Annotated in this window: 109 protein-coding genes (2 of these 109 running past the window's edge); 77 read left to right on the top strand and 32 right to left on the bottom strand. The window is 54.9% G+C overall.

Annotated elements, in window-relative coordinates; genetic code table 11:
* Positions 1 to 45, bottom strand: partial view of an MFS transporter gene (locus tag ABID47_RS21885; RefSeq protein WP_354499854.1) — the start only. It extends 1233 nt beyond the left edge of the window; 45 of the gene's 1278 nt are visible here — the first part of the coding sequence; the start codon lies at positions 43 to 45; its stop codon lies beyond the left edge, outside the window.
* A gap of 245 nt (positions 46 to 290) precedes the next feature.
* On the opposite strand from ABID47_RS21885, the gene ABID47_RS21890 reads away from it, so the two are divergent.
* Complete coding sequence (locus tag ABID47_RS21890) at positions 291 to 1430, top strand: 5-methyltetrahydropteroyltriglutamate--homocysteine S-methyltransferase (protein ID WP_354499856.1); 1140 nt, start codon at positions 291 to 293, stop codon at positions 1428 to 1430.
* A 158-nt stretch (positions 1431 to 1588) separates the two neighbouring features.
* Here the strand turns inward: ABID47_RS21890 and ABID47_RS21895 are convergent, their stop codons facing one another.
* The 3 genes from ABID47_RS21895 to ABID47_RS21905 all read right to left on the bottom strand — a co-directional run bounded on the left by ABID47_RS21895 (position 1589) and on the right by ABID47_RS21905 (position 3342).
* Positions 1589 to 1972, bottom strand: a complete 384-nt coding sequence (locus tag ABID47_RS21895; protein WP_076172354.1) for a Dabb family protein — start codon at positions 1970 to 1972, stop codon at positions 1589 to 1591.
* Positions 1973 to 2255: 283 nt separating this feature from the next.
* Positions 2256 to 2612 carry a hypothetical protein gene (locus ABID47_RS21900; RefSeq protein ID WP_105445405.1) on the bottom strand — a complete coding sequence of 119 codons (357 nt, stop codon included), beginning with the start codon at positions 2610 to 2612 and terminating at the stop codon, positions 2256 to 2258.
* Between the two features lie 139 nt (positions 2613 to 2751).
* Positions 2752 to 3342 carry an NAD(P)H oxidoreductase gene (locus tag ABID47_RS21905; protein WP_251678459.1) on the bottom strand — a complete coding sequence of 197 codons (591 nt, stop codon included), beginning with the start codon at positions 3340 to 3342 and terminating at the stop codon, positions 2752 to 2754.
* 166 nt (positions 3343 to 3508) lie between these two features.
* Between ABID47_RS21905 and ABID47_RS21910 the strand changes: the two genes are divergently transcribed.
* On the top strand, positions 3509 to 3865 hold the full coding sequence (locus ABID47_RS21910; protein ID WP_354499859.1) for a winged helix-turn-helix transcriptional regulator: 357 nt from the start codon (positions 3509 to 3511) through the stop codon (positions 3863 to 3865).
* A gap of 118 nt (positions 3866 to 3983) precedes the next feature.
* On the opposite strand, the gene ABID47_RS21915 is transcribed toward ABID47_RS21910, so the two are convergent.
* Together ABID47_RS21915 and ABID47_RS21920 are read right to left on the bottom strand one after the other, a co-directional pair.
* Positions 3984 to 5690: an RICIN domain-containing protein gene (locus ABID47_RS21915; protein ID WP_354499861.1), complete on the bottom strand. Its 1707-nt coding sequence runs from the start codon at positions 5688 to 5690 to the stop codon at positions 3984 to 3986.
* Between the two features lie 151 nt (positions 5691 to 5841).
* Positions 5842 to 6915: a hypothetical protein gene (locus tag ABID47_RS21920; protein WP_354499863.1), complete on the bottom strand. Its 1074-nt coding sequence runs from the start codon at positions 6913 to 6915 to the stop codon at positions 5842 to 5844.
* Positions 6916 to 7214: 299 nt separating this feature from the next.
* On the opposite strand from ABID47_RS21920, the gene ABID47_RS21925 reads away from it, so the two are divergent.
* From ABID47_RS21925 to ABID47_RS21945, 5 genes are all read left to right on the top strand, one after another.
* Positions 7215 to 8033, top strand: a complete 819-nt coding sequence (locus ABID47_RS21925; RefSeq protein ID WP_354499865.1) for a TIM barrel protein — start codon at positions 7215 to 7217, stop codon at positions 8031 to 8033.
* Positions 8034 to 8058: 25 nt separating this feature from the next.
* Entirely contained in the window at positions 8059 to 9429 is a 1371-nt protein-coding gene (locus tag ABID47_RS21930; protein WP_354499867.1) for an amino acid permease, read from the top strand.
* A gap of 79 nt (positions 9430 to 9508) precedes the next feature.
* Positions 9509 to 10522 (top strand): SIS domain-containing protein, encoded by a 1014-nt coding sequence (locus ABID47_RS21935; RefSeq protein ID WP_326104758.1) that lies wholly within the window; start codon positions 9509 to 9511, stop codon positions 10520 to 10522.
* A gap of 63 nt (positions 10523 to 10585) precedes the next feature.
* Positions 10586 to 11368: a fructoselysine 6-kinase gene (gene frlD, locus ABID47_RS21940; RefSeq protein ID WP_354499869.1), complete on the top strand. Its 783-nt coding sequence runs from the start codon at positions 10586 to 10588 to the stop codon at positions 11366 to 11368.
* 70 nt (positions 11369 to 11438) lie between these two features.
* Positions 11439 to 12176 (top strand): GntR family transcriptional regulator, encoded by a 738-nt coding sequence (locus ABID47_RS21945; RefSeq protein ID WP_076172305.1) that lies wholly within the window; start codon positions 11439 to 11441, stop codon positions 12174 to 12176.
* 102 nt (positions 12177 to 12278) lie between these two features.
* Here the strand turns inward: ABID47_RS21945 and ABID47_RS21950 are convergent, their stop codons facing one another.
* Positions 12279 to 12770, bottom strand: coding sequence for a pyridoxamine 5'-phosphate oxidase family protein (locus ABID47_RS21950; protein WP_354499871.1), 492 nt, complete (start codon positions 12768 to 12770; stop codon positions 12279 to 12281).
* Positions 12771 to 13165: 395 nt separating this feature from the next.
* On the opposite strand from ABID47_RS21950, the gene ABID47_RS21955 reads away from it, so the two are divergent.
* Entirely contained in the window at positions 13166 to 14674 is a 1509-nt protein-coding gene (locus ABID47_RS21955) for a malate:quinone oxidoreductase (protein WP_354499873.1), read from the top strand.
* Positions 14675 to 14872: 198 nt separating this feature from the next.
* Here the strand turns inward: ABID47_RS21955 and ABID47_RS21960 are convergent, their stop codons facing one another.
* Positions 14873 to 15253 (bottom strand): hypothetical protein, encoded by a 381-nt coding sequence (locus tag ABID47_RS21960; protein ID WP_354499875.1) that lies wholly within the window; start codon positions 15251 to 15253, stop codon positions 14873 to 14875.
* Positions 15254 to 15391: 138 nt separating this feature from the next.
* Between ABID47_RS21960 and ABID47_RS21965 the strand changes: the two genes are divergently transcribed.
* The 4 genes from ABID47_RS21965 to ABID47_RS21980 all read left to right on the top strand — a co-directional run bounded on the left by ABID47_RS21965 (position 15392) and on the right by ABID47_RS21980 (position 20900).
* Entirely contained in the window at positions 15392 to 16471 is a 1080-nt protein-coding gene (locus ABID47_RS21965) for an ankyrin repeat domain-containing protein (protein ID WP_354499877.1), read from the top strand.
* A gap of 310 nt (positions 16472 to 16781) precedes the next feature.
* The gene (locus tag ABID47_RS21970) at positions 16782 to 18890 is read left to right on the top strand and encodes a TerD family protein (RefSeq protein ID WP_354499879.1); all 2109 of its coding nucleotides are present in this window, start codon (positions 16782 to 16784) and stop codon (positions 18888 to 18890) included.
* A 210-nt stretch (positions 18891 to 19100) separates the two neighbouring features.
* Entirely contained in the window at positions 19101 to 19601 is a 501-nt protein-coding gene (locus tag ABID47_RS21975; RefSeq protein WP_354499881.1) for a DinB family protein, read from the top strand.
* 270 nt (positions 19602 to 19871) lie between these two features.
* Positions 19872 to 20900: an SMI1/KNR4 family protein gene (locus ABID47_RS21980; protein WP_354499883.1), complete on the top strand. Its 1029-nt coding sequence runs from the start codon at positions 19872 to 19874 to the stop codon at positions 20898 to 20900.
* 149 nt (positions 20901 to 21049) lie between these two features.
* Here ABID47_RS21980 and tatC read toward each other — a convergent pair whose 3' ends face one another.
* Both tatC and ABID47_RS21990 read right to left on the bottom strand, forming a co-directional pair.
* Positions 21050 to 21820 carry a twin-arginine translocase subunit TatC gene (tatC, locus tag ABID47_RS21985; protein ID WP_192716866.1) on the bottom strand — a complete coding sequence of 257 codons (771 nt, stop codon included), beginning with the start codon at positions 21818 to 21820 and terminating at the stop codon, positions 21050 to 21052.
* Positions 21821 to 21852: 32 nt separating this feature from the next.
* Positions 21853 to 22104 carry a MerR family transcriptional regulator gene (locus ABID47_RS21990; protein WP_105445415.1) on the bottom strand — a complete coding sequence of 84 codons (252 nt, stop codon included), beginning with the start codon at positions 22102 to 22104 and terminating at the stop codon, positions 21853 to 21855.
* A 279-nt stretch (positions 22105 to 22383) separates the two neighbouring features.
* Here ABID47_RS21990 and ABID47_RS21995 point away from each other — a divergent pair, with 279 nt between their 5' ends.
* From ABID47_RS21995 to ABID47_RS22010, 4 genes are all read left to right on the top strand, one after another.
* On the top strand, positions 22384 to 23988 hold the full coding sequence (locus tag ABID47_RS21995) for a flavin monoamine oxidase family protein (RefSeq protein WP_089549535.1): 1605 nt from the start codon (positions 22384 to 22386) through the stop codon (positions 23986 to 23988).
* 28 nt (positions 23989 to 24016) lie between these two features.
* On the top strand, positions 24017 to 24577 hold the full coding sequence (locus tag ABID47_RS22000) for a RidA family protein (protein WP_354499886.1): 561 nt from the start codon (positions 24017 to 24019) through the stop codon (positions 24575 to 24577).
* Between the two features lie 66 nt (positions 24578 to 24643).
* Entirely contained in the window at positions 24644 to 24853 is a 210-nt protein-coding gene (locus tag ABID47_RS22005) for a twin-arginine translocase TatA/TatE family subunit (protein WP_354499888.1), read from the top strand.
* Positions 24854 to 25146: 293 nt separating this feature from the next.
* Positions 25147 to 26625, top strand: a complete 1479-nt coding sequence (locus tag ABID47_RS22010; RefSeq protein ID WP_354499890.1) for a protein adenylyltransferase SelO — start codon at positions 25147 to 25149, stop codon at positions 26623 to 26625.
* A gap of 56 nt (positions 26626 to 26681) precedes the next feature.
* Here the strand turns inward: ABID47_RS22010 and ABID47_RS22015 are convergent, their stop codons facing one another.
* Positions 26682 to 27773, bottom strand: coding sequence for an NADH:flavin oxidoreductase (locus tag ABID47_RS22015; protein ID WP_354499892.1), 1092 nt, complete (start codon positions 27771 to 27773; stop codon positions 26682 to 26684).
* A gap of 155 nt (positions 27774 to 27928) precedes the next feature.
* Between ABID47_RS22015 and ABID47_RS22020 the strand changes: the two genes are divergently transcribed.
* Positions 27929 to 28828, top strand: coding sequence for a LysR family transcriptional regulator (locus tag ABID47_RS22020; RefSeq protein WP_354499894.1), 900 nt, complete (start codon positions 27929 to 27931; stop codon positions 28826 to 28828).
* A 137-nt stretch (positions 28829 to 28965) separates the two neighbouring features.
* On the top strand, positions 28966 to 29253 hold the full coding sequence (locus tag ABID47_RS22025; RefSeq protein WP_076172276.1) for an alpha/beta-type small acid-soluble spore protein: 288 nt from the start codon (positions 28966 to 28968) through the stop codon (positions 29251 to 29253).
* A gap of 183 nt (positions 29254 to 29436) precedes the next feature.
* Here ABID47_RS22025 and ABID47_RS22030 read toward each other — a convergent pair whose 3' ends face one another.
* Positions 29437 to 30828 carry a sensor histidine kinase gene (locus ABID47_RS22030; RefSeq protein ID WP_354499896.1) on the bottom strand — a complete coding sequence of 464 codons (1392 nt, stop codon included), beginning with the start codon at positions 30826 to 30828 and terminating at the stop codon, positions 29437 to 29439.
* Positions 30828 to 31505, bottom strand: a complete 678-nt coding sequence (locus ABID47_RS22035; RefSeq protein WP_076172272.1) for a response regulator transcription factor — start codon at positions 31503 to 31505, stop codon at positions 30828 to 30830. The genes ABID47_RS22030 and ABID47_RS22035 overlap by 1 nt, the downstream gene beginning before the upstream one ends.
* Before the next feature lie 300 nt (positions 31506 to 31805).
* Between ABID47_RS22035 and ABID47_RS22040 the strand changes: the two genes are divergently transcribed.
* From ABID47_RS22040 to ABID47_RS22075, 8 genes are all read left to right on the top strand, one after another.
* Positions 31806 to 32555: a polyphosphate polymerase domain-containing protein gene (locus ABID47_RS22040; RefSeq protein ID WP_116233271.1), complete on the top strand. Its 750-nt coding sequence runs from the start codon at positions 31806 to 31808 to the stop codon at positions 32553 to 32555.
* Complete coding sequence (locus tag ABID47_RS22045; RefSeq protein ID WP_354499899.1) at positions 32552 to 33232, top strand: DUF4956 domain-containing protein; 681 nt, start codon at positions 32552 to 32554, stop codon at positions 33230 to 33232. Before ABID47_RS22040 ends, ABID47_RS22045 begins: the two co-directional genes overlap by 4 nt.
* Positions 33233 to 33251: 19 nt before the next feature.
* Positions 33252 to 35813: a carbohydrate-binding domain-containing protein gene (locus tag ABID47_RS22050; protein WP_354499901.1), complete on the top strand. Its 2562-nt coding sequence runs from the start codon at positions 33252 to 33254 to the stop codon at positions 35811 to 35813.
* 202 nt (positions 35814 to 36015) lie between these two features.
* The gene (locus ABID47_RS22055; RefSeq protein WP_354499903.1) at positions 36016 to 36681 is read left to right on the top strand and encodes a YdeI/OmpD-associated family protein; all 666 of its coding nucleotides are present in this window, start codon (positions 36016 to 36018) and stop codon (positions 36679 to 36681) included.
* Positions 36682 to 36695: 14 nt separating this feature from the next.
* Positions 36696 to 37061: an MmcQ/YjbR family DNA-binding protein gene (locus tag ABID47_RS22060; protein WP_116233275.1), complete on the top strand. Its 366-nt coding sequence runs from the start codon at positions 36696 to 36698 to the stop codon at positions 37059 to 37061.
* Between the two features lie 134 nt (positions 37062 to 37195).
* A complete protein-coding gene (locus tag ABID47_RS22065; RefSeq protein WP_354499905.1) occupies positions 37196 to 38971 on the top strand; it encodes a DUF5050 domain-containing protein in 1776 nt (591 codons plus the stop codon).
* Positions 38972 to 39041: 70 nt separating this feature from the next.
* Positions 39042 to 39467 carry a DUF1801 domain-containing protein gene (locus tag ABID47_RS22070; protein WP_354499907.1) on the top strand — a complete coding sequence of 142 codons (426 nt, stop codon included), beginning with the start codon at positions 39042 to 39044 and terminating at the stop codon, positions 39465 to 39467.
* Between the two features lie 156 nt (positions 39468 to 39623).
* Positions 39624 to 41669: a bifunctional diguanylate cyclase/phosphodiesterase gene (locus tag ABID47_RS22075; RefSeq protein ID WP_435530656.1), complete on the top strand. Its 2046-nt coding sequence runs from the start codon at positions 39624 to 39626 to the stop codon at positions 41667 to 41669.
* A 91-nt stretch (positions 41670 to 41760) separates the two neighbouring features.
* Here ABID47_RS22075 and ABID47_RS22080 read toward each other — a convergent pair whose 3' ends face one another.
* Complete coding sequence (locus ABID47_RS22080; protein WP_354499912.1) at positions 41761 to 41991, bottom strand: hypothetical protein; 231 nt, start codon at positions 41989 to 41991, stop codon at positions 41761 to 41763.
* A 192-nt stretch (positions 41992 to 42183) separates the two neighbouring features.
* Positions 42184 to 42954 carry an ArsR/SmtB family transcription factor gene (locus tag ABID47_RS22085; protein WP_354499914.1) on the bottom strand — a complete coding sequence of 257 codons (771 nt, stop codon included), beginning with the start codon at positions 42952 to 42954 and terminating at the stop codon, positions 42184 to 42186.
* Between the two features lie 193 nt (positions 42955 to 43147).
* Between ABID47_RS22085 and ABID47_RS22090 the strand changes: the two genes are divergently transcribed.
* The 14 genes from ABID47_RS22090 (at position 43148) to ABID47_RS22155 (ending at position 57527) form a co-directional block, all read left to right on the top strand.
* Positions 43148 to 43699: an NADPH-dependent FMN reductase gene (locus ABID47_RS22090; RefSeq protein ID WP_354499916.1), complete on the top strand. Its 552-nt coding sequence runs from the start codon at positions 43148 to 43150 to the stop codon at positions 43697 to 43699.
* A gap of 115 nt (positions 43700 to 43814) precedes the next feature.
* Complete coding sequence (locus ABID47_RS22095; RefSeq protein WP_354499918.1) at positions 43815 to 44165, top strand: ester cyclase; 351 nt, start codon at positions 43815 to 43817, stop codon at positions 44163 to 44165.
* Between the two features lie 47 nt (positions 44166 to 44212).
* Entirely contained in the window at positions 44213 to 44617 is a 405-nt protein-coding gene (locus ABID47_RS22100; RefSeq protein WP_354499921.1) for an ester cyclase, read from the top strand.
* A 64-nt stretch (positions 44618 to 44681) separates the two neighbouring features.
* Entirely contained in the window at positions 44682 to 45422 is a 741-nt protein-coding gene (locus tag ABID47_RS22105) for an SDR family oxidoreductase (protein WP_354500421.1), read from the top strand.
* A gap of 63 nt (positions 45423 to 45485) precedes the next feature.
* Positions 45486 to 45860 (top strand): MerR family transcriptional regulator, encoded by a 375-nt coding sequence (locus ABID47_RS22110; protein ID WP_354499924.1) that lies wholly within the window; start codon positions 45486 to 45488, stop codon positions 45858 to 45860.
* Positions 45841 to 46332, top strand: a complete 492-nt coding sequence (locus ABID47_RS22115) for a GNAT family N-acetyltransferase (RefSeq protein WP_354499926.1) — start codon at positions 45841 to 45843, stop codon at positions 46330 to 46332. Before ABID47_RS22110 ends, ABID47_RS22115 begins: the two co-directional genes overlap by 20 nt.
* 237 nt (positions 46333 to 46569) lie before the next feature.
* The gene (locus ABID47_RS22120; RefSeq protein WP_354499928.1) at positions 46570 to 48264 is read left to right on the top strand and encodes a PrpR N-terminal domain-containing protein; all 1695 of its coding nucleotides are present in this window, start codon (positions 46570 to 46572) and stop codon (positions 48262 to 48264) included.
* A gap of 177 nt (positions 48265 to 48441) precedes the next feature.
* Positions 48442 to 49404, top strand: a complete 963-nt coding sequence (locus tag ABID47_RS22125; RefSeq protein WP_076172238.1) for a 2-keto-3-deoxygluconate permease — start codon at positions 48442 to 48444, stop codon at positions 49402 to 49404.
* 39 nt (positions 49405 to 49443) lie between these two features.
* Positions 49444 to 50742, top strand: coding sequence for a four-carbon acid sugar kinase family protein (locus ABID47_RS22130; protein WP_354499930.1), 1299 nt, complete (start codon positions 49444 to 49446; stop codon positions 50740 to 50742).
* Positions 50743 to 50744: 2 nt separating this feature from the next.
* Positions 50745 to 51752: a 4-hydroxythreonine-4-phosphate dehydrogenase PdxA gene (gene pdxA, locus ABID47_RS22135; protein ID WP_145948156.1), complete on the top strand. Its 1008-nt coding sequence runs from the start codon at positions 50745 to 50747 to the stop codon at positions 51750 to 51752.
* Between the two features lie 323 nt (positions 51753 to 52075).
* Complete coding sequence (locus tag ABID47_RS22140) at positions 52076 to 53065, top strand: sugar-binding protein (RefSeq protein ID WP_354499933.1); 990 nt, start codon at positions 52076 to 52078, stop codon at positions 53063 to 53065.
* Positions 53062 to 54543, top strand: a complete 1482-nt coding sequence (locus tag ABID47_RS22145) for a sensor histidine kinase (RefSeq protein WP_354499935.1) — start codon at positions 53062 to 53064, stop codon at positions 54541 to 54543. Before ABID47_RS22140 ends, ABID47_RS22145 begins: the two co-directional genes overlap by 4 nt.
* A complete protein-coding gene (locus tag ABID47_RS22150; protein WP_076172230.1) occupies positions 54518 to 55867 on the top strand; it encodes an AraC family transcriptional regulator in 1350 nt (449 codons plus the stop codon). The genes ABID47_RS22145 and ABID47_RS22150 overlap by 26 nt, the downstream gene beginning before the upstream one ends.
* Positions 55868 to 56132: 265 nt before the next feature.
* A complete protein-coding gene (locus tag ABID47_RS22155) occupies positions 56133 to 57527 on the top strand; it encodes a sugar porter family MFS transporter (protein ID WP_354499937.1) in 1395 nt (464 codons plus the stop codon).
* A 116-nt stretch (positions 57528 to 57643) separates the two neighbouring features.
* Here ABID47_RS22155 and ABID47_RS22160 read toward each other — a convergent pair whose 3' ends face one another.
* A complete protein-coding gene (locus tag ABID47_RS22160) occupies positions 57644 to 58681 on the bottom strand; it encodes a C40 family peptidase (protein WP_354499939.1) in 1038 nt (345 codons plus the stop codon).
* Positions 58682 to 59091: 410 nt separating this feature from the next.
* On the opposite strand from ABID47_RS22160, the gene ABID47_RS22165 reads away from it, so the two are divergent.
* The 4 genes from ABID47_RS22165 (at position 59092) to ABID47_RS22180 (ending at position 62500) form a co-directional block, all read left to right on the top strand.
* The gene (locus ABID47_RS22165) at positions 59092 to 60042 is read left to right on the top strand and encodes a bile acid:sodium symporter family protein (RefSeq protein WP_354499941.1); all 951 of its coding nucleotides are present in this window, start codon (positions 59092 to 59094) and stop codon (positions 60040 to 60042) included.
* A 169-nt stretch (positions 60043 to 60211) separates the two neighbouring features.
* On the top strand, positions 60212 to 60535 hold the full coding sequence (locus ABID47_RS22170) for a DUF6944 family repetitive protein (protein ID WP_354499943.1): 324 nt from the start codon (positions 60212 to 60214) through the stop codon (positions 60533 to 60535).
* A 117-nt stretch (positions 60536 to 60652) separates the two neighbouring features.
* Positions 60653 to 61396 (top strand): hypothetical protein, encoded by a 744-nt coding sequence (locus tag ABID47_RS22175; protein WP_354499945.1) that lies wholly within the window; start codon positions 60653 to 60655, stop codon positions 61394 to 61396.
* Positions 61397 to 61483: 87 nt separating this feature from the next.
* Positions 61484 to 62500 carry an SDR family oxidoreductase gene (locus tag ABID47_RS22180; RefSeq protein WP_354499947.1) on the top strand — a complete coding sequence of 339 codons (1017 nt, stop codon included), beginning with the start codon at positions 61484 to 61486 and terminating at the stop codon, positions 62498 to 62500.
* Between the two features lie 117 nt (positions 62501 to 62617).
* On the opposite strand, the gene ABID47_RS22185 is transcribed toward ABID47_RS22180, so the two are convergent.
* Positions 62618 to 63055 (bottom strand): MarR family winged helix-turn-helix transcriptional regulator, encoded by a 438-nt coding sequence (locus tag ABID47_RS22185; RefSeq protein ID WP_354499949.1) that lies wholly within the window; start codon positions 63053 to 63055, stop codon positions 62618 to 62620.
* A 124-nt stretch (positions 63056 to 63179) separates the two neighbouring features.
* Between ABID47_RS22185 and ABID47_RS22190 the strand changes: the two genes are divergently transcribed.
* Entirely contained in the window at positions 63180 to 63767 is a 588-nt protein-coding gene (locus ABID47_RS22190) for an NAD(P)H-dependent oxidoreductase (protein ID WP_354500423.1), read from the top strand.
* 155 nt (positions 63768 to 63922) lie between these two features.
* Complete coding sequence (locus ABID47_RS22195; protein ID WP_152399807.1) at positions 63923 to 64984, top strand: LLM class flavin-dependent oxidoreductase; 1062 nt, start codon at positions 63923 to 63925, stop codon at positions 64982 to 64984.
* A gap of 332 nt (positions 64985 to 65316) precedes the next feature.
* Here the strand turns inward: ABID47_RS22195 and ABID47_RS22200 are convergent, their stop codons facing one another.
* The 3 genes from ABID47_RS22200 to ABID47_RS22210 form a co-directional block, all read right to left on the bottom strand.
* Positions 65317 to 66393, bottom strand: coding sequence for a DUF4037 domain-containing protein (locus tag ABID47_RS22200; RefSeq protein ID WP_354499952.1), 1077 nt, complete (start codon positions 66391 to 66393; stop codon positions 65317 to 65319).
* Positions 66394 to 66581: 188 nt separating this feature from the next.
* A complete protein-coding gene (locus ABID47_RS22205) occupies positions 66582 to 70205 on the bottom strand; it encodes a CheR family methyltransferase (RefSeq protein ID WP_354499954.1) in 3624 nt (1207 codons plus the stop codon).
* Between the two features lie 38 nt (positions 70206 to 70243).
* Positions 70244 to 70480 (bottom strand): hypothetical protein, encoded by a 237-nt coding sequence (locus ABID47_RS22210; RefSeq protein WP_354499956.1) that lies wholly within the window; start codon positions 70478 to 70480, stop codon positions 70244 to 70246.
* Positions 70481 to 71119: 639 nt separating this feature from the next.
* Here ABID47_RS22210 and ABID47_RS22215 point away from each other — a divergent pair.
* The 4 genes from ABID47_RS22215 (at position 71120) to ABID47_RS22230 (ending at position 73695) form a co-directional block, all read left to right on the top strand.
* Positions 71120 to 71473, top strand: coding sequence for a hypothetical protein (locus ABID47_RS22215; protein ID WP_244867613.1), 354 nt, complete (start codon positions 71120 to 71122; stop codon positions 71471 to 71473).
* Between the two features lie 162 nt (positions 71474 to 71635).
* Positions 71636 to 72382, top strand: coding sequence for a class I SAM-dependent methyltransferase (locus ABID47_RS22220; RefSeq protein ID WP_152399812.1), 747 nt, complete (start codon positions 71636 to 71638; stop codon positions 72380 to 72382).
* Positions 72383 to 72399: 17 nt separating this feature from the next.
* Entirely contained in the window at positions 72400 to 72768 is a 369-nt protein-coding gene (locus ABID47_RS22225; protein ID WP_354499960.1) for an LSm family protein, read from the top strand.
* A 144-nt stretch (positions 72769 to 72912) separates the two neighbouring features.
* The gene (locus ABID47_RS22230; protein ID WP_354499962.1) at positions 72913 to 73695 is read left to right on the top strand and encodes a GNAT family N-acetyltransferase; all 783 of its coding nucleotides are present in this window, start codon (positions 72913 to 72915) and stop codon (positions 73693 to 73695) included.
* A gap of 42 nt (positions 73696 to 73737) precedes the next feature.
* Here the strand turns inward: ABID47_RS22230 and ABID47_RS22235 are convergent, their stop codons facing one another.
* Positions 73738 to 75615 carry an S-layer homology domain-containing protein gene (locus tag ABID47_RS22235; RefSeq protein ID WP_354499964.1) on the bottom strand — a complete coding sequence of 626 codons (1878 nt, stop codon included), beginning with the start codon at positions 75613 to 75615 and terminating at the stop codon, positions 73738 to 73740.
* Between the two features lie 265 nt (positions 75616 to 75880).
* Here ABID47_RS22235 and ABID47_RS22240 point away from each other — a divergent pair, with 265 nt between their 5' ends.
* The 11 genes from ABID47_RS22240 (at position 75881) to ABID47_RS22290 (ending at position 91223) form a co-directional block, all read left to right on the top strand.
* The gene (locus ABID47_RS22240) at positions 75881 to 76342 is read left to right on the top strand and encodes an acyl-CoA thioesterase (RefSeq protein WP_354499966.1); all 462 of its coding nucleotides are present in this window, start codon (positions 75881 to 75883) and stop codon (positions 76340 to 76342) included.
* Between the two features lie 56 nt (positions 76343 to 76398).
* Positions 76399 to 77637 carry a beta-ketoacyl-ACP synthase II gene (gene fabF, locus ABID47_RS22245; protein WP_354499968.1) on the top strand — a complete coding sequence of 413 codons (1239 nt, stop codon included), beginning with the start codon at positions 76399 to 76401 and terminating at the stop codon, positions 77635 to 77637.
* Positions 77638 to 77719: 82 nt separating this feature from the next.
* Positions 77720 to 79393, top strand: coding sequence for a class I adenylate-forming enzyme family protein (locus ABID47_RS22250; RefSeq protein ID WP_354499970.1), 1674 nt, complete (start codon positions 77720 to 77722; stop codon positions 79391 to 79393).
* A gap of 340 nt (positions 79394 to 79733) precedes the next feature.
* Complete coding sequence (locus tag ABID47_RS22255; RefSeq protein WP_354499972.1) at positions 79734 to 81329, top strand: PTS sugar transporter; 1596 nt, start codon at positions 79734 to 79736, stop codon at positions 81327 to 81329.
* A 489-nt stretch (positions 81330 to 81818) separates the two neighbouring features.
* Positions 81819 to 82709 carry a LysR family transcriptional regulator gene (locus tag ABID47_RS22260; protein ID WP_089549570.1) on the top strand — a complete coding sequence of 297 codons (891 nt, stop codon included), beginning with the start codon at positions 81819 to 81821 and terminating at the stop codon, positions 82707 to 82709.
* Between the two features lie 227 nt (positions 82710 to 82936).
* Positions 82937 to 84133, top strand: a complete 1197-nt coding sequence (locus ABID47_RS22265; RefSeq protein ID WP_354499974.1) for a M20 family metallopeptidase — start codon at positions 82937 to 82939, stop codon at positions 84131 to 84133.
* A 4-nt stretch (positions 84134 to 84137) separates the two neighbouring features.
* Positions 84138 to 85544, top strand: coding sequence for a YfcC family protein (locus ABID47_RS22270; RefSeq protein ID WP_354499976.1), 1407 nt, complete (start codon positions 84138 to 84140; stop codon positions 85542 to 85544).
* 218 nt (positions 85545 to 85762) lie between these two features.
* Positions 85763 to 86632: a DMT family transporter gene (locus ABID47_RS22275; RefSeq protein WP_354499978.1), complete on the top strand. Its 870-nt coding sequence runs from the start codon at positions 85763 to 85765 to the stop codon at positions 86630 to 86632.
* A 99-nt stretch (positions 86633 to 86731) separates the two neighbouring features.
* Positions 86732 to 87706 carry an aldo/keto reductase gene (locus ABID47_RS22280; protein WP_354499981.1) on the top strand — a complete coding sequence of 325 codons (975 nt, stop codon included), beginning with the start codon at positions 86732 to 86734 and terminating at the stop codon, positions 87704 to 87706.
* 76 nt (positions 87707 to 87782) lie between these two features.
* The gene (locus ABID47_RS22285; protein WP_354499983.1) at positions 87783 to 89201 is read left to right on the top strand and encodes a hypothetical protein; all 1419 of its coding nucleotides are present in this window, start codon (positions 87783 to 87785) and stop codon (positions 89199 to 89201) included.
* 195 nt (positions 89202 to 89396) lie between these two features.
* The gene (locus ABID47_RS22290) at positions 89397 to 91223 is read left to right on the top strand and encodes an APC family permease (protein WP_354499985.1); all 1827 of its coding nucleotides are present in this window, start codon (positions 89397 to 89399) and stop codon (positions 91221 to 91223) included.
* Positions 91224 to 91354: 131 nt separating this feature from the next.
* Here ABID47_RS22290 and ABID47_RS22295 read toward each other — a convergent pair whose 3' ends face one another.
* Positions 91355 to 92890 (bottom strand): ABC-F family ATP-binding cassette domain-containing protein, encoded by a 1536-nt coding sequence (locus ABID47_RS22295; protein ID WP_354499987.1) that lies wholly within the window; start codon positions 92888 to 92890, stop codon positions 91355 to 91357.
* A 698-nt stretch (positions 92891 to 93588) separates the two neighbouring features.
* On the opposite strand from ABID47_RS22295, the gene ABID47_RS22300 reads away from it, so the two are divergent.
* On the top strand, positions 93589 to 94236 hold the full coding sequence (locus ABID47_RS22300) for a FusB/FusC family EF-G-binding protein (RefSeq protein ID WP_354499989.1): 648 nt from the start codon (positions 93589 to 93591) through the stop codon (positions 94234 to 94236).
* Between the two features lie 117 nt (positions 94237 to 94353).
* Here ABID47_RS22300 and ABID47_RS22305 read toward each other — a convergent pair whose 3' ends face one another.
* Positions 94354 to 94893: an NAD(P)H-dependent oxidoreductase gene (locus ABID47_RS22305; protein WP_212970389.1), complete on the bottom strand. Its 540-nt coding sequence runs from the start codon at positions 94891 to 94893 to the stop codon at positions 94354 to 94356.
* Positions 94894 to 95155: 262 nt separating this feature from the next.
* Here ABID47_RS22305 and ABID47_RS22310 point away from each other — a divergent pair, with 262 nt between their 5' ends.
* Positions 95156 to 95533, top strand: coding sequence for a winged helix-turn-helix transcriptional regulator (locus tag ABID47_RS22310; RefSeq protein WP_354499991.1), 378 nt, complete (start codon positions 95156 to 95158; stop codon positions 95531 to 95533).
* Between the two features lie 39 nt (positions 95534 to 95572).
* On the opposite strand, the gene ABID47_RS22315 is transcribed toward ABID47_RS22310, so the two are convergent.
* From ABID47_RS22315 to ABID47_RS22330, 4 genes are all read right to left on the bottom strand, one after another.
* The gene (locus tag ABID47_RS22315; protein ID WP_435530662.1) at positions 95573 to 96466 is read right to left on the bottom strand and encodes a helix-turn-helix domain-containing protein; all 894 of its coding nucleotides are present in this window, start codon (positions 96464 to 96466) and stop codon (positions 95573 to 95575) included.
* A 251-nt stretch (positions 96467 to 96717) separates the two neighbouring features.
* Positions 96718 to 97881 (bottom strand): winged helix DNA-binding domain-containing protein, encoded by a 1164-nt coding sequence (locus ABID47_RS22320; RefSeq protein WP_354499993.1) that lies wholly within the window; start codon positions 97879 to 97881, stop codon positions 96718 to 96720.
* 98 nt (positions 97882 to 97979) lie between these two features.
* On the bottom strand, positions 97980 to 98411 hold the full coding sequence (locus tag ABID47_RS22325) for a hypothetical protein (protein ID WP_354499995.1): 432 nt from the start codon (positions 98409 to 98411) through the stop codon (positions 97980 to 97982).
* An 81-nt stretch (positions 98412 to 98492) separates the two neighbouring features.
* Positions 98493 to 99194 carry a hypothetical protein gene (locus tag ABID47_RS22330; protein WP_354499997.1) on the bottom strand — a complete coding sequence of 234 codons (702 nt, stop codon included), beginning with the start codon at positions 99192 to 99194 and terminating at the stop codon, positions 98493 to 98495.
* 318 nt (positions 99195 to 99512) lie between these two features.
* On the opposite strand from ABID47_RS22330, the gene ABID47_RS22335 reads away from it, so the two are divergent.
* A complete protein-coding gene (locus tag ABID47_RS22335) occupies positions 99513 to 99944 on the top strand; it encodes a MerR family transcriptional regulator (protein WP_354499999.1) in 432 nt (143 codons plus the stop codon).
* Positions 99945 to 100036: 92 nt separating this feature from the next.
* Here ABID47_RS22335 and ABID47_RS22340 read toward each other — a convergent pair whose 3' ends face one another.
* On the bottom strand, positions 100037 to 100948 hold the full coding sequence (locus tag ABID47_RS22340; protein ID WP_354500001.1) for an NAD(P)-dependent oxidoreductase: 912 nt from the start codon (positions 100946 to 100948) through the stop codon (positions 100037 to 100039).
* Between the two features lie 61 nt (positions 100949 to 101009).
* A complete protein-coding gene (locus ABID47_RS22345) occupies positions 101010 to 101939 on the bottom strand; it encodes an NAD(P)-dependent oxidoreductase (RefSeq protein WP_354500003.1) in 930 nt (309 codons plus the stop codon).
* A gap of 263 nt (positions 101940 to 102202) precedes the next feature.
* On the opposite strand from ABID47_RS22345, the gene ABID47_RS22350 reads away from it, so the two are divergent.
* From ABID47_RS22350 to ABID47_RS22360, 3 genes are all read left to right on the top strand, one after another.
* Positions 102203 to 102808 (top strand): TetR/AcrR family transcriptional regulator, encoded by a 606-nt coding sequence (locus tag ABID47_RS22350; protein ID WP_354500005.1) that lies wholly within the window; start codon positions 102203 to 102205, stop codon positions 102806 to 102808.
* A gap of 83 nt (positions 102809 to 102891) precedes the next feature.
* Positions 102892 to 103350, top strand: a complete 459-nt coding sequence (locus ABID47_RS22355; RefSeq protein ID WP_354500007.1) for an SRPBCC family protein — start codon at positions 102892 to 102894, stop codon at positions 103348 to 103350.
* A gap of 159 nt (positions 103351 to 103509) precedes the next feature.
* Positions 103510 to 104631: a DNA alkylation repair protein gene (locus ABID47_RS22360; protein ID WP_326105986.1), complete on the top strand. Its 1122-nt coding sequence runs from the start codon at positions 103510 to 103512 to the stop codon at positions 104629 to 104631.
* A gap of 119 nt (positions 104632 to 104750) precedes the next feature.
* Here the strand turns inward: ABID47_RS22360 and ABID47_RS22365 are convergent, their stop codons facing one another.
* A complete protein-coding gene (locus ABID47_RS22365) occupies positions 104751 to 105815 on the bottom strand; it encodes a bifunctional transcriptional activator/DNA repair enzyme AdaA (protein WP_354500009.1) in 1065 nt (354 codons plus the stop codon).
* A gap of 272 nt (positions 105816 to 106087) precedes the next feature.
* On the opposite strand from ABID47_RS22365, the gene rlmN reads away from it, so the two are divergent.
* A complete protein-coding gene (gene rlmN, locus ABID47_RS22370; RefSeq protein ID WP_354500011.1) occupies positions 106088 to 107185 on the top strand; it encodes a dual-specificity RNA methyltransferase RlmN in 1098 nt (365 codons plus the stop codon).
* 126 nt (positions 107186 to 107311) lie between these two features.
* Here the strand turns inward: rlmN and ABID47_RS22375 are convergent, their stop codons facing one another.
* A complete protein-coding gene (locus ABID47_RS22375) occupies positions 107312 to 107677 on the bottom strand; it encodes a DUF423 domain-containing protein (RefSeq protein ID WP_105445472.1) in 366 nt (121 codons plus the stop codon).
* Positions 107678 to 107748: 71 nt separating this feature from the next.
* Entirely contained in the window at positions 107749 to 108378 is a 630-nt protein-coding gene (locus ABID47_RS22380) for a hypothetical protein (protein ID WP_354500014.1), read from the bottom strand.
* A 418-nt stretch (positions 108379 to 108796) separates the two neighbouring features.
* Here ABID47_RS22380 and ABID47_RS22385 point away from each other — a divergent pair, with 418 nt between their 5' ends.
* From ABID47_RS22385 to ABID47_RS22425, 9 genes are all read left to right on the top strand, one after another.
* Positions 108797 to 109771 (top strand): AAA family ATPase, encoded by a 975-nt coding sequence (locus tag ABID47_RS22385; protein ID WP_116233331.1) that lies wholly within the window; start codon positions 108797 to 108799, stop codon positions 109769 to 109771.
* A 5-nt stretch (positions 109772 to 109776) separates the two neighbouring features.
* Positions 109777 to 110868, top strand: a complete 1092-nt coding sequence (locus ABID47_RS22390) for a DUF58 domain-containing protein (protein WP_354500016.1) — start codon at positions 109777 to 109779, stop codon at positions 110866 to 110868.
* A complete protein-coding gene (locus ABID47_RS22395) occupies positions 110865 to 112139 on the top strand; it encodes a DUF4129 domain-containing protein (protein WP_354500018.1) in 1275 nt (424 codons plus the stop codon). Before ABID47_RS22390 ends, ABID47_RS22395 begins: the two co-directional genes overlap by 4 nt.
* A 207-nt stretch (positions 112140 to 112346) precedes the next feature.
* Positions 112347 to 112979, top strand: coding sequence for a 3-hexulose-6-phosphate synthase (gene hxlA / locus ABID47_RS22400; protein ID WP_089549588.1), 633 nt, complete (start codon positions 112347 to 112349; stop codon positions 112977 to 112979).
* Position 112980: 1 nt separating this feature from the next.
* On the top strand, positions 112981 to 113547 hold the full coding sequence (hxlB, locus tag ABID47_RS22405) for a 6-phospho-3-hexuloisomerase (protein WP_354500020.1): 567 nt from the start codon (positions 112981 to 112983) through the stop codon (positions 113545 to 113547).
* Positions 113548 to 113675: 128 nt separating this feature from the next.
* Positions 113676 to 114038, top strand: coding sequence for a winged helix-turn-helix transcriptional regulator (locus tag ABID47_RS22410; protein ID WP_076172132.1), 363 nt, complete (start codon positions 113676 to 113678; stop codon positions 114036 to 114038).
* Between the two features lie 205 nt (positions 114039 to 114243).
* Positions 114244 to 115119: a diguanylate cyclase domain-containing protein gene (locus ABID47_RS22415; protein ID WP_116233337.1), complete on the top strand. Its 876-nt coding sequence runs from the start codon at positions 114244 to 114246 to the stop codon at positions 115117 to 115119.
* A gap of 21 nt (positions 115120 to 115140) precedes the next feature.
* Positions 115141 to 115284, top strand: a complete 144-nt coding sequence (locus tag ABID47_RS22420) for a hypothetical protein (protein ID WP_251678379.1) — start codon at positions 115141 to 115143, stop codon at positions 115282 to 115284.
* Positions 115277 to 115343 carry the 5' portion of a glycosyltransferase family 2 protein gene (locus tag ABID47_RS22425; RefSeq protein ID WP_354500023.1) on the top strand. 1229 nt of this gene lie beyond the right edge of the window, so the window shows 67 of its 1296 coding nt (coding positions 1-67); it begins with the start codon at positions 115277 to 115279; its stop codon lies off the right edge, out of view. The genes ABID47_RS22420 and ABID47_RS22425 overlap by 8 nt, the downstream gene beginning before the upstream one ends.

Consider the following 115343-nt stretch of genomic DNA (forward strand, 5'->3'; position numbering starts at 1 on the left):
GGTCCACAGGAAATAGAAAGGCCGGGTTAAGAAGGATGATTTCATGGCGGTCATAGTCTCCATTCCTACGTGCATGATGCAAAAAGCTTGTAACAAGATTAAGGATACGGGAACTTGAAGTTTTTTACAATGAAGGAAAGACACCTAATAGGGCAAGCACAGAGTCTTCCTGGAAAAAGAAAATTAGATATAGGTAATAGCTATAACAGGCTATAACCTTTTAGTAGAACGTTATACCCAAGGGGATATGCTATAGTGATTTTAATATTATTTTCCGAGGAGATTAGCCGATGAGCACACAAACCAAACCTACAAAACGAACCGTTACTCCGTTTCGATATGATATCGTCGGCAGCTTTTTGCGCCCCCAAGCGTTGAAAGAAGCCAGAGCCCAGTTCCAGAACGGTGAAATCACCGCTGAGCAGCTGAGAGAAGTAGAGAGCGCCGAGATCATCAAGCTTGTGCAGAAGCAAAAAGAAGTAGGGCTTCAAGCGGTCACCGACGGCGAATTCCGGCGTTCTTGGTGGCATCTGGACTTCTTCTGGGGTTTGGATGGCGTAGAGCGGACCATTGTTGATCAAGGCTACCAATTTAACGGTGCGCAGTCCAGACCCGAAACCGCCCGCCTGACCGGTAAAGTGGGTTACAGCAGCCATCCGTTTGTATCGCATTTTACGTTTTTAAAAGAGGTTGCAGGTGAAGACGTCGTTGCGCGTCAATCCATTCCTGCGGCCGCGCAGTTCCTGTTCGAGCTGGACCGGGCAGAAAATCGGGAGAGCACGCAAGCCATCTATCCGAATCGGGAAGAGCTTGTTACGGATATTGCCAAAGCCTACAAAGCAGCGATCCTTGCACTCTATGAAGCCGGCTGCCGCAGCCTTCAAATCGACGATTGCACGTGGGGAGCGCTTTGCGACGAACAGTTTATAGAGTTTATGAAGCAGGCTGGCGTGAATGTGGCGGATTATGCGAATGAATTTGCTAGATTGAATGAGGAAGTAGTATCCGGCCTCCCGGAGGACCTCATCGTAACAACGCATGTATGCCGTGGTAATTATGTATCGACTTATGCCGGGGTGGGAGGAGGCTATGAGCCGATTGCGCAAACGCTCCTTAGCATCGATAACTACTCTGGCTATTATTTGGAGTTCGATACCGAGCGGGCAGGCGATTTTAAGCCGCTTCGTTTCCTGAAGGACAATCAGCAGGTCGTGCTGGGCCTGTTCTCTTCGAAATTTGGTGAGCTGGAAAATAAGGCAGATATCCTGAAGCGGATTGAGGAAGCGACGCAATACGTCGATCTGAACCGGATTTGCCTGAGCCCGCAATGCGGCTTCGCTTCCACGGAGGAGGGCAACCACCTGACCGAGGAGCAGCAGTGGCGCAAGCTTGCTTTTATTAAAGAGATCGCGGAAGAGATCTGGAAGTAATCCATATATCGAAATAGAATGAGCACCAATATAGCCGTATGGATGATGATCCGTACGGCTAAGGATGCTCTCTAAGTACTTCACGAAATGAGGCGGTTGCCTCGAGTCCGCGTGTATAGAACTGATACTAAAGAAAGCCGGGAGGATGTAAGGAATGGTCATGTTAGGCCGATCCGGTCAAACAACGCCATCCATTCCGGGTCAACCGCAGCGTTCCGGCAAGCGGCGATTTTTGCCAAAATATCTGGGTCCGGATCATTCAACACCGTCATTTGGGACAGTTTGGATAATAAAGGGATGAACTGAAAATCCCCTTCGCGATGGGCAGGCTCACGAAAATACCGGTCGAGCGACGCCAAGTCAGGGATGCTGACACAATATGCATGCGTGAATCCCTCCTGAGGATCACCGAAATAGCGCCCAAGGGAATAAAACGCGACTGATTCCGCCTTGGCTGTACGCTCGATAATCGAAAGGACCCTCTGTATTTCCGCTTCATTGACGCCATCTTTGAATTGAAACCGCAAAATGCTTGTGATCATCTCCGTCCCTCCGAATATCGTCTAATTAGAACACCCCTGGATTTCCATTGATGCCTCAACGATATTGTATCAAGGTCACTTACCGAATGTAAGAAGTCAACTCACTTGGATATAGTCATCTATTATGGATCAGCTTACTTAATTAAAGTTAAAATAACTTGAAACGCGTATCTAAGAGGAAAACCTCTTGAAACAAGTAAAAGCCCCTTCCGGCTAATTGCCGAAAAGGGCTAAATTCTGTCTTTTGATACGGTACTTCGTCTCTCCACCAAAACCTGAAAAGTCACCGCTTGAGAGTCATACGCCAGCTGTCCGAGCGGCTGAGCTCCGTGGAGGTTCTCGAGGTATTCACGGCGCTGACCAAGAGGAAAATGGTTTGATCTTCGCCGGTGTTGTTGTTAAATAACACTTTGTTTGGCGTTAAATCCCCGGCACCGCCTCGGGCAACAAACTTTCCCGGAGACGGCTGGGCCTCGATTTTAATCGCAAAGGCTTCATTATTGAACAAAAAATTGAGGTTGTTTAGCACCAATTTTCTTCCCTTTTTCACCCGGATGACGATTTGCTGCAGCAGCAGCGTTTTCCGCGGCCCTACTTTGACCGGTGTTTTTCCGCCTACAATCCCGCTAAGTTGAATCATGCTCTCACCTCTCTAACGAAATTCCTACAACATATTCATAGAGGGTGAGCTTGGACACGGCACTGCAGGCCATACCACCATGGCAAAGGCAGTACATTTTCATTTCGAGCCGGACCCGGATTTTCGCAGCGCTTCCCGATTAATTCACAGCTTCTGAAACGTTGTCGTAATGCCGTCCCAAATGATAAGCTCGCGTCAGGAGGTTATCGAAAACTTCCGGCCTGGAATCCAGCGTATCGTATAGGATCTCAACCCGGCTGTTCGAGATTCCGCAGTAGTCGGCTATGCCGATGTTTAGAAGCTGGGAGAGCAATGTATCGTACTGCCTCTTCTCGAAGTGCTCTTTCGGGGCTCCCGCCAGACCAAGCCATAGCACTTGTTGATGATGCAGGTGACTTGCGCCATAAGCAAATCCGTTGTTCCATACCCGGTCGATATATCCTTTCAGCATTGCGGGCAGGCTGTACCACCATATCGGGAAAATAAAGGCGAGCGCGTCGTGCCGTTTCATTCGTGCGATCTCCGCTTCCACCTCAGGCGAATAAACTTTGTGATCCGAAGACCAATCCGGCTCGTCGGCTTCCCACAACACGGGATTAAAGCCGCTGCGATGCAGATCCAGCACCTCGGTTTCGTGCCCGGCGTCGGCAAGCCCCTGGATAAATCTCTCTGTCACAGAAAAGGTTAAGGAGTTCACCCGCGGATGCGATACAACCGTCAAAATTTTCATCGATGTCACCTTCCCTCTCTCAAATTTCAATAAGAAGTACGGTAAAATTATCTGGTATGCTGTGATAAATGGGAAGTACTTACTTTTTTGTGATATAGACACTTTAAAGTGATATACTCACCGGAAAGTAATCGTTCATCGGAATCGACAGGAGGGTGGTAATCCCATGGAAGTGCAGACCACACGGACGTTTAACATCCCCGCAGAGGCGACGCTTCAGGTGATCGGGGGAAAATGGAAGCTGCTGATTTTATGCCATTTGAACTGTGGGGACGGACCGCAAAGAACGAGCGAATTAAAAAAGGCGATTCCCGAGATTACGCAAAAAATGCTGATCCAGCAGCTCAAGGAACTGGAGGAAGACGGCATCGTAACGAGAACGTCTTACAATCAGGTTCCGCCGAAAGTCGTCTACGAACTGAGCGAGCTGGGGAAGTCGCTGAAATTGATATTGGATCAATTGGATGAGTGGGGCGAGAAGTATATGAATCTGCGTGATTGGAGATGTTCCTGTTCGGAATAAGGAGAAGATTACCCCAGATGACTCAGCGTCCCGGGCGGATCTAAAAAACGAGCGTCGGCCTATGAAGGCTCACGCTCGTTTTTTAGTGAAACATCATCAGGATATTCGGTATCAGGCACTAATTGATTTTCACCAGCTGCCATTGCTGGTTCAGATCACCCCGGTAGAGATTTTGCTGAAGCTTCGCTCCATCCGCTGAGGAGGCTCCGGCAACCTCGACGGCCTTGTTGCTGTTTACATTGAGGATGCTCCAGTAACCGTTGCTTAGTTTGATCAATCTGAACTGTTGTGCGATATTTCCCAGATCCTGCATGAGTTGGACCGCTTCGCCGTTGTTCTTCGTTCCGTTTCGGATATCCATGACTTTTTGGTCGGCCGAGCTGACGCTTCGCAGCCTGTACACATTGTTGTAAGTCCCCAGATCATCGGCAACCCATTGCTGGGCTGTTGCATTGTTGTCTGACAACTGCTGAAGCTGCAGCCCGTTGGTATTCTGACCGCCCGGCACGTCAATCGCTTTACCCGATGCGCGGTTTACGATCTTATACGTCGAGCCGGACAGGACTCCGTTCCATATACCGTTCCATGGGTTCAACTGCGCGCGTTCGTAATACCATTCGAAGAGGAACCGGGCCATGCCGTCCCGTGCAGTATTGCCGTCATATTTGAGGCCTGCGGTCGGATCGGCGAAAGAACTTCTTGTGCCGGGCTCCAGCAAAAATCCGTTCATATGCGCGGTCATGCTGACATTGCCAGCCGCTGTGAAAATAGCCTTCGTGTTTTTCCCGAAACCTTCATTGGACCCGTTGAACAGCTCCCAGTAGGAAGAATCCCCGGGCTGTGTCTTGAACCAGGTGGTCTCCGTAATGTTGATGGGATAATGATCGGCGCAGGGCTTAATATTCGTATCCCACTGCTGCTGCAGAGTCGCATAATCGTCATGGGCACCGTACCCTGGGTACCAGTGAACGGAATACCCGATATTGTTCAAGGGATCCGTCAGCGGACTGGATGCACAGAGCTGGTAGTATTGATCCCAGCCAAGCCCCGCGGCCCATATCACGTTGTCGGCACCTTTACTGCGTATCGTGGATATGATGGAGTTTTGAAATTTTTTAAGGGAGTTCCAGTAGTCAGCGAAATTGGGTTGAGAGGGATTTCCGCCCCATTGCCCGTTGACATCGGACAGGACCGGTTCATTGATCAGTTCGAACATCACGTTGTCCGCGCTCTTGATCGCCGGTTGGGAGGCAAGGTAACCCCAGATTTCGTTGAACTTGTTCAGATTGGATGGGGTGGTTGCCTGGTTGTTTGAAAGGGTAAAATCGAGACCCAGCGTGACATACAGGCCCTTGGTCTTGGCATAGGCAATATACGGAATGATGACGTCCTGCGTAACGCTCTGCAAACCGGCAAAATTATACGTCCCGGCGGCTACGTCGCCCATATCCTCCCGGTCGATAAACAGCCGGACCTGATTCATATACCAGCCGTGGCTGCTGCCGTACTTGGCAGAGGTACCGGTAAAGGTATCGGTGATATCCTTCAAATAGTCCAGAATTGCCGCATGCCGGTTCCCTCCGTTCCGGTCCAGATAGTAGCTGCTGGACTGGTAGGTCCAATAGGAGCCCGAGGGCTGATGCCAACCGCTTAGCAGGACGGGCTGCCCGCTGCTGTTCACCAGCTGGTTGCCGCTCACATGGAGCTTGGACATCGGCATTCCGTTCCAGGCATCTGCGCGGTGGCTGTGCATGAGCGTTGGGACTACGAGCAGTAGGGCCAGTAGTAACTTGATGGTCCATCTCATTTTCTTCACATGATACATCTCCTTTTTTTGGTTTACGTAAAATCAATGACGGTACGAAATCACGGGGCATGATTCTATGAATGCGCTTTCAAAAAAGAGTGTATTCCAGAGGAAGAAAGAAGACAACCTGCCAAAATATGGGGAATTTTTAATGGAAAAAGGAATTCCCTTACAAATACATCTCCCGGGTTTCTTCTCCAAAAAATCCGGTTACGTCCTGATACTCGGCGATATCGATCCGGTGCTGCCGCATGATCCTCTGAATAAAAATGGCGTCCGCAAAGAGCATGTTGACGATTTTTTCGCACGCTAACGGGGTGTCCTTGAGATGATCGACCAAATCATGAATGTCTTCAAACTGAAAATAAAGGATATAACAGACATAATTCTGAAGCAGCATGCGGAAGCCGTATTCTCGATACGGGTTGGTTCCGGCATCCAACAGAGCGTCTCTCAGCAAATCGAAAAATCTGGTTTGATGTTCCGAGTGAATCCGGAGCAGCTCATCCACATCATTGATCAGACGGAATACGATCTCAAACCCTTCTTCCGAAGGCATAAGCAGCCTGGATGATTTACCCTCAATCGATCTTAGCAGCTCGAGCGTGAGATGTTTACCGGCCTGAATTTCGTGAGGAGTGATTAGCAATCGATCCTTATACTCATCGTGCTTGTCGCAGTAGTAATCGTGGTATAAGGAAAAATAGCGCTCTACGCGGATACCCGTTTTCGTATGAACCAAATCCCGGCCGCGGAAAGAAAAGCCGTACAGGGTTTCCTCGTTAACCGGGTGGGCATAAAGGTAGAAAAAGAAGAAAAAGTCCCTCAGCTGCTCTTTCTGCACATCGTTTAACCGGACCGCATCCGTCAACTGTCCCAATTGAAAAAAACAGTAATGTTTCATGAAGTCATTCATTGCACGGTAAGGATGGGGACTGGCAACGGACGTCGTCGAATTGATCGTATACAGGAGAAAATAAAGGATCTGCTCATCGTACACATCGAGGTCCGGAAAGTAACCCGAGAGCAGCGGCTTCCAGTCGGGGTTAGCCGTGTACCGGGGATCTTTCGGCTGTAATGCGTCTGCCCATTCCACAAATGGTTTGTCATCATGACCGGCAAAAAATAATTCGGCGCTGCCATCCTCGAAAAGGCCGTATTCAAAGCCCCCCGTTTGCTTAAGCTCTAATCCCCTGTTGAATTTGATGTTCAAATATTCGTTATATAGCGATTGAAGTGTCATTTGCTTGTTCCTCGGTTCCTTAATCATTATCATTCTGCTTGTATTCGCTTGCGGCCGCTAACACGCTGCTTTAGAGGTTTTCGACATGAAGCGGGTATAACCTTCTGCGAAACATCCTCAGCATGAACGTATTCGTTCCAAAAGTTCGGAGCCCATAAATATCCCGCAGCACCCCCTTTCTAGGGCGTGTGCCACAGCGGGATTTTTTTTATTTTAAACGAATGGGTTGACATTATGTATTACTTAATTATAATACAAGACATAACAATTAAAAGCGCTATCATTTTGGAGGTGAAGCGATGGATCTTGCAGGCATGAATATTACGTACAGGCATTTTCCTTTTGAACACTTTCTCGATTCCATGACGGAGCTCGGGGTGGATCGCATCGAGCTGTGGGCAGGTGAGCCGCATTTTTATGTGTATCGGGGCGGCCTCAGCCAAGTAAGGCGCATCCGTCAGGAACTTCGCTCCAGGCAGATGAAGGTGGTCTGCTATACGCCGGAACAGTGCGTGTACCCTTACAATCTGGCGGCGTCCGACCCGGATCTGCGGCAGAAGAGCGTAGATTATTTTATCGAAAATATGTATGCCGCGTTGGAATTGGACTGCAGCATGATGCTGGTCACCTCAGGGATCGGAGACTTCCATCTGTCTGAGGATCAGTCATGGACGTACGCAGCCGATTCGATCGGCAGGCTGGCCCGGGTGGCGGAGCAGGAAGGCGTGACGCTTGCTTTGGAGCCCTTGACCCGCTTCGAATCGAACTTGATGACGGACGTCAAGGGAATTCGGAGACTGCTGGATGAGATCAGGTCCCCGGCGCTTCAGGGAATGATCGACTCGGTAGCCATGCATCTGGCCGGCGAAACGCCGGAGGATTATTTCTCCGTACTGCCGGACTTGTGTCATTTTCATCTGATCGACGGCGACGGAACTTCGGACTCGCATCTGGCTCTGGACGACGGGACATTGGATTGGAGAGGGTATGTCACCGACCTTCAAAGCCGGGGCTACCAAGGGACCTGCACGCTGGAGATTATGGGACACCGTTATTATCAACACCCGCACGAGACAGTTAAGCAATCCATTCAAAAAATTAGGGAACTGGGCATCTGATCATTCGGATTGGGAGGAACTCACGATGAGTAATGGCACACTTACAAGAAAGCTGGGCTTCTGGTCAGCCTTGGCCTTAGCGGTGGGAACAACGATCGGCTCCGGAATCTTCGTCTCGACTGGGGATGTGGCAAGGGCTGCGGGTCTGCCTTCCATGTCCATCCTGGCCTGGATTATCGGCGGCGTTATTGCCATCCCGCAGGTCATGGTGCTGGCCGAGCTGTCTACTGCCTACCCGGAAAATGGAAGCGGTTACGTGTATCTGAACAAAGCGGGTTGGCGTCCGCTTGCCTTCCTGTACGGATGGGCGACGTTCTGGGCGCTCGATCCTCCGTCCATCTCGATCATGGCACTCGCGATCGTCACTTACCTGGCAAGCTTCTTCCCGTTCTTTAGCGGGATTGCAGGCAAGCTCCTGGGCATTGCCATTATTTTGTTCATTACCTCCATTCACTACCGCAGCGTAAAGGAGGGCGGCCGTTTTCAAGTCATCATCACCTTGCTCAAGATCATTCCGTTCCTTATCGTCATCGCGCTGGGCTTGATGTATATGAATTATGATCACTTTTCGTATACTCCTGCGGCGGAAACGCACAGCGGGAGCCTGATCGGCGGTGTATCGGCCACAACCTGGGCGTATACGGGAATGGCGTCGATCTGCTTTATGGCAGGGGAAATCCGGAATCCGGGGAAGGTGCTGCCGAAGGCGCTCATCAGCTCGGTGCTGATTGTTCTTGGTCTTTACACGCTGCTGTCCGTTTGCATTACCGGTTTAATGCCGTTTGACAAGCTGATGGGCTCCAGCGCGGCCGTGTCCGATGCGGTCAGCTACATCCCGGGGTTCTCCGGCATCGCCTCATCCTTCGTGGCGGTCACAGCCATTATCGTCATCCTCGGCGCGTTAAGCTCGTGCATCATGTTTCAGCCGCGTCTCGAGTATGCCATGGCCAAGGACGGGCTGTTCTTTCAGCGCTTTGCGAAAGTCCATCCCAAGTACGAAACGCCGAGCTTCTCGATTCTGGCCCAAGTTACGTATGCCTGCATTCTCGTATTTTTCAGCGATTTAACCGCACTGCTGGGTTACTTTACGCTGATTCAGCTGGTGATTAACATCCTGGACTTTGCTGCGATTTATAAGTGCCGGAAAAGAGCGGACTACAAGCCGATCTACCGCATGCCTTTCTGGAGAATCACAACGGTGCTGGCAATCTTGGGCGCAGCTTGGCTGGCGTGGGGGACCTTCACCTGGGCTCCGCTCGAAGGGATGATTGCGGCGCTGATCGTCATCGTCACCGGCCTGCCTGTCTATTACTATTGGGAAAAGAAATACGGACGCCTTCGAAACCAGGACACCAGCCCTCCAATGATGGCCCAGCCCGCAAAAAAAGAATTGTAAGTTTGGTAATATCTAATTATAATACAAGACATAACAAATAGAGGGGCGGCAACCGCTCCAGCACAGGAGGGAACGCTACATGTTTAATTTTGACGAAGAGCTGTTTCTAAGATTGGTGGAAAAGGAAGGCCTCGCTTACCGAAGCCAGATTGAGGACATCGTCGACGGGATCTGCAGCAAAGGTTACAGCAACATCTTCATGATTGGCGCGGGCGGTACCATCGCGATGATGTATCCGTATGAATATATCCTGAAATCGAGCTCCAAGATCGACGTGCACGCCGAAATCGCCGCGGAATTTCTGGTGATGAACAACAAGCATTTCAGCAAGGATTCCGTGTGCATCTTCACCTCGGTATCCGGAACGACGAAGGAGACCATCGAAGCGATCGAGTACTGCAAAGAGCGGGGTGCAACGACCTTTGCCCTGGTGGCCGAGCCGGACACGCCGATCACGAAGCTGGTCGATCACTGCATTACGACCGGGTCGGAGAAGCACTCCTTCGATACGTTCTTCATGCTGCTGTACATGGTCGTATTCCGGTTCATGTATAACAATAACGAGTTCCCTCAGTATGAGCAATTCACCAAGGAAGTCGCCCTGCTGCCGCGAGCGATCCTGGATGCCGTCAAAGCGTTTGACAAGCGGGCCGAGGCCTTTGCCATTGAGCATAAAGATACGAACTACCATATGATGGTCGGCTCGGGGAACCTGTGGGGCAACACCTATTCCTACGCCATGTGCGTGCTGGAAGAGATGCAGTGGATTCCGGCCAAGTCCATCCATGCGGCTGAATTTTTCCACGGTACCCTGGAGCTCGTCGTAGAAGATACGAGCGTCATTCTGCTGAAGGGTGAGGATGAAACGAGACCGCTGGCGGACCGTGTGGAACGATTTGCCGAGAAGGTCACCAAACGGCTGACGGTGATCGACACGAAGGATTTTGCGATGGAAGGGATCAGCGATGAGTTCCGGAAGCATTTTGCCGTGAGCATCAACTGGGCGTTGCTGAGCCGGATCAGCGTCTATCTGGAACGCGAAAGAAACCATCCGCTGACTTTGAGACGATACTATCGCAAGATGGAATACTAATACGTACGGGGAGCGCTGCTTATCCCGGCAGAGCTCCTTCCTTAAACGGGAAGGTGAGACAAGATGCGAATCGTTACAGTCGGAGACAATTGTATGGATGTCTACCGATCCTCTGGGAAAGCCTGTCCCGGAGGAAATCCGGTAAACGTGGCCGTCTATTTGACCGAACTGGGTGCGGAGACAGCCTATATCGGCTGGGTGGGCAACGACCAGTATGGGAAGATTATGGTTCAGGCGATTCAGGGCAAGGGCGTAGATACGTCCAGGGTCTCGGTCCAAGAAGGCCGCACGGCGGTGACCTACGTCGATATGGTAGGCAGCGAAAGAAAGCTGGGCGATTATGAAGAAGGCGTGATGGCTGATTTTGCCTTGAAATCCGAGGATCTGCGCTTTACGGAGTCATTCCAGCTGGTGCATTCCGCGATTTGGGGCCATGCCGACTTGTATTTCGCTTATTTTAAGGAAAAGGGATTGCTGACTTCCTTCGACTTTGCCGACAAGCTGGATCATGAGCTGGTGACGACACTGACGCCTTACGTGGACTATGTCTTCTTGTCCTATACACAGGATGACGAACATATCCGCCGCCTTATGAGGGAGATCAAGGACCGGGGCTCCAAAATCGTCGTAGCCACGCTTGGAGAGAATGGATCCTTGGCCTACGATGGAGAACGGTTCTACAAGCACGGAATTACGGAGGTTGAGGTAGTTGACACGCTGGGAGCGGGTGATTCATTTATCGCCGGATTTATATTCGGCATTCTGAAAGGGCTTCCGGTCACAGCCTGCCTGGAGCAGGGCGCCGATAAAGCCGCAAAGACGATCAGCTACTTTGCTGCATGGTGACTGGACGTAGCCATCAATGTATAATAGAGAGATACAAATTTGATCATTGATGGATAAGGATGAATGTTCAATGAATTTGAATCCTTCAACCCCTCAGCCGCTGTACATGCAGATCAGGCAAATGTTGAAGAATGATATACAGCAGGGGCGCTACAAACCCGATGAGCAGATCCCGACAGAGGCCGAGCTTTGCGATATTTATAGCGTGAGCCGGATTACGATCCGCAAGGCGATCGAGGAGCTGGTCCGGGAAGGGGCGCTGACCCGGATTCCACGGCGGGGTACGTTTGTGGCCTCCAACAAATTTCACAACGAGTTGCTGTCTGTAAGCGGATTCTCCGAATTCAGCCATCAGCTTGGGATGATTCCGAATTCCCGGATTCTCAGGAGCGACGTGATCGAAGCGACCGAAGACGTGGCCAGGTATCTTCGCATCGATGCAGGAAGCCCGGTGCTCGAGCTGGAGCGGCTTATGTACGTCAATGACCGTCCGCTGTTTTACGACATCGCGCATTATTCGCTGACCCGCTTTCCCGACCTGGAGAAGAAGATTACTACGAACGAATCGACGTATAAAATTCTGTCCGAGGATTACGGAACGGAAATCGTGAGCAACGATAAAGAGATCGATGTGATCGGCGCGACGAAGGAGTATGCCAAGCTGCTCGAATGCGACATCGGGGCGAATCTGTTCCGAATTTTAAAAGTGGCCTTTGACGCTAAGGATGAGCCGGTGCATCTCTCTACCTTTATGTGTGAGACCAACCGGGTTACGCTGACGGTTCACCGGGCGAAGCAGGGGCAGTAGACTTAGGGCTAAACGCTCGTGCTGACAGGGACGGGCGGAAACTGCACTATGATTTGAAAATAAAAACGGACGCTGGTTCTCAACCGGCGTCCGTTTTTTTTCCTAATCCAATTCCACAGTTCGATTCATATTGGTGCCTTCGTTGTTTTTACCCATCAGCCTGCGGAACAGGAACCTGGCCATTTTGAACCTGTTGCCGGCATCCCAGTACTCGGCTGCTTCGGCCTGCACCTTGATGAGCACAAGGTTCGGATCGTCATAGTTCGTTTCCAGCAGCTGCTCGTAAACGGGGTTCCACAATTCCTTCAGCTTTTCGGTGCTGTTGACCAGCTCGGCTTCACCGCGGATGGAGACGAAGGACTTACCGGCATAGGCTACATTGACCTGTCGGTTTTGCAGCAGTTCATGGAACTTCTCAGTGTCTTTCTTGGTCAGGAACCAGAGGTCGCCGTCGAATTCGATGTCCTGGGTCTTCATGGGACGCGAAACCAGACCTTCTTCCGAAACGGTCGTCAGCATGGCCGTGTCGATGCCCTTAATCAAATCGCGTACTTTCTCGATCGCTTCTTGGTTATCCGGAGTTGGATTTGTCATTTTGTTCACCTTTTCCTAGTGTGTGTTTTTATTAGTATTACACTTATTTATACTCTGCCAAACCAAGAGAATTTGGCTGATTCCACTCCTGATTTCAATCCCTTTATGAGCAGGCCGGGGGGCTTACCGCAGAGGAGTGGGCAAATTCATTAGATTAGGAGAATATCCCTTGACCAAAGCTGCGATTCCGGTATGCTGCCGGGCGATGGCCTTTGGTTTTCCGTCTATTTCCGAGTTATACGCACGACAATCATTTAACAGTCCACAGAATAGTGCTATACTATGAATTAGGTAATCATTCATCAGAAAAGGTGGATAACCGGGTCGCACTCTGGCTTGCCTCTTGAGAGCGCCTACATCTTTTCTTCAAATACTAGCGTGTAAGGACGGTAATTATGAGCAACAGACAAACCGAAACAGACGTTATCTTAATTGGTGCCGGTATCATGAGTGCGACTTTGGGGACACTGTTGAAAGAATTAGTACCGAACTGGAAAATTACAGTGTTTGAGAAGCTGGCAAGCCCGGGCGAGGAAAGCTCGAACGAATGGAATAACGCAGGAACGGGGCATGCCGCCTTGTGCGAGCTGAACTACACATCCGAGAGATCGGATGGTTCCATAGATATCAGCAAAGCGATTAGCGTCAACGAGCAATTTCAGGTTTCCATGCAGTTCTGGTCTTATCTGGTCAAAAGTAATTTGATTCGCAATCCGCAGGATTTTATTATGCCGCTCCCCCATATGAGTATGGTTCAGGGGAAAGAAGACGTGGCATTTTTGAAGAGACGTTTTGAGACGATGTCCAAAAACCCGCTGTTTCAAGGGATGGAATTCTCCGACGATCCGAAGAAACTGATGGAATGGATTCCGCTCATTATGAAGGACCGGACCTCGGATGAACCGATCGCGGCCACCAAAATGGACTCGGGAACGGACGTCAACTTTGGCGCTTTAACGCGTATGCTGTTTGAGCACTTGAAGAGCAAAGACGTTGGTATTCATTACAAGCACAGCGTGGACGATATTAAACGCACCAGCGATGGCGCGTGGGAATTGAAAATACGCAATTTGAGCAGCGGCAGCGTCGAACGCCATACGGCGAAGTTCGTCTTTATCGGCGGTGGCGGCGGAAGCCTTCCGCTCCTTCAGAAATCCGGCATCCCGGAAGGGAAACATATCGGCGGATTCCCGATCAGCGGGCTCTTTATGGTGTGCAACAATCCGGAAGTGGTCGCGCAGCACCATGCCAAAGTGTACGGCAAGGCCAAAGTAGGCGCGCCGCCAATGTCGGTTCCGCATTTGGACACCCGGTTCATCGACAATCAGAAGTCGCTGCTCTTCGGGCCGTTTGCAGGCTTTTCGCCAAAGTTCCTGAAGACCGGTTCCATGTTCGATTTGCTGGGTTCGGTCAAGCCGAACAATGTGCTCACGATGCTGGCTGCAGGCGCCAAAAACCTGTCGCTGACCAAGTACCTGATCCAGCAGGTGATGCTGTCGAAGGAAAAACGTATGGAAGAGCTGCGTGAGTTCATTCCGAACGCCAAGAGCGAGGATTGGGATATGCTGGTGGCCGGCCAGCGCGTGCAGGTCATCAAAGATACGGAAGCTGGCGGCAAAGGCACACTCCAGTTCGGTACGGAAGTCGTGACCGCCTCGGACGGATCCATCGCTGCCTTGCTGGGAGCTTCTCCGGGGGCCTCCACCGCCGTTTCCGTCATGCTCGAGGTCATCGAAAAATGCTTCCCTCAGCATGCGAAGGCATGGGAGCCGAAGATTCGGGAAATGATTCCGTCTTATGGCGCGCCTTTGATGAAAAATCCGGGGCTGATCCGCGAAATTCATACGTCGACGGCACGCACGCTCGGTCTCAACCGTGGACTGCATTCGGCCAACGTGATGTAAATATAGCGATATATGATAAGAAAAACGTCTATCGACGTACCTTCAAAGAAGACAGACCGCGTTTAACTGAAGTTTTTCTTGCGATTATAGAATGGTTCAGCTTCGCTGAAATTTATAAATTCTATAATCTTAAATAAAACGGCCTTCACCCTGAGCTTCAAGGGATGAGGGCCGTTTTGCATTTGCAGAGGACACCGGTCAAGGAACGTAAGCACCGACGACTTCAAACTTTGGCTCGCCAGCGATCGTCAAATACTTCACTTCAACGACGCAGCCTTTCTGAAAGGAGGGTATATTCACGATCGGGATAAACGTTTTTACGATGGTATGATGAGATTCGCCATCCGGCATGGTGACGGTTAAATCAAGCAGAACCTCCGGTTGACTACCGAGCTGCGCATTCGTTTGCTGAATGGAATGGATGACGGCTTGCGCGGATGTGCCGTGTGTTAGGATGGCTTTGCGCTGCGATAGCCCTTTACGTTGACGGGTTACCGTTCTGATGGCAAAAGTGATCGTCAGTGAGGCGGTAAGTAACGAAAAGATAATGATGATCATAACAATCGTCGTCAATGGCATGCACCTCGCTTCCATTTTTAATATAATTCAGGTAAATGGCTCCAAGTGATATGTTTCAAGCTTAATGCAGCCAGGGGGATCCGTCTACGAATTTACAAATAAATCATGTTTGATCATTCGGGCAGGGGAGAGGAAACCATGATTCAGTTGAAAGATATCGGGAAATTCGAGGAGCTTCCAGAAATCGCAATGCATATCTATCAAGGGAATATTCCGACTTTGCGGAATGCTATCGCGGAGGGTTGGGATATGGAGGAGGGGATCGTACTTAGCCGGTATACTGCGTTAAGTCCGCTTGACCTTGCCATGATCGCGGAACAGCTGGATGTAGTTAAGCTGCTGGTAGATCACGGCGTCAATCTCAATGACGCACAGAGTCCGGCTTTTTTGCGGGCTGTCCGTTACGGAAAAGAGGAGATGGTACGCTACATCGCCGCACAGGGTGCCAGAATGGACATGCTTAATCGAGTGGGCTCCGGTGCGTATTCGCAGGCTTACTATGGCAACAAAAGAAACATCCCGCTCATTCAGGAGCTGGGCCTCGATATTAAGCTGCACGGCGGGGCTGTACTTCGCCAGGCGGTGTCCGATCATGACTATAAAACCCTCAATTATTTGCTCGATCAGGGGGTGGACATTAACTACAACCAGCCGGATCAAGTCTATCCTTACGAAGCAACGCCGTTAACTGTGGCCGCGCGCATTGGAAATTTCGATATGGTCAAGTTTTTGGTCGAGCGGGGCGCGGATGTGACGTTAGCGGAAAAGGACGGCGAACGGCCGTATACGATCGCGGTCAGCCAAAAGAACGCAGCCCTGGCCGATTATTTAAAATCGCTGGAACCGCCGGAATATCATGATGTGGCGAATAAGAAGCATGAACTGAGAGCGTATAAATTACCGAAGGAGCTGGTCGATCTGTTAACCGGTGACCGTCTGCGCCTTGAGTTAGCCCCCAATGAGTACGATATCCGGCATATCGACTTCTTCACATTGACCGACACGATCCCGATCAAGGTCGGGCGGCAGAAGCTGCTGCGCCTGTCGGCAGACATAGACAACTACTCGGATCTTCAGCTCATGTGGAATCCGAAGAAAAAAGGATGGATCGGCTGCTATGACGTCGAGCATGACAACTATTCGGACCTGTGCCGTTTGGGAGAGTTCCTCGAGCAGCCTGGTACGTATCTGGTTCGTTTTCTGGAGGGAGAGCTGTAGAAACCGGAATGGTGCCTGAGGATGATCCGGACGAATCTGGATGATTTTTCATGCATCGTAATACTTTCGCCCTGTTGGCGCGCTGCGGAGTATGGGAAGATGGGGACATCAAAGGCTCGGGTTCAGCAAAACCCGAAGCCCTTGACCTTCAGGCTATGGCGGTCCTTCCTTCTAACTTCATTTGGCGAACATAGGGCCGCCGCTTCCCTGAAGGATTTCGATTCAGAGAGGAGGCGTCCAGGCTATCATGCTCCTTCCTTCTATAACCCTTATTAAAAATTAGGGGCATGGGTTTCCTGGACTCTTTAATATGAATATCAATACCATCTACTTACGAAGAACCAATCATCTGATCGTGGAACAAGGGCAGGGGGGCGAGCGCGAGCCGCTCCCGAAGGCTTATTTGGCATCCGCCCTGAAAAATATCGAAGCGCTGGGATATACGTTTTCGCATGCGCTGCTGCGCGCGGTAAAGGACTTATCTAAAGTACAGTTTGAAGCATTATACCAACAGCTGGTTGCGGATTTACAGGTTATGGTCGGGGCTCATGTGGAGTTCAAACCGATGTACCCGGATTTTCCGATGCAGGTCATGGAGCATAGCGATGCCGAGCTGTATCTGAATGCGATTTATCATTACCTGACGTTGGATGTACCGGCGTATGGGCATGCGGACCGGCTGCCCCTGGAGGATGAAGGTAACCTGAAAGTGATTGGTTTGGGGAGCCGTGCGGAATTCATGAGCCTGATCTCCCGGTTGATTCAAGCCAAAGGCTCCATCTCCGATCGTGACAAACAGGATATTGATGACGTCATTGCGTTTGCCGGCGCGGATGATATGGAAGTGCTTCTTCCGGACGACATCCCGTTCAAGGAAAATGCGGCATTCGTCGCAGCGTCCTTAATGAAGCATGACAAAGCCAATCTGGAGCAGATCGGACGGTACTTCCGGACGGCGACCGATGTCCTTCGGCTGGCAGCCGCATGGTCGGACGGCGACGTCAGTCTGGCCGAGGCGACGCGCTTCCGCAAATTCAAACGGTGCGAGCGACGGCTGATGCTGGGACTGCTCGAGAAGTGCCAATCCATCACGGAAGATATGCTGCGGTACAAGGAGCGCTGGATTCGGCTGGGTGAAATTCTGCATCCTTCCGAATATAAGCATCGCTTTCGGCGATGCGAGGAAGCCTTTGACGTCCTGCGCAACGACAAGCCGTTTACGACCTTTAACGGAAGCGTGGAGCTGGCCTTCCAATTCCGGAACGTTTGGACGCTGATCGATCTCTTGATGCAGCGCCCGGGCGAACTGGCGAGAAGGCTGGATCATCTGCTCCGGTCCACCGAGCATACGGAGTATGTCGTGCTGGCTTTTGGCGAGGTGGTTAAGGAAGTATCGACGCCGGTGCTGCTGCAGGTGAAGAACCATTTTGCCCGCCGCCGGGAACGGCAGCAATTGCGCGTCTTTTTTCCAAAAGGGAATGTCGCCAAAGCGTTTGCCCTTCAGAACAACCTTCCCGAGATTGACGAGGAGGCATGCCGGGACATCGTGCAGCTATGCGAGCAGGCGCTGATCGGGCGCTTCTCTGCCCTGCCGCCGCTCGGGAAGGTGTATGTCGACAAGCGGCTCCAAAGCTACCTCGTGCCGTTCTCCGGGCGCTCTGCCAGTAAAGCGCTGCATACGATCGTGCGCGGCAGCCGGGTGCCAATGGCGGAAGGGGATACAATCCGGTTCTTCAGCTGGTGGAAAGAGGGGCTCGTGGATGGCAAGCCGACGGGCCGCGTGGACATCGACCTGTCCGCCGTAATGTATGACCGTGACTGGCAGTATGTGGAGCATATTTCGTATACGAATTTGCGGTCGTCCAAGTACCGGGCCGTGCACAGCGGAGATATCGTTTCGGCCCCTCAAGGCGCGTGCGAGTTTATCGACCTGCACATTCCTTCCATCGTCGATTACGGCGGACGGTATATTGTGGCGACGCTGCATTCGTTCACAAGCCAGCCGTATTGCGATTTGCCGGAGTGCTTTACGGGCTGGATGATGCGGAAGAAGCCCGGGTCCGGCGAAATTTTCGAGCCTGGTACGGTTGCGAACAAAATCGATGTCACCGCCGATACGCAGATTGCCATCCCCGTAATCTTGGATCTGGTGGAACGTACAGTGATCTGGACGGACCTGTCTTTGACCCGGCATCCGTACTACTACAACAACGTCGAGGGGAACCAAAAAGGGATGGTCCTGATGGGCAAAGCGATGACGACTTTGCGGAAACCGGACCTGTATGATCTGTTCACGCTCCATGCCAAGGCTCGCGGGGAGCTGACCGAAACTCCGGAGGAGGCCGATGCGGTGTTCTCTGTGGAGCAAGGGGTAACTCCTTATGATATCGAGGAAATTATGGCGGAATATATGGTGTAGATTCGGGTATACCGAAAAACGTAAAGAGATTAACCGATAACCGGCTCATGGCGATCATGCGTCGGTTTTTTGCGTTCGTGATTTTTTTAATAAAATTCGCAACTATGACAAACCCTGTCACCAATATGGGCTAAGATGGACGTATGAAAGGCCAAAAGGAAGCAGAGGCTGGTCGTAAGAAGTTTTAACCATCAAAAGGAGGAAGAAGTTATGTATGTGACGGTACAGGATTTTATTAAGGAATGGAACAAGGAAGCCGAATTGACGCAGGGGGTTCTGGATGCGCTGACGGATGAATCGCTGGGGCAGCAGGTCTATCCGGAAGGACGGACTTTGGGCAGGATCGCCTGGCATTTTGTCTCGAATATCCCCGACTATTTGAACGAATTCGGCATCAAGATGGATAAGGTCGCAAATCCGGATGAAGTCCCTTCCGCTAAGGAGATCGCGGATACCTTCCGGACGGTCAGCTCGGGAGCCGCCAAGGCACTGGAAGAGCAGTGGACCGACGAATCTCTTAGCAAGGAACAGAATGCTTTTGGGCGAATGGAATCCAATGCCTCCATCCTGATGGGGTTGATCAAGCATATTGCGCATCATCGGGGTCAAGCGACGGTTCTGATGCGTCAAGCGGGACTGGGCATACCGGCCGTCTACGGGCCATCGAAGGAAGGGTGGGTGAAGCTGGGGGTACAGCAGCCGCCGCTGTAAAATCATTGGGCGTCATTTTACCCTTATGAATGATTAAATTGTATTGACGGACCTACGGTAGGTATGTAGAGTGAGCTCCAACATACCTTCGGTAGGTTTTTTGTATGGGATGAGAGTCCTCAGCAGCAAAACCTGGCCGAATCGAAAGTTTAACATCATAGACGCTTTTTTCATAAATGCGATGCAACTCCTCGATGCTGCCGCGGCCTGGAGAACCGCCTTCGGAAAATGCTATAATCACAGCAAGAGTATATCGCAGGGGGAATGAGGATGAGCGAGGATCTGTTGGAACAGCTGGAGACATGGCATGAAGAGGATGAATACGAACGCATCGTAGAGGCCGTAACGGAAATTCCTGCGGAGGAGCGGAATTATGAGCTGGTCGGCCATTTAGGCCGGGCGCTGAACAATCTGGAGCGCTACGAGGAGGCGGTACAGCAGTTTCTGACCGTTGCCGAGGAAGGGGCGGAAGATCCGCTCTGGCATTACCGGATTGGACTGGCCTATTATTACCTGGAGCAGTACGATGACGCCGAGCGGGAGTTTACTCGTGCCGATGAGTTGGAGCCGGGGGATGAGGATACCCTGGAGTTTCTGGAATGGATCCGTGCCAAGAAGGCCGGGGAATTCGAGGAAGAGACGGATGAAGATTTAGATTCAGACGATTCGGCGGAAGACAACAGCGGCTCGGATGAATCCGGGGAAACCGATGAAACGGACAGTGCCGCGGCGGCTGTGGCTTCGGTGAATGCCATCCCATCGGACGAAGCCAATTTAGATGTGCAGTATGGCTCGCCAAATGAAGGTTTCGATATCAACAACTTCTGGAACGACGCCGATCCCGATGCGGAATCGTACGTTTCGGCTCCGCCGACGGATGATCTGATCGATTCCGTGCAGGAGGAATTGGTGTTCAAGCTGCCGGTGTTTTATGTGCAGATGATGAGAATACATAATGGGGGCATTCCCCGCAGCAGGTACTTCCCGCTGGGTGAAGCCGCAGATGGAGCGCCAAGCGGGGTCCGGATTCACGGCATGTTCGGCATCGGCCGGGACAAAGCCAAGTCGCTCTGCGGGGCCTCCGGCAGCCGGTCTATCATCGAGAACGGTGGTTATCCGGAGTTCGGCGTCGTCATTTGCGACTGCCCGCAGGAGTCCGGCGTGGTTATGCTGGATTACCGCGGCTCCGGCAACGATGGAGAGCCTGAGGTTGTGCATGTAGAACAGGCAACCGGACGTAAGATTACCCGGCTCGCGCCCGATTTTGAAACCTTTGTTCGCGGACTAGTTAACACCTAGGGCCCGTGACAACAAAGCCGCCATGAACGCGTGAACGGGGATGGAATCCCTGCCATATCGCGCCCAAAAAATCAAGAGGAAGCTGATACCCTCGCGGGGGAACCAGCTTCCTTTTTTATGTCATAGGGGGCAGTTCCATTTCCATACTTTTAGGTTGCCGAATAGGAGCCATCCGTGACGGCATGCTCCAATGCCTCCTTCGCGCGCTGCTTCTTGCGATGTACCCAACCGGTCAGCCAAGCGCTGATTTCGTATAAGGCGATGAGCGGAACAGCCACCATGAGATGGGAGACGAGGTCAGGCGGCGAGATGAGTGCAGCCACGGCAACCAGAACGACGTACGCGTAACGCCTCATTCCTTTTAGAATCGACGGGTTTAAGATCCCGATCCGCGCCAGAAACATAACGATCACGGGCAGTTCGAAGGCAATGGCGAGCGGGATCATGATATTAAACATAAACCCGAAGTACTGGGATACCCCATAGGTCTCCACAAGGCCGATCTGACGGTTGATGCCGGCTGTAAAGCGCAGGCTCATCGGAAAGACGACGAAATACGCAAAGGCCACGCCCACCAGAAAGCATGATGCAGCGAACGGTATGTAGCGGACCGCCGCCTTTTGCTCGCCAGGCTTGAGTCCCTGGCTGACAAACCGCCAAATCTGGTACATGCCAAAGGGTATGGTCGGCAGCAGCGACAGTACCACGGCAATGCTCATATAAATCCGCAGTCCGTCCCATGGAGAGAAGACGTTCCATGCGACGTGGAGCGGGGAATGCGTCCGCAGCAGCGTCAGGATATGAGGGGCTGCAAACAAGCCGGCTGCCATGCTGACAATGAATACGGCAGCGATTCGAAGGAGCCGTTTTCTAAGCTCGGCGATATGCCCGAGCAGGGTCATCGTATTTTTCGCTTCCATAGGCGAAGATCACTCCTCCCAAGTCATGTCCGTTACCGGAAGGCCGGCGTGCAGCGCGGCGTTTTCGATTTTTTCATTTCCTTCAGCTCCAGCGTATTAAATCCCTCCTGCATTTTTTGATAGATGTCCTGAATGGCCTTTACGTCTTCAAAAGAATATCGGCGGTTACCTCCTTTCGTTCGCTCCGGGAAGATCAGCTTCCGTTCCTCGTAATACCGGATTTGGCGTTCCGACAATCCGGTCAGCTCGCAGACGACACCAATGCTCATCACCTTGCTCTCCATGCTTTTTACCTCCTGTGCAAGTATAGTTAACCCCGGACCATTGCAGAAACAGCCAGGATTCAAACCTAGAAGAAGATAAAACAAAGAGAAGAGACACACCAACAGATGTTTGTGGAAGGAATTATGACATGATTTTAAGGAAAACCCATTAAAAATGCAATCCGTTTTTAAAAATAAAAAATTCTTGTAAGAAATCCTTACACAAATTCACCGAAAACTAAATTTCTTTGCTAAGATCGCCTCAAGAGGTTCCATTCCACTAGCGAAGGAGTGATCGAGGTGACAATCAAGGAGCAACCGAAAGAGATGACCCGCAGACAATTTCTGTCGACCGTCGGCAAAGTAGGGGGATCCGTTGCCGTCTTCAGCCTGATGGGAACGATGGGACTGCTGTCGCCGGAGACGATGAAGGCCGCCGAATATGAGCCGCCGGGCCCGAATGATCTGCACTTAAGCGGACGGGGCGGCAAAAAAATCATCATTCTCGGCGCCGGGATCGCCGGCATGACGGCAGCGTACGAACTGGGATTGGCCGGGTACGACTGCACGATTCTCGAGGCAAAAAGCCGGGCTGGCGGCCGATGCTGGACCATACGCGGCGGCACGTCAGAGGCGGAAATCGGTTCGGGTACCCAAACGTCCCGCTTCGATAAGGGTTTGTATTTCAATGCCGGCCCAATGCGCATCCCGCAGTTTCATGTCACCCTGGAGTACTGCCGGAAATTCGGCGTTGCGATCGAACCGTTCAACAACGTGAACGAAAGCGGTTATTACTACAACGAAAACGTCGGCGCTTTATCCGGTCAGAAGGTTCCGAAGCGGGCCGCCAAAGCGGATGTACGCGGTTATGTCGCGGAAATGCTTGCCAAGGCGGTCGACCAGAATGCGCTCGATCTTCCGCTCACGGCGGAAGAGAAGATGAAGCTCGTTGATTACTTAAAGGTGGAGGGGGACCTGAACCCCGATTTGTTCTACAAAGGCTCGCAGCGCGGCGGATATAAGGATGAGCCGGGGAGCCGGCTTGATGCCGGGGTTCTCCGCGATCCGTTCGATCTAAAGTCGATCATCAACTCCGGCTTCGGCAAGTATTTCAGCAATGAGTACGAATACGACCAGCAGATGATGATGTTCCACCCGATCGGCGGGATGGACGCTATTGCGAAGGCGTTCGAGAAGCGGGTTGGCAATCGGATCAAATTCCGGGCCGAAGTCAAGGAGATCCGCCAGTCCTCGTCGGGCGTGAGAATCGTGTACACCGACATGGCATCCGGCCGGGAGCAGGAGGTCAAAGGGGATTACTGCATCTGCACCATTCCGTTATCCGTGCTGAAGAAGATCCCCGCTGATTTTTCCCCCGAAATGTCCAAGGCGATTCAGAGCATCAACTACGCCTCTGCCGGAAAGATCGGCTTGCAATTCAAGCGGCGCTTCTGGGAAGAGGATGAGCACCTGTACGGAGGCAGCAGCTTGACCAATATGGACATTACGCAGATTTATTACCCGCCGACCGATTATTTCGGGAAAAAGGGAGTCCTCCTCGGCTACTATGCCTACGGCGGGGTTGCCGACAAGCTCGGAGCGATGTCGTACGCGGAGCGGGAGAAACTGGCGCTGGCACAAGGGGCCAAGATCCATCCGCAGTATCCAAAAGAGTTCGAATCCTCCTATTCGATCAACTGGAAAACGATCAAGTATCAAGAGGGCGGCTGGGTTTCGTACTCAGCAAACGACCGCAAAACGTATTATCCGACACTGTGCAAGCCTGACAACCGGATTTACCTGGCCGGTGAGCATATCAGCTACATTACCGCTTGGCAGGCCGGAGCGATCGAGTCCGCCCGCGAGGTGGTCACCGATATCCATCAGCGTGTCATGAAATCATAGATTCATATCTAGAAGGGGCTGGTCTTTTATGATGAAAAAAATGAAAACGGCGCTGCTGATGACGGTTCTGCTTGGCACCGTCAGCGTCACGGCATATGCCGACAGCGCCGCCCATACCCCGGCGAAACCGGCTAAGCCGATCAAGACGGCACCGGCGCCGGCATTTTACGGAAGCCCGTCGTCGTCCATATCCAGCGGCGTGGTCGTTCCCGAAGGCGCATCGTACTTGTTCACGAGCGGCACCGTCCCGCCGGTACTGAACAAGGACGGCAAGACGGTCTATGAACGCTACGGGGATACGAAAACGCAGGGCATCGGCATTTTGAAGGAAATCGAAAAGCAGCTGAAGGAGCAAGGCCTTGGCCTGAAAGATGTCGTTTACCTGCGGGTATACATCGCCCCTGACGCCCAGAAGGGCGGCACGTTTGACTATACGGGTTGGTTCGATGCCTATGCGCAGTTCTTTAATACCGAAGCCAATCCGGTTAAGCCGGCCCGCTCAACGGTAGGCGTGGCGAGCCTGGTGAATTCCGACTGGCTGATCGAGATCGAAGCGGTGGCCGTGAAGCCGGATTCGAAGAAGAAGTGAGGCAGGAGCACGGATTTCGCTAAGGCGGAATGTTCTCCATGACAAATGAGAAGGAGCTGATTGGCTATGTTTCAAAACGTAGGATTTGCCGGGTTGATGATGATTCTGGTCGTCGTGCTGATTTTGTTCGGGCCCTCCAAGCTGCCGGAGCTGGGCCGTGCGGTGGGACGCACGCTCTCCGAATTCAAGTCGTCCGCCAGAGAACTCGTTGGTGAGGATAAAGAAGAAGACAAAGAGCGTGAGCGAGAGTCCGGTATCATTAAAATCAAAGGTTAAAGGGTAGGACCAACGTATCTGCCGATCAACGGCCACCCTGTATAGCCAGCCCCGTCATTCAACGCGAATGACGGGGCTGTTTGCGCCCAGCCGGCCGAAGCGCATCATGGCCTCCACCGCTGTGTTCTTTTATAATGGAAGAACCAGGCATCGTTTGGCCGCTGAAGTTCTGGGCCGCATAATAAATTTGATACGGCACAGGATATGAAGCAGTGGAACCGGCCTTGGCCGTAAGACAATCAGGTTGTCATCATGCGAAGAATGATTTGACTAGGATTGAAAAGGAGACCTTTATGACGGATACACAAGGAAAGCTGGAGGCGGGATGGCATTTAGAAAACAGCTACGCGGGGCTGCCGGATCTGTTTTATACCCGGCAGGATCCGGTGGCGGTGCGTTCGCCGCGGATCGTGGCATTCAATGAGCAGCTGGCGGCGTCGCTCGGTCTAAACGCTCAGGCGCTCATGAGCGATGAAGGAGCTGCGGAACTGGCGGGAAACCGCATTCCGGAAGGGGCGCAGCCACTCGCTCAGGCATACGCAGGGCATCAATTCGGCCATCTTACGATGCTGGGCGACGGGCGGGCGGTCCTGCTGGGCGAGCAGGTCACACCAGAGGGCAAGCGAGTGGATATTCAGCTCAAAGGAGCGGGCCGCACGCCATATTCCCGTGGTGGCGACGGACGGGCGGCCTTGGGGCCGATGCTGCGTGAATACATCATCAGCGAGGCCATGCATGGCCTTGGCATTCCGACGACCCGCAGCCTGGCCGTGACGTCTACCGGCCAGGCAATTACCCGCGAGGAAGAACTGCCGGGCGCGATTTTGACCCGCGTGGCGGCCAGCCATATCCGCGTCGGCACGTTTCAGTTCGCGCGGGGAGCAGGCACGACGGATGACCTGCGGGCTTTGGCCGATTACACTCTGCAGAGGCATTATCCCGATGCAGTCCTTGCTTCCGGCGAAAATCGCTACCTTATATTGCTGCAGGAAGTGATCAAGCGCCAAGCCGCCCTGATCGCAAAGTGGCAGTTGGTTGGATTCGTCCACGGCGTCATGAATACGGACAACATGACCCTCAGCGGGGAAACGATCGACTACGGTCCGTGCGCCTTTATGGATACCTACGATCCGGCCACCGTGTTCAGCTCCATCGACTCACAGGGCCGGTATGCCTACGGCAACCAGCCGTACATCGGCTCCTGGAATCTCGCCCGATTGGCGGAAGCCTTGCTGCCGCTGCTGCATGAGGACGAGGAGCAGGCCGTTAAACTGGCGGAGACCGCGGTCGGGGCTTTTGCCGGGCTGTTTAATGAATACTGGCTTGCAGGGATGCGGACGAAGCTTGGGATCTTCCATGAAGAACCGGAGGACGAGGCTCTCATCGAAGAACTTTTGGGGCTCATGAAGACGCATCGCGCCGACTACACCAATACGTTTCTTGCCTTAACGTTTGACCGGCTGGAGGGAACTCCGCTGCATGGCATCGAAGAATTCGAGGCCTGGCATACGCGCTGGCAGGCAAGGCTTGACCGGCAGCCCGAAACCAAAGAGGCTGCGCATCAATTGATGCGGGACAGCAATCCGGCGGTCATTCCACGGAACCACCGGGTGGAGGAAGCGCTGGAGGCGGCGGAGCAGGACGGCGATTACGAAGTGATGCACGAGCTGCTGCAGGTTCTGGCCGATCCTTACGCGCATACGCCGGAACAGGCCGAGTATGCCATCGTACCGGAGACGACGTACGGATATCGGACATATTGCGGAACCTGATACAAGATCATGAGAAAGGACCAGCGGAGCTGGCCCTTTTTTTGTAGGAACACGTCTTAGCCCAATACTTCCTCTTCCTTTAATGTGGCCATCGGCTGGAGAAAACGGTGATCAAACGCTCGCAGCGTGCCCCCCTCCCGTATCTTGTTCACCCAATCCGGATTGGCCAGTGCGCTGGTTCCGACGGCGATCAGATCGGCTGCTCCTGCAATAAGCATTTGTTCAGCCCTTTCAGGATCACCCAGTTTTCCATTGGCGATCACGGGAAGGCCGCTGTATCGTTTGGCGAGCTCTGCAAGGGTCGGCCCCCCATCCGAGAAGGCGGGCATCCATGCCTTATACTCGGTCGTATGAAGGTAACTGGCGGAAGCTGCGGCCAATTCCCCGAAGATGATTTTTGCATCTTCTTCTCCATGAGCCCATTTGTGGTCAAAATCGTTCACCTTCCCTTGCGAAATGCGAACGCCGACCAAATAATCCGGGCCAACAGCGGAGCGGATGGCTCTAAGGACTTCTACAGCGAAGCGGATACGCCGGCTTGTCGCGCCGCCATAATCATCCGTGCGCCGGTTTGTATAATCCGTAATAAACTGATCGAGCAGATAGCCGTTGGCGGCATGAATCTCCACACCGTCAAATCCGGCATACTTAGCGCGGAGAGCGGCCTGCTTGAAGCCTTCGATCGTTCTTTGAATCTCTGCCAGCGTCATAGCCTTTGGAACAGCGAACTCGCCGCTGCCCCCGTGATCCTCCAGCATCGTTCCAACAGGCTGCACCGCAGACGGTGCGATCGGAGTGAAAGCATGATGCTGGACTAACGCGCCTGCATGCATCAGCTGGGCAATGATTTTCCCACCTTCCCGGTGCACGGCCTCAATGATCGGTATCCATGAATCGGCTTGTGCTATGCTGGCGATACCGGGCTGATGATGATAACTCCGGCTGAATTCCTCATCCGGGTACAAGCCCTCCGTGATGATCAAGCCGAATCCCCCTTTTGCAAAACGGGAATAATAACGTGCCATACGATCGTTAGCCACTCCGTTCGGCTCCGCACTGGTGCGTGTCATCGGCGCCAGAACCGCCCGATTCGGAAGCGGTAGGGTACCTAGCCTATAACCGTTAAAAAGTTTCGGATATTGCTTCATATTTAAAAACCTCCCTTTATTTTTTATAACGGACCTTCTTTTACACCTGGTTGTTGACCTGAGATGATTGTATCCTGCCTGTTCAATACCGTAAAATGATTGCTATAGATGAGCTCATTAAAAAAATTGATGGATTGAACCGGAGGTTTTGGGGGATGGAGCTAACCGACTTGAAAGTGTTTATGGCCATCGTTAGGGAAGGCAGCATTACCCGCGCGGCTGAGAAGCTGGGCTATGTACAGTCCAACCTCACTACAAGGGTGCGAAAGCTGGAATCGGAGTTGGGGGCGCAGCTGTTTCTTAGGACACCGAAGGGGGTAGTCCTCGCCGAGAAAGGACTTGTTTTGTATCAATATGCCTCGGACATTCTCATGCTGGCCGAAGAGGCAGCCAAGGCTGTCAAGGAGCCTGACTATCCTTGCGGTCCACTGTCGATCGGCGTGGTGGAGACGATAGCTTCAACGGCACCATTTATTCAGGCGCTGTCCGAATTTCAGACCGAATACCCTGAGGTGAGCTTGTCATTGGTGACTGCAACTTCGAAGGAAAATTACGAGAAAGTTTTGGATCGGCGCTTGGACGGCGCCTTCTTGACCGGAGAGTTTGAACTGTCCTCGTTGCAGGTCGCCTTTGAAATACAGGAAGAAGTGGTGCTCCTAACGCCTGCAGGTCAAGGAACAGAAGCAATTGCTAAGACGGGGAATCCTGCATGGGTCGTGTTTCCGAAGGGCTGCCCACTGCGTGCTGCGAACGAAGATTGGCTCCATAGCCAAGAGGAACAATGGATGAATATGATCGAGGTCAGCACTTTGGAGACAATGCTAAATTGCGTTCGTGCGGGAATCGGCAGTGCGTTTCTGACCCGGATGGCTGTGACTGCGACTGCGGATGAAGATGGTGTACGCATGCATCCGGTTCCCGAACGATACCAATTTGTGACCACGCGATTGGTGTCCCGGAAGGAGCAGTTCCAAAGCCAAGCGTTCCTTGCTTTCGCCGCATGTGTACAAAGGGCAGGACAGCGGTTTAACTTGGCAGGCTATGCAAACGTTTAAGAGTAAAAGATACCTTCTGATTTGATCCCATACTAAAGCCTTCATACAGAAAGGCAGGATCAGGCAGCGCATAGGGAGGATGGACCTGGCTGTCTCCGGGCATGTTAAGGGAAAACAAGTGGGGAGATGAAGCTAGGATGTCCAGAAGAAACCGAAAATACGCGGTGCCAGGGGTTGCCAGGGACATGCAGACGTTTAAAGCAGAAGTCATGCGGCGCGAAGGGTATGACGTGGACCCGAACCGGCCGGATGACGTGAAGTACGAAGTGGCCAAAGACCTCGGCGTGCCGCTCAGTCCGGACGGCAACGGCGAGCTCACGACAGAATCGGTCGGCCATGTCGGGGGCAAAATCGGCGGCTCGATGGTCCGCGAGATGATCCGGCTGGCCCAGCAGCAGCTGGCGGAGAAGGACGGGCAGAAGTAGCTGCATTAGGCTGTGGCATGGCATGGCGGCTTCTCTTAGTGAGCAAGGATTGCGCTGGAGTCTCCGAGGCTTATACTTTTTTATATGTAAAAAAGGCACCCCAACGGGTGCCTTTATTTTTATTCTATCTCGCTATCGTTACAGTCGGTCGCTTACCGGTCCCTTGTTCAATGGCTGTACTGCTCAGCCCAGCTGCACATCAAACGTCGTTTTCTCGTTCGGCACGCTCTTCACGGATATTTTCCCTTTATGCTGCTCGACGATCGATTTAGCGATCGCCAGGCCAAGGCCATATCCGCCGTGCTTGCGGGAGCGGGAGGCGTCGACGCGGTAGAAGCGGTCGAAGATGTTGTCTAAATGCTCTGGGGCGATGCCCTCGCCCGTATTCGTTACCCGCAGCAGCAGATGGTTATGCTGTTTCTTCAGGCTCAGATGGATCGAGCCCCGTGGATTGGTATATTTGACGGCGTTGTCCAGCAGGATCATGACCACCTGCTTGATCTGCTCACTGCTGCCGGTCAAGGTCAGACGCGGCTCGATATCGTAAGTGAAAGACAGCTCCTTTTCGAAAATGACCGCTTCCATCGTAAGAATGACGCTTTCGACGGCTTCGCTGAGATCAAACGGCACGAAGATCATAAGGCCCCGCGCATCGTCCATCTGCGTCAGGTACAGGAGATCGTTCGTGAGCGTCTTCATGCGCTCGGTCTCTGATTTAATATGCTGAAGCCATTTCGACTGCGACCGAATCGTCTCCTCGCTGTTGGCCAGCAGCACATCAGCGTTCGTGTTGATGACCGCAAGCGGCGTCTTCAGCTCATGCGAGGCGTCCGCGATAAACTGCTTCTGCTTGTCGAAGGCTTCGCGGACTGGCTCGATGGACCGGTTGGCGAAATATCGGCTCGTCAGATAGATGACCGCCAGCATGACCAGCGCCACGATGGAAAAGGTGTAGATCAGGTTGGTGATGATTTTCAGCTGTGCCGTCACGTCCAGGAATACGATGGAATAGCCGCTGGGAGTCTGCTGAACGCTGTAAGCCCAGCGCGTTCCTTCGAGCGTAAACTGGGCGTTGCGGACGGGCTTGGATGCAGCCTCTTCCTTGGCCGTCTCATAGAACGTATCCTCCATATCAAACCTCGTGTTCTTGGACAGGAGGTTCCAATCCCGGTCGGTCTTCAGCTCGAAGGATACCGACAGCTCCGGAGGGGGGATCTGCCCTTCCCGGGGGCGGCGTAGATCGGTATCTCCCGTGGCAGGCAGCTCTCCGCCGATGCCTCCGGAACCTTGGGCCTGTGCGGCGCTGCCGCCCGTGCCGGACAGGCTGACCGTTTTACCGCCGCTTCCGGTCTGCGCCAGCGAAGCCCCGCCCTGCCCGGAGCCTTTCCCCGGGCTTTGCTTTCCGGGCCCGCCGTCCTTGTGGTAAAACTCCGAGACGCGATCCAGTTCCATGCCGATATCGCGGCGCACGTTTTGATAAGTAATGACGTAAATCGTGGCAAAGGCGACCAGCATGATGATGGTGATGATGACCATGTTCATCAGCAGGAACCGGTTGCGCAGCTTCTTGAACATTAAGAAGTCGCCTCCAATACATAGCCGACGCCCCGGATCGTGCTGATCCGAACCGAGGCGTTCAGGAACGCCAGTTTTTTCCGCAGAAACGAAATATACACTTCCACATTATTGTGCTCCGCATCGGAGTCAAAACCCCACAGCTTCTCGATCATCTGCTCCTTGGACGTCACCGCCGACTTTCGCAGCATCAGCAGTTCGAGCAGCTCGCACTCCTTCAAAATCAGCTTCAGCTCCTTGCCGTTGCAGCTCAGCTTGAGCGTGGACGTGTTCAGCTCGATATCGCCGAATTTCAGGCCGTCCTCGGGGACGACTTCGCCCTTGCGGCGCAGCGCCGCCCGGATCCGGGCAAGCAGCTCGCCCGTCGAGAACGGCTTGGCGACATAATCGTCGGCCCCGCAGTCCAGCCCCGTAATCGTGTCCGAAATTTCGCCTTTGGCAGTGAGCATGATGACCGGCGTTGCGATGCCTTCGGCCCGGATCGTCTTCAGCAGCGTAATTCCGTCCATCCCCGGCAGCATGATGTCGAGCAGCAGCAGATCATAGATTCCGCTGAGGGCGTTATCCAGTCCCGTCTGGCCGTCATGGACGGCATCGACGGAGTAATGGTTTTTCTTCAAAATCTGGGTCAGTGCCTCGGCCAGGTTAACCTCGTCTTCCACTATTAATATCCGCATGATCGTAATCTCCTTCATACCTCTAGTGCAGCGTTATTGTCCCTTAATTATAAGAAGCGAACCTTTAATCAACCTTTAACGCCTTGAACGGCAGCCTTTCGGGCTGCGGCCGGGCGGACCTGAACCTCAGCTCCTTCGCTTGTCCCCTTATTGTACAATGGTGCACTTGTTTTGTAATCGGCATGTAAACGGTATGTTATCGCAATGTTTAAGATTCGTTAAAGGTTAAGCCATTAAGCTACAAACATGAAGGGCGATGACCCCGGGTGAATCTGCATAAACGAAAGGAGCGACATGACGATGGCTATTGAAGTGTTTAACCGGTATGAGAACAAGTATCTGATGGACACCAAGGCTTTTTACAACATTTACAACGACCTGATGGCATATATGGAACCGGATGAAAACAACAAGGACAACAAGTTCTACACCATCAGCAACTTGTACTACGATACGGAGCATCATACGCTCATTCGAACGAGTTTGGCCAAGCCCAAGTACCGGGAAAAACTGCGGATTCGGTCGTACGGCGTGCCGGAGAGCGATGCCAAGGTATACCTGGAGCTGAAGAAGAAGGTGTTCGGCCTGGTGAACAAAAGAAGAACCTCGCTCAAGCTACATGAGGCATATGAGTTCGTCCGGACGGGGGTGCCGCCGGAATTCCGGAAGGGCATGAACCGCCAGGTGGTCAGCGAGATCGAGTATTTTCTGAGCCGGTACGAGCTGAAACCGATGGTGTATCTGGCGTACGACCGCATCGCCTTGTTCTGCAAGGGGAACCGCGATCTGCGGATCACCTTCGACACCAACATCCGCTCGCGGCGTTACGATCTTGCGCTAGAGGCCGGGGATTACGGGGATCAGCTGATGGAGCGGGGACAGTGGCTGATGGAGGTCAAGGCTGAGAAGACCGTTCCGGTCTGGCTGTCCAAAATGCTCTCCGAGCATCAGATGTACCGTACAAGCTTCTCCAAATACGGGAACGAGTATAAAAAATCGATACGCCATGCTAATGCACCAGTTGTGGAAAGGGAGAGAGTTGTTTTATGATCGATTCTATTTTGAATTCGTCCGCTGCGGACACGACCTTATCGTTATCTCATGCGCTTCTGACGCTGGCCATCGCCATCGTACTGGGTGCCATTATCAGCTTCACTTACATGAAAACACAGCCTGCCTATTCGCCGAGCTTCACCTTAACGATGATGGTGCTGCCGGCAATCGTGGCCATCATCATTATGCTGATCGGCAGCAACATCGCCCGGGCGTTCAGCCTGGCCGGCGCCTTCTCGATCATCCGGTTCCGGAGCGCGCCGGGAGATTCGAAAGACATCTCCTATGTCCTGTTCTCGATGGCAGCAGGGTTGTCCGCAGGCGTTGGCGCTTTTGGCTATGCGGTGCTGTTTACCGTGATCCTCTGCGCGCTGATGTACGTGCTGAAGCTGATTAAATTCGGCACCCGCAAAGACGCGATCAAAACGCTGAAGGTGACCATTCCTGAAAACCTCGGTTATGAGGAGGCATTTGAGGAGATTTTCCGCAAGCACAACGTTGAGTATGAGCTGAAAAAGGTCAAGACCACCGAGCTCGGCAGCCTCTATGAGGTGGTCTACTCGGTGAAAATGGGGCCGCAGACGAACCAGAAGGAATTTCTGGACGCGATCCGGACCCGCAACGGCAATCTGGACATTACGCTGACGATGAGCCCTGCGGTGCAGGAATATTAAACGAAACGAGGTTGATCCGATGAAACATTCCTATAAAACAAAATTTGCCGCGATTCTGATCCTGTCGGCCATGCTGGCCTCCGGGTGCACGACCAATGCGGCGAGCAATACGACGACAGCGGCGGACGGCACGGCGACCGAGGCGACGGCAACGACGACGGTGAATGCGAGCGAAGCGAACGCGAAGCTGGCCAGCCTGAAAATCAAGGATCTGGTGGAGTATGACGCCGACGATACCACGGTAGATTGGTCAGCCGGCGACTCCAGCGTCATCAATCTGAACGGGACGGACGCGACCGTGACGGGCGCAGGCGCAAAGTCCAGCGGAGGCGATGTAACAATATCCTCGGCCGGAACGTATGTGATCAGCGGCAAGCTGCAAGGCGGCAGTATTGTGGTCGATGCAGGTAAAGACGACGTCGTGCGTCTGGTGCTGAACGGCGCGCAAATCGCGAGCTCGGACGGCCCGGCGATCCAGGTTAAGCAAGCCGGCAAAACGGTGCTGACGCTGCCGAAAGGGACGCAGAACACACTGTCGGACGGCACGAAGTATGCGGATACGTCCGATGAGGCGCCGACGGCGGCCCTGTTCAGCCAGGACGATCTGACGATTAACGGCACCGGCCAGCTGACCGTGCAGGGGAATTACAAGGACGGCATCACCAGCAAAGACGATCTGAAAATCGTCAGCGGCACGCTGAGCGTCAACGCAGCCGACGACGGCATCATCGGCCGCGATCTGGCCGCCGTCAAAGCGGGCACGATCAACGTCAACGCCGGCGGGGACGGCTTCAAGACGACTTATGACGGGGACAAGACCGATAAAGGGTACCTGCTTATCGAGGATGGCACGTTCCATGTTGAATCTGGAAGCGACGGCTTTCAGGCGGCGGCTTCTCTGCTGATCGCCGGCGGTACCTATGATGTGGTAACCGGCGGCGGCAGCGCGAACGCCGAACCGCATCAGGAAGAAATGCCGATGCAGCGCCCTGATTTCGGCGGCCAGTCAGGAGCGGACGGACAGGGAAGTGAGTCCGGTGCCCAAGGCACAGACAGCGGTGCGGCTGAGGATTCGACTAGCGGCGACGCGGCATCGGCTTCGGGATCGGCTAAGAATTCCACATCCCAGGTGAAGGATGACACCGCTGCGAGTACGAACAGCAGCAGTGGAACAGACGCGGATGCGGCGCAGACGGAGGACGAGGAAAGCGAGTCCACGAGTTCGAAAGGACTCAAGGCAGAGGCAGGCATCGCCGTTTCGGGCGGCACGTTCACAATCGACTCGGCGGACGATACGGTGCACAGCAACGGCAGCATCCTCGTTTCCGGCGGTCAGCTGGATCTCGCGACCGGCGATGACGGCATTCACGGCGACGTATCGATCGTCATTTCCGGCGGCAAAGTGAACATCAAGAACAGCTACGAAGGCATTGAGGCCACGGATATCAGCATCGCCGGCGGCGAAGTGAACGTCGTCGCGAGCGATGACGGCGTGAATGCTTCCGACGGCAGCGGCAGCTCGGAAGGGCCGGGCGGCATGTTCGGCGGACAGCCGCCGGCAGGCATGCCGGGACAGGCGCCGGATCAAGCGGCCGGCAGCCAAGGACAGACGGGCGATCAGGCGCAGTCCGGAACGTCTGCGCAAACGGGCAGCAGCTCGTCGTCCGGTACGGGCCAGGCGCAGTCCGATGCACAGGCGAATGCGGGCAACGAGGCGACGGCGCAAAGCGGATCGGCTGACCAGAACGGCGCCCAGCAGCGTCCGGATGGCCAAGGGATGCCTGGCGGCCCTGGCGGAAGCGCCGGCACCGCACAGCTGACGATCAGCGGCGGCTACCTGACGGTGAATGCGCAAGGCGACGGTCTGGACGCCAACGGCTCCATCACGATGACCGGAGGCACCGCGATCGTGAATGGTCCGACATCGGGCGGCAACGGCGCCCTTGATTATGACGGTACGTTCGAGCAGTCCGGCGGTCTGCTGGTTGCCGCGGGCAGCGCCGGTATGGCCCAAGCGCCATCCGAATCGTCGTCGCAGCAGTCGGTGCTCATGACGTTCCCGAGCACGTTGAAGGCGGGCACGCTGGTGACGCTGTTCGACAGCGCAGGCACACCGGTCCTGAGCTTTGCACCGGCTAAAGACATCCAGACCATCGTCATTTCCACGCCGGATCTGAAGTCCGGAGAGACCTACGCCTTCTACACGGGCGGCACCTCGACAGGCACGTTGAAGGATGGCTTGTACACGGGCGGCAAGCTGACCGGCGGCACGAAGGTCGTCAGCTTCAAGCTCGGTGACACGGTCACGTATGTGAACGAATCCGGCGTGACCACTGGCGGCGGTGGATTTGGCGGCGGCTTCGGCGGCGGCGGCCGGGGTCCGGGAGGCAGAGGAGGAGCGAACGGTAGCGGATCGGGCGCGAGCGGTCAAAGCGGCGCATCCGGTACCAGCGGCAGCGGCAGCACATCCGGTAACTCCAGCGGCAGCGCGTCCGGCAGCGGAACAAGCAGTACTGGACAGTCCGGAACGTCGGGCTCCGGCAGCTCGGATAATGCGGACACAGGCACATCCTCGATCTAATGACCGGCACGAAGTAACGAGAAAATGCGGTGATATGCACCGGTAACGAAGAGCCCCCATTTTTAATGGGGGTTCTTTTTGCGGTGGTGTGGCTGGGTGCTGACGAAGGGAGGTTGCTTTTTCCCCGAATGTTCGCTTTACTATATACGAAAAAAGTACAGAATATTATATATAATAGATTGATTTACGGAGGTCCTTGGGAATGGCGAAAACGATCGTGGAGAAGTTGAACCTGCAAAAATATAATAAGACGGCGGTACTGCATCAACCGGAAGGGGAGGATCTGCTGGCCGGTCTGGAGTCGTATGATACCGAGCTGAAGGACGGCGGTTACGATCTGATTTTCGCCTTTGTGCTCGATATGGAGTCTCTGCAAGGGCTTGTGCGGAAGGTGATTGACGGCGATCATCTGAACGTAGGGGGATATTTGTACGCAGCGTATCCGAAAAAGGGAAACAAGGTGTACTCCACCTATATTCACAGGGACGAGCTTCTGGAAGGGTTAGGCGCGGATGAAAATGGATTTATAGGGACAAGCAGCATCAAATTTGCGCGTATGGTCGGATTGAATGACGTGTTTACGGTCGTCGGCCTCAAAGCGGAGAAGCCAAGCAAAAAGCAGCCGTCCTCCAAACCGAGCCAATCCGTTGGCGATTATGAAGCCTTGATTCCGGAGGTGGAGAAGGATCTTCAGGATGCCCCGGAGGTGCTCGCCTTCTACCAGTCCCTTACACCGGGATACCGTCGGGATTGGGCCCGGTACATTTACAGCGCGGTACAAGAGGAGACCCGGGAGAAGCGGCGCGAGGATATGAAAACGGCTCTGGCGGCGGGCTATAAAACGATGGACTTGTATCGGAGAAGATAGGGAGGCGGCTTGGGATGAAGTCGAAGCAGGGCTTGGACATGCTGGAGCGGGTAAGGGGCATCTGCCGTCCGCTGCCGGAGGTGGAGGAGATTGTTGACGGCTTTGGCCACAACGTCATGAAAGTCAGAGGCAAAACATTTGTCATGATGGGGGAAAACGAGGGCGTTCCGAGCCTTTCGTTCAAATCGACCAAGGAAGAGCAGTTCCTGCTGCTGCAGCAGGAAAGCTACGTTAAAACGCCTTATATCGGACAACACGGCTGGGTTTCCGTGGATAAATCATCCGTCCCGGACTGGGACGAGCTGGCCGTGCTGATCAAGGAGGCGTATCTGCTGGCGGCGCCCAAACGGTTGGTGAAGCAGGTCATCGAAGGCGCATAATTTTGGAGTTTAGCACAGAACTAGAAACATATTCCTTTCTCCGGACGTCTATAATCTAGGCGGTCCCTGGCAGATCGATTGAGCTAGGTTCGTCTGAGATGAGATAAAATTTCTGAGGGTAAGGAGAAGTTTCGATGTCGACAAAAATCAAGTTAACGAGTTTACTGCTGTCTGCGGCTTTGGTATGCGGGGCGGTACCGGCTTTTGCCGCGGAGAAGGCGGCTCCCAAGCCTTTGAGCCAGACCTTCGACCAGATGGTCATCATTCCTTATGATTATCACGGAAAAGCTTTTATTAACGGGGAGAAGACCGACCTTTACGGTGATTATGACATCGTCCAGCGCAGCGGAAGGGTCCTGGTGCCGATCCGCCTGATGGGAACGCTGGCTTCGCAGTTCCGTTCTCAGGGGGAGTGGCAAACGATTTGGGAAGCGAAAAAACCGGATGACGTTACTTTTGTGAACTATGGGCTGAAGAAAACGATCAAGTTCAAAGTGAACAGCACGACGATGCTGGTGAATAACGAGTCCAAAAAGATGGACGTGGCTCCGCAGAAAATCGGCGGCCGGGTCGTTCTGCCCCTAAGAAGCGCAGCGGAGGCGCTGGGCAAAAATATCCAGTGGCTGGACGGTCTGATCGTGATTGGAGACGAAGTCGTTGACGAGAAGAGTGCCGAAACGCTGGCTGTTAAAAACCGTATCCTGACCCAGCTGAAGGATACCCGGAAGCCAGTAGTGGACGAGAAAAGGCTGACGCCGATCACCAAATTTGGAGACACGATCTACTACACGAAACCGATCTATCAAAGCAGCGGCATATTGGAGCGTCTATACCGTAAGACTGATGGCAAAAAGGAAATCCTCGTTGACATTCCTGGGGAACCGGTGTTGAGCAGTGCTAAGGTCATCGGGCACGATCTGTATTTCGTATCGACGGTGAGCAACCAAGGGGTTCTGTATGCTTTGGACCTGACCAACAATAAAGTCCGGAAGGTGAGCTCGCTCGCGGATTGGAAGCCGTCGGACGGCTGGCTGCAGAATGTCTCGATGATTGACAATGAGCTGTACGTGAACCTTCATAGCGGCGATCTTACGATGGGATCGGAGACATTGTACCGAGTCCTCAATGGTGCCCTGAAAGAGGTAACAGGTGCCAAAAGTTTGATCGGCCCTGTCAAATCGGGCGATTTCCTGTATCTTGCTGATTTTAACATTATGGGCAAAACCGTCGATAACTTAAGCCGGGTTAATCTCAAGACTGGGGAGAATAAGGCGATCGGCAAGGATGATTTCGTCTATGCCATCAACCGGAAGCAGCATGACGGGGGCGGGACCAGCTATAGCGCTAATGACGCCATTTACGTCAAAGGGGGCTTTGTGTACGTGCTCGGTTACAATGACAGCGATCCAAAGGATGAGGGCTCGGTGTACAAAGTCAACCCGTCTGACCAGACGCAGGTGAAGCTTACTTCTGCCGCCGGTCCGTTCTGGATGGTGGATAACCAGATTTATTATGTAGACGGTGCGACCGGTTATTTGGCAAAGACTGATGTGAACGGAGCAGAGCCAAAAACCGTGATCTCCAGAAAGGTACTGAATGCCCAGCTGTTGAACGGCAGCTTGTACTACACCTCGAACGATGCCGGCAGTTCCTACGATCCAGGCGTTCTGTACCAATATGACTTCGCGACTGGCAAGGAAATCAAACGCAGCGACAAGCCGGTAAGCTCTTACTACATTGGAAAGAATGCGATTTACTATCTGTCGGAAGGCTATGATCCTGGTATCTACAAGATTGATGCGAAGGGGAGCACACGTCTGGTATCCGACCGGATTCAAACGGCAAAGCTTACGGATGAAGGGTTGGTGTACACCTTGACCTACAAGGAAGGGGTTTATTCGGTAAAATAAACCGATTCCGTTGGTCTGCCCGGGTAAACGGGCAGGCCATTTTATTTTCCTGCCAAAAGGAGTGGTGACCATGTATGAGCTGAAAACGAAAGAAACCGATGACAGTGTGCTCGACTTCATTGAACAGGTGGAGCATCCCGGCAAGAAGCAGGATGCGTATTGGCTGCTGGACTTTTTTACAGAGACGACGGGGTATCCTGCGAAAATGTGGGGGGCGAGCATCATCGGCTTCGGTTCGTACCACTACAAGTATGCTTCAGGTCACGAAGGGGATGCGCCGCTCGTCGGCTTTTCACCCCGCAAAGCCAAGATCAGCCTCTACTTCGCCCCTGGTGAAGAACAGCGTGAAGCCCTCCTGAAGGATTTGGGCAAGCATACCTCCGGCAAAGGCTGCGTCTACATCAACAAGGTTGCGGATATTGATGCAGACGTGCTGAAGGTTCTGATCCAGCAGTCGGTAAAGCACTTGCAAGAAACCTATCCAGCTGGGGAGTGACAGCAGGCTGCCGGGGTCACAGAGTCGTGTCGATAGGCGGTAAAGCTCGTGCAGAAGGTGGCGAAAATTAGCGGATTTTGCTAAAATACTTCTTTCGCTTTGGCGGGACGCTCCTTTATACTTGCTCTATGAGTTTTACTGCGCTGACAACAAGGAGTGAGCCCCATCGTCCTGCTACATGAATCATATAATTTATGGATCGTTATGCTCTCGTTCATCATCGCCGTATTTGCGTCCTATTCGGCTCTCAACTTGGCGGCCAAAATATCAAGGTCGCGGGGCAGGACGCAGAAATGGTGGCTGGTAGCCGGCTCCTGCGTCATGGGCAGCGGGGTATGGTCCATGCATTTCGTCGGCATGCTTGCCTTTCATTTGAACGTGCCTGTGAGTTACGATATTCCGATTACGCTGCTATCGATGCTTTGCAGCATTGTGGCGTCATTTATTGCATTCCAAATGCTGCTGTCCAAAGGCGTGAACTGGGCCAAGTTTGCCCTGAGCGGGTTCTGCATGGGCAGCGGCATCGTGGCGATGCACTATACCGGGATGGCCGCGATGCGTCTTCCGGCCGAGATTGCCTATGACCGGTCTTATTGGCTGCTCTCGGCAGCCATTGCTCTGGTGGCTTCTTACGTGGCGCTGCTGCTGTTCCTCCGCTTTCGCGATCATACCGAGGTCAGCTGGTGGAAGTGGGCTTCGGCTCTGGTCATGGGACTGGCGATTTGCGGAATGCATTTTACCGGCATGAAGGCGGCCGATTTCTGGTGCGGGAACCCGAATGCGATTGTTTCTACCGATGCCGGGGAGATGAACCTTTTGCTGCTGGCTGGTGTGACGATCACGACGTTTTTTATCCTGATGGTTTCGTGGGGAGCGATGTTTTTCGACCGTCACGTGTTGGAGAAAATGGCCTACAGCGACCCGTTAACCGGGCTGCCTAACCGGCATGACCTGAACCGGCTGCTTGGCGAGGGAATCGATACCTCGAAGGAAACCGCCGTTTTGTTTATCGACCTGGATCGCTTTAAAACGATCAACGATACGCTGGGCCATGACATCGGCGACATGCTGGTTCAAGAGGTGGGAAGACGTCTAAGCGGGTATCTGCAGGATGGCCAGAAGGTGTTTCGCCTAGGCGGTGATGAATTTCTCGCAGTTGCGGAAAACTGCGGCCAGGCCTTGGCGGAGGAGCTTGCATCCGGCATTTTGGAGGTTGTCACCCGACCGTTTGTCCTGCAGGGCAATGAGCTGTACATTACGGCCAGCATTGGCATTAGTCTGGCGCCCAAGCATGGAACGGACCGGGCGTCGCTGTTGAAAACGTCGGATACGGCCATGTACAATGCCAAGAATGCCGGCAAGAACCGGTACTGCGTATTTGATGACGACATGGATAAAAGGCTGCTGCGCCGGCTGGAGCTGGAAAAGGATATGCGCGGAGCGTCGGAACGCCAGGAGTTCTATGTCGTGTATCAGCCGAAGTGGGATGCCCAGACGGATACTCCCGTCGGACTTGAGGCGCTGATGCGCTGGCCGCACCCCAAATTCGGCGTCGTCTCACCAGATGAATTCATCCCGATCGCCGAAGAAACCGGACTGATCATCCCGATGACTCGGTGGATCCTGGAAGAGGCCTGCCGCCAAAACAAGGTGTGGCTCGACAAAGGCATGCCTTCGATGATCGTGTCGGTCAATGTGTCTGTACGTTTGTTCGAAAGCCAACACCTTCTGTACATGGTAGAACATGCGCTTCGGACGACCGGGCTTCCGGCCCGGTACCTGGAGCTGGAGATCACCGAATCGACGATGCTGTACGATGTGCCCGATATGATCCGGCAGCTGAATGGGCTGCGTGAGATCGGGGTGCGAATATCGATGGACGATTTCGGATCGGGGTATTCCTCGCTCGGATCCCTGGATCAAATTCCGATCGACACGATCAAGATCGATCAGCTGTTTGTCCGGGAAAGCGATTCACCCTCCAAACGGGCGATCGTGGGCGCCATCATCGATATGGCGCTCAAGCTTCATCTGGAGCTAGTGGCTGAGGGCGTGGAAACGAGGGAGCAGATCGATTTTCTCCGCGCATCCGGGTGCAACGTGATGCAGGGATATTTCTACGGCAAACCGATGAATATCGAACAGATGGACGAGTGGCTGCTGCAGAATGCGGGCAGGCCGAGCGGAGAAACGTTGGTTTGAATAAAACAAAAAGGATGCCGGTTGTAGCTGGCATCCTTTTTTACGGGCTATTATATTTTTGGTGACCCGGAAGATTTAATGTTCCGTTAACTTAATCATCTTCGGGATGGTTATAGGTGAAATTCTCAACAGGGTTGATAGAATCGTTCCGCTGGTTCTGAACCAAGGATTTCAGCTCTCGAACCTCCCGGCGCAAATGCCGCAGCTCGGTACGCATATTGGATTTATCCACGGCCAGCCGGACCAGTAAAAAGAAAATTGCCGCAATAACTCCCCACATTACCAGAGCTACGGTCAATCCGATCATGCTAGCACCACTCATCGTAGCATTTCATCTCCCTTCTCCAATCGCTATCGGTTATCTGCTATATAAGCAGGGTGGAGTTCACACAGCTTATAAAGGACGCTTGTTGACATCTATTTATAACAACGCCTTGGAAGCACAAAAGTTAGAGAAGTACGGAGAAGTTTGCCGGCTATGGGCTTGGATTAACATGCTTGTCGATGACACTCCTTAAATATCCGACAGCGTAGACCCCGTTTCGAGGAACGTTTTCATTCCCGAAAGGACCAGCGGCAGGCCGTTCTCCAGTACGCCCGCTGTAGGGAGCGCCTGTTCGAAATCGTCATGGACGGCCGTAACGAGCGTAACGCCCGGTAATTCTTCATGCTGTGCGATCTCCCACGTGACGCGGGAAGGCGCATCGTTCTCCGTGCCGGGCAGATTCACAAACTGCCAGCTTACGGCCAGCTTATGCGGGCGATCCAGTTCAAGGATGACCCCCTTGACCTTCTTTTCCCCCTCCGGGCCCAGAAGTTCAAAGGAAGAGCCGATTTCCCAGGAGGATTGAATGGCACAATTGAACCAAAACTTTGACGTTTTGGCCGGGTCGGTAATCGCCTGCCACACCTGCTCGGGACTCGATTTGATAGCGATCCGGTTGACATGCTTCGGTTTGGTTTCCATTTGCGTTTCACGCTCCAATTCGAATTGAAGTGATGTTAATCCTGCCGCCCAAGGTTCGGCGTATTTGCTGACCCATCGTTCGTATATCTGGCGGATGGGTACAGCGTTAAGGTAGTGCAGCTTCTCCCGGCCGACCTTCCTGGTCGTAATGAGTCCGGCTTCCTCCAGCAGGTTCAAATGCTTCATCACGCCGAACCGGGACATGTCGAGCGGGGCGCACAAGTCGTTCAGCGTCCGTCCGTCATGCGCCTGGAGCAGATCCAGAAGGGTGCGGCGCGTGGGGTCGGCGAGGGCTTTAAATATTAGATTGTCCTCCAATCGTAACACCTCCTTTACCTCATGCATTGAAAAAGTGGAGCAATTCCCTTGACATGTTACCATATGGTAACGTATTATAATCTCATCAAGAGTGACAATATAGTCACATATTATCATACCCCAAATCGTTTGTCAGCCGGCAGGTGTTTAAGTGCTGATGCAGCGCCGGGGAATCCAAAGGAGGATGTAGGAAATGAAAATGACTTTGATTGCCGGAAGCAACGATGCGGGATCCGTAAGCACCAGGCTCCTTCGTTATTTGGAAAGCCAACTGGTCAGCAGCGGAATTACGGTTTCGTTCGTGGACATGAGGGAGCTTCAGCTGCCTCTGTATTCGCCGGAAGCAGGGCAAAATCCGGGGGCTGTGCGTCTGCAAAATGAGATCATTCATGCAGATGCGCTGATTTTGGCCACACCGGAATACCACGGATCTATCTCAGGTGCGCTGAAGAATGCCCTGGATTATTTGACGCCGGGACATGTGGAAGGCAAGCCGGTTCTTTCCGTGAGCTCGGCAGGCGGGCCGCTTGGCATCAGCTCGCTGACGCATCTGCAGACGATCGTCCGCAACCTGCATGGTGTCAATTGCCCGGAATGGATTTCCGTAGGGTACGGTTCGAACGAATTTGGCCCAGATGGCGCGCCTTTGGATGCAGGAGTGAGAGATCGGGTCACCACAGTTCTTGGACCATTTATAAAGATGACCCGGCTGCTTTCCGCTGAGACGGCAGGGGTGACCGGATAGGCAGCATATTTTTTTGCATAATATGTGACCAAATGGTAACGTTATGATTTGCAACCATTAGACGAGTGCGCCAGAGTATTTTGAATATGACCAACAAAAAAGGAGGCGGATCGTTATGAACACAACGCGGCAGCAGCAGGTGGAAGCGGCAGTAAAATGGATCGAAGAGGCATGGAAGGCAGGGAAACTGAGCCAAACGGGGCAAGCATTTATCGGTCAACTGGAAGAGGCATTTACGGACCGGCAATACGAAGTGGATGACGTGATGGTCCAGGGAGAGAAGGTCATCGCAAGGGTGGTCATCACCGGCAAGCACACCGGGATATTCGCAGGAATTCCCGCTACGGGAAAAACGGTACGGATCACGCAGTTCCACGAATTTACGGTGAACGATGGGCGGATCGTTCATCGCTTCGGATGGTATGACACCGGTACGCTGCTCCCCCAGCTGCAAGCTGGTGCCTGACATGACCTGTATGATACGGCAAATATAAATTAGAGGAGATGGATCCTATGACAACGATGGAGCAAAAAAATACCGGGGTGGTTGAAGCTTTTATTCAGGCGTTCTGGAACAGCAACGATCTGAGTGCAGCGGATACATTTATGACTGATGATTACCGGGAGCTCAGCTATCAATCGAAAGAAGGGCTGAAGCAGTTTGCCGCCAAAATCCTGGAGGCCTTTCCGGATAAGCAGTATACGGTAGAGGAAATCATCGCCGAGGACGAGAAGGTTCTCGTTCGAATGACGGTCCGGGGCACCCATCAGGGCGTGTTCTTCGGCGCCGCACCGACCGGACGCACGATGAATGTGACGCTGTACCGCCAGTACCGCCTTAGGGACGGCAAAATCGCGGAACATCGCGGCTGGATCGATATGGTGACGATGTGGAGCCAAATTCAAGCCTTGACCTAGAGCGCGCTCCAGGTCCTATACTGGGAACCATCTTACCCGTAAAGAAAGGATGGTACCCATGATCATGAACGCGGTGCAAGGTAAAGTAGTTATTTTAACAGGAGCCTCCAGCGGTATCGGAGAAGCAACGGCCAGGGTCCTCGCCCGAAGCGGAGCCCAAATGGTACTCGCAGCAAGGCGCGGAGAACGGCTCAAGCAGCTGCAGTCGGCGATTGAGCAGGAAGGAGGTACGGCGGTCTACCAAGTGACGGATGTGAGTGTGCAGGCGCAGGTAGAGGAGCTGGCCCGGCTCGCCCTTGACACATACGGACAAATCGACGTGCTGGTGAATAATGCAGGGATCATGCCGCTGTCTTATCTGCACGAGAAGAAGATCGAAGAGTGGGACCGGATGATCGATGTAAACGTGAAGGGTGTGCTCTATGGGATCGGGGCCGTGCTTCCGCATATGCGGGAGCGCCGGCAGGGGCACGTCATCAACGTCTCGTCGGTGACCGGGCACATCGTCCGCAAAACGTGGGCGGTTTACTCAGGCACCAAATTCGCCGTTCGGGCAATAACCGAAGCACTGCGCCAAGAAGAAGCGCACAATAACATCCGCACGACGATTATTTGTCCGGGAGGCGTCGACACCGAGCTGGTGCACACGATTACGAACGAAGAAGTGAAGCGGGACATCGAAGCTTCCATGGACATCGCCTTAACCCCGGAGGCCATCGCTAACGCTATTGCCTACGCCATATCCCAGCCGCCGCAAACGGCCGTCAATGAAATTATTGTAAGGCCTACCAGGCAGGAATTATAATACGAATAACCATGGCTCACCTGTCGTCAGGTGGGCTTTTTCGCTTAGGAGGGATTTGGAGGCATGAGTTACTCGATCGGGGAAGTGTCGGCCCAAACGGGTTTGTCGATCCATACGCTGCGGTATTATGAAAAAGAAGGCATTATGCCGGGCGTTCAGCGCAACGAAAGCGGCATCCGCCTGTACGAAGCGAAGGATATCGAAGCGCTGGAGTTCATCTGCTGCCTGCGGGAAACGGGGATGGGCATCGCTGACATTAAACAATTCGTCAACCACGCGACCACCATTCAGGAGCGGCTGGAGCGGCTACGGGAACAACGGCAGAACGTCCAGGAGCAAATGGCCCGGTTTAGAAAATATGAGGCTATGCTGAATCGCAAAATCGGCCTTTATGAAGACATGGCCCAAGGAGACTCCGATGAAAAACACCATGCATAACGTCCGGCTCGCCTTATATCACCGGGATCACGAGGCTGGACTTGAAGCTTTTACGCTGCCGGAGGAGCAGCATGAATTCACCGCACTGCCGTTTGAAGTCATACAGAACGCACTGGAGCGGGAGGAGCGGCATCCGATCGTCATTTTGGGGGATGAAGAGCCGGTCGGCTTTTTCATTCTGGATGCAGGGGAAGACCGGGGGCAGTACTCGGACAACCCCCATGCCCTGCTGCTGCGGGCTTTCTCCATCGATCACAGGCATCAGGGACAAGGGTACGCGACGCAGTCTCTGCTCGGCCTGAAGGCGTTTGTCAAACAGCATTTCCCGGCGGCCGATGAGGTGGTCCTTGCCGTTAATATGAGAAACGCTGCCGCGCGTCATGTCTATCTCAAAGCAGGTTTCCGTGATGAGGGACGAACCAGGATCGGGCCGGCGGGTCCGCAGCACATTCTGGTACTCGGGATCTCATAACGAGAGTATAGAGAAAAAAGGAAGAAAGTACTTTGCGGCGCAGGCTGAACCATCGGCCTGCGCCGTATTTTTCAGGTGCGGCTGCAGCTGCCGGCTCTGAATTCCCTCCTCCATAAAATGACCTTTTCCTGGCGTCGCCTTCACCAAACTACCCGCAGACAAGACTAAAATTGCATACCACCCGATTATATGCTATGACTGAACTACAATCTTAAAGGAATATAGGTGTGGGATCAGATGAGAATAAAAGCCCTGTTTATAGCTCCATATGCAGCCATGGAAAACTTGATCGAGACGTGCCGTGCGGAAGAGAAGGATCTGGACCTTCAGATCCGGGTCGGAAATCTTCAAGAAGGGGTTGCCATCGCCAAGCAGGCGGAGGCCGAAGGGGTCGACGTCATCATCAGCCGCGGCGGAACGGCCAAGCTGATCGGGGAGGCCGTCGATATCCCCGTCGTCGACGTGCATGTATCCGGCTATGACATGCTGCGGGTATTGACGCTGGCGAACGATTTTCCGCGGAAAAAGGCGATTGTCGGCTTTCCCGCCATCACCCTCGGCGCCAAGGCCATCATCGATTTGCTGGAAATTCCGATCGATATCTTCACGATTCATGACGAGGACGAGACGGAGAGCCTGCTTAGAAAGCTCAAGGAGGAAGGCTACCAGCTGATTATGGGGGATGTGGTGACCTTCGAAACGGCGTCCCGGCTGGGGCTTGTGGGTATTCTGATCCAGTCCGGGCGCGAAGCGATCTTCGATGCCTTTCAGGAGGCGAAAACCGTCTCCCGCTGGATGATGAAGAACCGGCTGGAAATCGAAAGGCTCAAAGCTGTGCTGCAGGTCACGGCAGGGGATGTGATGGTTCTGTCAGAGAACGGGCAGGTCGTGTACGAGCAGTGGAAGCATTTCGATTCCCGTCCCGTTCCGCATGTCGGCTGGGATCACCACGCTTTCCGGGAGACGGCGGCGGTCCGGGAGACCAGCCATGCAAGCGATGCGGAAGGCAGGCCGCTGAAGATCGTCAAAACCCGGGTCACGGTGGAAAATGGGGCTTATTTGGTGTGCGAATTTTCGCGCGTCCATATGAATTCGCCGGCCGAGGCGGTTTTGCAGGTGAAGACGGGCACGCCGCCGCTGATCATTCATCAGAGCGAAGCGATGGACGCTTGTTTGTCGATGATCGACCGGTGCCTTTCTGCACCCCGGTTCGTCCTGATCGGGCCGAGGGGGGCCGGCAAGGAGTTGATCGCGCGTTATATTCATGACCGCAAGTTCAGCGGGGAGGGCCTGCTCGCCTCCGTCCAGGCTGCGGATATGCTGGCCCTGGAGCCCGACGAAGTCGACGCAGAGATCAAGACGCTGCATATCCACGCGCTCGATATGATGGATAGCAACCTGAGGGCCGAGCTGTGGCGGAGAATGGACGCTTTTCAGGGAAAGGGAATCACCCTCATCTTCTCGATGGTTGAAGAGCAGCATTTATGGGGAGCCTATGAGGACGGAATTGTCCGGATCCATGTTCCTGCGCTGGCGGAGCGAAAAGAGGATATCCGGGAGCTGGTCACCTCGTTTTTGCTGTATTTTAACCAAACGCAGGGCACCTCGGCCATTAAAATGACGGACAAAGGGCTGGCCCTGTTGATGGACTACAGCTGGCCGGGCAACGTATCGGAACTGCGGGCGCTGCTTCAGGAGGCGGTGCTTTTGGAGAAAGGGTACGTCATCGAGCACGCCTTGATCGAACAGCTGCTGCAGCGAAAAGGCGAGGCTGCCGGAGTGATTGGCGGAGAACTGCTGAACGGCACGCTGGAACAGATCGAGAAGGCGATCATTGAGAAGGTGCTGGAGCAGGAGGGCTTTAACCAGACCAAAGCGGCGAAGCGTCTGAACATTAACCGGTCGACATTGTGGAGAAAGCTTAAGGAATGATATCGGATTCTTCATTGTTGTTTAAATATGCAACACTTTTGGTTAAATGAATTTTATTTAGCTAAAAAGTGTTGCATTATTTTTTGTAAACGTTTATCATAATCGATGTAATCGTTTTATGTAATCGCTTTTACAAAACGAACTGTTTAAATTTACAACACAGGAGATGACACAGCCATGAAAATAAAGGCAGCCATTGACAAAGTCCCCGGCGGGATGATGTTGATCCCATTGCTGATCGGCGCCCTGATTCGGACGTTCTTTCCGCAAGTATTCGATATGCCGGAATTCAAGAGCTCGTTTACAGGCGGTCTATTGACCGGTACATCCGCGCTGCTTGCCGCCTTTTATATTTGCTTAGGATCGACGATTCGGTTTCAGGCAACCGGTTACATTTTGAAGAAGGGCGTCAGCCTTTGGGTAGGTAAAATCGGTACGACCTTCCTGATCGCCCTGCTGATCAAAGCGATTTTCCCGGATCAGAACAATCTGTTCCTGGGGCTGTCGGCTCTGGCCATCGTCGCGGCATTCTCCGACACCAACGGCGGCTTGTACATGGCGCTGATGGGTCAGCTCGGCAAGAAAAAGGAAGACGTCGCCGCATATTCGATCATGTCACTGGAATCCGGCCCGTTCTTTACGATGCTCATTCTCGGCGTTGCCGGCCTGGCCAGCTTCCCGATTATGGCGTTTGTCTTTGCGATTCTGCCGCTTCTGCTCGGCATGATCCTCGGAAACCTCGATGAGAAGATGCGCGAGTTCCTGAGCAAGGGACAGGATGTCATCATTCCGCTCTTTTCGCTGGCGATCGGCGCTGGCATTAACCTGACCAACGTGGTCAAAGCCGGATTCTCCGGTGTCATTCTGGGGATTGGTGTTGTCGTGATCACAGGCATCGTCCTGTTCCTGATCGACCGTCTGACTGGCGGCGACGGCGTGGCCGGGATCGCGGCATCGTCTACAGCGGGCAACGCTTCGGCAGTTCCGATGGCGGTTGCCGCAGTGTACTCCGGCTACAGCAGCATTGCTGCGGATGCAACGCTCCAGGTAACGGCATGCGTCATTGTGACGGCGATTCTGACCCCGCTTCTGACGACCTGGTTCGCAAGAAGGGCGCAGCGGCGGAGTTCACAGGCGTAAGTGGCATGGACAAGGAATCAAGTAAGGGAGTCGTTCAACATGCAGCATATGTACATTATCGCAGATGATTTGACGGGAGCTAACGATGCCGGCGTGCAGCTGTCCAAGATCGGGATCACGTCAACCGTGTATCTCGATTCCCAAGCTGCTCCGGCCAAGCCGAACGGGGATGTTGCCATTATCGATACGGACACCCGGGCTGCCGGTGAGCAGGAAGCATACGACAACGTTTCTCAAGCAAGCACTTTGTTCTATCAGCAAGGGTATCATCAAGTATATAAAAAAATGGACTCGACCTTACGGGGGAACGTGGCTGCCGAACTGGCAGCCGTCGTTTCCGTTCATCAGCCGGAAGTGGTCGTGATTGCCCCGGCGTATCCGAAGATGAACCGTCAAACCCTTGACGGTTATCAGCATGTCCACGGGCAGCGCGTCTCGGAGACCGAATTTGGTCGCGATCCCAAAACGCCGGTCAAGGACAGCTTCATTGCGAATCTGTTCCGGCCGTATGCGGGTCAGCAGAGCATCGTCCTGATTGATCTTGCGCAGCTGCACGGGCGGGCGGAACGGCTGATGCAGACGATCGAGGAACATACCGCATCGGGACGGACCTGGTTTATATGCGACGCGGCGACGGATGAAGATTTGAAAGGAATCGCCGACGTTTTCGCCCGGGCGGGTAAAAAGACGGTATGGGCCGGTTCGGCCGGATTGATCGAGCACCTGCCGGAGGCGCTTCAGCTGGAGCGAACCGCTGACCGTCCGGAGGACCGGCTCCGGGTCGCCAAGACGCTGACCGTGTCCGCCAGCTTGTCGCAGGTGACCAAGCAGCAGCTGGAGAATGTCCGGTCGATGCCGGACACCTGCTTCGTGGAGCTGGACCCGGTGGAGCTGATCAAGCGCACGTACGCTCTGCCGGACGTCATGGCTTCCTTGGCCAAGGAAGCGGACAAGAAGCATTTTGTATTGTTTGTCGATTCGTCGGTCAACAATAGAGAAGCGACGAAGCGGCTGGAAGCCGAGCTCTCCATCGGAAAAACCGAAATCGGCGAGACGATTTCCAGAGAGCTCGGGGCGATCGCCCGGGAGGTTTTAGGCACATACGAGGACATTAACGGCCTGGTTCTGACCGGCGGCGATACTGCCAAGGCGGTGTGCAATCAGCTGAACATGAACCAGATGCAGCTCTGCACCGAGGTGGAGGCCGGGCTTCCGCTCGGGAAGCTGCGCGGCGGAGCGGATACAAGAGAGTACTGGGCCGTAACGAAGGCCGGAGGATTCGGTAACGAGCATTCTTTGATGAATGCGTTGATCTATATGAGTGGAGAGGATGAATGAAAATGAGCGAAACCAAAGCTGTCATTGGCATTACGATGGGGGACGGAGCCGGAGTTGGCCCCGAAATTATTCTGAAGAGCCTGCAGAACCAGGAGATTTACGACCTGTGCCATCCGCTGGTGATCGGGGATGCGAAAATTCTGAACCGGGCCAAGGCTTATGTCAACAGCAGCCTGAACGTTGAAGCGGTGACTGAGGACCAGCTCGGCAGTCTGAACTATGAGCACGGCACGGTCTACTGCCTTGACCTGAATCTGCTTAGCGAAGACCTTCCGCTTGGACAGGTATCGGCTGAAGCCGGCCACGCGGCGTTCGAGTATTTAGCCAAAGCGATCGATTTGGCGAAGAAGCAGCAGATCGACGCGATCTGCACCGCTCCGCTGAACAAGGAAGCCCTGCATAAAGGCGGCCACAAATACCCGGGGCATACGGAAATTTTGGCCGATCTGACGGGAACGAGCGAGTTTTCCATGATGCTCTCCGCGCCGAACCTCAAGGTGATCCACGTCACCACTCACGTCGGCCTGATCGATGCGGTGAAAATGATCAATCCGGAGCGTGTTTACCGCGTTATCCAATTGGCGCATGAGACACTGACGAAGTCCGGCATCGCGCAGCCGCGCATTGCCGTCTGCGGCATCAATCCGCATGCGGGCGAGAACGGCCTGTTCGGCTACGGCGAGGAAGAGGAGAAGGTCGTGCCAGCCGTGCAGCGCGCCCAGGACGAGGGCATCAACGTCGTCGGACCTCTGCCTGCGGACACGCTGTTCTTCCGCACCGTCCGCGGCGACTTCGACATTGTCGTTGCCATGTATCATGACCAAGGCCACGGACCGGTCAAGGTGCTCGGCCTCGACGCAGGCGTAAACATCACCGTCGGCCTGCCGATTATCCGCACAAGCGTAGACCACGGCACCGCCTTTGACATTGCGGGCAAAGGGATCGTGGAAGAGAAGAGCATGATGGAAGCGATCCGCCAGGCGGTTGAGCTGGCACCGAAGAAACAATAAATCGAGATTGAGAAGTAGATGGCTCCTTAGACGGGGGCCATCTTTTTTATTTCCCAGTTGCCTCCTTTATCGTTCAGAAAATATTCGGAAACAATCCAGCGGCTTTTCATTCAAATGCTATACTGTTGTAATGGGAACACCCCGGATTTATGTCTTGACCTTGATAGGGGCGGCTGGTTTTCCGCATACTAAATCGAAATGTTAGAGGGCCATATTAGGCCGAAATAACAGGGAGTTCAATGCAAAACTTTATCATAGGCAGCATTTACGGTAAAATGCCGATCCCTACAGATATATCTCTTTTGGGCTAAGGAGGGATGCTCATGCTCAAACGAATCTGGCCCTTCGGGCTGATTGTTCTTGTTCTTATTTTTGCGTATATTCTGGTCCGGTTTTTCCTCGCGTCCATGACCATCGGTGACTTGGTCGGACAGATCCGGCTTCAGCGGGCCGACGATCCGTCCGTTAAGCATGTCGTGCTGATCGCCCAGGAGCTCGACAACCCGTTCTGGCGGGAAATGGAGCAGGGGGCGGAGGAAGCGGCGGACAAGCTGGGGATGCGGATTGATTATACCGGCCCGATCCGCATCAATCCCGCCGAGCAGATGAGGCTGCTGGAAAGGGCGATCGCATCCGGCCCCGACGGCATCCTCGTGCAGGGAATCGTGGATCCGGATTACGATGCGCTGATTCAAAGAGCCACAGGGCAAGGGATTCCGGTGATCACGGTAGATGCAGACGAACCGGGCAGCTCCCGCCTGGCCTATGTGGGAACCGACAACCTGGGAGCGGGAAAACGAATGGGCGAATTGGTGCTGAAGGAAGCGGCCGGCAAAGGGAAGATCGGCGTCATGATCGGAAGCGAACGGGCCGAAAATATGCAGCTGCGCCTGGCCGGATTTCGCTCGGTGATTTCAGCGGCCCCCGGCTTCGCCATTGTGGACGTCCGCGCGTCCAACATTTCGCGGATCGGGGCGGCCAAGCAGGCCGAGGCGATGCTGAAGCAGCACCCGGATATCCAGACGATCGTCGGCTTCAGTTCCCTGGACGCCGCCGGAATCGTCGAGGGCATCCAAGCTGCGGGCAGGACGGGAATCCGCGTATATGGCTTTGACGACCTGGCCATGACCCGGCAGGGGATCGAGCAGGGCGAAATCGCGGCGTCCATTGTGCAGTCGCCGAAAGAAATGGGGGCCCGGTCAATCGGCCTCTTAAACGAGAAATTTCACGGCAAGTCCTTTGCGGCCGAGCATTTTATCCCGACGAGCGTCTTGGACAAGGCGGCGCTGAATCTGGAGGTGGCCGGCCCATGAACATGCGCCGGATGCTGCTCATTGTGATCCCCGCCTTGTTTGTCCTGACGAACGCGGTATCGTTTTTTATTTTTCAAAGCGGGCGAACCGTTCAGCAGAGCTATAATATGATGCTGGACCGGGTATTACTATACAAACAAATCGATGCGGAGACCCGCAGCAATTTAAGCGCCGTCAATGTGTATCTGACGGACCGGAGCGAGCGGAGCCGGCAAATCTACCAGGAGCATCAGAGTCAGCTCCGAAAACTGCAGGCGGAACTGAACGCCCAGGATGCCATTCCGACCACGGAGCTGAGCGTACGGAGTTACCGCAACCTGCTGGAGACGTTTCTTGCGCAGGAATCCGGCATCCTGCAGGCGTTAAGCGGCAAGACCCCGCTGGCATACGCCAACTCCTATGCGGCGGCGGAGAAGACGGCCGGTTTCATCCAGGAAGAGGCGTATCGGCTGATCGACCAGGAGCTGAGCTATTATCAGCCCCTATATCGGAGCATTCTGGCGCAGACCGACCGGATGAACCAATGGGGCGTCGCCTTGTTTATATTCAGCACGCTGATCAGCGTCCTGCTGGCTTACTGGATCTCCCTCCGCATCACCAGACCGATCCGGCAGCTGGCCAGGACAGCCCGGCAAATTTCGGACGGCAACCTGCAGGTGAAGCCGCCGGTGATGAAGAGCCGCGACGAGTTTCGGATTCTGTCCGAGGCTTTCGTGCAGATGCAGGACAATTTGAAATCACTCATCCGCAAGGAAAAAGAAGGGCTGGAAAAGGACCGGCTCGTCAAGGAGCTGGAGCTGGAGGTGCTGCAAAACCAGATCAATCCTCACTTCCTGTTCAATTCCCTGAACGTGCTGTCCAAGCTGGCGCTGATCGAAGGGGCCGAGAAGACGAGCGATCTCACGGTCACGATGTCCAATCTGCTGCGTTACAATTTGCGCAAGCTGGACCGGCCGGTGCCGCTCCGCGATGAGGTGGAGCATGCGAAGGAGTATTTTACGATTCAGCAGGCCCGCTTTCGCGACCGCATCCGGTTCGTCACGGATATCGAGGAGAAGGCTCTGGATGTACTCGTGCCGGTGCTCACGCTGCAGCCGCTGCTGGAGAACGTATTCGTGCACGGCATCGAAGGCATGGAAGAGGGGGCCGAGGTTCGGCTTGCGGTCTCTGCCATGCCGGGCGGGACACGGATTGCCATTTCCGATAATGGGATCGGGATGAGCGAGGAGGTCCGGCGGTCGCTGCTGGATACTGACGCACCGCGGCTGCGAGATCAGGGAGGCGGAGAAGCCCGGCACTCCGCAGGGCACTCGACGGGCCTCGGAACCCGCAACGTGTTTAAGCGCCTGGAGCTGTTTTATGACAGGAAGGATTTGATTGACATTGTCAGCGAGCCCGGGAAGGGGACGACGGTCCTTTTGAACATCCCTGCCGCACGAAAGGAGGACGGCCATGTATCGTCTGCTGATCGCCGATGATGAAGCGCTGGAGCGGGAAGGTATCGAATGGATTGTGAACCGGATGATGCCGGATACGTTTGAAACGATTCATGCGGAGAACGGCCGGATGGCCATACAGAAGGCGGAAGAGCACCGCCCGCACATCGTCATGATGGACGTGAGAATGCCGGGCATTCAGGGGCTGGAGGCATTAAAAGAGATTAAAGCCCAAAATCCGCAGGCCAAAATGGTACTCATCACCGCTTATGAAAATTTTGAATACGCCAAGCAGGCGATCACCCTCGGCGTGCACGAGTATCTGGTCAAGCCGGCCAAAAGGGAGCAGATCGTTGCCGTGCTAAGCCGGCTGGTGCAGGAGCTGGAGGAGGAGCAGCACAAGCGCGATGAGGAGCTCGCGGTGCGCGAGCAGTTCTTTCAGCTGCTGCCGCTGGCCGAGACGGAAATCGCGCTGCATCTGATGTCGGGCCATGTCAATGAGACGGAGACGGGCCATCTGGCGGATATTTTGCAGCTCCCGGTCGACAAAGGCTGTTCTTTGGTGCTGGGACTGTCCGAAGTGGGGGACGCCAAGAAAAAAGTGTACGACGCCGTAAAAACGGCGGCGCACGCAGCCCCGAAAGACGGCTACGGCACGGTCGTCAGCTCGCTCATTCACAGCCATATGGCCCTGTTCCTGCTGGGAACGAGGCAGACTGGCGACTCGGCGTTGGCTGAAGGCGCCCGCGAGCTCGGCACACGGTTGGCTGATGTGCTGAGGGAACAGTGCGGGATGGCCGTCCCGGTCGGCATCGGAACCGTCCAGAATCGGGCGGAAGGAATCAAGCGGTCTTATTATGAGGCTGTTTTCGCCTCCAGGTATGATCAGGAAGGGGGCGGCATCTGCCGCTTTGAAGACCTGGTGCAGGCTTCGGGCGCCGGCGGAACGCATGCAGAGAAGCTGATCAACGGATCCGGCGATGCCGGAGAGAGCGCCTATGTTGAATTGGCGATCCGCCAAATCCGTGAAGAACGGGAGCAGCGGACCACCAATATGCTGGACCGGGCGGTGCTGTATATCCGGGGCCGATTTCAGGAGGAGCTGTCGCTCGAAGATGTGGCGGAGCATGTCCACTTGAATCCTTACTATTTCAGCAAAGTATTCAAACAGCAGACCGGGGAAACCTTTATCGACTATGTGACCCGGCTGCGGATCGACAAAGCCAAGGAGCTGATGAAAGACGGCCGGTACAGCATGAAGGAGGTCTGTTACCAGGTGGGGTATAAGGATCCGAATTATTTCAGCCGGGTATTCAAAAAAGTGACGGGCCTCACGCCGTCCGACTACAGAGTGCAGCACCAATGAGAGACAAAAGTCCATGCCGAATGCGGGCATGGACTTATTTGTGATGCGAGCCGAATTTGTGCTAGTCCGGGCTTATCAGGCGAATGACGGAGCGATTTTATGCTGATCTACCGCAAATAAGTGAAGGGAATCGAAAGCGGATGCAAAGGTCCCCCATGTTACAATGGATGTAGGCTTTTAGTGATGATTTCTAAGATTTCATCGATCCAAATAGATTGAACTTTAGTTCATTCTATCCAAATTAATGACATGGAAGGGATAATATATGAGCTCTATTACATTGGAACATAGCAGCGAGCAGGATAACCAGAAGATCAGCATGAAGTTCGTGACGCTGGTGTCCATCGTAGCTGCTTTAGGCGGTTTGCTGTTTGGTTTTGATACAGCCGTTGTATCGGGCGCCATCGGTTTCATGGAAAAGCGCTTTAACCTGAACGATTTCCAGACAGGCTGGGCGGTTTCCAGCTTGATCATCGGCTGTATCCCCGGAGCCCTGTTCTCCGGCATGCTGAGCGACAAGTTCGGCCGGAAAAAAGTCATCATTGCGGCAGCGCTTCTTTTCATTATCGGATCCATTGGCTCGGCCATACCGAATACGTTCAGCGGGTTTATCATCGCCCGGATGATCGGCGGCGTTGGCATCGGCATTACATCCACCTTGTGTCCGCTGTATAATGCGGAGATCGCCCCGGCCAAATTCCGCGGCCGCCTCGTCGCATTAAACCAGCTGGCAACGGTTACAGGCATTTCGCTCGTGTACTTCATCAATCTGTGGATCGCCGGCATGGGTGACGATGCTTGGGATGTGTCGAGTGCCTGGCGCTGGATGTTTGGCTTCGGCGTCATTCCCGGCGCACTGTTCCTTGTGCTGCTGTTCTTCGTGCCGGAAAGCCCAAGATGGCTGATCAAGCAAGGCCGGGCGGCCGCAGCGCTGCCGGTCCTGCTCAAAATTCACGGCGAAGAGCTGGCGAAGCAGGAAGTGCGGGATATCAAGGAGTCGTTTAGCCAGGAAAAAGGATCGTTCCGCCAGCTGTTCAGCCCGGGGCTGCGCATGGCGCTGATCGTCGGTGTCGGACTGGCGATTCTGCAGCAGGTGACCGGCATCAACGCCGTGATGTATTATGCGCCGGAGATTTTTAAAGAGACCGGTGCCGGTACGAACGCCGCGCTCGTTCAGACGATTTTTGTCGGCGTGATCAACCTCTTGTTTACCATTTTGGCCATTTGGCTGATCGATAAAGTGGGACGGAAGGCGCTGATGCTGGTCGGATCGGCCGCGATGCTGATCTCCCTCGCCGTCATCGGAACGGCGTTCCAGACCGGACATACCTCCGGACCGCTGGTCCTGATCTTTATTCTGATTTACGTCGCGGCTTTTGCGATCTCGCTCGGACCGGTGGTATGGGTCCTCATTTCGGAGATCTTCCCGAACCGGGTCCGCGGTATCGCGACGGCCATTGCCTCGATGGCTTTGTGGATCGCCGACTACGTCGTATCCCAAGCCTTCCCGCCGATGCTGTCTTCGGCAGGTCCGGCGGCAACCTTCTGGATTTTCGGCGTCATGTCGCTGATTTGCCTCGTGTTTACTTGGCGCGCGGTACCGGAAACCAAAGGAAAGTCCCTGGAGGAAATGGAAGCCATGTGGGCACAAGGAAAATAATACGCATATAAAAAGGGGAGTTCCCTGGGTCGATGAACCTGGGAACTCCCCTTTTTTGTGTGTTGGAACAACCGGTATGGACTACCGACATCCACCGGTTTCAACCGAAGATCCGGTTACAGAATCCGGCGTGCGGTGACGAACCGTTTTTTCCACTGGCCGTCAAAGGCTTCGACGTGAACGCCGAGCTCTTTGGAGTACGTGTGAAGAATTTGATTATTGCCCATATAGATGCCAACGTGGCCGATATCCAGCCCGCGGGCGCTGAAGAACAGCAGGTCCCCTTTGCGCAGATCGCTTAAGGACACTTCCTTGCCGGCCTTCGCCTGGTCGTAGGACACGCGGGGTAGCTCGACCGACAGCACATCCTCGTAAACCCGCTTGACGAAGGAAGAGCAGTCGAATGTCTTCGTCTGGTCCGGAGAAGCTCCGAATTCGTAAGGGGTGCCGAGGAACTTTTTACCGTAAGAGATCAGCTCGTCCGCCTGCATGTCGGCAAGCGAAACGCTGGCATAGTCGGTATATTTCGGCTTGGCCGATATGTATCCTGTTTGATGGTTTTCCGTCTCCACCTCCAGCCAGAGGGCGTTCACTTCGCGGATGACATGCACCTTCTGTCCGGCGGCAAGCATGCCGAGTGACGTTGCATCGCTCGCTGAATCCGGCTTGCTCCGCAGGTTCACACCCCAGCGGATAGAAGTCTCAAGCGAAACCTTGGAAGTAATCCGCACCGTGTGCGCATCCGGCTGCCAAGCGACCTCGCTGCCCAGCGCTTCGCTCACAAAGCGCAGCGGCACGAGGGAATATCCGCCGGAGATTTGGCCGGGCACTGTCACCTCGAGGGCTTGTCCGTTCAGGTTCGCGGTATGCTCGCCGATCCGGTAGGTCAGCGTGGTGCCTCCCTTGGTGGCCTTCAGCATCTTCGTGGCGTTATCCCAGGCCAGCTTGGCCCCTTGGCGCTCAAACAGGCCGCGCATCGGCACAAGTACTGTACCGCCGACATTCAGCGGCTGCACTTCGGTCTGCAGCTGCCGGCCGTCCAGATAGACGGCGATCGGCTTGGAGGATGCCGGAGCGGCATCCGCATAGACCGACGTGCCAGCGATCATGGCAGCGGCCAGGCCGGCAAGAACCGCCCCTTTTTTTCTCATCATGTTATCATCACCTTGTTTCAACTGGATTGACGGTTCGTGGATGATGAACCGCATAGGAACAGGGAATTCCGGCGGGTATCTTTACCAAGAAGTCCCTGTATAGTTGGACGAGAGGGAGGGCGATTGGTTTTGTTCTTCAGCATTGGTAAATTAATGAAACGGACAAATTCTACACGGAGGCCACACTGCTGAAAAAGGCCGACGAGGCACTCTATGCGTCCAAGACGCATGGGAGGAATCAGACGACTCACTATAACGTACTGGATGGGAGGCTTCCTTGATGAAGGAGGTCTTTTTTTCACCAGTACATTCCTGCAACAGTAACCCCTCCAATTCTCCGGAATTCGTAGACGATTCACGGCTTTTGTCGTAGAATGATTTTTATTACACAAGAAGTGAGGTTCGGAGAGATGAATGCTGTTGCAAAAGTGAGCAAGGTTGTCGGTGGCACGTTTTCGGTTTGGGTCATTCTGTTTGCTTGTCTGGGCTTTTTTTTACCTAATGTCTTTATCCCGTTAAAGGGCTACATTTCGATCTTTTTGGGAATCGTCATGTTCGGCATGGGGCTGACCTTATCCTCCGCCGACTTTCGCGAAGTTTTCCGCCGGCCGCTCGAAGTGCTGATAGGCGTGGTCGGCCATTTCATCATTATGCCGCTGCTGGCTTATGTTTTGGCGCTGGTGCTAAACCTGCCGCCGGATATCGCCGTAGGCGTCATCCTCGTCGGATGCTGCCCGAGCGGCACCTCGTCCAATGTGATGACGCTGCTGGCGAAAGGGGATGTTGCGCTGGGGGTATCCATCGCTTCCGTGTCTACCATTATCGCACCGCTGGCTACACCCGCGCTGATCAGCCTGCTGGCCGGCCGCTGGATGCCGGTCGATGCCGGTGCGCTCATCAAGGACATTCTGATGGTGGTCATTTTGCCGATCGTGCTCGGGGTTATCGTTAAGTCCTTGTTTAAAAAGCAGGCCGAAGCCAGCGCTCAGGCACTCCCGCTCGTCTCCACCCTGGCCATTGTGCTGATTGTGGCGATCGTCGTGGCCGGCAGCCGCACCAAAATCATCGAAAGCGGTTTGCTGATTTTTGCGGTCGTCATTCTTCACAACCTGCTCGGGTATGCCCTTGGCTATTTGTTTGCCAAGCTCTTCCGCATGAACCTGAGCAAACGCAAAGCGGTCTTGTTTGAGACCGGTATGCAGAATTCGGGCCTGGGGGCGACGCTCGCCGCGGCTCATTTCAACCCCGTCGCCGCCGTGCCGAGCGCGATATTCAGTGTGTGGCACAACATTTCCGGCTCGCTCCTGGCCACCTGGTTCGCCCGGCGCTATGAGCAGGCGGAGATGGGTAAGAATCGGTAAGACTATAGAACTTGCAGGAGGCTTGTCCATGTGACAAGCCTCTTTTTCCTTAGCAATCGGACAGGCGCCGCACCGGGAAGGACATACGCCATCGGCGGGCCGTGCTAGAAAAGCGTATGTTATAGCAGTAGAGACCTCTCGTAGATTCTAGATTGAAAGAAGGGATACGATGCGATCAAAGATGCGGTCACACCAAAGGAAGATTCAGGAGCAGCTTGCGGCGTTTGCTTGGCTTCAGGCATGGGGGACCAACGTTGCGGCCATTGGCCAGACGAAAGGGCTCTCATCCCGCAAAAAGCAGCAGCAGGAAGGAGAGAGGCTGCAGCTTATCGGTAATGCGATGCAGGCGATTGCCAATGCCGCACAGGCAGAACTAACCGCCAGATTGAGAAGCTCTGCATCGAGCAAGGAAGTGAACGACATGATGGTCGCCGGCAACCTGCTGCAGTCCCTGGGGAACTCACTGGAGGTGATCGCAGGGGATGGGTCCTAACCGGCAGGGCAAGGATAAGGATAACAAGCGGGGGAGCCGCTTCCGAGAACGTTCGGGATCAGGTATGCACAGCAGGCGAACATATTCCCGCGTTCCGGCATAACTGGAGGGATGATATTGCTGTTATCAAGTGCCTTGAGCACATTCCGACGCGCCATTCGGTCACTGCCGGCAGACGGGCGGCTCACCCGGGAGGATCTTCTGATTCCGGAACTGCGTCTATCGGCAGACGGCCTTGTAGAGACATTTTACGCTCCGCATAATGATTATGTTCATTCATCCGCGAGCCTATTTATCGTGGGCTTGACCCCGGGCTTTACACAGATGAGAATCGCTTATGAAGCGGCGCGGCATGCCATGGATCAAGGATTGGGCGATGAGGCGGTGTGCCTGAGGGCGAAGGAGGCGGCCAGCTTTGCCGGCAGTCTGCGCGCGAACCTGATCTCCATGCTGGACGAGATGGGGATGCCGGAGTATTTGGGGATCCGCACGAGTGAGGCTTTATTTGGCACAGAGCGGGAGATGCTGCATACCAGTTCGGTGCTCCGCTATCCCGTCTTCGTCAACCGGGCCAATTACAACGGCAGCCACCCGAGCCTGATGGGGACTCCAAGCTTAAGGGACACGGCGCTAGCCAGCATCACTCAAGAGCTGAGCGTTTTTCCAGATCGCCCCTTCATCATTCCGCTTGGAATAGCCGTGGAAAGCGTCCTCCGGCTTCTGGCCGAGCAGGGAGTGCTGGACGCCGGGCAGTGCCTATGGGGCTTTCCCCACCCTTCGGGGGCCAACGGCCATCGGCACAAACAGTTTGCCGCACGGAAAGCGGAGATGAAAAAGAGCCTGCGTCGTTACTTCTCTTGATTGTCTGGCGGGCCTTCCCGTGTTATCGTTAGGATGGGCTTAAGGAATCCAAAAGTTTCTAGACCATCTTGATGGAGGTGTCTTTTTATGAAAGCGCTATTTATTGGAGGAACGGGAACGATCAGTACTGCCATTACGAAGCAGCTGCTGGCGCAGGGCTGCGAGCTGTACCTGCTGAACCGCGGACACCGGAATGATGCCCTGCCGGAAGGGGCTCATGTCATCCAGGCCGATATTCACGACGAGGAGCAGGTAGCCGGTCTGATCGCCGATCTCCAGTTTGACGTCGTGGCCGACTTTATCGCCTTTGTACCGGAGCATTTGGAGCGGGATTACCGCCTGTTCAAGGACCGTACGAAGCAGTTCATGTTCATCAGTTCGGCTTCGGCTTACCAGTCGCCTTTATCCGATTACCTCATCACCGAAGGAACTCCGCTATCCAATCCATACTGGGAGTATTCCCGAAACAAGATCGCCTGCGAGGATTACCTGATGAAGCAGTATCGCGAGCAGGGCTTTCCGGTGACCATCGTAAGGCCAAGCCATACGTACGACGAGCGCTCGATACCGCTTGGCGTACACGGAAGCAAGGGCAGCTGGCAGGTGGCGAAACGGATGCTGGAGAACAAGCCCGTCATTATTCACGGAGACGGTACGTCGCTGTGGACGATGACACATAACCGGGATTTTGCCAAAGGCTTTATCGGCCTGATGGGCAACATCCATGCGATCGGCGAGTCCGTGCACATTACATCGGATGAATCGGTCACCTGGAACCAGATTTACGAGATCATCGCCGACGCTCTGGGCGTGAAGCTGAATGCGGTTCATGTCGCATCCGAGTTCCTCGATGCCTGCAGCAAGGAGGATTTCAGGGGCAGCCTGCTGGGAGACAAGGCCAATACGGTTGTCTTTAACAATGCCAAATTGAAGCGGCTCGTTCCCGATTTTGTGGCGACCACACGGGTGGATCAGGGCATTAAGGAGACGGTGCAGTATATTCTGTCCCATCCGGAGCACCAGACCGAGGATCCTGAGTTCGACAGCTGGTGCGACAAGGTAGTTCAAGCTCTGCAGGAAGCGGCTGAGCGGATTAAAGGGTAAGGCAGGAGGCAGCGGAGCTGCCAAGAATATATAATTGTTTATGAAAAGGTGCCTGGAGACAGGCGCCTTTTTCGCTTGCATTGAAAGGACCGAGATCATACAGGCCGTTTCACATCATTATTTATCCGTATAAAATACCCGGGAGTGCAGCACGTCCATCGCATGAACGATCTCCTGCAGATCCTTCTCGGAAGCGTCCTGCAGCCGGGTGAGGAACCGCGTGCCGATATGGCCGAAGGCCTCTTTCATCACACGCTCCCCTTCGCCGGACAGGCGGACATACTGTTTGCGCCGGTCACTGGGGTCATCGTATTTTTCACATAACTGCTTGTCGCACAGCTTCTTGATTTCCCGGCTCGTATTCGGCATGGACATCTGCTGGCAGTCACTGATTTGGCTCAAGGTTACCGGCTGGCTTACGGCGATGTATTCGAGCATGCTGTACTGGACCGGCGTAATACCTTCGGGTTTGATACCTTGAGTCATTTCGTGTTTGACCTGATGTACGGCTGCCGTAAAGGCAATCAACTTGTCAAAAAGCTTATTTTCATCCATGATGTCACCACCTCTTCCTCACGAACATATCAAAATTATTATCAATAAACAATTATCATTTGACAACTAAACGGACTGCGTGGTAGGATTTGGTTATCAAATGATAAGTAAATGGGGTGGCACGATGAAGGTACTGGTCATTTACACGCATCCGAATCATCAAAGCTTAAGTTACTCGTTTTTGCAGAAAGTATTGGAAGGCAGCCGTGAGAATCCGGCGGTTTCGCAAATCCGGACGCTCGACCTCTATGAAGAGGGTTTTAATCCGGTTCTGATCTTCAATGAGACCAAACGGAGACGGGATATGCACAAGGACCCAGCGCTGGAGAAGTATCGGGAGATGCTGCTGTGGGCGGATAAAATCGTCCTGGTCTACCCGATTTGGTGGGGCCGGCCGCCGGCCATGCTGCTGGGATTCATCGACCAGATGTTTGCTTCGGGCTTCGCTTACAGGGACAAGGGCGGGCTGCTGCCGGAAGGGCTGCTGAAGGGCAGATCGGTCGTATGCATCTCCACCATGAAAGGGCCGGCGCTATATCCTCTGTTGTGGCTGAATAACGCACACAAAGTGCTGATGCGGAAGGCGCTGTTCCGGTTCGTGGGCATCAAGCGGGTGAAATTTTTTGAGTTCGGAAATATGGAAAGTCCCAAGGGTAGGCATGAGGCGAAGCTGGACCGGGTGTATCGGTATTTTAGAACCGTCGCACGTTGACCGGGGATGGAGCAGGAAGGCGAATGGGGATTTTTGCGGGAAGGCTTGAAATGGACCCTAAAATAGTTCAATATGAAGATATACGCAATTAAGAAAAAGTGGGCCGCTGCGGCGGTCGGTTAGAGTATACCAATCTATTGAACTAGGGGGATCCCATGGAAATAGGCATCAGTACCTTTGTGGAAACGACACCGGACGTAGAGACGGGTGAGGTCATCAGCCACGCGCAGCGTTTGCGCGAAGTAGTTGAGGAAATTGTACTTGCCGATCAGGTGGGGCTGGACGTATTCGGAGTAGGCGAGCATCACCGAAAGGACTATGCCGCGTCTTCGCCGGCGCTCGTACTGGCGGCGGCTGCGCCGCAGACCCGGCGAATCCGGCTCAGCAGCGCGGTCACGGTGCTGTCATCGGCCGACCCGGTGCGGGTCTTTCAGGATTTTGCCACGGTCGACGGGATTTCAAACGGACGCGCCGAAATTATGGCGGGCCGGGGGTCCTTTATCGAATCGTTCCCGCTGTTCGGATACGATCTGAACGATTACGACGAGCTGTTTGACGAGAAGCTGGAGCTGCTGCTCAAAATCCGGTCTTCCGAAAAGGTGACCTGGGAGGGCCGCCACCGGCCGGCGATTCACAACCTGGGCGTGTATCCGCGTCCGGTTCAGGATCCGCTGCCCGTCTGGATCGGCAGCGGAGGCAACCAGGAGTCGGTCATCCGTGCCGGCCTGCTGGGCCTGCCGCTGGTGCTGGCCATTATCGGAGGCAGACCGACGCAGTTTGCGCCGCTGGTGGAGCTGTACAAGCGGGCGGCTGCCCACGCGGGCCACGACGTGTCGAAGCTGGCGGTGGGCTCCCATTCGCACGGCTTTATAGCCGAGGAGACGGAGAAGGCCGCCGACCTGTTCTTCCCTTCCACCCAGTACAGCATGAATGTGCTGGGACGGGAGCGGGGCTGGGGCCATTATGACCGCAACAGCTTCGACAACGCCCGCAGCTTCGAAGGCGCCCTGTACGTCGGCGATCCGGAGACGGTCGCCCGGAAGATCATCCATCTCCGCAAGAATGTGGGCGTCACGCGCTTTATGCTGCACGTGCCGGTCGGCTCTATGCCGCATCATCTCGTGATGCGAGCTATTGAGCTGCTCGGAACCGAGGTGGCGCCGCTCGTGCGTGAGGAGATTGCGAAATGGGAAGCCGCGGGCGAGCCGAAGGAGTAAGGCCTGCAGCCGGGGGCTCGCGGGTATGCGAGAGCGGAAGGAATCACGTGGCTGGTGAACCGTGCAGCGGGCAAGTGTGCTCAGGCGTGATAGCAAGCCGCGGGCACACGGGTGCCCTGAGCAAACGGTTTAACGCAGCGCTTTAGTGCCACCAGCTGCTGCATGTACACACATTTCAATAATCACAAAAAAGAGGGGGTTTTGTCCCCCTCTTTTTTATGTGCTTAAGCAGAAGCTTGCCAGCGTGCTGGTGAAATAGATGCACTTTTCACTTAATGTGAAGCAAACGACTGATTTCGAACTGAATATGTGCAATTATTTCAGGCAGTATTTTACTCGGAGCCCGCAGAACCCTTCAATTCCTGCGCATATCCATCATTCAAGCGCACTGGCCAGGAGGTGAAGTTGATCAGTGCGTCATCCGCGTGCGTCAGCTGATCGATCGCCCCGGTCGGGACCAGGCGGGCGATGGCGGAATCGGCGATCGCCTTCCGGCAGGCCTCGACATAGCTTCCCGTATTCAGTACAGGATAAGGCCGGACGGCGCCGTTGATCCCGACCTGAAAATCCGCGATCTGCGGCGGGATCTCCGGGGTGATCCCAAGCGCATTATGCCGCTCTGCCAGCTGAATCAGCGCCTGATTGACGGCTTGCTCCCGGCTTCCCGTGTCTGCAGCGGCCAGGATACGGTCAAGAACCGGTCCCACTGCGGGGGCGGCAGCCAGGTGGGAGAAGGCTGTTCCGAACCATTTAGGGTAAGGCCAGTATGTCCGCTCCTGCAGGAAGCACATCTCCATGATCCGGCGGACCAGGGTACAGGCGATCAGAACGGAGCCACGAAGGTCGCCGGCTTCGGCTGTCCTGCCTATAAGCGGCTGCAAATTGCCGATTAAATGCCACTGGGACGCCAGCATCCAGAGCCAAATATCCTGCGGATACCATGCGAGCTGCCCGCGCATTCGGGTCAGCTCACCGGCATCGTCATGGAACACAGCGCCTGCCGTAAACTGCAGCAGATGCTGCTGCGGGAGAGACAGCCACTGCTGTGGAGTGAGCGGGTCCGGTCCCTGGATGCGGAGCTGGGATGCCAGCCAGTCCTCAAGGGTCGTCACATGGACATGGTGCTGAACCGTCCCGTTCTGCCATGAAAAAAACCGCACGGGATATCCCATAAAATCGTCCGGCAGCCCACTGTCGACGCGCATACTCACCTTTCCGACCTCGGTAGTTGAAACGAAAATCTGCAGCCTCGGTCCCCAGCTGTGATCGGTCGAGCGCGGCTGGTCATACCCCAGCACCTCGGAGCCTTCGCCGATCAAAGCCGCTGCATGCGGACATTGAATCAGTTTGCTGACGACTTCTTCATAAAACAACTGAGACAGCTGTAATCCAGGAATAAATAAACTCAAGGTTTCCCATCCTCCTGATCATCGGGGAAACACGCAGGTTGTCGGGCTAGTGATGCGTTATCCCCTTTCGTTGTTCTGCCCGGTTAACTAAGGGAGTTACCATAGACAACGCCTCCTTTAATAATTTTCCTTCGGTTTGAAGATCCGCCTTGCCGTTACTGATATCATGATGAACTCTGCGGTAATCCTTACGCTACCCCCGGAATCGTGATCGTGACCGTCGTTCCTTCGCCTTCAACGCTTTCGAAACGGATCGATCCCTGGTGATTCTCGATGATTTTGTAGCTGACCATCAGGCCGAGGCCCGTTCCCTTATCCTTCGTCGAATAGAACGGCTCGCCCAGTTTCGCCAGCTTGCTTTCCGGAATGCCGGAGCCGTTGTCGGCAAACCGCACGATGATGTTGTGGTTGTCGCTCAGGCTGGCCTGGATGTTGACCTCGCCGCCGCGCGGCATCGCTTCAATCGCATTTTTCAGCACGTTGATGAATACTTGCTTGAGCTGGTTCTCGACGCAGACCACCCTCATGCCCGGCTTCAGGTCGATGTTCATCTCTACGTTGTTCATGTTGGCCTGCGATTCCAGCAGCATGATGACGTCATGCAGGATGCGCTCCAGGTCCATTTGGACAAAATCGACCGCCTGTGGCTTCGCCAGCACCAACAGCTCGCTGACGATCTGCTCGATGCGGTTCAGCTCGTTCAGCATGATCCCTATATAAGAGTCGTTGCCCGTCTCCTTTTTGGACATCAGCTTGGTGAAGCCCTTCAGCGCGGTCAGCGGGTTGCGGATTTCGTGGGCGATGCCTGCAGCCAGCTGGCCGACGGCCGACAGCATTTCGGTTTTGCGGAGCATCTCTTCCGCCTGCTTGCGCTCGCTGATATCCTCGGACAGTTTGACGTAGTGGATGATCTCGCCCTTCTTGTTTTTAATCGGAATGAGCTTCACCGATTCCCAGTACAATTCCCCGTTCTTCTTGGTGCTGTTCAGCTCGCCTTTCCAGATACCGCAGTTTTTGGCCGTCTCCATGATCAGATCGACCGTGGGACTTCCCGCGGACGTCTTGCAAAAGGCCTTCAGGCTGTTTCCCCGCGACTCGGAAAGGCTAAATCCGGTAATTTCGGTGAACTTCGGATTCACGTACTCAATCGACCCGCCGACGTCGGTAATGACAGTTATGCTCGGGCTTTGCTCGACGGCGTAGCTGAGCTTGGTCAGCTCTTCATTAACCGCCTTGAGATCTGTGATGTTCACGAACGTCAGCACGACCCCGCTGATAAAGTTTTGCTCCGTACGGTACGGCAGGATGCGCATGCTGTACCAGGTGCCGTCCTGGCTCTGGATCTCTTTCTCAAAAGGAACGAGCGTTCGCAGCACCTGCTTCGCATCGGCCACCAGCGTATCGTATTTAAAATGGTGGGAGATGTGCTCGATCGGCCTGCCGTAATCGACCTCCAGCAGGTTGATCTCCTTCGTGATCGCCGGGGTAAAGCGGCGGATGCACATCCGTTTGTCCAGAAAAATGGTGCCGATGCGCGTGCTGACCAGAAAATTGTTCATGTCGTTGTTCACGTCGGTGAGCTCCTGGATTTTAAACTGGTATTCGGTGTTGACAGTCACCAGCTCCTCGTTCACCGACTGCAGCTCTTCGTTGGCGCTCTGCAGCTCCTCGTTCGCGGCCACCAGCTCTTCGTTCGTCGCCTGCAGCTCCTCGTTGGACGTCTCGAGCTCCTCAACGGTGGCTTGAAGGGATTCCTCCGCCATTAGGAGCGCCTGCTCCAGCTCAATGATCCGGGAGCTGACGTTGCGGTCGATTTCGAACGGCTCCAAGACCAATTGCGCCGCGGCATCCGGCTCCTCGGGGTCCATGAACAGGATGAGCACGTATTTATCGAACGATTTATTCTTTAGCGAAAACGGCCGAATGTGTAGGTCCACCACCGTTTCGCCGGCGTTGGTGGCGATGCCGAGGGAGTGGTAGACGACGCCGCGCCGCTCCTGCCGGACTTTCTGGACGGCGGCCGAAACCGCGACGGATACGTTCGGGTCGATCATTTTGTATAAATTCCAGCTGGGCTTGCCTTGGGCAAGCATGAGATAATCGTTGATCGCACCATTCAGGTGAATGACATCGTTGTTCTGGTCTACGATCATGCCGGGCGGAATATGCTCCTCGACCAGCGCTCCCTGCAGATCGTCCAGACGCTTAAGTGATGCCGGATCGCGTAAAAAAGCCGGTGGAGGGGCAGTTTTACGGTAGGACTGAGTCTGCGAAATCCGCCCTTCGAGTGAAAACAGCCGCGATTCCGTTTCGGCTTTTCCGTTCTTGTGCGAGAAAATGTTCCAGCGCCGGTCCACAAAATCGAACTGCCCTGCAAAGCGCCCGATCGTTTCGCTGGGCCCAAGGAACAGGAACCCTTCCGGATTCAGCGCAAAATGAAACAGGGACAGCACCTTCTGCTGCATCTCCGGCTGCAGGTAAATCAGCATATTCCGGCAGGTGATCAGGTCGAGATTCCGGAACGGGGGGTCCTTGATGATGTTCTGCGGAGCGAACACAACCATCTTGCGGATGTCTTTGCTCACCTGGAACATATCGTCGTCCTTAATAAAGAAGCGCTCCTGATCTTCTTCCGAAAGATGACTGATGTTGCTCTGCGTATAGATGCCTTGGCTGGCGTATTCAATCGATTCCTTGTCCAGATCGGTGGCGAAAATTTTAATCAGATAAGGTTCATCCAGCGTATCCGCAAATTTGCGCAGCAGCATCGCGATCGAGTAGGCTTCCTCCCCCGTCGAGCACCCCGCCACCCATACGCGGATTTCCTTGGAGAGGCTTTTGCGCTCGAAAATCTCCGGGAGTACCTTGTCATAAATGGTCTGGAACGCTTCTGGATCCCTGAAAAAATTGGTGACGCCGATCAGAAGATCCTTCCGCAGCGCCTGCAGCTCCTCGCGGTGTTCCTCCAGATAGGTCATGTAAGCGGCCATAGATGGGGCGTTATGAATGGCCATCCGCCGCTCGATTCGCCGCAGCACGCTGTTTCGTTTGTAATAGGTAAAGTCCACGCCGCATTCCTGGCGGATTTTCTCAAAAATGAGCTGAATGTATTGCTCGGTCGTGATGGTTTCCCGGGCCGTTGTCATGCTCTCGTACGCTGCGCCATGCACGTGCTCCATCAGCATTTCGGTCATTTCTTTCGGGGCCAGCACGACGTCGGCGTTATCGGACAGCCTTGCGCTGCTGGGCATTCCGTCAAATTTAGCCGATTGACTGTCCTGTACAATGACGAGTCCCCCGGCTTCCTTAATGTCATGTATTCCCCGTGAACCGTCGGTGCCGGTCCCGGACATAATCACGGCTACGGCTTTGGTGCCGTAGGCCATGGCAAGTGAGCGGAAAAACATATCGATCGGCAGGTGCAGGGCTGCAGGCGGAATGGAATCGGTCAGCTGCAGACGTCCTTCCACAACGGTGAGGATTTTACGAGGAGGGGTCAAATAAATATGATTCGCGTTGATTTTCATGCCGTGCTTGGCTTCGCGAATGGGCATGGAAGTGTATTTGCGCAATATCTCGTCCATCAGGCTTTTGTAATCCGGAGAAAGGTGCTGAACGACAATGAAGGCCATCCCCGTGTCTGTCGGCATTTGGTCAAAGAAAGTCTCCAATGCTTCCAGTCCGCCGGCTGATGCACCCAGACCCACCACAAAGCTGGGGTCCAAATCCTGTGTATCCTTACTCACGAGCGTCAGTTCTTGTGTCGATACCGGTGCTGCAGCTTGCAGTTCATTACGTCCATTCCCGTTCATCCGCGTCTACCCCTTCCGTTATCATTCTTGAAAAGCAATCAATCTTGATCTGCCTCAAGCCGATTTATCGCATCGGTCAGGTACTGGCCGAAGGCCCGCTTAGTGGGCTCGTCCAATTCATCCACTGTGGAAAGAGATTGCTGAAGGTATCGGAAGTTATCCGTCAGCGTACGCGTTTCCATGCCGTAAGTGTTCAGAATACCATTCAGCCAAACGGCATAATCGCTAAATACCCGTGAATCGTCAAGTTCGAGTGCCGTTTCCAGATGACGCATGTGGTGCGCATTATCATCCTTATATTTCTGCACTCCTTTTACGCGTTACCGGTCCATGAGTGACGGGGCGGCTTCGTAAATCAGCTACGTCACCCGATCGATCAATCGTTCGTATGTGCCGGCTTGTTTCATCGGGCGAAATATGGATAACTTCGTCGGCCTTATCGGCGGGTACAACGACAGTTGAGTAAACGATATACAAGCATGTTCCTCCTTGCCCCTCGGATAAGGGCTAATTTTATTATAATAAAGATCATGGGTATAATCTCCCAAAGTTTTCAAGTCTATCATTTTTTATTTGTGTTCATCGTAGAGGAACATGCCCGAGGTCGTCAAATTCGACAAAACCTGTGTTGAATCTACATCCCCTACTGATCGTATGGATGATAGTATATAAGACCTTTATATAGTTTGTGATTTATCCATATGTTTCTGTGCGGGGGGAAAAAGCGCATTATTCGGTCTGAAAATGGTATCGGGCCTCTTCGAAGAGCGAGTTTAGCCAATCTGGCGGGGGAGCCGTCTATGCGGACAGTTGAAGTTTGAAGCGCAGGGCTCCCTATAAATGGTCATATTCCCCTTTCGACTCCGGATGCAGGTGAATAGGATAAAGGAATGAAGTGGGAAGGAGGAATAGGCATGATGCTGATCCAATCACCATCGGCTGAGACGTGCAGATCGTATGTCGGCAAGCACGTTTGTGCGGTTCTTAAGGATGGTACGCAAGTGTATGGCACGATTAAGGGAGTTTCGGATCATGGACTGGAGCTCGGCGACGCTGCTCCCCGTGCGACCATTCTGTCCACGAACCCCGGAAAAGCCAGCAAGCAGCTAAGCGAGCTGCAGCAAAAAGCCAAGACATCCAGCTACCCGGGATACGGTCCTTACGGCGGCTATGGCGGCCGCTACGGTTACGGTTACCCGCCGGGATACGGGGCTTTGGCCTGGACTTCCATTGCTTTATTATTCCTGATACCGTTCCTCTTCATCTAAATAGAATAGACGATATATATACTGGCGCTTTGCCGGATGTGAACTGATCTCTGCAGACGATAGGGAATGCAGGGGTCTTTTTTTAAAAGGAAAACGGGAGACCTGTCCGTCCGCCATGGCGGGCCGAAGACCGGACGGAGTGCCTGATGGAGGCGAAAAACGTTGAAGTACTTTGATATGTTGGCTGCGTTGGGTGAAGGGGCTGCTCATCCAGGCGGCTTTGACAGCACCTTGGCACTCCTTGAGCGCGATGCCATACCGGCCGGGGCGAATATTCTGGAGGTAGGCTGCGGAACCGGGAGAACGGCCTGTCACTTGGCGAAAATGGGCTACCGGGTAACCGCTGTAGATGTACATCACGGCATGATCGGAAAAGCCCGCCGGCGTTCCGAGGCCATGGAGGTGGAGGTCGACTTCCGGATTGCGGATGCCGCCTCACTTCCGTTTGAAGCCGGCGGGTTCGATGTCGTTTTTGTCGAATCGGTTACCTTATTTGTGGACATTCCGGCTGCCTTGAAGGAATATCACCGCGTGCTCAAGGACGGCGGATTGTTATACGACCGGGAAATGGTCCGGAAGCAGGACCATCCGGGGCTGAAGGAAGCGTCGCAGGAGCTGTACGGTGCCCGGGACATTCCTTCCTTGGAAGAATGGGAGCAGCTATTGAAGCAGGCGGGTTTCCGCAGTCTGGACGCGCGGCTTCCTTCGGACCGTCTGGCTTCGCTGCAGGAGCAGGGAGTGAGTATATCCTTTGATCCATACCAAATGTTCGATATGGAGTGGCTGGACGATCCGGCAGCGCTTCAGCTGCTGCAGAGGAATCATCAGTTCTACGAAGAGTTCGGCGATGTATTGTCTTATGCGGTATGGATCGGAGGCAAGGGATTGGCGGGCGGATCAGATAGCTGAGAAGTGAGGTGAGATTCATGAAGCAGGAGTATGTTGTCGATCCTAAACAAGCCGCCCAGTTGTTGGGGCAGCCGGTTTGGGTGGTACTCAAGGATGGTACGCAGTATGTAGGCTACGTAACGGGTATTGAGAACGGGCAGGTTGTACTGTCCGCGGCCAGAGGACGGTCGAAAATGACAGGCCCGCCGACACGGGAAAAAGAAGTGCAGGTATCCGGCATCTTGAGCGCCTTGTTTGGCGGCGGCCGTCAGCCCAGTGCGCAGGGTCAGACTGCCGGCCAATCTGGAGGGCTCATGGGCATGTTCGGCCAGATTATCCCGAATATTCGGGTGGGCATGAATATGCTGCAGATGATTATGCCGCTGATGGGGGCTTTTAAAATCTAACGGGGCGAGCCGCAAGCGATCCTCCTGGGAGCTCTGTGGAACACAAGGCCATTCCGTGTGGGAATGGTCTTTTTTTGTAGTTTCGGCCAGCGGGAAGCCGAGGTAAAATGAAGGAAAAGGATGGTTGGAAGGGGTGCTTCGAGCATGGAAACCAGAGCGTGTAGGATCAAAGAAATACGAGAGTTGCAGCAGGAGTACATAAATGGGTTGTCTTCGCCGTTTGATACCTTTCTGGAGCAGTATATTCTGGCCTCGCAATTTTATATCATCCTGTCTGAAAACACGTCGATAGGATATTACGCCATTCATGATCACAGTCTGCTGACGCAGTTTTACTTGCGCCGGTCTCACCAGAGGCATGCGCAGGTTCTACTGCGGCGGGTGCTGGAAGAGCATCAGGTGAGTGAGGTGTTCGTGTCGACGGGAGATGAGCTGCTGCTCAGCTTGGCATTGGACCATGACATGGCTATCGCCAAGCAGGCCTATTTCTTTCAGGACAGCGGGTTAGACCTGACGAGTGATCCACGTTCGGACCCGGGCATGTTACGTCCCGCAGAGCTTGCCGATCTGGAGGACATTGAGCGGGTATGCGGAGACTTTCTGGGTTCTGTCGCATTACGCATCCAAAAGGGAGAGCTCTTTACCCGGTATCGGGGCAGTGAGCTGCTGGGAGTCGGCATTGTGGAGCGCTCGGCCTTGATCGACGGCACTGCCAGTATCGGCATGTTTACGAACGAGTCGTACCGCCATCAGGGTATAGGGCGAAAGATTATTTTGTGGCTGAAAGGTTGGTGCCATGCACAGGGGATTCGGCCGCTCAGCGGCTGCTGGTATTACAACGAGGCGTCCAAGAGGACACTGGAAAGCGCAGGGATGGTGACCCGGACCCGGCTGCTGAGGATGAAGGTTGTGGGGCAGGAGGGGTAAATGGAAAAACGGCCAAGGATGCTGGCCGTTTTTTTGTGTGCGTTATTCACCTTCGGAAGTGGGGTTTGGCTCTACATTTGATATGTTCACGTCGTAGGTTTCTTCTTCGGAAAGGTTGCCAGTCTCGTCTCTAAGTCCCGAGATAACCAGGCGGAATTTTCCGTTTTCGTTCAAGAGTAGCTCGTTCAGCACAGAGTCGGTGAGAGTTATAGTAAATTGCTTGGGGTCTTCGCTTAACGCAACTTTGAACTCTTCATCTTGAAGTAAATATCCGTTGTCATTACCAAACTCGCCGCTTGAAGAATAGGAGATGCTTGTAACGAGAGGGAGAACATCCATTTGGTGAAGAACTTGATCTACCGTTAAAGTGATAACGCCGTCTTGGTAAGTCGCCTCGGTAACGGAAGGTGCAAGGTCAAAATGAACCGGCAAATCAACATGACCTAACTCTTGTTGAGTTTCTTCCTCTCTACTGTAACTCTTTAGGGTAAACTGCAAATCAGCTTTTGTTGTTTCATTGGCCTCTTCGGTAGGCCTGATATGCAACCCATCTTCAGTAGGCTCAATAGAAATTACGGAAGATTCAGAGCTTACTTCCAATGTGCCTACCCGATTGTCATCTTCAAAAACTTTGAAATTGTGTTGCGTTGAATTATAGATCATATCCAAAGACTTACCGTGCCACTTTACCTGAATCCAATCGTTAATATTTCTGTCTGCACTAGAAGGATTATCGGTGAGATCTTTAAGAACAGCACCTTCCTTACCTAAAAGGAAGGAGGATTCTTCTTCATTCGTTAATGTGATCCTGGGATTATCCTGAAGCACGATTTTAGCAGACGGCGCCGACATGCGCTCTTCTTGATCTACGAAATATACTTTGTATTCTCCCGCTGTCAACGAGGATGTTTGCATTTCCGTCACCTGATTCGCGTAAAGAACTGAACTCTTAAACCGATCATCCAGTGAATCTAGATCCGCTATGCTCGTTGGAGTTGCTGCGTACGGCACCAGATACACTTTGCCTACTTTGCTGCTGATCAATTGGATCGAATCTCCAATATTTAGTGGAGACGAAGAGACCAATTTAACCGCCGGTGCTGACGTTTCCGGCTGGCTAGGCGTGCTGCCGCCATGATTCCCATTAGAGCTGCCCCCGCTATTGCCGCTGCCGCCCGATGAGGTTGGCACAGAGGTTGCCGGAGGTGTCGGAGTGGCTGGCTTTGCCGGTTCCGGCGGCGTGGTTGGAGCTGGATCCGGCTGCGAAGGCGGCGTTTGGCTGTCTATAATCTCCTTGGCGTCAAAAAAACGGCTGGCCACCAGCGCTACTTCTTCTCTTGCCGCACCGCCTTTTGGATCAAATTTGCCGTCGGTGCCTCCATTGAACAATCCGAACCCAACCGCTACGGCGACGGCATCCTTGGCATAGTCAGAAATGGAGCTCGCGTCGGAAAATTTTAAAATGGAGCCTTTCCCCTGTGAATCGATGCCCAGAGCGCGAACGAACAGGACCGCCATATCCTGGCGCGACAAATTGGAGCCGGTGCCAAAGGTTCCGTTTCCCTGCCCCTTGATCAGCCCCGCCTTGACGGCGGCCTCGACAGAAGCATAGGCATAGCTGTCTGAAGGTACGTCCGAGAAAGTCGGCGACGTTGGTGTACTGGAAACGTCCAGACCCAATGCTTTGGCAAGGATGATAGCAAAATCCTGTCTTTCAATTTTTCCGGTAGGATCAAACTTGCCGTCGCCCTTTCCATTAACGATGCCCTTTTCGACTAACTCGTTAATGGCATCCTTTGCGTAGGATCCGGCGATATCCGAGAACGGGGTGGTGACGGTTTCCGCACTAACGGCGGGTACGGCGATGGCGCTGAGCAGCGCCGCGGACGAGAGGACTTTCATCAACGTATTTCTCAACATATTTCCCCCAATTGGACATGAAATAATAACCAATAAGCCTAATCTGAATTGTAGTGATTATCAGGCGTATTTCAATCAAAATTTTCGCGGTTTGAAAACATGCCGGCAGGGCAATCCTTGAATGGACAATGGATTCAATTGTGGATTGGAATCACAGGTAAAGAGTGGGCCACCTTATAAAAGTTAGTAAATTACTTTTTATTTTTGATAATCGGAGTATAATGTTCAGTGTGAAAAATAGCACGAGCGAAAGGAGGGAGCGAAATTGGCAGATTCTTTTCCCAGCCATGACATGGAGATGATTGTGACCTGGGGGGACTGCGATGCGGCGGGAATCTCCTATTACGCCAAGGCTTTTGATTGGTTCACGAACGGGCGCATGAGATTCATGCACGTATACGGATTTCCTTACATGGAAACCTTTCATGGTAACGGCATTTCGCTGGTTTGCCTGAAGGCGGATTGTGATTATAAAAAAATGCTCCGCCCGGAGGAGCCCGTCACGGTCCGCACGTCGCTGACAGCCCTGTCACGGAGCCGGATGACGTTCAACTATCAGGTGCTGAAGCAGGACGGAAAGCTGGCGTGCGAGGGGACGACGTCCCATACGTACGTGGATGACCAGGGTCTTCCTTTTAACGTGGAGAAGCGTTTCCCGGAGTTGTGGAAACAGATCAGCAGCACATGGAGCGGCGCGTTGGCAGGCAAGCCATCGGCCCAAGCTTAATCTACAAGTAAAGACGATATATTTTGCGGCAAAAATAGAGAGGAGGTGCTTTCGGAGTGAAGGAGCGCGTAGTGATTACAGGTATGGGGGCCGTAACCCCGATCGGCATCGGCGTGCCGGCCTACTGGGACAATCTCTTGAAAGGAAACAGCGGGATCGGAAGCATTACGCGGTTTGATGCCTCGGAGCTGCCGGTCAAGATCGCAGCCGAAGTCAAAGCGTTTAACCCCACGGACTACATACCGAAAAAGTTAGCCGGACAGACCGATATTTTCATGCAGTTTGCCCTGGTGGCAGCCCAAGAGGCGCTGGCTGACAGTAAACTCGACGCGAAGCCCGAGCGGGTGGCCATCGTGCTGGGAACGGCGCTGGGAGGCATCACGACGGCAGCGGCGGCGCAGGAGCAGATGACCGGAACGGGAAGCGCCCGCGTGAGCCCGCATTTGGTTCCCAAAATCCTCGGCAACATTGCTGCCGCCCAAATTTCGATCGCATATGGCTTCAAAGGCCCGAGCTATACGGTCAACACCGCCTGCTCTTCCGGTGCGGACGCCATAGGCATGGCATCCATGCTCCTGCAATCCGGACAAGCGGATGCGGTCGTGGCCGTCGGCGCGGAATCCATCCTGTGCGGACTGATGGACGCTGGACTGGCGTCGGCCCGGGCGCTGTCGACTCGGAATGACGATCCGGCCAAAGCGAGCCGGCCGTTTGACCTCGATCGCGACGGGTTCGTGATGGGCGAGGGAGCAGGCGTGGTCATTCTGGAAAGGCTCGAATCCGCCGAGAGCCGGGGAGCCGATATTAAGGCTGAGCTGCTCGCCCACGCCAACTGCTCGGACGCCTACCACGTGACTTCGCCGGAACCTGAAGGAGCCGGGGAAGTGCGGTGTATGGAACAGGCCCTGGAACAAGCCGGGCTGACTCCGTCCGACGTGGATTATATTAACGCGCACGGAACGTCCACGCCGCTTGGCGACCGAATCGAAACCAAATCCCTGAAAGCCGTGTTTGGCGAAGGGGCGGGCCGAATCCCGGTCAGTTCGACCAAGGGGGCAACCGGCCACTTGATGGGTGCGGGCGGCGTCACGGAGCTGATTGCCTGCATTCAGGCGATCCGCGAAGGGATCGTTCCGCCGACGCTTAATCACGAGCAGCCGGATCCGGAATGCGATCTGGATTATGTGCCGAATGAGGCGAGAGCGGCGAAGGTCCGTATCGCGATGTCCAATTCTTTTGGCTTTGGTGGACAAAATACATCCCTGATCGTCGGGAAATACGAAGGAACCAATTAACGAAGCGGACGGGCAAGAAGCCCTGTTCCGCTTTTCGAAGTCTCGCAAAGGTTTAATTTTAAATATGAAGGAAGGAAGTTAGATGGGTACCATGGAACAACAATTTACCTATGATGTTCGGATGTTTAAAGATACATTTGAAAATGAGTTTACGTATATTAACGGATTTATGCGGAACGTGCACCGGTTTGCGGGGCGTCCGGCCTTGACCGATCCGGTGCGGGAGCGCACCTGGACTTACGCTGAGCTGAACGGGGAAGTAAACCGCCTCTCGCATGCCCTGCTCGGAGACGGAGTCGGCAAAAATGAGGTCATTGTGTATCAGCTGCTCAACTCGGCCGAATTCGTGTTCAGCTACCTGGCTCCGCAGAAAATCGGCGCGATCAACTGCCCGATCAACTTCAAGCTCTCCCCCGGAGAAACCGCGTTCATCCTCGATGACAGCAAGCCTGCCGTCTACATCTACGATGCGGAAATCAAGGAAACGGCCGAGCAGGCGCTGGCCATGGCCAAACACCGCCCCCGCCGGATCGTGATGGTCGATATGAACGGCAATCAAGAGGCACCTGCGGATCACATTACCTACAGCGATTATGTGCAGGACAAGCCGGAGCATAACCCGGCCATCGAGCGGCCATCCCACATTTACGATGAAATTACACGCTTGTATACCTCGGGAACCACCGGCCAGCCGAAAGGGGTTCCAATCAACAACATCAACGACATCCTGTCCGCCCACGACGTGGCGATGCATTTTCCTCTCAACCCTACCGATAAAACGATGAATATGAGCCCTTGGTTCCACCGCGGAGGCATCCATTCCGGAGGACCGACTCCATCCCTGTATGTGGGGGCCGAAATCGTCATTCTTCGATACTTCCATCCGAAAACATGCCTGGAACTCGCCGAGAAATACAACTTGACCTTCCTGATCGGGGCGCCGCCTATGCTCAAAATGCTCTATGACGCCCAGAAGAAAAACCCTGTGGACCTGTCCAAATTAAAAGGCATCGTGACGATGGGTGCGCCGCTGGAGCGGGAGGACTGCATCAAATTCCAGGAGACGCTGACGCCGAATATTTTCAATGGCTACGGCACGTCGGAAGCATTCTGGAACACGTTCCTCCGTCCTTACGATCTGCCGGAAATGGCGGGATCGGCCGGACGTTCCTGCACCGACGACGATGTCGCGGTCGTTAAGGTCTACCCGGACAGACGGGCGGAACCGGATGAGGTCGTGGCGCGCGATGGCAGTGAAGTCGGCGAGATCATCGTCAAGTCGCCGGGCAAATCCACGTATGCCTATGTGAACAACCCGAATGAGAGTGAGCGGGTCTTTTATAAAGGCTGGGTGTACATCGGGGACATGGGGACCTGGGACGAGAATGAGTTCGTGACTGTAGTCGGCCGTAAAAATGACATGATCGTCTCCTCGGGCGAAAATATTCATCCGGTGCAGATCGAGGAAATTCTGAACCAGCATCCGAAAGTGAAGGAGTCAGTCGTCGTCGGCGCGCCGGACGAGCTGCGCGGCGAATCGATCGTCGCTTACGTGATCAAGGAGGATCCGGAGCTGACAGCCAAAGAGCTGAACAAGTACTGCAGCGATCATCCGATGCTGGCCAATTACAAGAAACCGCGCTTCTACCGGTTCATTGACGAGCTGCCGTATACCGCAACCGGCAAGAAGAAGCATTTTGTCGTGAAGCAGATGGCGGTAGAAGACCAGAAGAACGGATTGTTTGAGAGACAATAAAGACGGGCAGAAAACGCTGTTTACGGTTCGTTAAAAAAATAAGATTCGGTGAAAGGGCACCCTTCAGGGGTGTCCTTTTTTTGCTGCCTTCTGCCAGCCATAAGGGAAAAGGCGAAGCTGCTTGGGTGAAGGAGAAGGTGGATGGCGGTTGGAGGTGCCGCCGAACGTCTAACCGAAATGAGGAACCATAGATACGGCTTAACTACCGGGTGCCGGCAGTAACGCAGAGAGATGCCTATTTTCTGAAGGTAAAACGGTTGTCGGCCTAACCTTTTACTCTTATAATATGGTAATACGGTAATCAGATAAAGAGTGAAAGCCACACAACAAGGAGAACGAGATGAAGCGAATAGCGATTGCAGGCAGCAGCGGAGGCAACTTGTTTAACCTCGGCGGCAAGGATCCCGAGAGACTGATCGGGGAGATCAAGGCGCAGTGTCAGAGCGCAGGCGTGGACATTGGCCTCGTGCAGTTCATTGCCGCATCCGAATCGATGGACGTCGCCAAGGACCACACCGCCGCCGTGCTGTACGGATGGAATGAGGATGAGCAGCGTCTGGCGAAGCGGTACGAAGGGACGCTGAAAGATACGAATGAGGCGGCGGCAGCAGCGGATGCGGAGCTGGCAGACCGGATCCGGGCCGGCGGCATCGACGGGCTGATCGTGATGAGCGCCGATCCGCAAGGGTCCAACCGGCAGGCGGTGCAGGCAGCAGCTGAGGCGGGCATTCCCGTCGTGGGGACCGGCGGAACATCGATGGCGATGATCAGCTCCAAGGGGGCGAACGTCATCGCCACGTCGGGCACGACCGGGACGACGAACCGGACGCGGGCTGTTTCGTTTATGACGTCCCTCTGCAAATACTGGGGGATCAAATACATCCCGGTGCTTGGAAGCGCCGGGGACAAGTCCGCCGCACCTGCGGGGAACCCGCTGCGGAGGATCAATTTGAAGGGCATCATGCAGTCCTCGCTGCCGGGCTTCATCGCCATGGCGATCGTGCTGGCGATCAGTCAGATCCCGGCGCTGAAGGGACTCAGCGAGGTATTCGACCTGATGCTCAAGGCGCTGCCGGTCGTGCTGGCGGTCGTGGCGGCCAAGCAGATTTCCGACATGGACGAGGTGTCGATTGTCGCGGGCGTCATCGCCGGGGTGCTGTCGGTGAACGGTGGCATTATCGGGGGCATTATCGGCGGGATTGGCGCCGGCCTGCTGGTGCAGTATTTATTTGTCAAATGCGTGCAGTGGAAGTTTCCGATGACGACGGTCAATATCGTGGCCGGGGGATTGGCGGGCCTCATATCCGGATTGATCATGTATTATTTGATCGCCCCGTTCGCCCTGCAGCTCGGTGAGTTCATTAAATACATCATCAATCAGGCGATTTCGTTTAATCCGATCATCGCAGGCGTGGTTGCAGGCCTACTGATCTGGCCGGCGATAATCGGCGGCGTGTATCATGCGGCGATTCTGCCGATCGTCCTGCTGGAAATGGAGAAGACCGGCAACAGCTTTCTGGGGGCCATCGACATGGTCGGCCTCGTGATGGTTTCTGCGGGAATCACCTTGGCCAACATCATCGCTCCGCGGGATCGGGGAGAGGCGGCAGTGGCCGCGCCGGGCTTTCTGATCAACATGGGCTTCGGCACCTTTGTTGAGGCGGCGTACCCGTTTATGTTCTCGAACAAGGTCGTCTTCGCGGGCGCCATCGGGGCGGCCGGCGTCGGCGGGGGACTGGTGGGACTGTTTAATGTGCGTGGAACGGCGTATGTTCCGTCCTTTATGGGGCCGTTTCTGTCGAACAACGTGGTCGGCTTTGCCGCGGCTATGCTCGTGGCGCTGATTCTGGCCATGCTGGTGACGCTGGTGGCGAACAAGGCGTGGAGGACGGGCCGAAAGTCCGAACAGAAGCCGGAAATCGGGGCGTCAGCCTAACATTCGCCGAGGATGGAACAGCGTTGTCATTTCAATGATGATCCATCGAGGAAGGTTTAACACGGAGTAGGCGATTTTCCAAGAAAGGTAAAGCAGGTAATCAGTACACTGAGCAGAAAGAAGCCCTAGATCCTTCTACAAGGAGATTAGGGCTTTCCTGTTATCCTTTTGCATCCACTTTTCTTCGTTTGGGACAAGACAGTTTAACGGTCGACAAGGTATCCAATGATTAAAACAACTACGATGAGCAGAATGATAAGCGCCAGTCTCTTTCGCAAGTCATACCATCTCCCTTGTTAATGTAATAAACAACTTCACTCTTAACCCGGTCGAAAATCAATAGACCTAATCATCACCCTATACTCTTTAGATTACACATAGATCGGTCCGACATCCATTTATTCCAAGGTGACATGGGGCCGGTCCGCTGCAACCGGTGTGGTATGATAAACAAAATAACAACCGACCCGTGGAAAGGAGGCCACTCACATGAACGAAAAGGACGCTGCCATCCTGCAGCATCTCGTCGAAGAGCAGAGCTTGACCAAAGCGGCGGAACGCCTGTACATGACGCAGCCGGCGCTGACCTACCGGATTCAGCTGCTCGAGCGGGAGTTCGGCGTGCCTCTGATCGTTAAACACGCCAAGGGCACATACTTAACGCCGGAAGGCGAAGCGTTGGCTGCGTACGCGAAGAAGACGCAGGACGAGCTCAACCATATGAAGGATTATCTCCTGAATATGCGCAGCCGGGTAAAGGGAACGCTCCGGCTCGGAGTCGCCAGTTATTACGGCCTCTACAAGCTCCCGCCGCTGCTCAAGAAGTTCAGGGACCTGTATCCCGAGGTGCAGTTCAGTGTCACCTGTGCGCTCAGCCCCGAAATTCTCGACTCGCTGATGGAGCAGGAGATTCATGTGGGCATCGTCCGCGGGGATTATCCATGGGTAGAATCCCGTTTCCTGCTGCATGATGAGCCGATTTGCCTGATCTCCAAGGAGCCGATCGATCTGGCCATCCTGCCGGAGCTGCCGCATATTCACTACAGCGAGCCGAAGGCCAAGGCCGCCCGCCAGGTGTCCTCCCATTTTGGGCAGACGATCCGGGCCTGGTGGCACGAGCATTACGACACGCCGCCCACCATCGCCATGCAGGTGGATGCGTATGAGACATGCAAGGAAATGGTCAAGCACGGGCTGGGCTATTCCATCGTGCCGGGCGTGTTTGTCTCGCCGGAGGACGGCTTGTACACGCTGGAGCTTAAGCTGAAGAACGGGGAGCCGATCCGGCGCAACACCTGGATGCTGTACCGGGAGCCATCGCTCGAGCTGGCCATCGTGGACCGGTTCGTCGATTTTATGAAAACCGAACATCCGTCTTAACGAAGTCCTGCCTGGGTATCGGGCGGGGCTTCTTTTTATCCAATCTAATGAAACGAAGCGCCTACATAAAAATTCTTTAGGTCCAGCGCGAAAAAATCTTGATTGTACATCTTCCTGCGGCTGCCCTTATTATTTAATACATATTAATGCATAAATATACGAAACGAACCAATGCCGGAACCAATGACGGCTTCATAAAACATTTATATCGACAGGGTGGGATAGCAATGAGTGCACAGCAAGGAACAGAACCAAAGCAGCAGTTGATACAGGCAGTTGACGCGCGTGACGCCATGCTGCGGGAGATTTCGCTGAAAATCCATGCCAATCCGGAGCTCAGCTTCCATGAGCATCAGGCGCAGCAGTGGCTGACCGAGCCGCTGGCCGAAGCGGGATTTACCGTAGAAAAGGGCATCTCCGGACTGGAGACTTCCTTTCGCGCAATCTGGGAAGGAGCACCGGGCGGACCGACGATCGCTCTGCTCGCCGAATATGACGCGCTGCCGGGCATCGGCCACGCCTGCGGGCATAATCTGATCGGAACAGCCGCCGTCGGAGCGGCCCTGGCGCTGAAGGATACATGCCCGGAGCTCCCGGGCAAAATCGTGGTGCTGGGCACCCCGGCCGAAGAGGAGGGCGGCGGCAAGATCATCATGTGCCAGGACGGCGTCTTCGATGATGTCGACGCGGCCATGATGGTTCATCCGCAGAACAAAACGATGGTGCTGCGCGGGGCGCTCGCCTGCGTAGACGCGACCTTTACCTTCCACGGGAAGCAGGCGCATGCCTCCTCCTCGCCGGAAAAGGGGATCAGCGCACTGGATGCGCTGGTCAACGCGTATGTGGCGATCAACTCGCTGCGGCAGTTTATGAAAGAGGACGTGCGGATACACGGCATCATTACGAAAGGCGGGGACGCGCCCAACGTCGTGACGGAACTGACCGAGGCGGTATTCATCCTCAGAGCATCCACCGTTCAGGAGCTGGAGACGGTCAGGGAAAAAGTATACCGCGCCGTCCGATGCGCGGCCGAAGGTGTCGGCGCTACCGTGGATATCGCCGAGGGATTGATTTATGCGGAGCGCAACAATAACAAGGCACTAGCCGGGCTGTTCGCCAGCAATCTGGAGGACCTCGGCATTGAAGTGAACGACCCGCCGGAGAAAGGCGGGGTCGGATCGTCGGACATCGGCAACGTCAGCCAGATGACCGCCGCGATCCACCCGTATATCCGGCTCGGGGACGCTACGACGCATACGCCGGAATTTGCCGCGCTGGCCGGTTCGGAGGAAGGCATGATCGAACTGAACCGTGCGGCCAAGGCGCTCGCGCTGACGGCTTACGATTTGTGTATCGACAAGGAAGCGCTGCGCGAGGTCCGCAGCGAATTTGAACAATGGAAAGCGCAGAGAAACGAGGGATAGACCGATGAACACCACTAATACTGCATCCCGCAAATGGTTTAAAATGCCTCATACGTATGTCATTTTGATTTTCCTGGTGCTGGTGGCCACGGCGCTCACCTACGTCATTCCGGCCGGGGAATTCGACCGAGCCGAGGACAAGGCGACAGGCAAATCCCTGGTCGTTCCCGGTTCCTACCACCAAGTGGAGGCCAGTCCGGTCAGTATCGTCAGCATACCGAAGGCGATTGTGCACGGGCTGATCGACTCGGCGGACGTCGTTTTCTTTATCCTGATTATCGGCGGCACCTTCGAAATTATTTCCTCCACGGGGACGATCGAAGCCATTACCGGCCGGGTCGCCAAAAGGTTTTCGAATAAGGGCCGCTGGGTCATCCCGATCTTTATTACACTCTTCTCGGTCGCCGGCTTCACGATGGGGATGTCGACCGAGGTCATGGTTTTCGTGCCGATCGGCATCGCCATTGCCCGGGCGCTCGGGTTTGACGCCCTGACGGGCACCGCCATGATCTCCCTCGGCGCTTCATGCGGGTTCACCGCAGGGATTCTGAACCCGTTCAATGTGGGCTTGGCGCAGGCCATCGCCCAGGTTCCGATGTTTTCGGGCGCTTGGCTGCGGATCATCCTGCTCGTGTGTCTGATTACGGTTACCAGTCTGTATATTGTCCGGTACGCCGGTAAAGTGAGAAAAAATCCGGAGCGCAGCCTTGTCCAGGATTTGGAGAAGGATGCGGACAAGCAGGAGCTCGACTTCTCCAAGCTGCCTCCAATGCAGCTCAAGCATTACTTGACCATTGCCACCGTCGTGATCGGGTTTGCTTCCCTGATTTGGGGCGTATCGAAAAAGGACTGGTGGATGGAGGAGCTCGCCGCGCTGTTTCTCACCATGGGCATCGTGTCCGGCTTCTGCGCCGGTTACGGTCCGAGCCGGATCGCCTCGGAATTCGTTAAAGGCGCCAAGTCGATTACGTACGGCGCACTGATCATCGGTTTTGCCCGGGGAATTATGGTCGTGCTGGACCAAGGCAACGTCATCGATTCGATCGTGAACGGGTTGGCCGTTGTGGTCGGCGAGCTGCCGGGATCCGTTCAAGTGCTCGGCATGTACGTGTTCCAGAACGTAATGAACGTCTTTATTACGTCCGGAACCGGGATGGCGGTAACGACGATGCCGATCATGGTGCCGCTGTCGGATATTCTGGGCGTTACCCGCCAAACGACGGTGCTCGCCTTCCAGCTTGGGGACGGAATCACGAACATGATTCTGCCGACGTCTTCGGCGCTGATGGGAAGCCTGGCCGTATCCGGCATCGCGTATCAGAAGTGGGTGAAATTTTTCTGGCCGCTGATGTGCATGTGGATCGCTATTGGGGCGATTCTGATCGTGATCGCCAACATCATCAAATACTAGCCTTGAAATTAAGCGGATCGCCGTATCTGTGCCAAGGCAAAATCTGCAAGGAATCCAATCGTACCGCCGTGCCAACCGCATGGAGGTGCGATTTTTCTTTCTTCCCATGGGTCCGGAATTGGACTAACATGAAAGGTAGCTGGAACCGCCGCAGGCAGGGTTCACCGGGCTGCACCCTGCGGGCGGGGGGTTCAATCTCAGACATCCGGGGTGTGAACATGAATGGTTTGATCGGTCTTCTCTGTTTAATATGGGGCTTCAATTGGGTTTTTATGAAGCTGGCCAACGGCGTGTTTCCGCCGGTGCTTTTTGCCGGCTACCGCTTTGCGCTCGGGGCACTCGTACTTCTGGCGGTTTGTTATTTCCGCAAGGTGCCGCTGCCCCGCTGGAAGGATTTGAAGTGGTATATCGTTTGCGGCATTTTGCAGACGATGTATTTTAACCTGGCGATCCAGATTTCGCTGGAGGATCTAAGCGCCGGTCTGACGTCGGTCCTCACGTACAGCATGCCGCTCTGGCTGACGCTGATGGCCCATTTTTGGCTTCCGGGAGAAAAGCTGCGTTTACGCAAGCTCGCCGGCATTATGATCGGCATCATCGGACTCTTCATCGCCATGGATGCCCACTGGGGAGGCAGCACAGGAGCGCTGCTGCTCGCAGTGTCCTCAGGTCTGTCCTGGGCGTTGTCCAACCTTCTCATCAAACGCAAGCTTGCGGGCAGCGACATGCTCCAGTTTACGACCTGGCAGATGGTGGCCGGCGCAGCGGGACTGCTGCTGTACTCGGTGATCTTCGAGCACGGGACGAGCCACTGGGGCGTCATGCCGGCCGTGTACGTCGTGTTCTCGGGCGTCGTCGGCTCGGCGCTGGCGTTTGTGATGTGGTCGTACATTTTGTCCAAAGTGGAGGCCAGCAAAGCCTCGATTTCGCTGTTATTGGTGCCTGTCGTCGGGGTCGTCTGCGGATGCCTGTTCTTGAAGGAAAGCCTGAACCCCGTTATGGCGGTTGGCATTGTGCTTGTGCTGCTGGGGATCTGGCTCGTGAACGGGGGCGGGAAGCCGAAGGCGGAAACATCGGCGGAAAGCTAGGACCCGGGAGCAAAGAATATGAACATGGGCTGCACAATGTCTCAAGACTCAAGACGTGCCGCTGAATACTCACTTTATCGTAAAAGGGGAAATGAACTGATGAAATACCGTTACCTCGGCCATACCGGACTGGAAGTATCCGTCCTGGGACTAGGCACGAACGCCTTCGGAAAGCGGGCGGATCAGGATACCTCCATCCGGATCATCCACCACGCGCTGGATCGCGGGGTGAACTTTATCGACACCGCCAATATTTATGCCGGAACCGAGTCGGAGCGCATCATCGGCCTGGCGCTGGAAGGCAGACGGCAGGAGGCGGTGCTTGCCACCAAGGCCGGGCTGGTCATGGGGCAGGGCCCTAACGGCCGTGGTTCTTCCCGGTATCATCTGATGCAGGAGCTGGAGAACAGCCTGAAACGGCTGCGGACGGATTACGTCGACCTGTACCAGATTCATACGTTTGACCCGCATACCCCGCTGGAAGAAACACTTCGGACACTGGACGATATGGTCCGCTCCGGCAAAGTCCGCTACATCGGCGCGTCCAATTATGCCGCCTGGGAGCTGATGAAGGCGATCGGCATCAGCGAAGCCAAAGGGCTGAACCGGTTCGTGTCCACACAGGTCAGCTACTCGCTTGCAGACCGGACATCGGAACGGGAGCTGGTCCCGATGTGCCTGGATCAAGGCGTCGGCATCATCCCTTATTTTCCGCTGGCCGGAGGCATCCTCACCGGAAAATATTCGCTGGAGAACCGGGCGCCGGAGCAATCCCGGGCCGATACCGATCCGAACTTCAGCCGGTTTGTCATAGACCGCAACATCCGGCTTGGCCAAGAGGTTGGACGGGTGGCTGCCGGTCTGGAATTAGCGCCAAGCAGCTTGTCACTGGCCTGGCTGATGGGACGTCCGGCGGTTTCGACCGTCATCGTCGGGGCGACGCGCACAAGCCAGCTGGAAGACAACCTGCGCAGTGTAGAAATGACACTGAGCGCGGAAACAATCCAAGAACTGAACCGCATCAGCGAGCCGTTCCGAAATGGTGAGCCGTTCGCCACTTACCGTTTGTCCTGAGCCATAGACATGAACACATGCCCAGGCCCCCGCATAGCATATAGCACAATTGCAGCAGGGGAAGGGTGTGACCGGTATGGTCATTCATTTAACGGCCTTACACTATGTGTACTTGGCGTTTATCGTGTTCATTATGGCGCTGCTGATCAAGCGGCGGGACACGACGATGATCTGCGTGGCAGGCATCTTCGTGCTCGGATGGCTGGCGACCGAGACGCTGAGCGGCTCGGTGTCGGGCGTCTTTAATTCTTTTATTTATGCGACCAAAGAGCTGATGGGCACCATCATGATCATTTCGATTATCGTGGCGATGAGCCGGGTGTTGATCCGCACCGGCATTAACGAGACGATGGTTGCTCCGCTGACGCGGTTCATCCGGACACCGGCGGTCGCCTTCTGGGGAATCGGACTGATCATGCTGGTCACGTCCTTGTTTTTCTGGCCGTCGCCGGCGGTCGCGCTGATCGGGGCGGTGCTGCTTCCGGTCGCGACCCGCGTTGGGCTGCCCGCCCTGGGCGCGGCCATCGCGATGAACCTGTTCGGGCACGGCATCGCGCTCTCCGGGGACTATATTATTCAGGGCGCGCCCAAGCTGACTGCCGATGCGGCGGGACTTCATGTATCACAGGTCATGGAAGCGAGCGTTCCGCTCGTCATCGTGATGGGCCTGGTGACAACCGTGACGGCCTACTGGATGATGCGAAGGGACATGAAGAACGGCACGTGGCGGGACGGTCTGGTCACCGGGTCCGGCGGGGCGGGTGCCCTTGCGGGCGAAGGCGGGGGAGCGGAAGAATCGGCAGCGCCGCTCTCTCCACGCGTTAGGGTATGGCTGGCCGTCATCATCCCGGTGTTGTTCCTGATCGACGTAGCCGCCATGTTTGTGCTGAAGCTGCAGGGAGGAGACGCCACGGCGCTCGTAGGCGGCACGGCCGTACTGATCCTGATCACGGTGACGCTGCTTGCCCACCGGAACCAAGGGCTTGAAAAGGTGACCTCTTACCTGATCGACGGCTTCACCTTCGGTTTTAAAGTATTCGGTCCGGTCATTCCGATCGCCGCTTTTTTCTACTTGGGCGATGCGGCGTTTACCGACCTCTTCGGCAAGGTGCTGCCGGACTCCTCGAACGGCATCGTCAACGATCTGGGCGCCGCCCTGGCGCATGTGGTGCCGCTGAACGGAGCGGTGGGCGCCGTCACGCTGACGATCACCGGGGCCATCACCGGACTCGACGGCTCCGGTTTCTCCGGCATTTCGCTCGCCGGCTCGATCGCCCAGCTGTTCGCGGCCGCCACGCATGCCAATGCAGCCACACTTACGGCCCTCGGGCAGGTGGCGGCGATCTGGGTCGGCGGAGGCACGCTGATCCCTTGGGCGCTGATTCCCGCCGCGGCCATTTGCGGCGTCAGCCCGTTCGAGCTCGCGAGACGGAACCTGAAGCCCGTGCTGATCGGGCTGGCGGTGACCACGGCCGTGGCGATCTTTTTGGTATAGCCGGGCTTCGATGATTCCTGCCATCTCTATCCATTACACAAGGCCTTCCTAAAACGGAAGGCTTTTTTGTTGTTTCATGCCCTGCGGCGGTTTAAATGTTTGGGGAGGGGATTCCTAGATATACCCGGAGTCGTTTGGCTGGGAAAGGGATACCCTAAGGAAACCATACTATCGACAGAGATCGAGGTGTTATTCATGTTGTCAGCCGTCAAAAGATTTCTGATCGGCCGCCCGCTGAAGTCCGGCCAATTGGGTGAACAAAAACTGAATAAAACCAAGGCGCTGGCCATCCTTTCCTCCGATGCGCTGTCCTCTGTTGCCTACGGTCCCGAGCAAATTTTGCTCGTGCTGGTAACGGTCAGTGCAGTAGCCTTCTGGTACACGATCCCGATCGGTATCGGCATTCTGGTTTTGCTGCTGGCCCTCATTTTATCGTACAGGCAGATCATCTTTGCTTATCCCCATGGCGGTGGAGCTTATGTCGTTTCCAAGAAGAACCTGGGAATCAATCCGGGACTGATTGCCGGCGGCTCGCTGCTGGTCGATTATATTTTAACGGTGGCGGTCAGCGTGTCGTCCGGGACGGATGCCATTACGTCGGCGTTTCCCGGCCTTCACCCGTATAACGTGGTCATCGCCTGTGCGCTGGTCGTTCTGATTACCATTCTGAACCTGCGCGGGATTACCGAATCGGCTTCAATTCTGGCGTATCCGGTTTACCTGTTCGTGCTCGCGCTTTTCATTCTGATCGGGGTAGGGTTGTACAAAATCGCAACCGGACAGGTGCCCCCAACCCTGCACGCGCCAATAGGCACGCCGGTAGCAGGAATCTCCCTGTTTCTGCTGCTGCGGGCTTTTGCTTCAGGGAGCTCGGCGCTCACCGGGGTGGAGGCTATCTCCAATGCCATTCCGAACTTTCGCGACCCGGCGCCGAACAATGCCTCCAAAACCTTGATGGCGATGGGCACGCTGCTGGCGATCCTGTTCGCCGGCATCGTCTTTCTTGCTTACTATTACGGGATCGCACCGAATGAAAAAGAAACGGTCGTATCCCAAATCGCCTCTACCACCTTTGGGAGGAGCTTCCTGTATTATTTTATCCAGGCGACAACTGCCCTTATTCTCGTTCTTGCGGCTAATACTGGCTATTCCGCCTTTCCGCTGCTCGCCGTCAACCTGGCCAAGGATAAATACATCGCCCGGATGTTTACCGTTCGCGGAGACCGCCTCGGGTATTCCAACGGCATTATGTTTCTGGCTACGGCATCGATCATTCTGATCATCGCCTTCAAGGGACGCACGGAGCATTTAATCCCGCTATATGCGGTGGGGGTATTTATTCCGTTTACGCTGGCCCAGACGGGGATGCTGGTCAAATGGATTCGTGAAAAGCCGAAAGGCTGGCTGGGCAAGCTGATCATCAACTTTGTGGGGGCGCTGATCAGCTTCACGGTCATGATGATTTTCTTTATTACCAAGTTTGGCCAGGTGTGGCCTGTGCTGATTTTTCTGCCGCTGATCGTTTATATATTTCATGCGGTCAAAAGGCACTACGAGGCTGTCGGCGACCAGCTGCGGATTACGACCTGCGAGCCGGCCGTTCCTGTCGAAGGCAATGTGATGATCGTACCCGTCGCCGGGATCACCCATGTGGTGGAGAACTCGATCAATTACGCCAAGTCGCTGTCGCCCGACCAGATCATCGCTGTTTATGTAGCCTATGACCGGGAATCGGAGCGGAAGATGGAGGAGAAGTGGAAGCAGTGGCAGCCCGACATTCGGCTGGTGACGCTGTTGTCTCCTTACCGCAGCATTATCCAGCCGCTGACGAAATTCGTGGATACCGTGGAGTACAAAGCTTCAGAGTCACATTACCGGGTGACAGTGCTTATTCCGCAGTTTATTCCCAAGAAGAGCTGGCACAACATTTTGCATAACCAGTCGAGTCTGCTGATCCGTGCCTTTTTGCTCTACCGGAAAAATATCATCGTCACCACGGTGCCGTACCATTTGAAAAAATAGCCGCTTTACCCGTTACACAAAAGAAGCTGCCGACCGGGTTCTTCCGGTACGGCAGCTTCTTCCTTGAAGATCAAACGTTGCGAAACCATACTGCATCTGTGATTGAGCCTTGAGCGCCTTGCCTCTTGGTCTTACTTCCAATCCTGCACCCGCCAGATGTCCGTGACCCAGTCTTCGTAGAAGGCAGGTTCGTGGGACACCAGCAGCACGGTGCCGGGGTAGGCGGCCAATGCCTTCTGCAGAGACTCCTTCGCGCGGACGTCTAAATGGTTCGTCGGTTCATCCAGAACGAGCAGATTGCTCCGGGTAAGCATCAGCTCGGCGAGCCGGGCCTTGGCCTGCTCTCCTCCGCTCAGCGTCCGCATGGGCTTGCGGATATGATCGGCGCTCAGGCCGGCCATGGCCAGCGTGCGGCGGATCTCCTTCTCCGTCAAATCCGGACGCAAGGACCAGACATACTGCAGCGGCGTGTCCGAAGATGGCGTGTCTTCCTGCTGGTAATAGGCGGTCCGGACCGTGTTCTGAACGGTTACAGCGCCGCCCAGTGCGTTGATACCGCCGAGCAGAGTCTTCAGCAGCGTAGACTTGCCGGCGCCGTTCTCCCCGATGATGGCGATTTTGTCGCCGCCCTTGACGGTGAGGTCCAGCGGCCGGAACAGCGGCACCCCGTACCCCGCCAGAAGCCGTCTGGCCTCGATCAGCACCGAGCCGCTGAGGTTTCCATCCGCCCGGAACTCAAAGCGGGGCGCCGGGCCTTCTCCCGGTTTCTCGACCCGCTCGATCCGGCTCAGCATTTTCTCGCGGCTCTTGGCCTGCTTCGCCTTGCGGACCCGGTTGATATTAATAAAGGATTCCAGCCGTTCGATCTCCCGGGTCTGCCGCTCATAGGCGGCCTGCTGCTGCTTCTGGGCGAGCGCATACTGCTTCTGGAACGCAGTATAGCTGCCCGTGTAGCGTTTCAAGGTCTGATGGGCCAGATGAAAAATCACGTTCGTGATTTCGTTCAGGAAATGCTCGTCATGCGACACAACGATAAAGGCGTGCGGATACTTTTTCAAGTAGCCGGTCAGCCACTCGATATGCACGGCGTCCAGGTAGTTGGTCGGTTCGTCGAGCAGCAGCACATCGGGCTCCTCCAGCAGCAGCTTGGCAAGCAGCAGCTTCGTCTTCTGGCCGCCGCTTAAGCGGCTAACGTCGGTGTCCAGGCCGATCTCGGCCAGACCCAGCCCACGGGCCACGTCCTCAATTTTGGCGGAAATGGCGTAGAAGCCGGCCTGCTCCAGCCCATCCTGCAGCTCGCCGTAGCGTCTGAGCATCGCGTCAAGCCCGTCTCCCGCCTCACCGAATCGGGCCGCGATTTCATTCATTTCGCGTTCCATGTCAAACAAGTGCTGAAAGGCCCGCTCCAAATACCGCAGGACCGTCATCCCTTCCTGCAGCGTAATGTGCTGCTCCAGGAAGCCGACCCGGGCGCGCGGCGACCACTCGATTCGCCCTTCCTCCGGCAGCAGGCTTCCGGTCAGCAGGCGGAACAGTGTCGACTTGCCGGCGCCGTTCATGCCCACCAGTCCGGCATGCTCGCCCGGCAGCAGGCGGAACTCAATATGGCGAAACGTGATTTGATCTCCGTACATATGCGTAAGATTCGTGACATTTAATATGCTCATGGTTCTCTCTCCTTAGGTTTCATTGATTGCGAACAAATGAAGCCATCAGGAGGACAGCGAAATGACGTGACGATCCGGTTGTAAATACTGCAAGATACTCCGGCTCTAGGGGTCTGTACCTGGTGATTAGGTATCTTACAGCCCCGCTTTAATATACAGAAAGCGGGTAAGGTGAACACACCTACCCGCTTACATGCCAAAGCTGGAAAAGATGTGGAAATCATATCGACTGTTCTCGAGATGGCTAAAAAAGGGCAGACTTCTCCCGTATCAAGCCAAATCTCTTCTAAGAACAGTAGACAAAATTTCCATTACCTTTCCACCTCATTCAAGTTTATCGTTACGCCACACAGTATAAGCGAGGCTTCCTGCAGTTGTCAATCGGACACCTGCCCGGGATAGCTTAGCTCTTCAACCCGCCGCAGGCGGTTAAGAATCCTTTGCCCGGAGATATCTTTACAAGGCGGACATGAGAATTTATAATGTCGATGTATGTGCAGAAGTTCGAAAGGGGAATCCATAAGTGGCAGTTGTTTGCTTGTAGCCGGCAAAAGTGCAAAATTTCGTGATTTCGTTCACGGGATACGTATGCCCTTTTGACCTAATACAAGGAACTTCTCGCATCGTATTTTTTTCGATACCGGCGGAGTGCCTTATTTGAGGTACTCCGTTTTTTGGTGAAATGAGGAGGAAAACACATGCTAACGCCATTTATGGAAAACCACGAGTATAATTTGATCAAGCGCCTGGTGGGGCGCCTTGAATATAACATCAAGACTACAGCCGACCAGAAAGTCATATCCGCGATCCGGCACACGACTTGGACCCGCGTCATGGAGATGTTCCCTGCTGCGACGGAGGAGCAAAAGCGGTTCTTCGACCGGATTCCGACGCTAAACCGTGCCGAGGAATTCCAGGCTTATTTGAGCGAGCTGGAGCAATACATTACGGCCTTTCCGCAGGTAACGGAACAGCAGCTGAAGAAGCTTTTTCCCAAAATTAAAAAGCTGAAGCTTCCACCGCTGGCCGAGCTCGATTTCCGCTTCCTGACCTATATCGGCTGGACCGACATTTCAACGAATAAGCTGTTCATCGTCTACAACCTGGACGGGAAAATGACAGGCATTGAGGGCCGGTTCACCCCCACGAACAAGAAGGGCGTCTGCTGCCTCTGCAACAAGCATGAAGAGGTGGCCTTCGTGACGGCGCAGACGAAAGCGAAAGGTTCGGCACTGGACCATTTCGGGCGGGTCGGAAATTATATGTGCATCGACAGCGCCAAGTGCAACCAGAATATTACCGATGTGTCTCAACTGGAGCGGTTTATGAAGGATGTCTTAAACTAACCAGGCTGGCTGTGCGAGAAAATACAGGAGCTCCCGGGTTGATCCCGGGAGAATAACAGCGGGCGGCCGAGGGGCCTTGCCCGTTTTTATTTTCCCTTTGAGCTATCAGGAGACGGTTTAGTGAACCAGTACAGGCGAAGGCGTCTGGATATATTCGGCGTACCGGATGCCTTCCGCCTTCAATTGCTCCTGACTGGCCCGGTTGGCATTGTACACCACGAACGGGGGAAGGAAGGTACCGTGGCAGTGGGCAATCGTAAGGTGGATCGGTTTTAACAGCTCGCTGATCGTAAACCAGTTGTCTCCTCCGGCCTGAAATGACTTATCTGTGCCGCCCGCGGTAGTGACGACGATGAATTCTTTGCCCTTTAAATGCTCGCCTCCGGGGCCGTAAGCCCAGCCGGGAGTCAGTACATCGTCAAACCATTTTTTGAGAAGGGGCGGTGAGCTGTACCAATAAAAAGGGAACTGGAGAACAATCCGGTCGTAAGCAAGCAGCAGCTGCTTCTCCCGGTCCGCATCGATCTGCCAATCCGGATATTCCTGATACAGATCGCGGACGTGGATATCGGTATGCTTCGGCAGCGCTTCGAGAAGCGCATGGTTCGCTCTGGACTTGGACAGATCCGGGTGGGATACAATGACCATGGTTTTCATTTCAAAATCATCCTTTCGGGCTGTATGCGGTATGAATGATGCACCCCCAGTATTGTTCAAGGCCGCCGCTTTGAAAAGTACGCATTTTAAACAGACTAAGTCTTGTAAACCGTACTGTGGACCAGACCCGCGTACTGCTGGGTAGTACGAAAAACCATACTATGTACGATTCAGAAGAGTACTGTCACCATTCCGTGTACTCTGGTACAATGGCAGCAAAGACAGCACTGCCGCTTCGGTGGGAAAGGGGAGAGCCAGCGAGATGAGTAAGGACCACGGGACGGGAAACACGGGAGGAATCATCACGACGCTGCAGGCGATTGGAGGCAAGTGGAAGCCGCTCATTTTGTTTATACTGCTGCACCAGGGGACGAAACGGTTCGGGGAGCTGCGCAGACAACTTCCCCATATTACACAGGGCATGCTGACCAACCAATTGCGTGAGCTGGAACAGGATGGATTGATCCACCGGAAGGTATATCAGGAGGTTCCTCCCAAGGTAGAATACTCCTTGACGGAACATGGGGAGTCGCTGAGATCCGTGCTTCACGATATGTGCAGCTGGGGTTTTGAGCATATGGAATTCAAGGCGAATGCCGCCGAGGAGGATACGGCCTCCGAAGCGGACGGAAATATGTAAGGGAGGGCCTGAGGGCCCTCCCTTACTGTATATTGGATGTCACTCTTCAAATGTCAGGTTAGACGGCTCGTCCCTGAGCTCGTAGACGATCTCCAAATTTGTGGTGGGTACGCTCTCGTCAACCTCTTCAAACCGGAAGCTGTCCACCCATACCTGCCCCGGTCCCATCAGCAGCACGCCAAGCGAAATCGTCGCGGCATTGTCCGGGACATCAAGCACGATGGCGTAGTGGTTCCAATGCGTGTCGCCCACAATTCGGCGGTTGTTCATATTGTCAAACCGCAGCACGTCCTCGGCTTGATTATCGACCCGCATCCACAATCCGCAGAACTCGGTAACCCCTTCCGTCCGGACGAAGCCGGAGAAGCGCATTCTGCGTTTCAGGTACCGATCGGCTTTAAATTGCTGCATCATCGTGGCGAACACGTTCGGGCCTTCCGGGGTGACGGCTTTCAAATAACCCGAGGCGTTCCCTTGATGGACGTTGTGACGGTCCAGGCCGATTTCATACTGATGCGGGTGGCTGCCGCTCAGCATCCAGCCTTTTACCATCGATTCCTCAATCATGTTCATTTCTCCTCCTTGAGCGGCATGGGCCTGGGTATGAAGACTGAACATCTTCCGGTATCGCCCTGGCGGCATGCCGTACATTTTTTTAAAGGCGCGGGTAAACGCCTCCTGGCTCTCAAAATGGCACTGCAGCGAAATGCCGATGATCGGCTCCTCCGAGTACAGGAGCATACGCGAGGCGAGACACAGCCGGCGGCTTCGCAAATATTCCGCGATGCTCAGCCCGGTCTCCCTGCGAAACAGACGGTGAAAATGGAACGGCGAGAATCCGGCCTCCGCCGCGATCTGCTCAAGTGTCAACGGCTCGTGAAGCTGTTCCTCCATGAACCGGATGCTGTGTTGAATCCGATTTGAATACACCAGCGTGCCCCTCCTTTGATATCAGCATAGCAGATGGAAGAAGGTTCGTTTTGACCGTTCTTGCTAACATGCGAAAAAGCCCGGGATGGGTAGGCCATTCGGGCTGGAATATGGGAAGCGTGGGAGTCGTCGGATGCGAACGGGAAAGCTGCGGGGCGGTGTCCACGTGGTGAATAAATTCGGTCATTAAGGGCCGTCGCGCTCCCCTTTGTTCAAGAAGACACGCCACGGCAGCCACTAGCTAGGCTTCGGGGTTAGAGCTCGGAAAGGCTGAAGTGGACTTCCCGGTTCGGGCAATCCGCTGCGGCGAAATCCAGCAGGCGGCGGCCCTCGTCGGCCAATGCTTCCTGATCGGCGTCCGAGATAGGCTCAAACAGCTTGATCACAAGCTCGGCGGATTGCTTGTTCCGCTCCAGGCTCCACATGCCGCAAACGAAGCCGTCGACGAGCACCGCTGCCCGGATGATGCCGTTCACCGTAAAGATGCGGCGGCGGTAGCGCTCATCCATAATCCGGGAGCGGTCGGCGAAGGAGAGAAGCATGTTGTCGAATTCGCCGAGGAGGCGCGGAGGTGCGGGTGTATCCTCCGCCGGCAGGGGGGCGTCCGCCAGGTCGTACAGCAGGACGCCCTTTTCATCCAGGAAGGTCCGCAGACGCGGCTCGAGCCGGCGGATGACGTCGCTCAGCCGTGTCAGTCCGGACCAGACCTGGATGTCCTTGACTGAGGCCGGACCGAAGGCGGCCAGGTAACGCAGGACGAGCTCCTCGAGTCCGGAGCTGGAAGCTACCGCGGGCGGGCTGCCCAGCCACGCTTCCGCGGTGGTGTGCAGGGCCTGGCCGCTGGCGCCCCACAGGCCCCTTGGGGGCACCTGCACGAGCGGCACGAGCGTGCGCACCGTGTTGGCGAGCGCGGCCGGGCTGCGGTCCGGCCAGCGCTCCTGCAGGCGGGCGCCGAGCTCGCCATAGGCCAGCGGGGCCTCCTCCACGAGGGCCCGCCCGGCAGCGGCGACAGCGCCGGTATCCAGGCCGGCGAGCTCCTTGCCGTAGCCTCCCTTCAGGCCGCGGTCCAACGCGGGCTGAATGACCGGGCGCAGCGCCAGAGCGTCCTCGGCTGTCACGAGGTGGATCGTCGACCGCATGATCGCGATGCGAACGGCCTGGCGCGTCTCGATCAGCCGGGACAGCTCCTCGTGCCGGAAGCCAGCCAGCCGGGCCCACAGGCCGTAATACGGCGGGGTCGGAGCCTGGGCTTGCATGCCGGCCAGATGCCGCAGCGCGTCAAGCACCGGCATCTCTGCCCGGCGCAGCAAGAGCTGCCGGTCGAGCAGTGCCCGGTTCAAGGCCCGGCGGCTGAGCACCTTGGGAACATTTTTCGTAAAAGGGGATGTATCGGTTGGCTTGGGCATCGGCTCGGTCACGACGGCAGCGCCTCCTTAAGGTTCATGGTCTATACGATCTATAACTTCAGTATAGCCATCAACGCTGACAACAATATGTCAGGGTTTGGAGAGTACGGTCAAAGGAATTTGTGATCCTCGTCCCGGGGATCGATGTGGGTTTTCGGGACGGAAGCCAAAATACGGAGCATGGTGGAAATCCAATAGTGCAGCAGGCCGGGTACCGAGAGAAGCAGAATCAGCAGCGGCCGGGCCGATATGCTTCTATTATTCAGATAGAACAGGAATAGGCAGGACACCAGAACATACCATACAACCGGCAGTACTCCAGGCCGCAGCTTCCAATAAGCTGCAACTAACCTGGAAACGGCTTGCAGAAGCAGCGAATAACACAACATCGAAACGGTAGGGAGAAACAGCATGACTGTGACGATATCCTGGAACAAGGGAAACTCTTGCCCCGGACCGTACTGCGGCCAGAAAGCAAACAGGCCAAAAGCGCACCAGACGACAGACAGGCCTGTCCACAATACATAACAAAACCGAATCATGCGGAACCCTCCCCGAAAAGGTAATTATACACAGGGATCGGGCCCGTTACCGGGCCACCCCCGTGTATCATGCGGAACCATTCACGGCTGATGATTTGGAGGCGGGAGAAGTATTTTAAAATAAGCCTCGACTTCGGCAGCGACCTCTTCCGGTCCTTTGGAGCCGTCCACTTCAATGAGGGGTAGTCCCCGTTCCTTTGCAGACTGTCTGTACTGCTCGGCCCACAGCAGGTCACGTTCGATGTGGTTCTGCTGGGCAAGCTCGGGGTCATCCAAAACTTCGGCACGCCGCTGCCCCTTGAGACGCCGATGATGGGAATCCCTTTGGAAGGATTCGCTCGGCACCATCCATATGGCTCGTTGGGGATCTGGTAATAAAGGGAGGAGGGCTTCCGGAAAAAAGCCGGGCCCCTCTGCGATAATGGGACGATCCGCGGACATGGCATGCAAATCTTCAATAACCATGTGAAGCCGCTCCAACCAAACCGATTTTCCACTGGTAGCCATTTCCGCTGGCGTGCATGACAGCCATAACCATTCCAGAAACGCCTTCTCATCCAAATCCGCGAGTTTGGTTCCTAACGCGAACAATGCGGGATGCCGCTCAGGATCCGCGCGACGGATATGATCCATTTCATACCGGTCGAAGTGATATACCTGTAACTGGTATGTTGAGCCAAGCAGGTCTGCAACCGTCGTTTTACCACAATCCGGAGGGCCGCCGATCCAAAGAATATGCGACAAGGCCGTTGTTTCCTTATTCACGAATGCAGCGATCATCATCACCTCTTTTTTCTTGGAAAGTTGTCAGAGTGAAGTGTCTGATATGCGATTCTACAGTTTATTGCGATCCAGTTATTGGGATTTTTGGGGCAGATATCTCAACATTAACATGTAATTGGGGAGCGATGCAAAAGCAGTGGAGTTCAACTTTTTTGCCTCTGCATAGCCGGTTTAATACCGATAAGGCTGAGATAACGTGCTAAACAAAAGGATATGCATATATCGTTGCGCAGGGCTGAGCCGCTGTTTACGCAAAGAACGATGCGGTATAATGGGAAAATAATGGGAAAGACACGATACAGAAAGGAGCCTGCCACAGTGAAAATAGGTCAGCTATCCAAAGCAACCGGCGTCAGCCCACGATCGATCAGGTATTACGAGAAGCAAAAGCTACTTACGGCAAAGCGGTTGGACAATGAATACCGGGAGTTCGACGAGGTTGACATCAAGCGGGTTCAAACGATCCAGATTTATTTGGAGCTTGGGATGTCGACGAAGGAAATTCTTGAAATTTTGAAGTGCCATGACGATATCAACGCTTATACTGGTAGCGACGGATTTTGTGATGAAATGCTTGAAGCCTACGAGGACAAACGCGAAGAAATTTCCGGGCAAATTCAATCGCTCATGGCCGTTCAGCGGCGGCTGGATCAACGCATCGAACAAATGAGAGAGCAGCGGGTCTTGGTCAACAAGGAGGGCAGCGCTGTCGAAGAGACCAGCCCACTTGGAGAAGCATCGATAAGATAAGCGGAAAAATCATGGAGAGAAGCCCGATCCACCAGGTGGATTGGGCTATTCGGCCAGGCTCGGACGTTTGCCGAGGGCTGACATCTTGACGTTTACTTTTTTTGCAGTATTTCGGTAAGAAAAGAAAATCCGTCCGCACCATGCCCGTCGTCGATTGCGCGCAGGGCGATGTCGTTTGCGGCCGTTAGTACGCTGGTATCGATCCCATGGGAAAGTGCAGTTTCTATAATGTGCTTCATGCCTGCGGCTGCCGAAAGCAGGTTGGAGCCGTGTCCGGGATATTGCCTGTTGTCGACTTGCTCGGCCAATCCAGCCATAATATTCGGGAGAATGCTGCTAATCCCTTGAGCAAAAGGAAGAAGTTCCTTCGCACTGATGTTTTCAGATTTCGCCAAGGTCAGGGCATGAATATAACCGCTGATGGACGTCCAGTAAATATCCAGGAGCGACACATCGTAGGCTGCGGCCCGGCCGGGATCCTCCCCGAGGTATGAGGAAGTGCCTCCGATGCTTGCCAAGGTATGACGATGGGCTTGGTAGACGGACTCCGGCCCGCTGTACAAAACCACAGCCGAGCTCTGGCCAATCGTTGTCGTCGGTGTCATGATTGCCCCGTCAAGGTAGTGAATCTCGTGTTCTGCCGCCCATTCGGCGGTTTGGCGTGCGCGAAACGGTGCGTCGGCGGTCAGATTCACCAAGGTACGCCCCTTCAGCGCGTCGCCCAGCGGGCGGATGATCGCATGGACGGCGTCATAATCAAGGACGCACACGATGACCAGCGGACTGGCCAGAGCGGCTTCAGCGGCCGTCCCGGCAAGACTCGCTCCCTGTGCGACGAGAGCAGTGGCTTTGCCGGCAGACCGGTTCCAGACCGTGGTCGGATGACCGGCCTTCAGGAAGGCCCCGGCCAGCGCACGTCCCATGGGACCAAGGCCGAGAATCGTCACCGGTGCCCGGGATTCTTGGCTGGGGTGGCTGTGCTGAACGGGATTATTGGCTGTCAATGGAATTCCTCCTTTTTTTCATTTACCCATTCCATTCCGGTTGTGGTGATGCAGCAGGCGGTCAGTCAGATAGGGGATGCTGTATCATCTCGATGATCCTGGTGAGGCCGTCGGTACCGTGACCTTCGGCTACTCCCCTGTCGATTAGGGCCTGCATCGGCGTGATAAGCTCCGTACTGATTCCCAGCTCTCTGGAGGCGTCGATGAAATTGACGAACCCCGTCTGGTTGATATAGAGGCTGGATACATCTGTTCGATGATCGTTGGCATCCACCGCCTGCGCAATCTGGGGCATGGAGGCCGACATGGCCGAAAGCCAGGGAACCACAAGCGGCGTGAACGATTCGGCTTGGACTCCTACCGAGCGGACCATGGCTATAGCATGGAAAAGGCCGCCGTACATCCCGTACATAACGCTCAGCAGCGCCAAGTCGTAGAGAGGGGCAAGTCCGGGATCGCCGCCGAGGTACTTCGTGCTCCCCAGCTTTTCCAATGCAGGCTGCCAGGCTTCAAAGGCACTAGACGAACCGCTGTACAGGACAAACGCCCCGGAAGTTCCGATCATTTGTGGCACAGCCATGATGCCGCCGTCCAAATATTCAGCGCCGTGTTCGGCTGCCCATGCGGCCGTCTGCCGGGCTTGTGCCGGCGATCCGTTGGTGAGGTTCACCACCGTCCGTCCGGCCAGCACATCACCCGCCTGCTCGAGGATTTCTTGCACGGCCACATAATCCAGCACGCAGATTACAATCAGTGGACTGGCCGCAATGGCTTCAGCGACCGTGCGAGCGGCCACCGCGCCTTGCGCCGCGAGTGTCTCGGCTTTGCCGGGCGTGCGGTTCCAGACGGTGGTCCGGCGGCCCTCCTTCAGAAAGGCTTGGGCCAGCGCCGACCCCATCATGCCTAGTCCGATGACGCTCACCGGTAAAAGATGCCCCTCAGTATGTTCCCATTCCTGCCCTAGCGGATTCCCTTGTTTATTTTCCTTCATAGGGTGTTCTCATCTCCTTTCCTCCCCATCTTAAAAGGTTGACACAGTGTCAAAGTCAATGCGTATTTTTCACGATTTTATAAATGCGAAGCTTCGGCTCAAGGCACGGATGAATTGGCGATAGGATTGTTTTTAATGGGAAAAGTCATTTTTGTTATATCCCAGTTATTGACAACGGGCGCGTGGAGGTTTTACAATGAATCAACGGAATGTTAGTAATTACTAACATCGTCCGGATGACGACTCCAAAGGATGCTGACACAATGACGGAATCAACGACCAACCGGGACAGACTGATGCTGACCGCTATTGACCTGATGGCCGAGAAGGGATATCAGGGAGTAACCACGAAGGAAATTGCCGCAGCGGCGGGAGTGATAGAGATGACGCTGTTCCGCCAATTCGGCACCAAGCTGCAGCTGCTGGAACAGGCGATCGACCGTTTTCATTATGCGGGCGAGATGGAGGAGCTGTTTTCCACCCGGCTGATATGGAGCTTGCGTGAAGATCTGCTGCGGATAACCCGTGCCTACCATGACATCATGGATCGGAACCGGAAGCTGGTGCTGGTCATGCTGCGCAGCGCGGAGCTGTCCGATCTGCGCGACCGGGCCCAGGATCATCCGCGGCAGCTGCAGCAGCTGCTGACGGCGTACTTCCAGGAAATGCACCGGCAGGGGAAGGTGAAGGCCATAGATTCCGAGGCGCAGGCTATGGCTTTTATGTGGATGAATTACGGTGCCTTCATTTCCCGTCTGCATAACGCGGATTTGATTACAGCCGTGTCCCAGGAGCAGTTTTTGCAGACGAGCATCGCATTGTTCGTCGATGCCCTTACTCCGATGAACGAACGGATTAAAGAGCGGTAGAGAACGGGCAGACGGTGGCACGGGATGCTCGATCGGCCGGGACAGGCCAGGCAACTATTTTTACATTGCGAGGAGCGGTGACAATGAGCAAATCAACAAGCAAGCTGGCGGTACCCATTGCGGATGATGCAGCAAAGCCCGTGGGATTGACCGCCGCTGCCGGGTTTCAGGTCGGCGTCCGGAGAACGTTTCCGGTATCACGGGAGGCGGCGTGGTCCTTGTTGACTTCCCCACAGGGCATGATGGTATGGCTTGGGAAATTCCAGGCCCTTGAATTCAAGCCGGGAACGACGTATACGTCCAAGGAAGGAAACCACGGCGAGATTCGGGTCGTTAAACCCGGGGAGCAAATCCGCTTGACCTGGCAGCGGCCCGGCTGGCCCAATCCTTCCACGGTCCAGATCCGCTTGCTGGAGGCCAAGACCGGAACGACGATCAGCTTCCATCAGGAAAAGCTGACGGATATCCAGCAGCGTGAGCAGATGAAGGCATATTGGGAGGAGGCAGCGGACCACATCCGGCAGCAGCTGGCTGCAGACTGATCGAAGGCATGGCCTCAACGAATGGATCATTGAGTAAAACGCCGCCACTTGAATCGCTTGATTGAATCGAAGGAGCCGTAAGGCCAGTAAGACGACTTGGAGAGTTGATTTCCTCCTCCGCTGCGGCTTACTATAATAACTTCAGGAGGAGGTCTGCCGATGGCTGAACTGAAGGCAGTATACAATGAGGAATTTTTGCGCGGATTCGGGGCGAAGGTTCATACGGCCCACGCCGCGTTTGATACAGATAAGTTTGTCAAAGACGTCATGGACGACACGTGGGAGGAACTTGAGCTGAAAGCCCGTATGCGGCGGATCAGCGCAAAGCTGGGCGATCACTTACCCGCCCGATATGAAGAGGCGCTGGAGGTGCTCTTCGCGATCGACGAGCATTGTGCGGGGTTTCCGTACCTGTTCTTTCCCGATTTCGTGGAAGTGTTCGGGCAGGCGCCGGAGCACTGGGACCTTTCAATGAAGGCCCTCGAGCGCTTCACGTCCAAATCTTCGGCGGAGTTTGCCGTCAGGCCCTTTCTGCTGCGGGACCCGGAACGGATGATGCGCCAGATGACAGCTTGGGCGCAGCATCCGGACGAGCATGTCCGGCGCCTGGCCAGCGAAGGCAGCCGGCCTCGGCTGCCGTGGGGACAAGCCCTGCCGATGTTCAAGAAGGATCCGGCGCCGGTGCTGCCCGTACTGGAGCTGCTGAAGCAGGACCCGTCGCTCTATGTCCGTAAGAGCGTCGCCAACAACCTGAACGACATCGCAAAGGACCATTCTGACGTGGTGCTGGAGACGGCAAGGCGCTGGAAGGGTACTCATCCGCATACCGATTGGATTATCCGCCACGGCTGCCGGACCTTGATCAAGAAGTCCCATCCGGAAGCGATGGCTCTGTTCGGCTATGCAGAGTCATCCGCGGAGGAACCGCTGGCGTCCGCCGCTTCGCTGACGGTAGAGCCGTCCGAGGTCGCGGTCGGGGGCAGCACAGAGCTTCACTACGAGATCCGCGTCCGGGACGGGCAGCCGGCCCATATCCGGGTGGAATACGGGATCGACTTTGTCAAAGCCCGCGGCAAAATATCGCGCAAAGCGTTTTTGCTGTCGGATAAGACCGTACCCGGAGGCTCCCGCCTGTCGGGGACGCGAACCCATTCCTGGGCCGATCTGACGACGCGCCGCCATTATCCGGGCGAGCACCGGATCGTGCTGCTGGTCAACGGCCGGGAGGCGGCCTCCGCCAGCCTTGTGCTTACGGGCAGCGGCGGGGAGCAGCAGGCATAGGCGGAGCATGCGAAGTCAAAACAAACAGGAGTACCCGAGCGGTCGTTGGACCTCAAAGGGACTCCTGTTTTTCGTGATCCGTGATCGGCGTGCCTTTATATAAGCAGGGAACGCTCCGATCAGTGCTGCCGCTGGTTTGAAAGAAACTGCTTCTCATGCTGAAGCAGCCAGCTTTTACGCGTCAGTCCGCCGCCGTAACCGCCCAAGTCGCCGCTCGCATTGATGACGCGGTGACAGGGAATGACGAGGGCGAGCTGGTTGGCGCCGTTGGCCTGGGCTACGGCCCTGAAGGCCTTCGGTTTGCCGAGAGCCCCGGCCAGCCCGGAGTAGGAACGGGTCTCGCCCGGCGGAATTTGCACCAGCTGCGCCCAGACCGACTTCTGGAACGGAGAGCCGATCAGATGCAGCGGTGTAGTGAATACGGACAGACTCCCGTCAAAATAAGCCGTCAGCTCCTGCTCGATGGAGCGTATGGGAGCGGTGACGCCCGGGATGATCGCCGATTTCGTCCGCTGGCGCAGCCGCTCCACTTCGCGCTCGAGGCCCCGCCGGTCCACAAACTCCAGCAGATACAGCGCCTCCTCGTCGGCGATCGCGACCATCGGGCCGAGGCGCGTATCGATCCATGCCGCGCGCAGGATGCGGCTGTCTGCGGATTTCGCCGGAGCCGCCCCCATGATGCGGGAGAAGGCGTCCCGGAATCCGCTTCCGGATTCATACCCGCTCGACAGCTGGGCGTCGATCACCGCCTGGCCGGACCGGATCTGCTTGAATGCGAGCCCCATGCGGCGGGCGCGGGCATACTCCACAAAGGTCATGCTAAACCGTTTTTTGAACTGCCTCCGCGCCGTCGAGGCATCGATGTCGAGCTCATCAAAGTCCTGTTCCTTCCACCGTTTTTCCGGATAGGCCTCGACGGCTTCGACCAGCTTCTGGACGACCGGCGAAACGTGATTCGGATGGGACAGCGGGCGGCAGCGCTGACAGGGCCGGAAAGAAGCAAGCAGCGCCTCCTGCGCGGTCTCGTAAAACTCACAGTTTTCATATTTGGGCTTTCTGGCCGGGCACGTCGGGCGGCAAAAAACCCCCGTCGTTTTGACCCCGACATAGAAAATCCCCTCGTACTCCGACTTTTTATCGAGCAGCGCCTGATAATACTCCATTTTATGTTCAGCCGTAATCATGACCGGCCTCCTTTTTTCATCATCCTTTACTCTTATTATAGACCAGCCCTGCGAATCCCCGCCGCCGAAAATCGGGCACTGATTTTTAAATCATCGTTCTTTTTCAACAGGACGCCGTAATGGCGGAGCCAGCAGCCCCCATCCGTGGCTAAATTCCCGCTGCATCCCTTGTTTTAACAAAAAAAATTTGGGACAATAATAGACAGATTGCCTGCCGGATCTGGTAAAGTAGAGAGAGTATGCATTTAAAGCTTTTGAAAAGAGGAAAAACGATGAACAAACCATCCATCTATGGATTAACGTTCGATCAGCTGTCTGCATGGCTGCTTGAATATGGACATAAACCATTCCGCGCCTCTCAGGTGTGGGACTATCTATATGTACAACGGGTCACCGATTTTGCCGATATGACGGATGCCAATCCGGACTGCGTGAAGCTGCTTGCGGAGCATTACGTTATCCAGACGCTCGAAGAGCATGTGAAGCAGGAGTCGGCCGACGGGACGGTCAAGTTTCTGTTCCGATTGCAGGACGGCAACCTGATCGAAACGGTGCTGATGCGCCATAAGTTCGGCCTTTCCGTCTGCGTGACGACCCAGGTCGGCTGCAATATCGGCTGCAGCTTCTGCGCGAGCGGACTGCTGAAGAAAAGCCGGGACCTGTCCTCCGGGGAAGTTGTGGAGCAGCTCATGAAGGTGCAGCTGTTCCTGGACCAGAACAAGCCGGGTGATCTCGTCAGCCATATTGTCGTAATGGGCATCGGGGAGCCGTTTGATAATTTTGAGAACATGGTCGACTTCATCAATGTGGTCAAGGACCGCAAAGGGCTGGCGATTGCCGGCCGCCATATTACTGTATCGACCAGCGGGCTGGCTCCGAAGATCATGGAATTTGCCGACCGCGATTTGAAGGTGAACCTGGCGATTTCGCTGCATGCGCCGAACAATGAGCTGAGAACCCGGATTATGAAAATTAACAAGGCTTATCCGATTGAGGAGGTCTTGAGGGCCATGGATTACTATCTGGCCAAAACGAAGCGCCGAGTGACGCTCGAGTATATTTTGCTCAAGGACGTCAATGACGGCAGGGAACACGCGGCTGAATTGGCGGAGCTGATCGGTGACCGCAGACAGCTGGTCAACGTCAACCTGATCCCGTACAATCCGGTCGATGAGCACAGCCAATATCAGAGAAGCGCTCAGGAGTCGATCCTGGCTTTCTATGACACGCTCAAAAAGAACCGGGTCAGCGTCAGCGTCCGGCTGGAGCATGGAACCGATATCGACGCGGCCTGCGGACAGCTGCGCAGCAAGCAAATCCGCAAGGAAAACGGCAGAGGCGCGGGCCAGGCCAGCGCGGTAAACGGTTGAGGCAGGCATCCTGTTTTACAGGGTAGCTCCCTTTTTAAAACATGAAGATCACGAAAAAGCCTGCAAATCTGCAGGCTTTTGTCATGCCTAGGGGCATTTATACGAAACAGCCCTATTCTCAATCGGTTAGCCAGCCACAGCCACGATGAATACGACCCATCCCGCCAAAAAGGCCACCCCGCCGATCGGCGTAATTGCCCCCAGCTTGCGAATGCCGGTCACGCTCAGCGCGTACAAGCTTCCCGAGAATAACAGAATTCCCGCAAACAGCAGCCATCCTGCGAGCTGGATGGTGCCCGCATGTGCGGCGGATGGGGCATAGAGGCCCATCAACAGCAGGCCAAGTCCATGAGCCAAATGATATTGGACTCCCGTCTGATAGGTTTTCTGCCGGTTATCATCGAGTCTTTCCTTCAGGGCGTGCGCCCCGAATGCGCCGATGGCCACGGCCAAAAACATCATGATTCCGCCCAGAATGAGCAGCGTGTTCACATCAATCACCTCTAAGCGTCATCATACGTTCTGGCGCGGCGGCCGTCAACGAATTGGATTTGACTGTTTTCTTAATAATGACGGCGGATATGGTGATTCCGTTTTTTCTTCTTCACAAACTTGTTCGTGCCGCTAGCGCCGGGTCCGCCGCCGACCGAGTCCTGCTGTCTGGTGCAAGGGCTGTCGATGGTGGAGTTGGTGCCGCTCGTGCTGTGTGTGCCGGAGCCGCTGGCAATTTGGGTGGCGGCAGCCTCCTCGCTTCCCTCCGGCATTTGAACCCGCTGGTGATTCAGGACGAAGATGGCTTCCTTCTTCCGGCGGTGCGAGCGTTTCCGCTTACCGCGGCAGGCGTGAGCGGGCTCGCGGAGGATGCTGATATTATCGGCGGTGCCTCCGGCTCCGACGCTGACCTGCTGGTCCGTATTCGGGGAACCGATGGCCGCGTTGCTTCCCGACGCACTGCTGTGGCCTGCACCGCTGGCGATCTGCGTCGTATTCGGTGCGTTGGTGAATTGATCGTTAATGACAAACACGAACTTATCGAACCTGCGGAGCGGAACTTTGGTCGTCAGCCGTTTTTCGCCTCGGACGATGCTGACGATGAGCTTGCCCTGTGACCGTGAACGAGAGTGTCTCTTCAGTCGTCTTGCCATATGCCGGCGGGCATAACCGCAACAGTGGCTTTTAAGATACCTCCTCATATCACCCATCCTTTGTCTGTGGTATGGTTCATCCTAGTGATGTTTGCCGGATTTTGTGAGGGACAACTGTCTCGTAGGGGCAAAAAATAGGGCGTTTGATATAGAATGAACTAAAGAAATGAATGTTATAGGCCACTATTGAGTTGTTATAACAGGAAGATCAAGCAAAACGTTAGTTCAATCGATTTAGCCGGATTTTACCCCTGATAGGTGATTAATGCTTCTGTCGGTGATAAAATATAGCAAAACCGTCCGGTCATAGAGAACGGCCTGCCGGAAGATCTGTAGCTGAACCGTTCCCGGCGTAAAGGTCCAGTCTGCCGGGGGTATCAAAGACACTTGTAAACGCTTTAATCATAAACCGTAGATTGCCTTAGCTTAAAGCGCGGGCAGTCATACAGGAGAGGATGGGAATGCAATGCAGGTGAATCAAGTTCGCGAGTTGGCTGTGAAACTGAAAGAGAATATCGGGAGAGTCATTGTCGGCAAAGAGGGAGAAGTGGAGCTGCTGCTAACCGCCTTGCTGGCGTCAGGACATGTGCTGCTGGAGGATGTGCCGGGGACCGGTAAAACGCTGCTTGCCAAAAGTTTGGCGGCGTCCCTGTCGCTCAGCTTCCAACGGATCCAGTTTACCCCCGATCTGCTGCCGTCGGATTTGACGGGCATCCATTTCTACAACCAGAAGGACGGCGAGTTTCAGTTTCGCCCGGGTCCGCTGTTCTCGCGGATCGTGCTTGCGGATGAAATTAACCGGGCCACGCCCAGAACCCAGTCCAGCCTGCTGGAGTGTATGGAGGAGCGGCAGGTCAGCATTGATGGGCAGACGATGGCGCTGGAGCGGCCGTTTATGGTGCTGGCCACCCAGAACCCGGTCGACAACCAGGGCACGTTTCCGCTGCCCGAAGCCCAGATGGACCGCTTTATGATCCGCATGAAGCTGGGGTACCCATCCGCAGCGGAAGGGAAGGAGATCTTGAAGCGGACGCAGGGACCGGCCGGCTTAACGGCAGAGCGGGCCGAGCGCACGGCAACAGCCGACGAGGTGCTGGAAGCCCAGCAGCTGTGCACGCAGGTGAGCGTGAGCGAGGACTTGATGGGATACATCGTATCCCTGGCCGAAGCGACCCGCGTCCATGCGGAAGTGGCTCTTGGCATCAGCCCCCGCGGAACCCAGGCGCTGCTGCGCGCGGCGCAGGCTTATGCTGCGTTAAATGGACGGGAGTATGTACTCCCCGATGACATTAAGCATCTGCTGGTGCCGGTCTGCGCTCACAGACTGGTGCTCAAGAAGCGCTACGGCGGGCAGCATGAGGCCGCCCGGCGCATTCTGCTTGAGGTGCTGGATCACATCGCAGTTCCCAGCGAAGCGGGACTGGAAAGCGGCGTGAGATAATGGCGATGCTGTGGTTGCTTCTGGCCTGCGGCGGCGTGTTGGTGCTGCAGGGCCTGATCCTGGGCAGGGGATCGCTGCGGAATCTGACGTACGAGCGCCATTTCAGCACGGAAACCTGTTACGTGGGGGACCGGATCGAAATGGTCGAGGTGATCGAAAACGGCAAAATGTTTCCGGTGCCCTGGCTGCGCCTGGAAGCGATGCTTCCTTCGTCCCTGATGTTTAAGCGCAGCCGGGAAACCTCGATCAGCGAGGGGAATATTTATCAGAATCATACGAGTTTATTTATGCTCCGTCCCCGGACCCGGATTACCCGGACGCATCAAATCCAGTGTACCCGCCGGGGGATCTACCGGATGGACTCGGCCACGATGACCGGCGGGGACCTGTTTGCGGTCTACACCCCGTCACGGCAAATTACGCTCAGCAAACGGCTTGTCGTTTACCCGGAGCTGCTGGGCGATGACCGGCTGCCTTCCTCCTGGAAGACATGGCAGGGGGAGCTCGCGGTGCGGCGCTGGGTCGTTGAGGATCCATTCCTCATTACCGGAATCCGGGAATACGCCGCGGGAGATCCGATGAACCGGATCCACTGGAAAGCCACCGCCAGAACGGGCGAGCTTCAGGTGCACAAGCACGGCTATACCGCCGATCCGCGGGTCATGATCTGCCTGAACATCGAGGTGTCCGAGCAGATGTGGAATGTGGTGACCCGGCCGGAGATGGTCGAGGATGCGCTGTCCTATGCGGCCACCTGTGCCGCTTCGCTGATCCACCAGGGTATGGCCGCCGGCTTCACCCATAATGCGTCGGTTAATCCGGAGAGCCAGGCCATGCTCCGGCTCGATCCGGATTACGGCACGGCCCATTTGGAGAACCTGCTGGAGGCCATGGCCGGTGTGGACATGAAGACGCGGATGTCATTCCACGAAATGCTGCGTCTGGAAGCGGAGCGCGAGCAGGAAGAGACGGTCGATTATCTGCTCATTACGGCGCATCTGTCTGAAGCGGTCCGGGAGAGCATCCACGGACTGGAGAACAAAGGCCACCGCGTATCGGTTGCGGAATGGCCGGATGCGAGGGAGGCGGCGGTATGATACGTCAGCAAGCGCAAGCCCGTTACCGGGGAGCCGGGGAAGCACTATACTTCTCGCTGCTCGAGTCCGCCTCGCTGTACCCTGTGGCCGTGCTGCTTGCGGCATATGCGCTGCCGCTCCATCCGCTGCTCATCTGGCTGCTTGCCGGGGTTGTTCACGCTGCAGGCGTGCTGGCCGGCCGGGAGCAGTCCCGCAGCGGGGGCGGACGCCTGTGGACGCCGATCCCGCTGGCGGCCGCTGTTCTGCTGCCCCTGGCCGTGTTCGGGTTGCGGCTCGCCGCGGCGCTGGCCGCTGTGGCCCTGCTGGCGGCTGCGATCCGCGGGCTGATCGCCGGGCGCAAGCAGTGGTGGAAGACAGCGGTGCAGCGGCTGCCGCTGATCGGCCTTGGCGCCTCGCTCGTGCTGTACATTACGGCCGGCCAGGTCAGCGCCCTTCATCCGCACCGCACGTCGCTGTACGTGATGGCGATGATTACGTTATTCACCCTCCTGCTGCGCATGAACGGCGAGCGGGTCCGGGACGCCTCGCACGCTGAGCAGGCCGACCGTCAGCTGTTTGGCCGGATCCTGACAGCAAACCGCTCGATGACGTGGATCGTCATTGCCGTCATCGCCCTGCTCAGCGGATGGAAGGGCCTTGGTGCGATCTTCCTCTTCCTGCGGGACGGCCTCCGGTCTCTCCTCCAAGGCTTGGGAGGAAACGGACAGTCTGTGGAACAGCCTCCGCAAGCACCCGCCGATCCGATGATGCCCGATCTGTCCGGAATGGATCAGGGTCCGGTGCAGCACCCGATGTGGCTGAAAGTCATAGGCTATGTCGTCCTGGGCATTCTTTGCCTGGCTGCGCTTGTTTTGCTGGGGATGCTGCTGTATAAGCTGTTCCGGCGCTGGCTTCCGGAGCGCATCCGAAGCTGGGTCCGGCGCCTCGCTTACCGGCTCGGGCTGCTGCGCCAGATCCGGCACATTTCCGAGGAGACGGCGGACTTCGTGGATGAGGTCGAGCGAATCGACCGCGTTGCCGCCAAGCCCCGCCGGTTCCGCCGCTTCCGCAAGGAACCGGATATCAGCGGCAGCGACCCGCGTCAGGCTTACGAGAGCCTGATCCGCCGTGCGGTCAAGAAAGGATTCGCGTTCCGGGCGAGCCGGACGCCTGCGGAGAACGGCGCCGAGCTTGCAGCGGGAGAGAGCTTTACCGGCATGGCGCCGGAAGCGGTCCATACGCTTATCGAGCGGTATAATGCCGTGCGGTACGGCGGGAAAAAGGAGCAGTAGAAGCCCTGCTCCGGCCAGCATGATGCCGTACACTTTTGGTCGTGAAGGTCCCCTAAAGGGGGCCTTTTTTGTGTTCTTTGGACCTCCAATAGTTACGCCGAGGTAACTTCATTACGATAAAGTGCCTACTTACGCAAGCGAAATAGAGCCACTACAATGGGGTTGTGGTTCACGAACCAAATCGATCATAAAGGAGACAAACGCACTATGGAACTTCAATTGGCACTTGATCTTGTCGATATTCCCGGAGCCAAGGAAATCGTAAACGAGGTTGCTGAATATATAGACATCGTGGAAATCGGAACGCCGATCGTCATCAATGAGGGGCTTCGGGCGGTGAAAGAACTGAAAGAAGCCTTCCCTTCCCTGCGCGTGCTGGCAGACCTAAAAATCATGGACGCCGGCGGATACGAAGTCATGAAGGCATCCGAGGCCGGAGCGAGCATTATCACCGTGCTCGGCGTCTCAGACGATTCCACCATCCGTGGAGCCGTGGAAGAAGCTAGAAAGCAGAACACAAAAGTCATGGTCGATATGATCAATGTGAAGGATATTGAACAGCGCGCCAAGGAAATTGACCAAATGGGCGTGGATTATATCTGCGTGCATTCAGGGTACGATCATCAGGCTGCAGGCATCAGCTCCTTTGAAGACCTGCTGACGATCAAACGCGTGGTGAACCGCGCCAAAACGGCCATTGCCGGCGGGATCAAGCTGAGCACGCTGCCTCAGGTGATTGCGGCCGGCCCGGATCTGGTTATTGTGGGCGGGGGAATCACCGGTCAGGATGACAAGCGGGCTGCGGCATCGCAGATGAAGCAGCTGGTCAGTCAGGTCTAAGATGAACACGGCCGATTATGCCCTCGAAATTACGAAGGAGCTGCAGCGATCGATTACCCGCATCTCGAATGGAGAAGCGGATCAGTTGGCTGAGATGATTCTTGAAGCCGGAAATGTGTTTGTGGCGGGAGCCGGCAGGTCGGGCCTGATGGGCCGGGCGCTGGCCATGCGGTTAATGCATCTCGGAATTCCCGCATATGTGGTCGGCGAGACAGTGACACCGGGAATCGGCCCGGGGGACCTGCTTGTCATCGGGTCCGGGTCAGGCGAGACGCAAAGCTTGGTCACGATGGCCAGAAAGGCCAAGGAGATCGGAGCAGCGGTCGTCACCGCAACCATTCACCCGGATTCCACGCTGGGCCGGTTGTCCGATCTCCCGGTCCGTCTCCCGGGTACGCCCAAGGATCAGCAGACAGCGGGCAGCGGAGAAAAGGCGACTATTCAGCCGATGGGATCGCTGTTTGAGCAAACGCTGATCATTTTGTACGATGCCGTTATTCTCCGGTTGATGGAGCAGCGGGGTCAAGATTCCTCCCAGATGTTCGGCAGACACGCCAACCTGGAGTAAAGCTTCACCTGAAAAAGATACCAATCCAAACAGGAGCCATCCCGGAGGTCGCAGACCGAGGGATGGTTCTTTTTTGCATCAAGCGAAAAAGCGAATCGTGTAGTATCCTATAAGAAGGAGGTGGCAGCGTGGCAACGGAAATTAAAGACCGTATCAATTTAAAAGAAATCAATTGCGCGAAGGAACTGACCCTTGCCGTGATCAGCGGCAAATGGAAGTTGATTATATTGTGGCATCTGGGGCTTGAGGGGACGAAGCGGTTTGGCGAGCTGAAGAAGCTGATCCCCAATGTGACCCAAAAAATGCTGACCAACCAGCTTCGGGAGCTGGAAGACGATCAGCTGATTTCGCGGAAGGTATATCCGGAGGTCCCTCCCCGGGTGGAGTATTCGCTGACCGAATACGGCCGCTCGCTGATGCCGGTGCTGAAGATGATGTACGACTGGGGCAGTCATTATGGGGACCGGGTCATTTGGAAGGACGATCATTAACAGGTCGGCATTCTCTTCATCGGAATGATTTTTTCACGTACTTAAAAAAATATGAAGTTCAATCCCTCGCAGAGTCCGAAGGCAGCTGAGTAAAAAGCCGCCGCTTTGCGGGGGTGTTTTTTTGTGACATCGTCTGTAAATGGGGTAATAATTAGAAATTGATTCCAATTTTGGCTGCTGTAGCTGCTGTAAAGGAAGGATGCCGATGAAAGACCAAACGCCGACACGACGTATTGAAGCAGGCTATCTCATCCTTGTGTTTGTCATCATGATTCAGGAGCTGCTTATTTTTATCAAGGTATATGCAGATCAAGCCTATACCACACAGGAGCTGCTGTTCAGTCTAGGGACATTGGCTGCGCTGCTGATCGGCTTCTTTATGCCGGTCGGCGTCACGGCGGTGGCCGTCTTCTTTTATCTTGTGAGTTATTTTGTGTGGCTGAACACTTATGCACATGTGGATATCTTATCTTTCTCATGGCTGCTGCTCGTTCCCGCCAACATGATTCTGGCCTCCGTGATTCATTCCGGGTTGATCCGCAACCGGAGACTGATCGAGCGGCTGGAGGATTTGAAGGACATGAGCCCGCAGCTGGACCTCGATACGTCCCTCGGGAACAAGCTGTCCCTGGAGGATGCCGTCATCAAACACTCCAATCTCGCCAAGCGTTATCCGCAGCGTTACGACTTCTGTATGGCGATGTTTAAAATCGAATTTTTGCCGCTCGTCAAAGAGTCGCTCGGTTCCAGGCGGTACGCTCGGCTGCTGCTCGAGTTATCGCACACGATCCAGAAGCAGATCCGCTACGAGGATTATAAATTTTTCATCGACCAAGGGCGTTTTGTGGTCTTGTATCCGATGACGAATCAGGAGCATTTGCAGCAGCTCACCGCCCGGATTAAGCAGGCTATGATGAATGTTGAAGCCGTCGACCGGAGCGGGAGCCCGCTGAAGCTCGTCATCCGCACGGGGGCGCTCGTGTTCCAGCCGGAGCAGTTCAGCAAATATGAACATATCGATGCGGTCATTGCCGCATTGGAGCGCAATACGGAGACCGATCTGATCGGTGAGTATGTATAAGGAGAAAGGAGGGGCGCCCGCATGTCGTATGCCAAGTGGTTTATACCTGTATGTATCGGCGTCAGCATCCTTTTTGCCGCAGCGGTGCTGGTGCTGACGATCGCCACGCTGATGTTCCGGGCCAAAGTTAAGAAAAAATACGATCGGGGGAATTTCAGTGGCTGACGTCATCCTGCTCCTGTCGATCGTATCGATCTGGATCGCCGTGCTGGAGTCGATTGTCA

This window comes from Paenibacillus favisporus, from assembly GCF_040545415.1.
Taxonomy (GTDB): Bacteria; Bacillota; Bacilli; order Paenibacillales; family Paenibacillaceae; genus Paenibacillus_AQ; species Paenibacillus_AQ favisporus.

Coding starts and splice junctions, on each gene's coding strand:
- ABID47_RS21890 (WP_354499856.1), top strand. CDS start 291: ATGAGCACACAAACCAAACCTACAAAACGAACCGTTACTCCGTTTCGA.
- ABID47_RS21895 (WP_076172354.1), bottom strand. CDS start 1,972: ATGATCACAAGCATTTTGCGGTTTCAATTCAAAGATGGCGTCAATGAA.
- ABID47_RS21900 (WP_105445405.1), bottom strand. CDS start 2,612: ATGATTCAACTTAGCGGGATTGTAGGCGGAAAAACACCGGTCAAAGTA.
- ABID47_RS21905 (WP_251678459.1), bottom strand. CDS start 3,342: ATGAAAATTTTGACGGTTGTATCGCATCCGCGGGTGAACTCCTTAACC.
- ABID47_RS21910 (WP_354499859.1), top strand. CDS start 3,509: ATGGAAGTGCAGACCACACGGACGTTTAACATCCCCGCAGAGGCGACG.
- ABID47_RS21915 (WP_354499861.1), bottom strand. CDS start 5,690: ATGTATCATGTGAAGAAAATGAGATGGACCATCAAGTTACTACTGGCC.
- ABID47_RS21920 (WP_354499863.1), bottom strand. CDS start 6,915: ATGACACTTCAATCGCTATATAACGAATATTTGAACATCAAATTCAAC.
- ABID47_RS21925 (WP_354499865.1), top strand. CDS start 7,215: ATGGATCTTGCAGGCATGAATATTACGTACAGGCATTTTCCTTTTGAA.
- ABID47_RS21930 (WP_354499867.1), top strand. CDS start 8,059: ATGAGTAATGGCACACTTACAAGAAAGCTGGGCTTCTGGTCAGCCTTG.
- ABID47_RS21935 (WP_326104758.1), top strand. CDS start 9,509: ATGTTTAATTTTGACGAAGAGCTGTTTCTAAGATTGGTGGAAAAGGAA.
- frlD (WP_354499869.1), top strand. CDS start 10,586: ATGCGAATCGTTACAGTCGGAGACAATTGTATGGATGTCTACCGATCC.
- ABID47_RS21945 (WP_076172305.1), top strand. CDS start 11,439: ATGAATTTGAATCCTTCAACCCCTCAGCCGCTGTACATGCAGATCAGG.
- ABID47_RS21950 (WP_354499871.1), bottom strand. CDS start 12,770: ATGACAAATCCAACTCCGGATAACCAAGAAGCGATCGAGAAAGTACGC.
- ABID47_RS21955 (WP_354499873.1), top strand. CDS start 13,166: ATGAGCAACAGACAAACCGAAACAGACGTTATCTTAATTGGTGCCGGT.
- ABID47_RS21960 (WP_354499875.1), bottom strand. CDS start 15,253: ATGCCATTGACGACGATTGTTATGATCATCATTATCTTTTCGTTACTT.
- ABID47_RS21965 (WP_354499877.1), top strand. CDS start 15,392: ATGATTCAGTTGAAAGATATCGGGAAATTCGAGGAGCTTCCAGAAATC.
- ABID47_RS21970 (WP_354499879.1), top strand. CDS start 16,782: ATGAATATCAATACCATCTACTTACGAAGAACCAATCATCTGATCGTG.
- ABID47_RS21975 (WP_354499881.1), top strand. CDS start 19,101: ATGTATGTGACGGTACAGGATTTTATTAAGGAATGGAACAAGGAAGCC.
- ABID47_RS21980 (WP_354499883.1), top strand. CDS start 19,872: ATGAGCGAGGATCTGTTGGAACAGCTGGAGACATGGCATGAAGAGGAT.
- tatC (WP_192716866.1), bottom strand. CDS start 21,820: ATGGAAGCGAAAAATACGATGACCCTGCTCGGGCATATCGCCGAGCTT.
- ABID47_RS21990 (WP_105445415.1), bottom strand. CDS start 22,104: ATGGAGAGCAAGGTGATGAGCATTGGTGTCGTCTGCGAGCTGACCGGA.
- ABID47_RS22000 (WP_354499886.1), top strand. CDS start 24,017: ATGATGAAAAAAATGAAAACGGCGCTGCTGATGACGGTTCTGCTTGGC.
- ABID47_RS22005 (WP_354499888.1), top strand. CDS start 24,644: ATGTTTCAAAACGTAGGATTTGCCGGGTTGATGATGATTCTGGTCGTC.
- ABID47_RS22010 (WP_354499890.1), top strand. CDS start 25,147: ATGACGGATACACAAGGAAAGCTGGAGGCGGGATGGCATTTAGAAAAC.
- ABID47_RS22015 (WP_354499892.1), bottom strand. CDS start 27,773: ATGAAGCAATATCCGAAACTTTTTAACGGTTATAGGCTAGGTACCCTA.
- ABID47_RS22020 (WP_354499894.1), top strand. CDS start 27,929: ATGGAGCTAACCGACTTGAAAGTGTTTATGGCCATCGTTAGGGAAGGC.
- ABID47_RS22025 (WP_076172276.1), top strand. CDS start 28,966: ATGTCCAGAAGAAACCGAAAATACGCGGTGCCAGGGGTTGCCAGGGAC.
- ABID47_RS22030 (WP_354499896.1), bottom strand. CDS start 30,828: ATGTTCAAGAAGCTGCGCAACCGGTTCCTGCTGATGAACATGGTCATC.
- ABID47_RS22035 (WP_076172272.1), bottom strand. CDS start 31,505: ATGCGGATATTAATAGTGGAAGACGAGGTTAACCTGGCCGAGGCACTG.
- ABID47_RS22040 (WP_116233271.1), top strand. CDS start 31,806: ATGGCTATTGAAGTGTTTAACCGGTATGAGAACAAGTATCTGATGGAC.
- ABID47_RS22045 (WP_354499899.1), top strand. CDS start 32,552: ATGATCGATTCTATTTTGAATTCGTCCGCTGCGGACACGACCTTATCG.
- ABID47_RS22050 (WP_354499901.1), top strand. CDS start 33,252: ATGAAACATTCCTATAAAACAAAATTTGCCGCGATTCTGATCCTGTCG.
- ABID47_RS22055 (WP_354499903.1), top strand. CDS start 36,016: ATGGCGAAAACGATCGTGGAGAAGTTGAACCTGCAAAAATATAATAAG.
- ABID47_RS22060 (WP_116233275.1), top strand. CDS start 36,696: ATGAAGTCGAAGCAGGGCTTGGACATGCTGGAGCGGGTAAGGGGCATC.
- ABID47_RS22065 (WP_354499905.1), top strand. CDS start 37,196: ATGTCGACAAAAATCAAGTTAACGAGTTTACTGCTGTCTGCGGCTTTG.
- ABID47_RS22070 (WP_354499907.1), top strand. CDS start 39,042: ATGTATGAGCTGAAAACGAAAGAAACCGATGACAGTGTGCTCGACTTC.
- ABID47_RS22080 (WP_354499912.1), bottom strand. CDS start 41,991: ATGAGTGGTGCTAGCATGATCGGATTGACCGTAGCTCTGGTAATGTGG.
- ABID47_RS22090 (WP_354499916.1), top strand. CDS start 43,148: ATGAAAATGACTTTGATTGCCGGAAGCAACGATGCGGGATCCGTAAGC.
- ABID47_RS22095 (WP_354499918.1), top strand. CDS start 43,815: ATGAACACAACGCGGCAGCAGCAGGTGGAAGCGGCAGTAAAATGGATC.
- ABID47_RS22100 (WP_354499921.1), top strand. CDS start 44,213: ATGACAACGATGGAGCAAAAAAATACCGGGGTGGTTGAAGCTTTTATT.
- ABID47_RS22105 (WP_354500421.1), top strand. CDS start 44,682: ATGAACGCGGTGCAAGGTAAAGTAGTTATTTTAACAGGAGCCTCCAGC.
- ABID47_RS22110 (WP_354499924.1), top strand. CDS start 45,486: ATGAGTTACTCGATCGGGGAAGTGTCGGCCCAAACGGGTTTGTCGATC.
- ABID47_RS22115 (WP_354499926.1), top strand. CDS start 45,841: ATGAAAAACACCATGCATAACGTCCGGCTCGCCTTATATCACCGGGAT.
- ABID47_RS22120 (WP_354499928.1), top strand. CDS start 46,570: ATGAGAATAAAAGCCCTGTTTATAGCTCCATATGCAGCCATGGAAAAC.
- ABID47_RS22125 (WP_076172238.1), top strand. CDS start 48,442: ATGAAAATAAAGGCAGCCATTGACAAAGTCCCCGGCGGGATGATGTTG.
- ABID47_RS22130 (WP_354499930.1), top strand. CDS start 49,444: ATGCAGCATATGTACATTATCGCAGATGATTTGACGGGAGCTAACGAT.
- pdxA (WP_145948156.1), top strand. CDS start 50,745: ATGAGCGAAACCAAAGCTGTCATTGGCATTACGATGGGGGACGGAGCC.
- ABID47_RS22140 (WP_354499933.1), top strand. CDS start 52,076: ATGCTCAAACGAATCTGGCCCTTCGGGCTGATTGTTCTTGTTCTTATT.
- ABID47_RS22145 (WP_354499935.1), top strand. CDS start 53,062: ATGAACATGCGCCGGATGCTGCTCATTGTGATCCCCGCCTTGTTTGTC.
- ABID47_RS22150 (WP_076172230.1), top strand. CDS start 54,518: ATGTATCGTCTGCTGATCGCCGATGATGAAGCGCTGGAGCGGGAAGGT.
- ABID47_RS22155 (WP_354499937.1), top strand. CDS start 56,133: ATGAGCTCTATTACATTGGAACATAGCAGCGAGCAGGATAACCAGAAG.
- ABID47_RS22160 (WP_354499939.1), bottom strand. CDS start 58,681: ATGATGAGAAAAAAAGGGGCGGTTCTTGCCGGCCTGGCCGCTGCCATG.
- ABID47_RS22165 (WP_354499941.1), top strand. CDS start 59,092: ATGAATGCTGTTGCAAAAGTGAGCAAGGTTGTCGGTGGCACGTTTTCG.
- ABID47_RS22170 (WP_354499943.1), top strand. CDS start 60,212: ATGCGATCAAAGATGCGGTCACACCAAAGGAAGATTCAGGAGCAGCTT.
- ABID47_RS22180 (WP_354499947.1), top strand. CDS start 61,484: ATGAAAGCGCTATTTATTGGAGGAACGGGAACGATCAGTACTGCCATT.
- ABID47_RS22185 (WP_354499949.1), bottom strand. CDS start 63,055: ATGGATGAAAATAAGCTTTTTGACAAGTTGATTGCCTTTACGGCAGCC.
- ABID47_RS22190 (WP_354500423.1), top strand. CDS start 63,180: ATGAAGGTACTGGTCATTTACACGCATCCGAATCATCAAAGCTTAAGT.
- ABID47_RS22195 (WP_152399807.1), top strand. CDS start 63,923: ATGGAAATAGGCATCAGTACCTTTGTGGAAACGACACCGGACGTAGAG.
- ABID47_RS22205 (WP_354499954.1), bottom strand. CDS start 70,205: ATGAACGGGAATGGACGTAATGAACTGCAAGCTGCAGCACCGGTATCG.
- ABID47_RS22210 (WP_354499956.1), bottom strand. CDS start 70,480: ATGCGTCATCTGGAAACGGCACTCGAACTTGACGATTCACGGGTATTT.
- ABID47_RS22215 (WP_244867613.1), top strand. CDS start 71,120: ATGATGCTGATCCAATCACCATCGGCTGAGACGTGCAGATCGTATGTC.
- ABID47_RS22225 (WP_354499960.1), top strand. CDS start 72,400: ATGAAGCAGGAGTATGTTGTCGATCCTAAACAAGCCGCCCAGTTGTTG.
- ABID47_RS22230 (WP_354499962.1), top strand. CDS start 72,913: ATGGAAACCAGAGCGTGTAGGATCAAAGAAATACGAGAGTTGCAGCAG.
- ABID47_RS22235 (WP_354499964.1), bottom strand. CDS start 75,615: ATGTTGAGAAATACGTTGATGAAAGTCCTCTCGTCCGCGGCGCTGCTC.
- ABID47_RS22250 (WP_354499970.1), top strand. CDS start 77,720: ATGGGTACCATGGAACAACAATTTACCTATGATGTTCGGATGTTTAAA.
- ABID47_RS22255 (WP_354499972.1), top strand. CDS start 79,734: ATGAAGCGAATAGCGATTGCAGGCAGCAGCGGAGGCAACTTGTTTAAC.
- ABID47_RS22260 (WP_089549570.1), top strand. CDS start 81,819: ATGAACGAAAAGGACGCTGCCATCCTGCAGCATCTCGTCGAAGAGCAG.
- ABID47_RS22265 (WP_354499974.1), top strand. CDS start 82,937: ATGAGTGCACAGCAAGGAACAGAACCAAAGCAGCAGTTGATACAGGCA.
- ABID47_RS22270 (WP_354499976.1), top strand. CDS start 84,138: ATGAACACCACTAATACTGCATCCCGCAAATGGTTTAAAATGCCTCAT.
- ABID47_RS22275 (WP_354499978.1), top strand. CDS start 85,763: ATGAATGGTTTGATCGGTCTTCTCTGTTTAATATGGGGCTTCAATTGG.
- ABID47_RS22280 (WP_354499981.1), top strand. CDS start 86,732: ATGAAATACCGTTACCTCGGCCATACCGGACTGGAAGTATCCGTCCTG.
- ABID47_RS22285 (WP_354499983.1), top strand. CDS start 87,783: ATGGTCATTCATTTAACGGCCTTACACTATGTGTACTTGGCGTTTATC.
- ABID47_RS22290 (WP_354499985.1), top strand. CDS start 89,397: ATGTTGTCAGCCGTCAAAAGATTTCTGATCGGCCGCCCGCTGAAGTCC.
- ABID47_RS22295 (WP_354499987.1), bottom strand. CDS start 92,890: ATGAGCATATTAAATGTCACGAATCTTACGCATATGTACGGAGATCAA.
- ABID47_RS22300 (WP_354499989.1), top strand. CDS start 93,589: ATGCTAACGCCATTTATGGAAAACCACGAGTATAATTTGATCAAGCGC.
- ABID47_RS22305 (WP_212970389.1), bottom strand. CDS start 94,893: ATGAAAACCATGGTCATTGTATCCCACCCGGATCTGTCCAAGTCCAGA.
- ABID47_RS22310 (WP_354499991.1), top strand. CDS start 95,156: ATGAGTAAGGACCACGGGACGGGAAACACGGGAGGAATCATCACGACG.
- ABID47_RS22325 (WP_354499995.1), bottom strand. CDS start 98,411: ATGATTCGGTTTTGTTATGTATTGTGGACAGGCCTGTCTGTCGTCTGG.
- ABID47_RS22330 (WP_354499997.1), bottom strand. CDS start 99,194: ATGATGATCGCTGCATTCGTGAATAAGGAAACAACGGCCTTGTCGCAT.
- ABID47_RS22345 (WP_354500003.1), bottom strand. CDS start 101,939: ATGAAGGAAAATAAACAAGGGAATCCGCTAGGGCAGGAATGGGAACAT.
- ABID47_RS22350 (WP_354500005.1), top strand. CDS start 102,203: ATGACGGAATCAACGACCAACCGGGACAGACTGATGCTGACCGCTATT.
- ABID47_RS22355 (WP_354500007.1), top strand. CDS start 102,892: ATGAGCAAATCAACAAGCAAGCTGGCGGTACCCATTGCGGATGATGCA.
- ABID47_RS22360 (WP_326105986.1), top strand. CDS start 103,510: ATGGCTGAACTGAAGGCAGTATACAATGAGGAATTTTTGCGCGGATTC.
- ABID47_RS22365 (WP_354500009.1), bottom strand. CDS start 105,815: ATGATTACGGCTGAACATAAAATGGAGTATTATCAGGCGCTGCTCGAT.
- rlmN (WP_354500011.1), top strand. CDS start 106,088: ATGAACAAACCATCCATCTATGGATTAACGTTCGATCAGCTGTCTGCA.
- ABID47_RS22380 (WP_354500014.1), bottom strand. CDS start 108,378: ATGAGGAGGTATCTTAAAAGCCACTGTTGCGGTTATGCCCGCCGGCAT.
- ABID47_RS22385 (WP_116233331.1), top strand. CDS start 108,797: ATGCAGGTGAATCAAGTTCGCGAGTTGGCTGTGAAACTGAAAGAGAAT.
- ABID47_RS22390 (WP_354500016.1), top strand. CDS start 109,777: ATGCTGTGGTTGCTTCTGGCCTGCGGCGGCGTGTTGGTGCTGCAGGGC.
- ABID47_RS22395 (WP_354500018.1), top strand. CDS start 110,865: ATGATACGTCAGCAAGCGCAAGCCCGTTACCGGGGAGCCGGGGAAGCA.
- hxlA (WP_089549588.1), top strand. CDS start 112,347: ATGGAACTTCAATTGGCACTTGATCTTGTCGATATTCCCGGAGCCAAG.
- hxlB (WP_354500020.1), top strand. CDS start 112,981: ATGAACACGGCCGATTATGCCCTCGAAATTACGAAGGAGCTGCAGCGA.
- ABID47_RS22415 (WP_116233337.1), top strand. CDS start 114,244: ATGAAAGACCAAACGCCGACACGACGTATTGAAGCAGGCTATCTCATC.
- ABID47_RS22420 (WP_251678379.1), top strand. CDS start 115,141: ATGTCGTATGCCAAGTGGTTTATACCTGTATGTATCGGCGTCAGCATC.